The sequence below is a fragment of the Leptospira fainei serovar Hurstbridge str. BUT 6 genome (genome assembly GCF_000306235.2).
GTDB classification, from domain to species: domain Bacteria; phylum Spirochaetota; class Leptospiria; order Leptospirales; family Leptospiraceae; genus Leptospira_B; species Leptospira_B fainei.
This window is the reverse complement of sequence record NZ_AKWZ02000010.1, coordinates 1-115,343: the sequence shown is the minus strand read 5'-3', so window position 1 is coordinate 115,343 and position 115,343 is coordinate 1. Positions and strand designations below refer to the sequence as shown.

The following is a 115,343-nucleotide window of genomic DNA, read 5'->3' as shown; positions in this document are numbered from 1 at the left end:
AGAATCGTTATCGCAAATTCAGGATTGGGGTGGAGGAAGGTCTAAAAATTGAAATTGAATCCTAAGAAGATCATAAGAAAGCGTATCGTCGCCGGACGCAGTCGTTAGGAAGATAAATTGCGGTTTATAAGATTGAAAAGCCTCGGAACCGAAGCCGACTTTGGGAAAAACCGATAAATTGGACTCGAAACTTTTTTCGGGAATTGAGGCAACTGTCTGGTTTTTTTCGTTTATCAGAACATTTAGATTGCGGTTTAATTTCGCATTCATCAAGAAAACGGGAATATATAGAGCGAAAAGTAAGATAAATGACTTTCTCATCCGAACCCGCATGTTCATCCGCGCATAGACCTTAACCTTTTGATGTAATTTTGTAAATAAAAATTTCCATTCATTATGGTCTATATCAGAGAGTTAAAATTAACGAGCGAATTGAATTTTCATATTTCCTAATTCGCCGACTGAGTCCATATTAAAAATTCGCTTAACAACAAACTTGATTCGATTGTGAATTCTGCTTGTATATTCACGGGCTGAATCGCTTTATCTTCCCGATCGCGATCGGCCTATGGTGCGGAATTTCTTTTAATTTCCGCCATCAGAATCCGGTCGTCATAAAAAATTCAAGGTGGGACGGCTTGGGAATTTTAAACCGACAAACCGCTTTACATTCTCTTCATTTGGGTCCAAAATGAATTTTTGCCTGGGGGACGTATGAGTCGTTTATTATTCGCAATTTTTCTTTTCTTGTTCTCCGTATTCCCTTTGCTAGCGATCGATGAAAAGAAGGAAGAAATACGCCAACTTCTCATCTCTTCCGGATCGGAAAAAATGGGCGTGCTTGTCGTAGGCCAGATGATTTCCAGATTTAAACAGTTAATGCCTCAAATTCCCGAAGAGTTTTGGGAAGATTTTAGGAAAGAATTAAAGAGCGAAGATATGGTGGAATTGATTATCCCTATTTACGATAAGTATTTTACTCTCGAGGAAATCAAAGGCATAACCGCGTTTTACAATTCACCGGTCGGCAGAAAGCTGCTGGAAAAAAATCCGCAAATTACCCAAGAATCGATGCAAGTCGGAGAAATGTGGGGTAAGAAAATAGCGGAACGAGTATTAGAGCGTTTAAAAGCAAAGGGTTTACTCTCGCCGGATGCAAAACCTCCTACCCGCCAAGACATTTAAGAAGCGATCTAACTTTTTACTCTGTTCGATTTTAGAATGCTCCTTCTTTGGATCGGCGTAAAGTAGACCGAAAGATTTTAGAATGAATTTGCTTCAAAGCGAATTATATTACTAAAACGAAATATTCCTGCAAGGCTTCGATCTTTTTCTTTCTAATATACATATCAATCGTTATAGAAAAATCTTTTTCTTCAAAATAATCCTTTCGATATAACATTCTTTAGTTGACGATTTCCCGGCTAACTATAAAGAACTATCTACTTAATAACAACCGAGCGGCTGTTCGAAAATATTCGGTTCTTATAAAGTATTAATAACGAACGTTTGGGATAATACTTAGTATGACTCATAACGATAGTTTGAAATTAAAAATAGAAACTAGGAAGATCTTGAAAGCTTTTCCTCTATGGAGAAGCTGAGAGGAATCCTCCGCAAATAGTGATGAATAGTAAAGAGAAGAGGTTAAAAAATGTCTCGAGTATTGAGGATTTGGATTATAGGACTTACGCTTCTGGTGTCTGGAGCGATTCAAGCATCAGGCGGAGGTTCTTCGAGTAAACCGCTAGCAGGATCGTATCCGATCATATTGGCTCATGGATTATTCGGTTGGGGGAAATCAACCGGTATTATCGATTATTGGGGAGGCAATGCGGCCTATCTTCAGTCTCAAGGCGCGACTGTGCTGACTCCTACAGTAACGGCTACGAGTTCATCTTCTGCGAGAGCTGCTCAGCTAAAAACGGCAATTCAAGCTGCGATGGCTGCGAATAATTACACGGGCAAAGTCCATATTATCGGGCATTCACAAGGTGGATTAGACGCAAGATATTTAGTTTCGAATCTCGGATTCGCTAGCAAAGTCGCTACTCTGACGACTTTAAACACTCCTCACTATGGAAGTCCTGTTGCAAACGTAGTTCTTACTGTAATCCCAAGTTGGGCGTTACCATACGTTGCGACTGTTCTGAATACGGTAGTGGGTTTTGTTTACGGAGAGTCGAATCAGAACGCGGTTGCTGCCTTAAAGCTGCTTACGACTGCAGGTGCGACGGCTTTTAACAGCTCGACTCCAAACGCTTCCGGGGTGAAATACTTCTCTTTCGGATCGACGATTACCGTTCCCGATCTAATCGAGCACCCTGCTATGGGGCTTATTTATCCGATTTGCGCGATAGGAGCTCCTTTTTACGGGCAAAGTATCAGCAATGACGGTGTGGTTCCGGCCTCGTCTCAGCAATGGGGTACTTGGAAAGGCGGGCCATCCTATCCGATTACTACGACTGGGATCGACCATTTAGAGGCAACGAACGCTTTATATTTAGGTCAGACCTGGTATGACACGAACGGCTATTTCTTGAAAATGGCGTCCAATTCAAAAAGTAACCAATAGGTTAATTAAATCCACCGACAGTGGGCGTCCTACCCGTTTGGGGAGGGCGCCTTTTTTATTTCCTCCGAGCCGAACTTTGAAATTATAAAAAATAATATGCGTACATATTAAAAATAGGTTGATAATAAGTATACTTATTATAAGTGTTGTTTGTATATTGTAAGCACGCTTACTAAGGAGTATCAAATGTGGGAATACAAGTATAGTACGGAAATTCAAGGTGTTAGCGCTAAAGAGCTTTGGGACGCAAGAGCAGATATCGCAAACTGGCCTAAATGGGATTCGGGTCTTCTTTGGACGAAAATCGAAGGCTCCGTCGCAGTGGATAAGGAATTCGAATTAAAACCGAAAGGCGGTCCGAAAGTTAAGGTCAAAATCATAGAGGCGCAATCTCCTCGGAGCTTCGGTGACGAAACGTATTTACTCGGAGCAAGAATGAAATTTCTTCATTTCTTTGAAGATACGAAAAACGGTACGGAAATTCGAGTCGAGCTTAGCATTCGAGGGCCTCTTTCGTTTCTCTGGAAGAAAATCATCGGAGAAGAACAAGCTAAGAATATGCGGGAAGAAATAATTACGTTTACGGATTTCGTGAGAGAGGCTAGAAAATGAGTCGGTTCTGGATAGTGGTAGCCTCTAAAGATCATGCGAACGCGGGAAAGAAAAACGGGATCATTCAGGCTTGCCACGGTAAAAAGACGCCATTACAAAGAATGCGCGAGGGGGATTGGGTTCTGATCTATTCTTCCAAAGAAACGTTTGCGGAAAAAACGGCATGCAAGAAGTTTACTGCGATCGGAAAAGTATCGGACGAAGTGATTTTTTCATTTCAGATGAGCCCCGATTTTATTCCATTTCGAAGAAGAGTTTCTTTTTGCCAGGCTCGGGAAGTGGAGATTCTTCCGATGATTAACGAACTCGATTTCATTCCGAATAAAAAATCCTGGGGATTTCCCTTTCGATTTGGGATTTTGGAAATAGGCGAGGCCGATTTTCGAAAAATTGCGAGCCGGATGGGTGTAGATGTCAAAGGATGAAGTTTTTGGATTCGATAAAGCCGAGGAAAGTCCCGGCTTTTTGCTCTGGCAGGTTTCCAATCTTTGGCAAAGGGAAATTCGAAAAATACTCGAACCGCTGGATCTTACGCATGCACAATTCGTATTGCTAGCGGTGACTTACTGGTTGCAATGCTCGCGGGAGGAAGCGACTCAAATTCGAATTTCCGACCAGGCAAAGACGGACCCGATGACGACTTCGACCGTTTTACGAACGTTAGAAAGGAAAAAACTTGTTCGCAGATTCGCTCACGATTCGGATACTCGAGCAAAGCTTGTAGAAGTCACGAATGACGGCAGAAAATTATTGCAAGATGCGGTACATCGAGTCGAGGCCTTTGACGAACAATTCTTTTCCTCCTTAGGTAAAGGAAGAAAGGAATTTCTAAAAGGGTTGCAAGGCCTCTGCGATGTTTAATCGGTTATTTTGCTTTCAATCGTTCCAACTCTCGAATTAACTCTTCCTTCGAAACGCTCGGGTCCTGCTTTAGTCTGCGAATCAACTCTTCTGTCCCTTCTTTTTGCGAAATCGCTTTCTTATCGACTGTTCCAGCCAACAGAACGGGACTCAACGGGGACGGTATGGAAATTTCCTTGGAGCCGGCCTTGGGACGCAATTCGATAATGGCTACATATTCAAAGACTTCGGCAATCGACCCTGATACGTCTCCTATGAGAACCGACATTTCATTGGAGAGATTATCAGTCGAAGAAAAAAAAGCGGTGACATACTCTTTGCCGTCTTTACCCGGATAAATGCTCCGAGGCAAATGATAATAAACGACGCCGGCAATATCGTTATCGATTACTTTCTTGAATTTCGGCGTCGAAATACTGATTCTTCCGAGAAGGGGCATTCCAATTCTCTTATATACTTCTCCGTTGGAGAAGCGGATCGAGTTCATATCTTCGGAGAGATCCGCGCTTCTCCCGGATCCTTCCGTTAATAGATGCCCCACCTCCTTTACTTTTATAAAAGGACCGAAGGATTTTACGTCCCAATTTTTCGGATCGTCCGTGTTCTTGCCCGAGTAAAGTCTTTGAAGCTCCTTATATATCGATTCGAAGAATAAAAGTTCGTGTCCGCTCGTGATTATTTTTCCCGAACGCAACTTCATTTCTTCGCGATTTTCGCTCATGCTGAATTGAAGTCGAGTTAACGTTTCGTTAACGAATTCCAGCTCCCCTTGTGCCGTTCTTCTGATCCAAAGCATCTGTATTTTTAATTTGTTGTCTTTGGTCCAATCCGTCGATTTTTCGTTCAAATACAGGCCCGCGATTTCAGGGATAGCAGGAGTGGGTTTTCCTCTTAGCTGATCGCTACAGGAAACGAGAAAAATAAACGAGCAGAGTAAAACTCCGCGATAAATGGATGCTAACGATCGTTCTTGCATGTGAGAAAGCTTCCGATAGAGGAAACGGCGGTAAAGGAAAAAAACGATTCGATTGCTGACGAACCGGACAATTATCTTGACAGTACGGCTTTCCGAGTATGCTTATAATCGCGGCGAAGATCGGACGGGAATCATAGATTTGAAATAAATTTTGCTCCTTATCGGTATGAGCATTTTTATGGACTGTTCCCGCAAAATCACAGGGAACTTAACGTTGAATACACTCGGTGCAATTACTGAAAGTCGGAATGGAAAAAGCCTTCGAATGTTTCAGTTCATCCTTTTGTTTTCGGTAATTTGGATAGGGCTTGCTTCGTGCCGAAAGAATCTTTCCTACCATCCGACGGCGGTCGCCGGAATTTTAGATCTTAGGAATTGGAATGTCGCAGAACACCCGCTAATCGATTTGGACGGTGAGTGGGAATACTATCCCGGGCTTTTGTCTTCCTCGGGTAAGGTAGCGGACGATAAGAGGTCGTTTAACGTTCCCGGTACATGGAACGGTTCAGGTTATGGCACGCTGAAGCTGAAGCTTCTCCTTCCGGAGAATTCTCCCGCATTCGCTTTTTATTCGAAAGGACAGGCGACCGCATTTACTTTATATGTGAACGGGGAGAAGATTCTAAATTCTGGAACTCCCGGCGCGGATCGGCAATCGAGCATACCTGACAGTCGTCCTTCGTTTCATGAATTGAATCATAGCGCTTCCGAACTATTAATTGTATTAGAAATTTCTAATTTTTATCATCGATTCGGAGGTCTTTGGTACGGAATTCGATTCGGAGAATCGGAGGAACTTAAAAAGGAAGTTTCGCAATATAGAGATATGGATTTGTTTTTGGGGGGAATTTTTTTCCTTACGTTTCTCTATCATATCGGTTTGTTTTTGATACGCAGAAAAGACAGATCGCCTCTTCCGTTCGGCCTATTTTGTTTCGTTCTATTCGTAAGATTATTAGTCACGGAAGATAAGATTCTTTTGTCCTATTTCCCGTCCTGGGGATACGAAACGTCAATGCGGTTGGAATATTTATCGTTCTATCTTTCTTTACCGCTGGGGCTCCATTATTTACGACATACGTTTCCCGAATTCTTTCCGAAAATTTGGATAAGAGGTTTTTATATCTTAGCGTGCGGCTTCGCTTTAAGCTCTCTATTGTCTTTTCCCGAAGCCTCAAAGGTAATTCCTTATTACCAGGCGGTCATGTTCGCCGCAATTATTCTTGCCATATACGTGCTCTGTCGCGCGGTTCTGAATAGAAAACCGTACGCGGCTCCGTTATTATTCGGCTTTTTTACGTTATCTGCGACAGGTGTCTTGGACGTTCTTTCGGCACATCAAATTTTGGGGACTCGTTTTTTGATGCCGATCGGTCTTTTAACGCTCGTACTTATCGAGACTTTCGTATTGTCTTCCCGATACGGAGATCTTTATAGGGAAAAGGAAATATTAACCGAAAAGATGCTAAGACTTAATATAACTTATAGCCGTTTCGTTCCGAGAAATTTCCTGGGACTTCTAGAAAAAGGGAATATAGCCGATATGCTTCCCGGCGATCAAGTCAGAAAGGAAATGACGATTCTTTTTTCCGATATCAGGTCGTTTACCGAAATTTCGGAAAGCATGAACGGTAAGGAAAGCTTTGAATTTCTAAATAACTATTTAAGTAAAATGGAACCCGTAATTCGGACAAATCACGGTTTCGTGGACAAGTATTTCGGCGACGGCATCATGGCTTTATTTTCCGAACGTCCGGATGATGCGGTTAACGCAGCGATTCAAATGCAAACGGAAATTCTTTCGTATAACCGACAGCGAATTGGCGATAGGGCTATTCGAGTCGGCATCGGAATCCATACAGGTTCGTTAATTTTAGGTTTAATCGGAGCCGAAGGGAGAATGGAAAGTACGGTGATCTCGGAGGCGGTCCATGTTGCTTCTCGCTTGGAATACCTTACGAAATATTACGGTGCGAATATCCTGATCAGCCAAGATTCTTTTTTACTTTTAGAACAACCGGATCGATTCCTAATTCGAAAGTTGGATAAAATCGAAATAAAAGGAAAGATCGACGAAGTCTTTATCTATGAAATCGGAGATTATTTAAACGCTACGGAAAAAGAGGCATTTCAAAATTCAAAGCAATATTATGAAAAAGGGTTGGATGCCTTTTTTGCCGGACGGTACATGGACGCCGGCGAAACATTCCGGGAAGCTTTACGAGTTTATCCAGGAGACAAAGCAGCCAATCTTTATTTAAAACGTTGCACGGAACAATTGCCGACTCGGGTGAAGCGCTACGCTCCGGGGCCGGATCTGGCATAGATTCCCTAATCGGCCGACAAAAGGCTAGGCTCGTCCCCGTCTTCGTCGTTTAGAAATGTGGCTAATCGTTTCTTGGTTTCATCTTTGGAAACGATCGCTCCGAGTTCCATGATCTCGCCGGCCTTTTTAAGTACGTTTCCTTTTCCCGTTTTCAACTTTTTCATCGCATTATCGTAATGCCCCTGGGTCGCGGTCAAAGACCCGCCGATTTTCTCCAGATCACCCACGAAATTGCCTAACTTTTCCAAAAGTAAGCCGGATTGACGCGCGATTTCTTTCGCATTTCGATCCTGATCTTCCAGCCTCCAAATATTCGATACCATCTTAAGCGAAATCATTAATGAAGAAGGGGTCACAATCAGAATATTCTGCTGATAAGCTTCGAGAGCCAGGGATGGATCCTTTTGCAAAGCCCAGAATAAGGCCGGCTCGTTATGTAAGAACATTAATACAAAATCGGGAGAATTCAGGCCTTCCAGGTATTGATAATTCTTTCTAGATAAATCTTTTACATGTTTTCTTAATGCGGCTGCGTGTTGCTCGAGAAAAATATCTTTTTCCTTTTCGTCCTCGGTACCGTAAAAAGAAACATACGCGTTTAGGGAAACTTTGGAATCCAAAATCACGCAGCGATTGCCCGGTAAGCGAACTATTACGTCCGGCCGTTTTTCTCCCTCTTCGTCCTTGAAACTGTTTTGTCGAAAGAACTCCTCGCCTTCTCGAAGACCGCTCCGTTCCAAAATTCCCTCCAAGATTTGTTCCCCCCAATCGCCCTGCGCTTTCTTATCACCTCGAAGCGCTTCGGCTAGATTTTTAGCTTCGGCTTGCAGACTTTCATTCAATTTCGCCAAGGATGAGATTTGTTCTTTTAGAGTTGCGGCGCTTATTTTCGTTTCTTGAGTTGAAGTTTCCACTTTCTTCCCGAAAATTTCGATATTCTCCTTTAACGGTTTTAACAGATCTCCCAGTTTTTCATGAGTTTGCTGATTGAACTTTTGAGAATTATCCAACAAAACTTGATTTGCAAGATTCTTAAATTCATCCTTTAATTTCGAAGTCATTTCCTCGAATTCCTTCTTTTGGTTCTCGAGTCGTTCCTTCAAAAGATCGGATTCCTTTTTCATGGACTGCCAGGCGCCGATAGCTTGCGTATTTTTTTCGGAAAGCGCCTTTAGTTCCGTTTCCAATTGTAGAGTTCTTTCTTTCGAGCGCAGCTCTGTTGCTCGAATTCCGGCAAGTTCCATTTTTAATTTTTCGTGTTCGTTCGGAGATACCTTTGATTCTCCGCTGTATAATCTCTTTGCTAAGAAAAACGCCAGACTAAATCCGACAAGTATGCCCACCAGTAAAACGATCGCGTATTCCATTCTTCCTCCTTTTTGAACCGACCGGTTTTTCGGGAAATCCATTTCCCGATCCGAAAGTATTCTATTTTAACCTTGTCCCGGACAAATTTCGAAGGTAGAGCCTGGCTTTGGGCAAAAAGTAAAGACTTTCGTTCTTTTTTGAGAAAAACAATCACCCTAGTATTAGAAGATCCGGAAAAATATCCTATTTTCCGAACGCTAGATATTTCTTTCGAAGAGGCTCCGGAAATTTTTCGATCGCATAGCGGAGCATCGTTCTCGGCATCGAACCGGCATTCTGATTTAAAAATTTTATTTCCGTTTGTAGATTCCGGTTTCCGACTTCTCGAAGCATCCAACCTACCGCTTTATGAATCAAATCTTCGGAATCATTCAGAAGAATTCGAGAAATCCGAATCGCATCGGAAAAATCACCTTCGCGAATAAAGGCATAGGTGGATATAATGGCAATTCGCCTTTCCCAAAGATTCTTCGATTTCGCAAGTCCGTACAGGAGACTCCTATCTTTATCCGCTAAATATTCTCCGATCATAGTTCTTGCGCTCAAATCCACTAAGTCCCAATTATTTACGTATTTGAGATTCTTTAGATAAAAATCATGTAATTGCTTTCGATTAATTTCTTCCGTTTTGGAGAAGGTTTCACAAAGAATAAAAAAACCGGTTAGCCGCTCCTCGTGAAACTTAGATCGGACTAAGATCTGCACTTCTTTGAGCGGTAAGCCTCGATGTTTTTTAGAGATCGTCCGTAGAGAAGGAACTTGTATGCCTAAAAAAACGTCTCCCGCTCCATACTGTCCGGGTGCGGTTTTAAAAAAGCCGGCTAAAATTTTTGCTTTGGCCGGGTCGGCTAATTTTTGAAGTTCTTGCGAGATCTCGGATGCCTTTGTACCGATTCCGGTCCGGATTTTGTCTCGTTCTTTTGCTCGTTTTTTCTTCGTAGGCATGGAAATGGAAATACGAGTCTACCGGCGGGAGGAAAAGCCTTTTTCGACTTGCAATTGAAAGCGAGCTGCAAAACCTATTTTTAGGAAGGTGTGATCGGCGTTTGAATATGAATAAAAAGCCTCTGCACAATATTTATAGCAAAGATATACTTAAGCAGAAATTGGAAAACGAGCCGTTTCGTAGAAGAACCATCTCGTTTTATCGATATGTGATTCTATCAAACCCGGATTCGCTGCGTGATCGATTGTATTACGATTGGGAAGAATTGGGAGTGTTGGGGCGAATCTATCTTGCACAAGAAGGAATCAACGCGCAGCTGTCGGTGCCGGAGCATAACTTTCAGGCCTTTCGAGATTATTTGGATGGAACGGAAGAATTTAAGAATGTTCCGTTCAAGATCGCTGTCGAGGATGACGGACATTCCTTTCTAAAATTGGAAATCCGAGTCAGGCGCAAAATTGTCGCAGACGGAATAGATGACGAAAGTTTTGACGTCACGAATGTAGGAACTCATTTATCCGCGGAGGAATTCAATCGGAAACTCGAATCTCCCGATACGATCGTAGTCGACGTTCGAAATCATTACGAGTCGGAGATCGGGCATTTCGAAGGAGCTGTGCTTCCTCAAGCGGATACGTTCCGCGACGAACTTCCGATGATCGTCGAATTGTTAAAAGACCAAAAGGAAAAAGAGGTTTTAATGTACTGCACCGGAGGAATCCGATGCGAGAAGGCTTCGGCCTATTTGAGACATCACGGATTTAGAAACGTGTATCAACTGCACGGAGGAATCATATCTTACGCTTCGGAGATAAAGGAAAAAGGTCTAGAGTCGAAATTTAGGGGTAAGAATTTCGTTTTTGATCAGCGACTGCAAGAAACGATCGGTAGCGAGATTATCAGCCAGTGTCATCAATGCGGCTCCACCTCTGCGCGTCATATCAACTGCGCTAACCCGGCCTGTCATATTTTGTTTATCCAGTGCGAAGCCTGCGCGAAAAAATTCGACGATTGTTGTTCGGTAGAATGCCAAACGATTCATTTATTGCCGGAAGAAGAGCAACGTAAATTAAGAAAGGGTAAAGTCGCTTCTAATCAACATTTTTCGAAATCCGCCATTCGGCCGAAAGTTTTCGAATTGTATCGAAAATAATTTAGGATTATCTTCGCAGCTCCGAAAGAAAAATAGTTTAAGTTTAAATCAATTTTCGCAACGTAAAAGTCTAACTAATAGAGCATGGATCAAATCGGTTCCGACGGCGAAAAGTTTTCCCGTCGTAAATTTCTTGGTGGCGCCTTAGCTTCTTTCCTGGTTGCTCTCGGCGTCGGGAAAAGATTCAGCGGGAAAAAAGGAGATAGTGAAATGAATAGGGCACCCGTTTTTTTTGTCGGTCACGGTAGTCCGATGAATGCAATCGGAGAAAATGAATTCACGAAGGGTTGGGCGGCGAGCGTTCAGAATCTTCCTCGACCGAAAGCAATTCTTTGTATCTCCGCCCACTGGGTCACTCGAGGAAGTCGGATTACCGCGATGGAATCACCCAAAACGATCCACGATTTTTACGGATTTCCTCAGGAACTCTTCGATGTTCAGTACTCGGCTCCGGGTAATCCTGCGCTTGCTAAAGAAATTTCAACCGATTCCAGAACTCAACGGCTAGATTTGGATTATGAATGGGGACTTGATCACGGTTCTTGGAGTGTTCTTCGTCATATGTATCCAAATGCAGACATCCCAGTTTTACAACTGAGTTTAGATGCGACGAAACCTGCCGGTTGGCATTATGAATTTGCCAAGGAGCTTGCATCTCTACGCGATCAAAATACGCTGATTGTCGGCAGCGGGGATCTGGTTCACAATCTTAGATTGTACAATTGGCGTAACGAGGAAGAAATTCCGGACTGGTCCAAGGAAGCGAATGAAACTTTCAAAGCTTTGATTCTTAAGCGAGATAGCAAAGCGCTTTCGCAATATCAGAATTTAGGTACCGCGGCTCAACTTGCAGTGCCTACGCCGGAACATTATATTCCTATGTTGTATGCGCTCGCATTGGCGGGTGAAAACGAGGAAATCTCATTCTATAACGATAAAATCCAGAGCACGGTATCCATGACAAGCTTTAGGATCGGATAAGAAATTCTATGGCATCCTCCAAGCGATCGTCCCCCCAAAAGAGTTCGCCTTTTACGATAAAGCTAGGCGCTCCAAAAATCCCAAGGGACTTTGCGATTTCAGTGTTTTCCCTCAGAAGGGATTTTGCGGCAGGCGATTCGCCGCTTGCAAAGATTTCATTATCGGGTTGACCCAGATAGTTTAAGATTTCCTTTAAAACGATCGGTTGCGAAATATCTTTTCCTAACGCGAACTCGGCCTTATATACGAGTCTTACGAACTCATGGATCCACTCCTCTTCGCAATAGAGCGTCGCGATTCTTGCAGCCCTTAATCCGTTTTGCGGAAAGATCGTCGGTCGTTGAAACGGTAACCCGTATTTTTCGCATCTTCGTTCCAAGTCTTTCCACATGTATCGACCTTTCACCGGAAAGAGATTAAAAGGAGAATCCGCCAATCCTTGCTCTCGAAAAATCGGGCCTAACAAAAACGGTTTCCAAATGGGTAGAACTCCCTTTTGTCGAGCGAGTGTTTCGATTCTTGCAACGCTTAGATACGAATAAGTGCTCGCAAACTCGTACCAAAAATCAAATGTCGGTAGATCGCTCATGAACGTACCTCTTTAAGCTATCTCTTGATTCATTTTTTTACGACTCCAAATTCCTGCGAGAATTAAGCCGCTAATGATATGCCAAACACCCCACCAGGCGGCGACTAAGGCCATGGAACCGAGCCCTTGAAAAAAAGTGAAGATCAGAACCAATCCCAAACCGGAATTTTGAAGTCCTGTCTCGAGAGAGATCGTTCTTCGCTCCCTTACTGCCAATCCCGCTATCCGAGCAAACGTATATCCGCCGGCCAATGCAAGTCCGTTATGTAAGAATACGAGCCAAAAGAGCCAACCGATATTATCGAGAAAGGAATTCCAATTTCCGATCAAAGCGATTAAAATAAACGATCCCAGCATCAAGGTAGAGCCTATACGAAACGGTTTCCGAAGTTTTGCGGATGCGTGGGGAGCGTATCGATTCGTCAATAGTCCGATTATTAAAGGAAGGAGTAATATTAATAAAATTGAAAATAGTAAATCTTTAGAATCGATCTGAACCTCCTTCAAACGGTCCGCTGCCGGAACATAGAACTTCCCCCAAAAAAAGAAATTAAAAGGAGTGAAAAACCAAGCGAGAAGAGTCGTAGTCGCCGTTAATGAGATGGAAAGAGGAACATTTCCTCCCGCTAATAACGTGATGAAGTTCGACATATTTCCCCCGGGACATGCAGCTACTAAAAGCATTCCCAGAGCGATACCCGGATAAGGTCGGATCAAGAATATTAATCCGAGCGTTATTGCAGGCAATAAAACCAGCTGAGAAAGCAGCCCTACGATTGCAGCTTTGGGATGTTTTTTTAAATTGGAAAAATCCGCTACCGAGAGCTCTAAAGATACGCCGTACATAACGAATCCGAGGCAAACGTTCAATATTACTAGACCGGTCGGGCTGAAGTTCAGCCGAATCAGATCAAGGTCGGCCATTAAATTTCTTCCTTTAATCGGTCCAAGTGACTAGAATTTCTCTCGGTCCGGAAAAGGGGAGTCTCCCGTGCGAAACCGAGTAGTTATCGATTAAGAGAACATCACCTTTTTGCCATTCGAAAACCGATAGATGCTTCCAGAAAGTATCGCTTACTTCTCGAATTTCCGCGAACGAAATCGGAGTTCCGTCTCCGAATTCGATATTAGTTTCGAATTTTTCAGGATCTCTCAGCAATTTCTTAAGATTGGTCAGAATGAATATGACTCCGTAAAGGAAGGCACTCCCTATACTCCTTTGAAATTTTGCTATTTTTCGGTATTCTAACAAAGCTGCATCCACGTGGAAAACTTGGCTATGATTGTGCCAAGCTTTCGTATTGGCCGACGGATGCGTTCTCACTGCAACCTGAATGTTTGTCAATTTCAGTTCGTCTTGAGGAAGCCAATCCACTTGAAAGGTTTGTTTTGCGGCTATATCCTCTACCTCCTCCTTGTGAACTGTTGAAAACATCTCGTCCCAACGTTTCGTTTTCCACATACTTACCCTCGGAGCGTTAGGCCCGTCATATCGACGAATATATTTGACACCCTTTGTTTCGAATTTCTTTAAAATCCTTGGGTTCATATCTTCGTATACTTTACGTAAATCTGTTATAGGGGTTTCTCCGTTTTTAACCGGCGGAACTTCGCAATAAAACATAAGTTTTCGAGGAGGCTTATTTAAAAAACTCATCTCCGCATGTTGCATAATGGGATAGTATGGAGGTAATTCGCTGGCCGTATGAACGAATTTTGTTATGCGATTCCTGGGAGAAGTTCCCAAATAATCGGTTTTCAAATTCTTATCCAAAGCTAAGGCTACGGCTTCGAATTCCAACGGACTGGAAACGGAAAACCCTCGGAAGAGGACGGCGCCGTACTCAATTAAATCTTGATCGACCGTCTTTTTATTTTTCGAAATCCAAGCAGGAAGAAATCCCGGTTCTAAAGAATTAGTATCTCCGGGATTATAGATCCTTGGTAATTCTCTTCCGGGAAAAAAAGATTTTTCTACCCTACCTAATCCTTTGGACGTATTTTTACGAGCGGAAATTTTCCTGATTCCACTCGCCTTCTTCAAAGATGACGGATCGGTTTTCAAAGAGAACCTCCTGGCGTAAGGTGAACCGTTTATATTCGAATCAGGAGGGGCTGGCAATTCGTTTTTATAAGATTAATCCCTTGTTAGATTATCGGAATTTAAAAACGATTGGCTACGCTGTGAAGCCGGTTCGTCGGTCTTTCCTGCCGAAATGGTAGAGAAAAGTCATGCCGATTCGCAATAAAAATATCTTGATGAGGCATTGATTAGAGACTCAAATAGGGTGGGGAGAAAAAAATGATTCCATCCATTTCGCTTACAGAGGGAGGTCCAGCCTTATCAAGGCTCGTGTTTGGCTGCTGGAGATTGCATTTGGATCCGCAAGGATTTGGAGCACAACGAATCTTGGAGAAGATTGAATTTTCTTTGGAACTCGGGATTTATACGTTCGATCACGCGGATATATACGGCGAATATCAGAATCAAGAACATTTCGGAAAAGCGCTTCGCTTGAAACCCGGTCTTAAGGATTCGATAACGATCGTGACAAAATGCGGAATTCAAGTCCCGGGCGCAAGGCATCCGGGAATTCATTTAAAACATTATAATACTAGCGAAGAACATATCTTAGAATCGATCGATTCTTCTTTAGGAAAATTAGGAGTCGAAAAAATCGATCTTTTGTTGATTCATCGTCCTGATTTTTTAATGGACGCGGACTCCGTTGCTTCGGCGTTCTTTAAATTACGCGCTTCCGGAAAGGCGATGCATTTCGGAGTCTCTAATTTTACTCCGTCGCAATTTCAGCTTTTACAAAGTCGGTTGAATTTTCCGTTAGTTACCAACCAGGTGGAGTTTCATCCGTTACATCCTTCTCCGTTAACTGACGGGACCTTTGATCAAGCGCAAGAATTACGATTTCGTCCAATGGTATGGTCTCCGACCGCAGGCGGAAGAATCTTTTCGCATAATGGAGATCGTGAAGTAGCCGTGCGCGACGCTCTTGAGCAATTGGCTAAGGATAAGGGAGTGTCCGCGGATGCCGTTCTGTATGCTTGGTTTCTGCTTCATCCTGCCGGTATTCTGCCGGTCCTCGGAACGAATCAAACGAATCGTCTTCGGTCTGCTGCGGAAGCGTTTCGTATTCATTTGACGAAAGAGGAATGGTATAGAATTTGGGCGGCCGGCGCCGGTCACTCGATTCCCTAATCGAAACTTCGTTTATTAGAACTCGGCGTTTTGTAAGATTCGCTTTAATTCATTTTCCGTCCGCCGGTTTTTTTGCGAATAAAACCGTGCGAAGCCGAAGCGGCGCGAAGAATAAAGTCAATCAAAGATCAAATTATAAATCACATTTCTATCACTACCTTGCCGAAATGTTTCCCGTCCCTCAAATATTCCAGCGCCTTCGGAAATTCGGAGAAAGGAAAAATCTTATCGACGATCGGTTTGCTACGGTGAAACGAGATCGCCTGATTCATCCGTGCAAAATCGCTTTTACTTCCCACTATGACCCCTTGGATTCGGATTCCTTGCATTAAAACGGGAAAGAGAGATACTGTAGCTTCGCCTCCGCCTGCGACGACACCGATCAATGCGATTGTTCCGCCCGGACGAGTCGAATTAATCGATTTTTGTAAAGTTCCTGCACCTCCAATTTCTATCACTAGGTCCGCTCCTTTCATGGCGGTTTTCTTTCTGATTTCACGATCCCAGTTCGCTTTTGAATTATAATTAATGGTATCGTCGGCACCGAGGATTTTGGCTCGTTCTAATTTTTCGTCGCTGGAGGAAGTGACGATCACTTTGCATCCTAGCATTTTCGCGAATTGTAATGCGAATAGGGAAACACCTCCGGTTCCGAGCACAACGACCGTCTTTCCGGGCTCTAATCCTCCGAACGTTACCACCGCATTGTAGGCCGTTAAACCGGCGCAGGGTAAGGTGGAAGCTTCCGCATAGGAAAGGTGATCCGGAAAAGGAATGACGCCTGTTTCCGGAAAAATTCTGTATTCGCTTATTAATCCGTCTAAAGGGCCACCCAAGGATTCCTTTAGATTTTCCAGTTCGGGTTCCCCGGCTTGCCAACCTTGCGAGAATATTCCGCAGACCCGATCGCCTACTTTAATTTTCGTAACTCCGGCCCCAATCTCCACGACTTCTCCGGCTCCGTCCGATAAGGGAATCAGCGGAAGTTTTTGGCGTGGATTGTATTTTCCTATGATCATCAGAAAATCTCTATAATTTAAAGAGCAAGCCTTTACCTTAATTAGGACTTCACCGAAACCAGGTTTCGGATCGGGACGAGAATTGACTGTTAGGTTTTCAATGCCGAATTGATTTTGAATTTCGAATACTTTCATAGCGTCTGTAGCGACGAATCCTCGACAAAATACCGTAAGAGTCCAGCCTAAAAGTGCGGATAAGAATGAACGATCATATCTAAGATAATTTTGTTTTGCCACTAAACCTGTCAGTTTTATGATAGATTGAGAAGGCCATAAGGATTCTCAATGTCGAACTTGGAAGAAACCCAGCAGGAAATTATAAAGGAATTTTCCGAATGCTTAGATTGGGAGGAACGCTATCAACTCTTGATCGAAATCGGAGATACTCTTGCGCCTCTACCTCAGGAACAGCATACCGAAGATAGATTGGTTCCAGGTTGCCAATCGCGAGTTTGGATCGTTTCGCAAGAGAAAGACCATAAGCTCTATTTTTCCGCAGACAGTGATTCGGCAATCACCAAAGGAATGATCGCGCTGTTATTGCGAGTCTTTTCAGGTAGAACGAGGGAGGAAATTCGATCCGCCTCCCTGGACTTTCTAAAGGAAATAGGTTTGGATAAGCATCTTTCGATGAGTCGTCGTAACGGATTGTATTCGATGGTGAATCGAATCAAGAGTTTATAATATATTGCGATTGATTTTTCCGATTTCTTCCGTAATCCTATCGTTTGTATAAATAAGATGAAATCGGTCGAACAATTACAAGAATTTTGTAAGAGCCTCAAGGCTACGACTATCGACGTAAAGTGGGAATCCAATTTGGTTTTTTCCGTTTTCGATAAAATGTACTGCATTTACGGTCTCGAAAACGGAACAGTTTCCTTCAAGGTCCAGCCTGAAGAATGGAGCGACTACGTTTCGACAACCGGTATCATCCCCGCTCCGTATTTGGCGAGAAACGGATGGGTCCGATGTAATCGACTTAATTTACTTAAGAAAAAGGATCTGGAAAAATCGATCCGTACTTCTTATCGACTGATCGTGGAGCGTTTGCCTAAAAAAATCCAAAAAGAACTTTTCGCTTGAGATGGATTTTACGGAAGAAGAAGGATGCATCCGATTTTTCAATATCCGCGAACGAGAAATGAAGAAGAACAATAAAAATTGTTTGATTTATACGGATTTCCGGATTTTGTAATTCCGGTCGGATCGGTAAAAACATCCACTTCCCTAAGAAGACGGAAGAAATATGAAAGAAATACTTAAAGAATTTTTAAGCGAAGAAACGATTTGTCGGGGAACACTTTATCTTCCCGAGGTCAAGAAACCGCCGGTCATCGTAATGGGCCATGGAATCGGAGCCGAACGAAGGTTTCGCTTACCCGAATACGCGAAAAAATTTTGCGAAGCCGGGTTTGCCGTTTTCCTGTTCGATTATCGGAATTTCGGCGAGAGTGAAGGACTTCCTAGAAATCTTATCAATCCGTATAGGCATGTGCATGATTTTTTGGAAGCGATCCGATTCGTGAAATCGTTGCAGGAAGTGAATGGAGAAAAATTGGGAATTTGGGGAACTTCCTTTGGAGGAGGCCACGTTTTGGTGGTAGGCGCGAAGAGTCCGGACGTGAAAGCGGTCGTCTCTCAAGTTCCTTTCGTCGACGGAATTTCTACGACGAACTCGTTCCCGATTTCCTATCAAATATTAGGATTATTGCATGGATTGTCCGATGTAATTAAATCTTTATTATTTCTTTCTCCGCATAAAGTTCCCATCGTCGCGCATCCGGGAACTTTCGCCTTAATGAATACGGAAGATTCCTATGACGGCTATACTCATCTGATAGAGAAGGGCGCAAATTGGACAAATGAAGCTCCCGCAAGGATTTGTTTACTTTTACCGACGTATCGTCCGACTGTCTACGCTAAGAAAATCAAAGCTCCCGTTCTGATGCAGATTGCAAAGAAAGATTCCCTGATACCGTATCGGGCAGCTATCAAAACGAGCGGGAAAATCGCTCAATGTAAAATGAATCTATTAGATATGGGTCATTTCGAGCCGTATTTCGGGAATTTGTTCGAACAAACGATTCGCGAGCAAATCGAATTCTTTAAAGAAACTCTAAAATAGAAGTCTCGATTTTTCGGTTCTTTCCGGATAAACCCGGTTATCTTAGATTCGTTTAGGAAAGACTTAGGTCTTTAAAGCGTTAAACAATATACGGTTCATCTGGAAGCTCGTTCGGATTTTTTCCCTGGGCGGGGAAATGTTTCTTGAGGATCTCCGTCAGTTTTTGAATCCCCTGAGTTAGGCTTTTCTTATATTTCGATTCTTTAAAGCCGTCGCTTATTTCATTGGCAATGGAATCCAGATTTTCTTGCCCAATTTTCTTATAGATGCCCCTATCGGCTAACAAAACGATTTTTTTCTCGGCCAAAAGTAAATAGATTAAAATACCGGTGTTTTCCTCGGTGTCCCATACTCGCAAAAAAGAGAACATTTCTACCGCTCTCATTTTGGCGGTTTTTCCCGACCAGACTTGCAGCAATGGCAGTTTAGTCTCGATCGCCAATCTCAATTCCCCTCGATGCTGTGCTTCCGAGGATGAGATCATCGATTTTAATTCTTTTAGATCCCCAGCATTAAGATATTTTCTTAATAAACTAAACCTTAATGAATCGTGAGTGCCGATCCCGAAAGAATCCAAGATTCCTGCTCGAACGTGTGAAAGAAGACGAGATATATTGTTAGCCATAGTTTATCACCAATCCGAGGAGGATCCGCCCCCGCCAAAATCTCCACCGCCTCCGCCCCAACTTGAGCTGCCGGACGACGAACCCCAAGACGAGCCTCCTCCGCCCCATGAACTCCAGGTAGACCCGCCTCCGCCTCCACCGCTTTTAATCGTTGAATATAATACCCAAAGTATAATGAAAAATACCGTAAGAATCGGCAATAAAGCGGATAAAGAAATTCCGAACGTTCCACCAACCCAATAGGCAATACCTGTCGCCGCTATAGCTTGAATCGGCGAAAATAAACGCCGAAGGGCAAAACCGACGAAGATTGCGATGATTCCTAAAACGATGAAATACATCGTCATATCCGAGGAACCTCTATCGGAACCGTGAAACGAAGTATGTGTATCCGGTTCCGGGAGGGGTTCTCCGTCGATCAACCCTATTACTTTATCGATTCCCGCATCGATTCCTTCGAAGTATTTTCCTTCTTTAAAAAGAGGACGAACATACTCGATTTGAATTCTTTTACAGGTGGCGTCAGGAACGGCGCCTTCCAATCCTCTACCGACTTCAAAGCGCATCTTTCGATCGTCTTTAGCGATTACGAAGATGATACCGTCTGCGATGGATTTTCTACCGATCTTCCATGCATCTGCGACGCGGATGGAGTATTGTTCAATCGTCTCCTCTCCGGTCGAAGGAACGATTAGGATGGCGATTTGACTTCCTTTTCTTTCTTCTAATTTTTCTAATTTACTTTCTAAAGAAGTAACTTCTTCCGAATTTAATGTTCCGGTTAAATCCGTTACCCGACGAATAAGCGACGGAATCGAGACCGGTTCCGAAAAAATCGGGATCGATACAATTAATAAAAGAAAAAGGACGACGAATCGTTTCAAGGATATCCAGCTTAAAACTTAACTTGAGGAGGTTTGGAAACTTCCGCTTCGTTTTCCACCGTAAAATTCGGTTTCGGGGCGTAGCCGAACATTTTAGCCGTAATTACGTTCGGAAAGGTTCTTACCGTTACGTTATATTCCTGAACAGATTGGATGTATCGATTGCGTGCAACCGTAATCCTGTTCTCGGTTCCTTCCAGCTGGGCTTGGAGTTCAAGAAAGTTCTGATTGGATTTTAAATCGGGATATTTTTCGACTACAACCATCAATCTTGAAAGAGCGGAAGTCATTTGACCCTGCGCTTTATTAAATTTTGCGAATAAATCCGGATTATTCAAAATTTCCGGAGTTGCCTGAATGGATCCGACACTAGCTCTCGCCTTTGTCACTTCGGTAAGTACGTCTTTCTCTTGAGCGGCATAACCCTTAACCGTATTGACTAAGTTCGGGATTAAATCCGTTCTTCTTTGGTATTGGTTCAATACTTCGGACCAAGCCGCAGTGACTTTTTCGTCCTGGACCTGAATCGTATTGTATCCGCAGCCGAAAGAAAAATACGTACCGATAAATAAAAGCATCCACGTGGAAACTTTGCGTGAAAAAAAAACTTGGGACATTCCCACCTCCGAACATCCGTAGTTTAGGGTGGGAAACGCCCGTTGCAACCGGTTTTTTCCAAATTCTCTTACGCCGCTTCCTTAGGCGATGTTTGGCTCTTTTCTAAGGCTTTTTTCCGAATTTCTTCTATTAACTTATCCGCGAGAATTTCCGCCAATGCGGAGATTTTATCGTGGTTGATCGAGATTTTGCGCGTAGTTTTCATGGGGGATCCTCCAGGGGTGTTACGGATAGTTTACAGATGTCCCGGACAAATTGCTTCGAGCCTGCAAAAAACAGTTCGAATTCTCGCCTTCCGAAAGCCGATATTAAGAAGAAAAATCTCACCGGGGCAAGGGTTCGGAGCGAGGATTGAATTGGATTACAGAAAACGACTCGATGAAATCGAGCGAATCGAAGGGTATTTTACTCGGGCTCCGGAGGGGATTTGGTGCTATGAGCTGGAAGAGCCGGTAGATATTCGACTTCCGGTCGATGAGCAATACCGAATCATTTACGAAACCGCGAGATTAACGCATTGCAATGATACTATGGCCCGAATGTACGGATATCGTACGGCGGAAGAGATAAAAGGGACTCTCCTAAAAAATATCCATTCTTTCGAAAATCGTTTTAGCAGCATCGGGCTGCTGGAATTTATCCGTTCCGGGTATAAAACCCACGATGCTGAATCCGAGGAAGTGGATCCTAAGGGCCTAAAAAAGTTTTTTTTAAATACTGCGCTCGGAGTAGTGGAGGACGGGAGATTACTGCGGGCATGGGGAGTGCAAAAGGATGTCACATTAATTCGCGGAGCGGAATTAAGATTAAAGAGGACTCTTAGATTAGAGAGTTTGTTAAGCGAAATCTCTAGAAACTTTTTAAGCACCGATCCGGGAAATACGAGCCAAGCGATTAATGTAGCGCTTGCAGAATTGGGAAAATTCTGTAATGCCGACAGAGCTTACGTTTTTCTATATACCCACGCGGGTTTGACTATTTCCAACACTCATGAATGGTGCGAAGACGGGATCGAACCTAAGATGCACCGCCTTCAAAATCTATCTCTGGAGGAATTTCAAAAAGGCGATCTGGAAATCATCAGCAACCGAGGATACATGCTGTACAATTCGTTGGAGGAAATCCCGGCATCCCACGAATCCTTACGAGGATTCTTATCGAAACTTTCCATTCAATCCGTAGTCGTCGTAGGATTGACCTCGCACGATTCCGAGCTAGGTTTTATCGGATTCGACTCAATTAAAGGAAGAAAACTTTGGACCGAAGAGGATATTTACGTTTTAAAACTAGTTTCCGATCTTATCGTTTTGGCCTTCGATCGTAAAAAGAAAGAATCCGATCTAAACGATTTTTACGAGAGAATGAATCATGATCTTGAATTGGCCAGGCTAACCCAGCGATCTTTAGTTGCCCGCGATTTTCCTTCTTCCCCTTTTTATCAATTCGAAAGTTACTTCCGTCCGTTCGAGAAAGTCGGCGGGGATATCATCACTTACATCCAACATGAAACCGGAGTGCTTGATATTCTTTTCGGAGACGTTTCTGGCCATGGGATTTCGTCGGCAATGGTGTCCGGTATGGCAGTATTATCTTTTCGTCATCATGCTAAAACGGGGATTTCGCCGGCAGAAGGAATTCAACAATTTGTAAGCGATCTTAAACCGATGGTAGTAGAGCATCATATCGCTGCAGTTTGGGCACGATTCTTTCCTCTTGAGAAGAAATTGGTTTATTCTTATGCCGGACACCCTCCGATTTTGCTTTTCCGCGGCAAGGAGATGATCGAATTAAAAGGAATGAATCTGCCTCTGCTTATCTTCGATTCGATCGAATACTTTAACGAGTCTATCGACTTAAAGTCGGGAGATCGAATCGTGTTCTATTCGGACGGAATGTATGAGATTTTTAATGCGCAAGGGCGGATTTTAGATCTGCCGGGTTTCCAAGCCATTCTTTCGGAATATAGAAATATCGCATCTCTCGAAGAATACATCGAACAAGTGATTTCCGAAGTTTTTAAGTTTTCCGAAGGTATTTTCGGCGACGATATGGCAATGTTGGTTCTGGACCTAAAGGGCTAAGTTTTAGACCGAGCGTAGGATATCCACTTTCAACGTTCGTATCGTTCTTTCATTATTTAAAAAAATTCTTGGCATACGAAGTTATCGCTTATATAACTTGTTTCCTTTCATTAAAGAAAGAGAAATTTCTGCCAATTAAATAAGTCGGTTTCCGAAATGTTCCTTGATTCGTTTAACAAAATATACTCCGACCGGGACTATTTGACCCGCCATCGAGCTCTGCATCTCTTGATTTTCAATGCCTTCGTATCGGCTCTCGGAATCATTGCGAATATTATAGCGATCAAAAACGGATCGTTTCGTCCCGGATTTCTTACGGTGGCAATTTCCGGTCTTTTTTCCATCTGGTTCCTATTTCATAAGAAATACCAGTATGCATTGAATTTAACCTTAATTTTTAGCCTTCTCGGAATTACCATCGGTTGGTTTTTCGGAACCAGGGGGGTTAACCAGGGATTTAGTATTCCGACGATCATTATTCTTTTCTTATATTTTTCGGATATAACAAAGACGATTTTGGTTTCCGTTTATTGTCTCGGGTTGCTATTGATTCGTTCGTTTTGGTTGCAATATCAAAGTCCTCCCCAGGAGGTGCTATTTACGGATACTTTATTCCTTTTTTTGCTTTTTACCACCATTTCGATCATGACCGTTAGGATCTTGCACGGTCATGCGCAGGAAAAGGATGAGTTAATAAAAGAAATTCATCATCGAGTGAGAAATAATCTTCAGGTTCTATCAGGATTAGCGGATATACATCGGGATTCTAATGCGGTCGTTTCGGATCATCAACCGTATTTGGACTTTCAAAATCGGATCATAGCAATATCGGAAGTTCATAATTGTCTTTATAAAACCGAAAACTATCGTGAAATCGACTTTTCCCAAATCATCCGGGAAATTTCATCGAACCTTTCCGAAAAATACGGAAAAGGAATCGTAGAAGTCGTGGAACCTCAAAGTAAAGTTTTTCTGCCGATTGAAAGTGCGGTTCCTTGCGCTATGATCGTAAACGAACTAATTTCCAACGCGATAAAGCACGGTTCCGACGGATCTAATAATGCCCGGGTAAGCGTCGAAATTAAAAAGGATGGCCCATTCTACAGGTTAAGTGTTTCGGATTGGGGCGCCGGAATGTCCGATAGCCAACTTTGGCAAAATCCTAGGACAACCGGATTTACCCTGATACAAATTCTGGCGAAACAACTTAAAGGCAGTTTAAAAATCTTTCAAGAAAACGGAACGAAGGCGGTTTTGGAATTCTCTTAATATCTTTTGATAATCGAAATTGAATTCGTCGGGAATTATTTAGACTGCGATCGCTTTCTTTCTGCTTAAAAGAAGTACTCCGGACAAAACGAGAGCCGTTCCTCCCAAATTCTCCCAAGTTATTTGTTCGTTTAATAAGCCTGCCGAAAGGAATAGCGTAAAAATCGGGCCTGCACTTCCCGCAATCGACGCTTTGTTCGATCCGATTCTCTGGATTCCCGCAGTGGTGAGAAAAGCGGGAAGGACGGTCGTTAAAAATCCGAGCGCAAAGCCGTAAGCATACACCGGCCAGGGTTGTGAAAATATCGATACGACTTCTTTCCTTAAGAAGAAATGTAAAAGGACGAATCCTCCGGACCAAAGCATTAATAAGGCGGTAAATCTCCGGGAACCTAGTTTCGGAATCATTTGTCCGCTCCCGATTAGATAGACGGAATACGCGAGCGCCGAAAGGAAGACTAAAGCGGCGCCCAAGATCGATTTTTGACCGTTTGCTTCCGCATCGGGAAGAAACGCCAATAGGATCCCGGAGTATGTAAGCGCGACCGCATATAGTTCAACAGAATGAGCTTTCTTTCCCAGGAATAAAAAACTTAATAATAGGACTAACGCGGGGTATGTGAAGAGAACAAGACGTTCCATCGAAGCAGCTAAATACTCTAACCCCCAAAAATCGAAGAAGCTTGCTAAATAATATCCTATAAAAGCAAGAACGACTACGTTAACGTAATCCTTGGAAGAAATGGGAGTCTGATCGGTTCGATTCGATTCTCGATATAAAATGAATGCGAAAAAAGGAATCGCGAAAAGCATTCGAAACGCTAGAACCGTAACCGAATCCACTCCGTAATTATAGACTAACTTTACGAGCACTCCTTTCGATGAAAAGAGGACGGTACCTAATAACGCGTATATAAATCCTTTCGTTTCTTCCGTGGTTCCGGTCGAAAGACGAGTCAAAAGGGTTTCACGTTTAAGATCCATATTTCCAGCTTTCTAAGAGAGCCGGGGGGTTAAAGTAAGAATCGCATTTATTCCCCCAAAAAGAAAAAATTCACATCTTTCCTTTCCAAAAAATATCCACCTTTCGGATTTGTTGCCGGGAAGAAATGATCCGTTTGCGCGGCTTCCAAAAGGCTTGAATCTTTGAGTTCTTTAATTTTCATATAGCACTTTGATAGAAACAGTGCATGACCGCAACCGAGCAAATGATAACCCTCATGAACGATCGTTGCCGAGGGACTGCTCCAGAATAGCTGATTGATGGAGAACGTATGCGCAAGAATATATCCTCTCGTACCTGTGTATCCGTCGACCGCGCCCAAAACTTCGGGAACCGGAATGAAAAAGAAAGCTAGGATTATTTGTGCGATTTGATAGAAAAAATCGGTAATTCTCACTCCTGCGAACGCTAAAATTCTATCGCAATTTTCCGGAAGCGGAGCTTTGTATAATTCTGCTAAAATTGCAAAACCCGTCCATCCAGGACGATTCCAGACTTTTATCTGCGAAACATTCGCTTTTAATTTATACAATGCTAATTCATCGTTCCATGCGTCGATGAGGGAACTCACCCGTTCGGACGAAACGTTTTCGTCCTTCCAAACGCAAACGCGAATCGTTTGGAGTTTTCCGAAATCTTCGCCGGCCCGGATCGACTCTCTGTGAAACCCAACTGTCGTGCAAGCTTCTAACAAGAAGTAAAGCAAAAGGAAAAATAGAACTCGAATTCGAAACATGCTTATTCTTTCCTAAAAATACGGGCTCCCATTTGAAATACTGAACCGGAAGCGTTTAGGAAATACAACTATCAAAAAATAGGAAAAAACTCTTGCTATAATCTTTTGGAACCTTACTTTCCTTCCGCATGCAACAAAACCTATTTAGTCTTCAATTTGTCCATGCAACAATCGTAGCCGGGCCGATTTTCTTTTTGGCTGTCAGTTTTTTTATCGGAGGCTCCAAAGATCAGACAGAGGCTTCGATATCCGGGATATTACTGGCTATTTCACTTTTCAGCGTTCCGTTAGCGTTCTTTCTAAGGAAAATTCTCTCTAAAACTTCCAAAGAAAAAAGCTTAGAGGAAAATCTAGGAAATTATAGAACTTTGAAAATCGTCACTGCGGCGATCGTCGAGGGTGGAGCGTTGTTAAATTGCGTGATGTATTTTACGACGGGATCTTTCTTTTCACTCGGCGGAGCGGCGCTTCTGACAATTGTCAATTTGCTTCAATTTCCTCGACTATCCGAATTTACCGAATTGTACGGAATCGATAAGAAATAAAAAAATCGGCTTTTCCGTAAGAGGGTTTCCGGTTATCTTTAAACTGATAAATGAAGACCGCAAAACTTAAAACGCCTTTAACACCCTTTCAAGCGCTATTTCTAATACCGTTAGCTTTGTTTTTGCTAAGCGTATTCGTCGGAGAAATCACCCGCCTGTATAGATTGCACGATGAGAGACGTTCTTATTCGCAGTTAACGGAAATTGATCGGTTGTTCGAAGATTTATCAATGAGCGAAATGTTCCAGAAATACGGTTATGATTTCAGAAATAAAATGGGTGCAGACGAAAGGATTTCTACGGGTTTGGAACCGGAATATTCGATTGAGAGAGGAATTCCTAAATTCTTCCTGTTTCTTTTAATCTTTTTATATCCGGCTTATCTTTTCTTTCGGTTTATAGGAGACTTAGTTTCCGGCGATAAAGGGAGGGCGGTATGAAAGGACGAGATTTACGGAAAAAAGAAGGTTCGGTAAAAACTTCAAACTCATGCGTGGGGTGGAATAGTCCGAAGAAATAATATGGCCGGAAAGTCGGGACAAAATCGAAAAAAGGGGAAACCGCGTACCCCTTTTATAGTCTTTTTGCTGATTCCGCTTTTCTTATTCATACTTACCGCTTTCGTCGGAAGTTTTTTGAAGTTAGATAGAGTTCGATCCGAAGCCGCTTTCGAAAATCGCTTGAATCCGTTGGAGAAAATTTGGCGAGGCATTCAGTTGAAATCTTATGCCAAGGAATACGGTTACGATTACCGAAATAAAATATCCGAAAACCAACGACGTGTTTTAGGAATCATACGCGAGTCTTTCTTGGAGGTACAGCTTCCAAAATATTTGTTTTTAGCATTAGTAGTCATTATACCCTGTTATTTTTTTGCGAAATTACTCAAAGAAAAAACCACTCAAACAAGGGATAGGGCAGTTAAGATCTCTTCGAAACCGATTCGAAATCCAAACCCCAAAATTGGGCGGAAATAAATAAATAGATTGCTTATGTAAACTGCATATATGGAACTACATCTATATGAAAAGTAATATGTATCGCCTGTTTGCTTCTGCGGGATTGATTCTTTCCATATTAATGCATTTGGCGTGCAGTTTTGATAAGCGAATTGAATTTTCCCAACCGGAAAAACTTGCCTTAGAGGCGGACGGTAAGTCTTGCGCTTCTCTCGGACAATACAACCGCTGGTACGCGTTCTATGGAATGTGGAAATTTTCCTCTGCGGAACCCGCTCTCCCTAAGCAAGAAGGGAAAATCTATATTTTAGAGAACAAAGCCGATTGGCAGCATGTCGCTCTTTCTCTTTTATTAGGTGTGATGACATCGATCTCCGTTCATCCGGTCAAAATTTCGGAATGCGATACGACGACTCGTTTCGTTCATAAGGACGAATACGATACTTTCTTTGAAAACGAGCGAGAAAAGGCTCGTTCCGATTTCTTTGCGGAAAGTGAAAGGTTGTTCGAAGATTCCTTACGAAAATATTTAGATCGAAGCAATCCGGGCGATTCTGCAGGAAAGAATTACAGTACGATTATATATCGAAACGGAAGGATCCAAGAGGCGAGAGTGTTGGGGCAGGACGTAGATTCCATAAAGATCGAATGGGATGAATCCGATCAGATTAAAGAAGCTTCGGTGCTCAAAAAGGAAATTTACAAAGTCATTTTTGCCACGAAAGTGATTCGAGTTAAAGATAAGCCCTCCGAAAAACCTTAAATAATTCATAATATACTACCGGGTCGCTAAAAGCAGAGCGACTCCGGTGGCAAAAATTCGATCGAATTTTCGTCTTTTCCATATCAGGAGAAAATTCCGGAATTCGATATTATCAAAAACGAACCGTCTACTTTATAGAATTCGATTTTTAAAATTCTAATATTTGGGTTTTCCGAAGCAAAGAGCCATCATATCTCCCTGGTCGATTTTTTTGACGGCCCAATCCGCTAATCTCTTGGAAGTTTTGAAGAATGTTCCCGCATTTTTTCTGCCGGTTAATCCGCTTCCATACGTGATATGGGATAGAGGTAGATAACCTAAATCTAAACAAAGTCGCCGGATTCCGGGTAAACTATAATAATAAAGATGTTCGGGAACGTTTAAGTATCTCCATTTCGCGCCCAAAATATTCGCAAGCAGACCGTGGCGACAGGTGGAAAGAATCATTCTTCCGCCGGGCTTTAAATGAATCATGATTTTTTCGAGAGTTTCTTTGGGGCGATGCAGATGCTCGAGGCTTGCCCAAAGAGTGACTAGATCGAACTGTTGAGAACCGTTAGCGTCCCAATTTAGGAAATCTTTTTGTTCGACGTCTAATTTTAGAGTTTCCTGTGCGAATGCTACGGGGCCCGGAGCAATGTCCAAACCTTTTACGTTCCAATCCCGATCTCTTAAGTAATCTAAAAAATATCCCGCTGCGCATCCGACATCCAACGCGGATTTATTCGCAGGCAATTTATTTTCCCATGTAAAGAAACCTAAATCTTCAAGGTTGAGACCGTAGACTCTCGATATTTCCCGTCTTGTTGTCTCCGAATAATAATTATCGTATCCTCGGTCCGTCCGCTTGGTAAAGTAAGTGTCTTCATAATATTTCGCGACCTCTGCCGGAGAAGGTTGAGGGTTTACTTGGACTAATCCACATTGTGAACATTTTACGATTTTGAATGTTTCTCCCTGCGGGCTTGCCTTGGAGAAAAGAAAGCGGAACGTCAGGGATCCGCATGTATTGCAAGGAATTTGCTCCATATATTGATCTCATCGGCTGCAATGATGAGTAGGGGCAGGAAATTTTGGGTGTCAGTTACAGGGAAACAATCGGGAGCGGCATAAGTCAATGTAGCGGCGCCGATCGCACATTAAGGCATACTCTTTCACGAAAACCGCTTTCCTAGAAAGGGAGGTTGCAAAAATCTCCCTCTATGCAAAGATTCCTAACTCTATTTTACATCAGCGTTCTATTTTTGATTTTAGACGCTCCAGTTTCCTTAGCGTCGGCGGAAACCGAAACGATCAAAATTAAAGCGGTCGGCGATTTAGTCATGGGGACGAATTATCCGGATAACCGACTTCCGAATGATCCGAGAAATACCCTTTTTTCCGGGGTTGAATCGACGCTAAGAGGATCGGACGTGCTGTTTGCAAATTTCGAAAGCACCCTGACGGATTATCCGACCTCTTCCAAGAATATTAATCGTCCCTTAATTTTCGCATTCAGAACTCCGCCATCGTATGCCAAAATTCTAAAGGACGTCGGATTCGATATTCTTTCCATTGCCAATAATCATAGCTTGGATTTTCATCAGCAAGGCTTTGACGATACTGCAAAAAACATTTCTTCCGCGGGAATGAGATTTACGGGAAAGAAAGGCGCTATTACTTACATGACCGTCAAGGGTGTAACGATCGCTTGGATAGGTTTTAGTCATATGAAAGCCGCTCACAATAATGTGAATGAAATTTCGGAAGGGGCAGCCTTAGTTAAGGAGGCTAAGAAAAAAGCTCAGTTAGTTTTCATCTCCGTGCACGGCGGCGCAGAAGGCGGCCCCGCTCTACACGTAAAGAACGAGCAAGAGCGTTTTTACGGAGAATATCGCGGAAATCTAGTCGCATTATCGCACGCGTTAATCGACGCAGGCGCCGACTTATTCATCGGGCATGGGCCACATCTTCCGCGCGCACTAGAACTTTATAGGGGTCGTTTGGTTGCATATTCGCTCGGTAATTTTTTAGGGTATAGGGTTTTTTCCACTAAAGGATACGGCGGGTATTCGTTGGTACTCGAAGCGGATTTGGATAAAAATGGAAATTTTGTGAAGGGTAAGATACATCCTTTACAGCTGAGCCAGAATGGAGTTCCTTCGCCGGACCCGGAAAATAAAACGACCGAGTTGATGCAGTCCTTAACTAAAGCGGACTTTCCCGGGAAAGGGCCTAGGATTCAAAACGACGGAACGATCCTGCCGTAAGGAATGGAATTTTCGAATTTACCGCGACGTTATGCTTAAAAAAAGAATGCTCGAATCGGGTTGAAATTCCGGATACGAGCATTCTTTTCCGATTTCGGGAACCTAAGATTAGTTCGGCTTAGGCGCGGCTTCGACCGCTCCGGCAGGGCTCTTAAAGTTTACTTCGAATAAATCGTAATGCGATTCCCGCACTCCGGTGGCAAAGGCTACCGAAATTCCAAGATAGTATTTAAGATTATATTTAAGAGCGGCCCAAGCGAACGTAGCCACCTCTTCGTTGGTAACGGAGAACGGGTGTACTTTTCCTCTCGCTTCGTCTAAATAAACGCCTTCGTAAGTACCGATTGCAGTTCCCCTATATTCAAGGCTCAGTATTCTTCCGGTGACCGAGAAATTTCTTTTAGATCCGGTTTTTGGACCGATAAATTTATCGGCTATATCTTTTCCGAGTACGGTTTCCTGTTTTTGTGCGGTCAGAACTTCGAAATCTGTCGAAAGAGCGATAGGTTCGATTCGATGAATTCTATACTGCACTAACACTTCCTGATTTAAGCTTTTACTTAAAAAATTGACTACGTCCGCCGTTTCGGGACGAACGCTGAACGCTACCTTTTGTTTGGTCGGGGTAAAGCACTCGTCTTTGCTTTCGTCGCATTTTTCATTTTTATCGAAAGTCGTTACTTCCAAGTATCCTTCGTATGAATCAAAGATGAGTCCTCTGCTTTCAAATTGAATCAGTTTCGCTACGGTCCAACCTTCTGAATAGGTACCGAGTGCAGACACGGAAGACGAGGACAAGAGGAATGCTCCGGTCAAAAGCCATACTGATAGTTCTTTAAGTTTCATTCGCGTTCTATACTCCGAGGTTCGGTGGATTTGAGATGCGAACATTCTGGCTTTCGATTTGATGACTTCAAGAAAATATTTATCGGTTTTCGTGAATTTCTGCGACAGGATCGGATTTGAAGACGGGGGGTGCGAGCCGTATTGCGATTTCAGATCGATTTCGTGTAGAGGACTTGAATATGCCTTCAAGCAGGGATGCTCGATGTTTTCCGATTGCCGTAGCGTTTCCCCCCATAAAGCTGGCCTGGCAAGCCAAGAGGAAAAGGGAATTCGGTGAAAGTCCGAAGCTGAACCCGCAGCTGTAAGCGTCGTCTTACGGGATGGTAGCAAGGCCACTGTCTATAACGAGATGGGAAGGCGCCGTCCCGGGCGCGAGCCAGAAAATCTATCCTTTCGCTTATCATTTGTCGGACTTTCGGGAGTTAAAGTCGGGCGGGAAGTCTTTGAGTTTGCGGTAAACCCTCTCGCCCTCCCACCCGGTCTCCCGTACGGGAGATTTCTTTGTCGTTCAAACGCGTTCGTACCTCCGAAAAAACAATCTTTGCTTTGCAATTCGGAGCGAATCGGATTCTTGTGTTTGGCTTAGCCTTTCTTTCGCATGCGGCTTTTTCGCAAGATCAGACTAAAAAGGAATCCGCTCCGCTCAAAGTTTTAGGAAAAGTATCCGATTCATCACAACCCGAAAATTTTCGTAAAAATCCCACAGGATTTCAATCTTCCATCAATTTAGACCAATATAATGCGCGTTATACGAATCTTCCCGATGTGTTAGAAAGGGAAGCCGGGGTTCGAGTTAGACGATACGGCGGATTGGGGTCTTATTCGACACTGTCACTTCGAGGAACGAACCCGAATCAATCCAGAATTTTCATAGATGGAGTGCCGTTTAATAATACACAAGGCGGGGAAGTGAATTTGGCCGACCTTCCTTTCGATAATTTGCAAAGCGTAGAAGTATACCGATCCGGAGCTCCTGTCGGATTTTCCGGCTCGGCAATCGGAGGAAGCGTGAACTTGGTCACTCGAAAATCGACCGGGCCTCCCAAAACAAGAGTCAATATCGGCGGTGGAAGTTATAATACCGGGAAAGGAACCGTCACGCATACAGGAACATACGGAGGGCTCGGTACTAGTTTATTTTTCTTGGGAGAAAAATCGGACCAAAACTTTCCATACTTAAATCCGCACGGAACTATAATCGTAAATCCTTACGACGATACGATCGATCGAAGGAGAAACGCGCAATACGAACGATCTTCGGGAATGGTCGGACTGGACGGAGATATCGGAAAAACTAAAATTCGATTTTGGAATGACCTCAATTATCGATACCAGGGAATTCCCGGACCGGCATCCAATCAAACTCGACAAGTTCATCGAAAATATTTAAGAAATACCTCATCCGTTACGACGGATACGAAAGGCTTGTTCGACGGATTATTAAGATTGGAAACGAGAGGCTTTACTACATTCGCCAATGACGATCTTTACGATCCTAAATCGGAATTTTCCTCGGGGACTCCTAATTCCGCCGCTCGCATTCATCAATCAGGAATTCAGGTTACGCCTACCTTCTACTTATTGAATTATTTACAAATCATTCGATTGCATTTCGGATTGGAGAAAGAAACGTTCTCGAGGACGAGAAGCAATACGGACAATATAGATTTAAATTACGAGCCTGGAAAATCCAGAACCTATATAACCTCGCAAATCGAGGATGAAATCAGATTGATGGACGGTAAACTTGTTTTAACCCCCGGCGTTTCGTGGGATACTTACAAGGATCGCTTTCAAACCAATCAACCTTGGTACCAGCGGCAGGATCCATTAGCTTCGAGCGACAAGACGACTTCATTCTCCAATCCCAAAACGGGGCTTTTGTACAAATTATTCGAATACGAATCGTTTAATCTGGATTTAAAAGCGAACATTGCCAAACAAAATCGAATTCCTAGTTTTCTAGAATTGTTCGGTGAAGTAGGAACTATCCTACCGAACGACAGTTTAAAGCCGGAAAAAAGCACGAACGTGGACGCAGGTTTTTCCACAAAATATACCAATGGAAATTTGAAAACGCAAGGCTCCGTTTCCTACTTTAGAAAACGAATTTCCGATATGATTTTGTTTATCCCGAACTCTCAGTTTACCTTAAGGCCGGAAAATGTCGATTCGGCTAAGATAGACGGAACGGAAATTTCTCATAAAACCGAATATAAGGGTTGGAAATTATTGATCGATTATACGTATCAGCAGGCGATCAACATGTCGGCCGCACCGTATTTGAGAGGAAAATATCTGCCGTTACGGCCAAGGCATGAAATTTCTTCCACCGTCGGATATCGTGCTAAAAGGTGGGAAGGCGGCGTCGAATTGGTTTACGTTGGAGCCGTCTTTAAAGATAGAACCAACGAATACATAAACTACCAACCTGCAAGACAGATCTGGAATCTATATTTGACGATTGTGCTTTATTCTTCTCCGATCGAGGAGAGTCCTCGGGATCCTAAAACTGACAAGGCTCCCGAAGAACTGCTTCTTAGTTTTGATTTGCGTAACGTAGGTGACAAGAGGGTGGAGGACATAGTAGGATATCCCTTGCCGGGTCGAAATTGGTTCGTCACCTTAAGCGGAAGGTTTTAGGAATATGAAACGGCTTTTATCTTATTCTGCGATTCTTCTCTTTTGGCTCTTGTCCGTCAATTGCGAGGATATTCATCGTCCTCCTCTCTATACTTTGTTTCTTACGCCGAATGTCTCCGGAAATATCGGAGTCGTAACCACCGATTTTAGCAGTTCCGGACGATTTAAAGTCTTAAATCCGGAATTGAAAATTTCCTATCCCGGCTTGACTCCGATTCACTCCGACGCAATCGGAAGATATTACGGTTCTAAAGTATATATTATAAATAGATTAAATAGAGACAGTATCCAGATTCTGGACCCGAATTTAGCGTTTCAAACGATTGCGGAATGGTCTATGGGAGCCGGTACGAATCCCGCAGATATCGAATTTGCAGGACCGAATAAGGCATACGTGTCTCTTTACAACTCGCGATTCCTTAGAATTATCGATCCGAGCAACGGTACATCTTTAGGGGCTTTGGATCTGGGCGGGTATTCGGAACCTACCTCGACTTCGGGTCATCCCGACGGGTTGCCGGAAATGTCAGGGATGAAAATCATCGGGAACAGTCTTTTTGTTTGTTTGCAACGTCTGGATCGCAACGATGCAAGCGGCTACTGGCCCCCGAGCGGCCTCTCTCTTTTGCTTGAAATCGATATCAACTCCGATCGCGTAGTCGCAGTATATAATTTTCCGACTCCGAATCCATTAGGAAAACCTCAATTACTGAATCTTTTCGGCGAACCGCATTTGGTGATTCCGACTCCGAATTATATAGGGTATATCAGTCGAATCGACGGAGGTATTGTCGCTTTCCGGCTTTCTACGAGGACCTTCTTGCCGAATTACTTATATGCGGAAACGACTTCGGGCGGAGATTTGATGGTCGTACAAATCGCCAACGATCATCTCGGATATGCGAGCGTTCTGGATGCCGGTTTTAATAAGACTTTGCAGGTTTTTGATCCGAGTACAGGCGCGAAACTTTCCACTTTGCTTTTCATTCCTTCTTCCTTCGATGCTAGTCTTTCTTCCATATTACTTTCTTCCGGCGGAATCCTGTACGTAGCCAATACGCAATTTACGCAACCGGGCGTTTCTATGTTCGACACGAAGAATGGAAATTCGATACTTACCCCGCTCCCGATTTCGGTCGACTTGCAACCGTTCGATCTTTTTGAATTGATCGATAATTAGAATTTTGTAAGGGTATTAATCTGAATTGACAAGGAAAGTAAACGGGACAGTATCCCTTTTACGCTTCGGGGGTTAGGTTTGCCAATGTCCGATATATTTCACCTGATCGCCTCCGGCCAAAAAGCCCAGGTGATCTATGCCTTGCGCGAAAACCCATCTTTAGGCTCTCTGGCAAATCCGGAGGGTATTACTCCTTTGCTCTTTGCCCTCTATTACGGGAAGGAGGACATCATTCAGGCCTATCTGACCCTGGAAATTCCCTTAAATTTATTCGAAGCGGCCGCTCTCGGCAATCAGGCGAGGGTTCAAGAATTGTTGGAAAAAGATCCAACGGCAGTGCATTCCTATAGTCCGGACGGTTGGACTCCTCTTCACTTAGCAGCTCATTTTGGTCGAAGCTCTTTAGTAACATTCTTGCTGGATCACGGAGCCGAGTTACAGGCAAAATCCAAGAGCAAATTTTCTTTCGGTAACACTCCGCTTCATTCGGCGGTAGCCTCCGGAAAGGACGAAACGGTAAAACTTTTAATCGAACGGGGTGCGGATCCTAATTACGGTCAGGAAGAAGGCGGCTATACTCCGTTGCATATCGCTGCATCGCGCCAGGGAAACGGACATATCGTGGCTCTTCTTCTAAAACACGGAGCAAATCCTGAGCTAAAAACGAAAGATGGGCAAACAGCTCGCGAAATCGCAATGCAACGCGGGAATTGGAAAGAAGCGGAAATTCTAGAATAGAATTTTCGCACCTACCGGGACTCGCCGTTTCGCAGTCTCACATCCTGTTCGACTCGGCTCCACGGCGTCTCGAACTTGCCTCACCACATCCTGTGGTTCGGTCGCAAGCATTTACGCTCCCTATGAGTCGCTATGCTTGCTTTCAAGTTCTCGCTTCGAGTCCTCGATTTTAGTTTCAGCGGGAATTTTGCACCTACCGGGACTCGCCGTTTCGCAGTCTCACATCCTGTTCGACTAAGCTCCACGGCGTCTCGAACTTGCCTCACCACATCCTGTGGTTCGGTCGCAAGCATTTACGCTCCCTATGAGTCGCTATGCTTGCTTTCAAGTTCTCGCTTCGAGTCCTTAATTTTAGTTTTAGCGGGAATTCTGCACCTACCGGGACTCGAACCCGGACCCCAGGCTCCGGAGGCCTGTACTCTATCCGTTGAGCTATAGGTGCGATGTGTAAGGAGAGTTTTTTAGGAGAAGGCTCAACGTCAACAGCAATCTAAGGCTTTTGCCGGAAGTGCTCTAATCTTACATAATCAGAAGGCGAAAATGAGCGGATCCTATGTTTTTTCGTGTACAGAATTTTGGGGATTCTTAGTTTGCATCTTAGAGCGGGATTCTGATGCATGCGCCCGACCGACGAAGAATGGGACCGAATCATTATATGAAATTGAATCGCTTTGCAAGTCTTTGCGGAATTGTTTTTTTCTTATTTTTATCCCCCTTTTCCTTGGCGTCATTTTCCGCCGAAGAGGAAGCCAGGCTAACCGAAAAGGCTCTGGTCGAAAGTTTGTCCACTCCCGAACAAAAAGATCTCGTTCGAAGATATCTGCAAAATTTGGCTAAAAAGAAACGAAACGAGGCGGCTCACTTACGGGAACTCGCGTCCGCCGAACCGAAATTATCTCCTCTCTCCGGTCGCAAAAAAAAACTATTAGATATGGCCGAGCAACTTGATAGAGAGGCTTCCATTCACGAAGAAACCTTGCGTAATTTAGCGGCAATCTCCGCTAACTGAAAGAATTTTCTCCAGCACGATATTCGCAAGTTCAGCCGTTGTCTTTTTTGCATCGAGTCGAATCGTTGACGAGGGAAGGATACTCTCGTAGGAGTCGCGAATTTTGCGAAGAACTTCCAAAGATTCGAATCTTTCTTTCGCGTTCTCCCTTCCTTCCATTCTCAACAATGCAAGTTCCGGATCCAGATCTAAGTAAAATAGAAGATCAGGTTCGGGAAAGCCTTGTTCCAAATTCCGTCTTAAGATTTCCTGCGCGGAAAGCTCAAGCCCCGATTGATACGCGGCAGTGGAATATATATACCGATCCAAAAGCACGATCTTTCCTTCGGCCAACGCCGGGAGAATGTTTTTTTCCAAAGACATTTCCCGGTCTTTTAGGAACGCTTGAATTTGATCCTCGCCGGAAAGTTCGATTTCTCCCCGTAGAAATTTTCTTAAAAATTGTCCGGTTTCATATTTGGTGGGTTCGGCAAAGCAAATTGCGGGAACACTCTGCTGAGAAAGTCGGTCAAATACGTAGCGGCTTAGGGTGCTTTTCCCGCTGCCGTCTAAACCTTCAAAAACAAAAAATCCCGGATGTGATACCATTAACGTTTCCGAAACCAACTTGACACAGTCGGTTTCCGACGAATCCTGAAGCGTACCAACCGGAATCCCATTCCCGAGGAAAGGAATCCATGAAAAAAACCTACAGATTCAAAAATTTCCTGGTTATCGGAGTATCAGTGATGGCGGGCACACTTTTGTCGCCAGTCTTGTATTGCGGTTCTACCGGTAATAGTTCTTTGTTTCTCAACGCGAAGGCGGATAGAGAAGCGACACCTGCGGCAAAAGCCGCAATTTCCATTCAACAAGCCTTTGAAGAAGTTTACACGAACGTTTCTCCTAGTGTCGTTTCCGTCGCAACGGAGAGAACGGTCACTCAACAAGGCGTCGATCCGTTCTTCGATTTTTATTACGGTCGTAGAGGCAGAGTTCGCCCGCAGAAAGAAAAACAGAGCGGGTTAGGTTCGGGAATCGTTCTGAGCAAAGACGGTTATATTCTCACCAACGAACACGTAGTAGGCGGCTGGGATAAATTTACGGTAAGCACGAAGGATGGAAAGAAATTTCCCGCCCAGTTAATCGGTTCCGATCAGACGATCGATGTCGCATTATTGAAAATCCAAACGGATGCAAATTTGACTCCGATTGAATTAGGCGATTCCTCCGCAGTTAAAGTGGGAGATTGGTCGATTGCAATCGGCGCACCATGGGGTTTGGAACAATCCATGACTGTCGGAATCGTCTCCGCGGTTGGTCGCGGCGGAATAGACAATTCGGGAGTGCATTATATCCAAACTGACGCCGCCATCAATCAAGGAAACTCCGGCGGCCCATTATTGGACATCAACGGCCGTGTAGTCGGAATCAATCGTATGATAGTTTCACCGAGCGGAGGTTCGATCGGACTCGGGTTTGCAATTCCGATTAATGAAGCTAAGGCAATCGTAGAAGAATTAAAATCAGGCGGAAAGGTAAAACGTCCCCGCCTCGGAGTCGGACTGGATGATGTAACGGAAGAGATCGCAAAAGAATTAAAATTGCCGTCCGTATCCGGAGCATTCGTGCGACAAGTGGTGAACGGTAGCGCAGCTGCGGATGCGGGAATTGAAATCGAGGATGTGATTTTGGAGATAGACGGAGCCAAGGTTAAAAACGCTTCGGAGATCGTCGCTAAAATACGCGGATCTAAAATCGGACAACGATTAACGATCACCGTTTTCCGAAAAGGACAGACTCTTAAGATTTCGGTTAAACTTAAGGAATAACGGACTTTCTTTGGCCCGTCATACTTTGAATCCGGATGAAAAATTCGAGGAGGAGGTAACTCTACGCCCTTCCTTTTTTTCGGAGTTTATAGGCCAAAAAGAAATTCTTTCCAACCTTTCCGTTTTCGTCGGGGCGGCTAAGAAACGAGGGCAAGCGTTGGACCACGTCTTGCTCTCCGGACCTCCGGGTTTAGGAAAAACGACTTTGGCGGGAATCATCGCTCAGGAATTGGGGGCTCGACTTATAGTTACCTCGGCTCCGGTTCTGACTCGCGGCGCGGACTTGGCAAAGCTTCTTACCGATTTGGAAGAGCGGGATATTTTGTTCATCGACGAAGTGCATTCGCTCGGGCGTAAAGTGGAAGAAATTCTATACCCCGCGATGGAAAATTATATGATCGATCTTCTCGTCGGAGAAGGGATCACGGCACAAACCATTCAAATTAAGTTAAAACCGTTTACGCTGATCGGTGCCACGACTCGCAGCGGCCTCATTTCCGATCCTCTAAAAAGCAGGTTCGGAATTCATAGTCGTTTGGAATACTACGACGACGAAGAAATGAAACAGATCGTCCTCCGGTCCGCGAAAATCTTAGGATACGAAATCGAGAATGAGGCGGCAATGGAAATAGGCCGCCGATCTAGGAAGACGCCTAGGATTGCGAATCATCTTTTAAAGAGAGTCCGAGATTTTTCCGAAGTCCAGGACGAACGTAAAATTCGAATTCCGGCCTGCGAAGAAGCTTTTCGCAGACTGGGAATCGACGAACACGGATTGGACAGAATGGATCGCCAAATATTGGAATGTATGATAGACCGGTATAAAGGCGGACCCGTAGGGCTGAAGCCGATCGCCGCGGTTGTCGGCGAAGAAGAGCGCACCCTGGAAGACCATTACGAATCCTATATGGTCAGAGTGGGCTTGATTAATCGAACACCTTCTGGTAGAGTTGCCACGGAAAAAGCGTACAGAATATTGGAAAAATCTTATCCCCCAAAGGGAATTAGAACGGACGAAGATGCAGCTCCCGGCCTTTTTTAATCTAGAAATCGACAAGCCGACCAATATAGACGAAGACGATCGCCGTCTTCTTTTCGCTTCTTTTTTGGTGTTTGCATTCGCTTCGTTTCTGGTCGCGCATCTCTTTACTAGAAACGTCCTTTGGAAAATTCTCGGGGAAGACCCCATGGTGAAAGTCACCGATCGAGACGAACGCGAAAAGATTTACGAAGTTCTTTTGGAGCAGGACTTTGTGGATAGTCGGGTAAAGGACGAATACAAGGCGTTGTCAAACGTGGATGCGGCAGGGTCGGGAGGATTAACGAAGAAAGAAGGGTTTCATACCGATTCTCCCCATCGTGAATTTATTTGGGGAAACCTGATCAAACGCCCCTCGCAACAAGCGAATCCTAAATCCTCGCAAACAAAAACCGAGGAAGAGAAAGTTTACGAAGTCGCCATCTTAAAAAATGACCCGGTACAAGAGCAGACGAAAAGTCAGGAGCAGGCAACCCAATCTTCCGCCAGCGGGAGAATGACGAAAATACCGTTCAATTATCGGTTTGAGCAGGACTTTCTTTTTCGCTGGGACGGCGGCCAATCTCTCTCGATTCCGCGTAAGAAACTTGCCGGATACGATTACTTCAAGCGAATGCTCCGCCAAATCGAAGGAAGTTTTGCACCGCCCGGTGGAGGAAATTTCGGTTATCGTGACGGAGCCGGTACTGTCGTTAGAGAGGCGATTATCCCCGGAGAAGTCAGGGTTCAATTCATGTTAAACGACGCCGGTCAGGTAATCGATACGAAACTAGTATCTTCCCAAGGCCAGGATATGGTTGATAGAGCCTGTATCGACACTTTAAGGGGTCAAAATTTCGGAACTGTTCCCGAAGATGTCAAATCGCAAGGAATGATTTTCGGAATTCGATTCATCTTTCCGGGATTTAGACGATAAGAATTATTCCTTCGTTTATTTTAGACCTAACCCTTCCTTGATCACTTGCCAGAGCCTGGCCCACTCCCGTTTGCGTTCTCCCTTCTCTTTTAAACGAAGGAATAATTTTTGAGATCCGTCCGTTCCGACTATTTTCACTCGATTCTCGTTTAAAACTTCGATTTCGTAAACGATGTCTCCTGCCGTAAAAGAATAGTTGAGAATGCTGGAGGATTTGAGGGAATATTCCTTCTCTTCGAAAACGGTTTTTCCGTTTCTGAAATCCAACATTATGCATTCCCTTTCTTTCTTTAGCGGATCGCAAAATGTCCCTGTGGGAGGAGGAACCGGTTTTACTCCGCAAGAAAACGCGAAGATAGAAAGTAAAACGATAAGGGAAAATCTCATATTATTCCTCGATCGGAAGGTTTGTCTTTAGCGTCGGGTTCTTTCCTAAAATTTCCTTCGCTAAATTCAGAACTTCCTCTTTACGATCTCCGGCAGTCGGATAATATTCTTCGAGTAAGGCCAACGCTTTCGGCGGAAGATTCTGGTAATAGAAAATTCTAGCTTCCAAAATTTTGGAGCTCCCGGTTAAAAAATCTTCGTTTGCATTTCTTACTTTGCGTAATAAGGCCAAGGAAGAAACGTATTGACCGGCTCTGAATTCGGAAAGTGCGGTCAGAAAGTCAGCTTCTCTTGCGGAAAGAAGTAACGGACCGGAAACCTCCGGTTGCGTGAGGGTTGTTCGTAAAAATTCGGTGTTCCCCGAAAGCGAGCTTCCCAAGAGACAAGTCCAAGCATATCCGATGCGTAATTCCGGGCTAAGCTTTGTCGGATCGATGGAAACTAATAATTTATTCAAGGCGGCGCGGCTTAGTTTTTGTCGAACCGCTTCCCCGAATGCGATCAAGTAGCGATTATCCGTGGATTCCTTGAATTCAGTATCGATCGCTTGAGCCCGGAGCGCATTACGGTAAGAATCCTCAACAAGCGGAAGATAGGAAGCGTCTTCGGAAAGAAATTGATCGAATCCGGTATAAGCTATTTTGGAGAGCGTTCCCGAATCGAAACGAAATCCTAATAGTAAAAATTCATAATATCCGGAAAGGGCCAGATAATGATAAGAGATTCCGTCTTTCGGGTTGGTCGAAGCAAAATCTTTCGATAAAGAACGAAACTCTTTGATTTCATTTTCTTTCGGTTCGGCTTTTAAGATTCCATCTTGCAGAATCTTTCTTTCCTTTTCGAGTAGCAGTCTGCGATCGCCGGCGAACAAATTTCGAATATCTTGACGAAAAAAGAAAGCTGTCCCTGCGAGTGCAAGTATAAGCAAGAAGAATACCAAAGGCTTATAATTTGCTTTTTTCTTGTAACTTCTATGACGGGGTTGATATAGCATCCTTCGGGCAACTTCTCCCGGAAGCCCGGACCTTTCACGTATTTTTTGGGTCGTTGATTATTAGTCTCGCTTGACTCCCTGACCCCCCTTGGTTTCCGTGTAAATATGCCCTATGACTACGAATTTGACGAGGATTATGACACGGACGGGGAGGAAGACTTCCTCGACGATGAGGCCGTAACCTATGTCTGCGAGGACTGCGACCACCGTTGGGAGAGCGATCCCGAGAGTGCCATCGATACTCCGGAAAGTTATATCTGCGCGATGTGCGGCTCCTCGAACGTAATAGAACTTTGAATCTTTCCGTTCCGCCGCGGTCTAAAATGAATCGCAGCGGAACCGGGCCGTTATTTATTTATCTACTTTTTTGTCTGTTCACGTTTCCGGCGTTCGCGGTCGATTTCGATCAAGTATACGAATATTATAAAAAAGGAAACTATGACGTTTTGGTCCGTGTCTCCCGTCCGCTTTTGAGACAGGGAGAAGTAGACTATAAAATTCTCCTTTTATACGTCGCCTCGGAGCCGAACATCGAGGAAATCGACAAGACTCTCACGAGCATCTACTCTCGACACAAAAACCATCCCGGTGTTTTCTATAACGCGGTATATCTCTTTCTGGAGCGTGCCCTGGTATTGGAAGCCTACGAATCCGGTATTCGCTGGGGTAAAATTTTCTTAGAAAAGGGGGAATCCTCCGTTCGATATAAGGAAGGGATTTACACATACGCTTGCATTCTTTATTCTTCCAAGGATTATCAGTCTGCCGATTCCGTTTTGGAAAAGGCAAAAGGAATCGCGAAGGACTCCAAGTTGGGTAAACGAATTCGAATTCTTGAATTCAGCCTCGAAAAGACAAAGGAAGAAAAATGAAACCTGCAAAAAAAGGAAAGGGCCTCCGGATTCAGACCGGCGATTTGAAAGGGAGAGTGATTCCATCCCCCGTTTCTCCGGAGGGGAAAAGCAATTTTACACCAGCTATTTTCAAGAAATCACTCTTTGACATATTGGAATCTTTGCAACTCCAAGGGCGATTGAATCTGAGCGACGCTGCCTTCTTGGATCTTTTTGCGGGCTCCGGGCAAATCGGAATCGAAGCGTTAAGTCGCGGTTTTGCAAAAGCGGTTTTTTTGGAATTAGCGTGGGATCGATACGATAGTTTAAAGGGAGTTCTTAGTCGGCTCGATAGGGAACATCTCGTCTTGCGTAAGGACGCGTTTCGATTTCATAAGGATTTTGATCTGACTCAAACGCATAAGGTGTATTTTATCGATCCTCCGTATTCTTTCTGGGAAAAGAAGGAAGCGAAAATCAAGGCGATGGTTGAGGATATTGTGGCGGAAGAATCCGGCGTTGCCGTAATCGCCATTCAATCTCCGACAGCTTTAAACTGGGACGGTTTTGAACCTCGACCCTTCGGTAGGAACGTGCTGAATGTCCGCGTTCTGGTTTAAATTTAAAAAATTTATAAAGTACCAATTTAAGTCCGGGAATCCCTGGCTTCATGCTTTTCTTTTTGTAGCTTCTCTTTCCGTCTTTTTTGCCGCGGTCAACACTTCTTTTCATGTAATGGGTGTGGATATCAGCGAATTTCGATCTCTGATTTACGGATTGATCCCTTTGATCTTGAAGGATCTGAGTGGCGTTTTATTCGTATCATACGCTTTTTTTTCCGCGTTTTCCATATTACTCCTTGGGCCCGAATGGGACAGATACTCTGACGGAAAGAAGATCCGTGCCGAATATCAGTATTCATTTTTGGCGGTAGGTCTGTTTTTATTGTTTTGCGCCTCCGTTTCGAAATACCCTCAAGTTTACGGAGAATTCTTTTATTATCGCCAATCATGGGCGCTCGGGTTTTTATATTTTCTTACGGATCATATACCTCCTTGGCTTCCCTTGAGTTTATTGACGGTTTTGATTCTAACACAGATGGGCAGGAAGATTCAATATTTATTAGAAAAGAATAAAGTACAGTCCGCGATTCGTTTCCTTTTGTTCTTACTTTTCTTTTACGGATTCCATTCGATTGGGTCCGCCGTCGGAGTATTGGCTTCTAGTTTGGCGTATTCTTGGGCTCCGTCATTCAAGAAGAGAAGATATGAATTCCTATTATCCTCCATTTTGGCGATCGGATTTTTCTTAGGATATTGTGTTAAAATTTCTCCGCAATTTGCGAACAAATCTTCGGCGGAGACGGGCGTATCTTCGGCTATAACAAAATTTCCTAATATGAATATTCTCATACTTGCTGCCGATAGCATTCGCCAAGATCAATTAGGTTACGCTTCCGGGAGGGAGGGGTTCACACCTAATATAGATGCATTAGCGAAAGATTCGAGAATTTTCATCGATCACCATACGACTATTCCTAGAACATTCCCTGCATGGGCTGATTTACTTAGCGGCCGCTATTCCTTCGATCACGGTATACAGGATATGTTTCCCGATAAGAAGGACAGATCTTCCCTCGGAGTCAAGATCCCTACTCTTGGAAGTATTTTCGCCCGTGAAAAAGGATATAGGACCGCAGTAGTCTCTTCTTTCGCAGGTGATATTTTTCCGCGCGCAAATTGGGGTTTTGAAGAAATTTACGCACCTAACTTCAATGCGGGAACTCTTACTCAGGAAAGGACACTTGAATCCCAGGTTTATTTGCTTCCTATCCTGACAGGTGCGTTCTTCGGCGGAGGAGAGTATTTATCCTCGGTGAGATCCTTACCTACATTAGGCGACGATGATAGAATCTTGCCGGATTTATTTCGCGTCTTTAAGGAAAGAAAATCACCTTTTTTCGCGGTATATTTTTCTTCCGTTACTCATTTTCCATACAGTCCTCCTTATCCTTTTTATAAGGAAGAAGGAAGCGCAAATTATTACGGACCGTCCAAATATTTCCGATTCGTGGATCCGAGCGATTCTAAAAAACCGGGACCAGAGGAACAGGAACAAATTCGCGCGATTTATCGAGCCTCGCTTAGGGCCTTTGACGACGCAGTCGGAAAAATACTTCATGAATTGAAGCAAAAAAATTTGTATGATAATACCTTAATTCTCTTAACGAGTGATCACGGCGAATCCCTATTCGAAGACGTACATAGCCACGGTCACGGAGAGCATTTGCGAGGGGAAGGAGTTACGAAAGTTCCGTTGCTCTTAAAATTCCCGAAATATTTCGAAACGGAAACTAAGACAGGAATATTTCAAGGCGTCACAAGTTCTCTGGACGTATTTCCGACTTTATTGTCTATCGCAGGAATCCGCCAACCGTCCGGAATTGTTTACCCGGGACGGGATCTATCAAAGGCGCCTGCTCGAGGAGACTGGTCGGATTCCCGCAAGATTTATTCCGAAACCGGAATATGGTTTTCGGATCGTGGAGATCATTTCTTTCAAAAAAGTAGGATCCGCTATCCGAATATATTAGAACTTCATTCCATCGATCCTGAAGACGGCGACAGTGTTACGATTTCCGATCCTTATGCAAAGGAAACGATCACCTTCGCGAAACATAGGATGATCCAAGATAAACATCGTAAACTAATTTATATCCCGAGACCGGAAGGCGTGGACTACGAGTGTTACGACCGAATTGAGGATCCCTGGAGCCAAAAAAGGATTTCGACGATTTACTGCGAGGATCTCAAGCGCGAATTAGAGAAAATTTTAGTAGGTTCCGGGAAGTGGAAGAAAGCGGGGGACTATTTCCTCCCTATCGCGAATTGATGCTTGAAGTACAAGTGAGAACGAAAAATCTGTAAAATAATATGCCAAAAAGGGAAGATATCCAATCCGTATTGATCCTAGGATCCGGGCCGATCGTTATAGGCCAGGCTTGTGAATTCGATTATTCAGGAACTCAAGCTGCTAAAGCTCTGAAAGAAAAGGGAATTCGAGTCATTCTTCTCAATTCAAATCCCGCCACGATCATGACCGATCCTGATCTTGCGGATGCAACCTACGTGGAACCTATGACGGTTTCTGTCGTTCAAAAAATTCTAGAAAAAGAAAAGCCGGACGCGATTCTCCCGACAGTCGGCGGTCAGACCGCTTTGAACTTGGCTATCGCCTGTCATAACGCCGGCATCCTCGAAAAATATAACGTAGAGCTTATCGGGGCGAAAGTAGACGCAATCAAGAAAGCGGAAGATCGCGAACTATTCAAAATAGCAATGGAAAAGATCGGGGTGAGCGTTCCCCGTTCAGGACTAGTCAATAATTTAAAAGAAGCCGCCGAGATCAAAACGAGAATCGGCCTCCCGCTTATCGTTCGTCCCGCCTTTACTCTGGGCGGAACCGGAGGAGGAATCGCGTACGACGAGGAGACTTTTGAAGAAGTCGTCGGTAAGGGATTGAAAGCCTCACCGATCAGTCAGGTTCTTTTGGAAGAATCCGTACTAGGTTGGAAAGAATTCGAGTTGGAGGTCATGAGAGATTTGGCCGACAACGTCGTCATTATTTGTTCGATAGAAAACATAGACCCGATGGGAGTTCATACAGGCGACTCGATCACCGTGGCGCCTCAACAAACGCTCTCCGATAAGGAATATCAAAATCTGCGGGACATGTCGATAAAGATCATCCGAGAAATCGGCGTCGAAACCGGCGGATCGAATATTCAGTTTGCGGTTAACCCCGCTAACGGAGACGTGATCGTCATCGAAATGAATCCTCGCGTTTCCAGGTCTTCCGCGTTAGCTTCCAAAGCCACCGGGTTTCCCATCGCAAAGATTGCGGCTCTACTTTCGATCGGCTATTCGCTGGACGAAATCAAAAACGATATTACTAGGGTTACTCCCGCTTCGTTCGAACCTTCGATAGATTACGTAGTCACCAAGATTCCGCGCTTTGCTTTCGAAAAATTTCCCGGCACGGACGATACTTTAGGCGTTCAGATGAAAGCGGTCGGCGAATCGATGGCGATCGGAAGGACTTTCAAGGAAAGTTTTCAGAAAGCGATCCGATCCTTGGAAACTGATCGTTACGGATTCGGATCGGACGGAAATTTCGCGGAGCTAATAGAATTTCATTCTCTCTCATCCGCGGCAAAGAAGGAAAAAATCGACGCCTTTTTAAGAAGACCGAATGATAAACGAATCTTTTACTTAAAGAAAGCGCTTGAAGAAGGATACTCGGTCGAAAGAATTCACGAGCTTTGTAAAATCGATCCTTGGTTCTTATATCAATTCGAAGATTTGCAAATTGCGGAAAGCGAGTTTCTGGAAAAAGGATATTCGATTCTCCCCAAAATGAAGCGTTTAGGATTCTCCAACCGGCAATTGGCGTATCTGAGGAAAAAGAACGAAATACATTCGATTCTTTCATCCAACGTTACTCCGGATAAAAAGAAGGGCGAAATTAGCGCGCTCCTCAAAGCGGAGGAAATGATCTTAGAACGTACGCTGGTTTCTTCCAAAATAGAACCTGTGTATAAGCGAATCGACACCTGCGCCGGAGAATTCGAAGCTTACACTCCTTATTTTTACTCCTCTTACGATCAAGAGGACGAAACCGAAGTCACCGATAAAAAATCGGTGATTATTTTGGGCGGCGGTCCTAACCGCATCGGACAGGGAATCGAGTTCGACTACTGTTGTTGTCACGCCTCCTTTGCGCTTCAGGATCTAGGCGTAGAATCCATCATGGTGAATTCGAATCCTGAAACGGTTTCAACCGATTATGACACTTCCGATCGATTGTATTTCGAACCTCTGACTTTGGAAGACGTAACCCACATCTATCAAAAGGAAAAACCGATGGGGGTTATCATTCAATTCGGAGGACAGACTCCACTTAAGCTCGCAAAAGATCTAGAACGGAAAGGGATTCCGATTTTGGGAACAAGCCCCGATTCCATCGACAGAGCGGAAGATAGAAAGAGATTTGCGGAAGTATTGGATAAACTGAAACTTGTTTCTCCGAAAAACGGCATTGCGACTTCGATGGAGGAAGCTCGCAAGATCGCGAAGTCGATCACGTATCCGATTTTAGTGCGCCCCAGCTACGTGTTGGGTGGCAGAGCTATGTTGATCATCAGCGAGGAACGAGAGTTGGATCGATATATGGAGAAGGCGGAAGAAATCTCCGAAGACAGGCCTCTATTGATCGATAGCTTCTTAGAGGACGCAGTCGAGGTCGATGTCGATGCGCTCTGCGACGGAAAAGAGGTCTTCATTGCCGGGATCATGGAACATATCGAGGAAGCGGGGATTCATTCCGGCGATTCGGCTTGTATTCTTCCGCCTCAATCGCTTTCCGTACATGTAATGGAAGAAATTCGCAAATCGACTCGAGCTCTTGCACTTGAGCTTCGAGTAAAGGGTTTGATCAATATACAATTTGCGGTCAAAGAAGAACAACTCTATGTTATCGAAGTGAATCCGAGAGCATCCAGGACTGTCCCGTTCGTATCGAAGGCATTAGGTCATGCAATAGTCAAATACGCGACTCGAATCATGATGGGAGAGTCCTTGTCGAGTTTACCCTTACCGAAGGAAATGAGCTTTCCGATGGTGAACGTAAAAGAGGCGGTCCTACCGTTTAATAAATTTCCGGGTGTCGACACGATTTTAGGTCCTGAAATGAGATCCACAGGGGAAGTGATGGGAATCGCGGAGACAGCCGGGGAAGCGTTTCTCAAATCCCAATACATGGCCGGGGAGGAACTTCCTTCTCAAGGGACAGTGTTCGTTTCGGTAAACGATAAAGATAAAAAAGAATTATTAAAGTATATTAAGGAACTTTCAAATTTAGGTTTTAATTTGATCGCAACCGAAGGCACGCACAAATACCTCTCGGATAACGGGGTCCTTTCCTCGAAGATCAATAAAGTGTACGATAACCTATTCCCTACGGCCCTAGATTACATTCGCGAAAACAAAATTCATCTGATACTGAATACGCCTTTGAGTCGCGTAACCCGCGACGATAGCTTTGCAATTCGTCAGGCTGCCATTCGCTATAAGATCCCTTGTCTTACGACTGCCAGCGCGGCAAAAGCTTTGATTCGAGGAATGGTGGAAATGCGGGATAAGGGATTTACGATCCGTTCCCTACAATCGCTCCATTCCTCAGTATAAGAGATTCTATTGGAGAGTTATTTATAATTCTCTAATAGAATAATAAATAACTATTTCGCGAACAGCTCTCGAATCGTTTCAATTCGTTTTCGATTCACGCCCATATCCGAATATCCGAGTCGCGATGCGGAGCGTACATGAACGGTCTTTTGATCGGGTGCAAAAAAGAATTCCACATCGTCCACATAACGCATGGTAAACGAAGTAAATTCGGCATAAACATAGTCGTTCTTTTCGGTTACGATTTCCGTTCTAGGTAGAGAACGAATAACCTCTACTAATTTCTTTTTCGCGTCTTCAGGTTTGCTTTGATACACTAAAGGAGCAATCGAATGTTTTTCGTCCGTTGGCGGAATTTGGCTGGAAACGCAATTCGGGCTATTCGGGCAAGCTGCGAGCCGTCCGTCCTTTACTCCGATGTTTGTCGGGCGGGTACCGCTGCAACTAAGAGCAAAGATCGAAAGACAAGAGCCGATAAAAATCGCTGAAATAAATCGTGTCATGTCCGCTATGGAACACTTTCGCGATGGGGAATTCCATTCTTTTCCAAAAACTTCCGATTAGAACTTTAGTGATTTTTCGTAAATTGAAGATTGTTTGCCCTTTGTTAGCCGACATAATCGTAAAAGGGAAGAAGATAATTCCATAAATAGATCAAGGAATTCGGCGAAATTTCGATCCTTATACTGCAAGGGGCAAAGTATGCAGATACGAACCGATCAATCTCCTCGTGAAGAAGTTAAAATAGCGAATTCGGAGTCGAAGTCCGTCGCTACAGTTTCCGAAAAATCTCCCCATGCCGGTCTTAATTTTATGGATTTAATGAAATCGATCCAAATGCGCTCTCAGCAGGCATTGGAAGAAGGCCAAAAACCCGAAGGCGAAATTAAATCGAATGAATCTCCGATAAAGACCTCGGAACTAGGTCTCTTTGATGAAATAGACGAAGAACAAAAAGGAGATTCGGAAGTCGAGTCCGAAGATCCCGAAGAAGCTTCCTTTAACGACGAGCAAAAAGAATTCACGGAAATTTATTCGATTCTAAATTCGTTTTCCGAATCTATTCAAGCCAAAGACACACAACCTTCAAAGACGATTAAAAACCCGGAAAAATCGGAAAAGATAAAGGAAGAGGTTTCCGAATTGGACTGGGAATCGGATACCCAGGAAGAGGAGCCGTTTATCCTTCGGATGACCGCTTTCTTACAAAGCTTAGAGCCTAAAAAACCGATTTCCTTTGACAAAGAGGAAGAAGCATCTCCTGCACAACTTCAGATCGCCCGTAAAGCGGTTAAATCGCAAACGAAAGAAGAGACTCCCGTAAAAGAATCTAAACAGGAACAAACGGATATTATAAGTTCACCGAAGAACGAGGAAAAAAAGAACTTAAAAGAAGTTCGCGTCCAAAGACCGACCGAAAAAGAGAGTCTGGAAGATGGACTCCGAAATTTGGACGAGGCCCGTAAATTCTCCAAACCTGCCAACGAAGAGAAATCGCTTTCACCGTTGCGAGAAGTCGGTAAAGAAAATCCTACCTTAGATTCCGAGAACGTAAAAATCACCAGAGAAAAGAAATCGGAATCACTATCTCAGATTTCAAAATCGTCATCGATGAAAGTTTCGGCATCCGAAGATTCATCCTCGAAAGGAGATTCTACAGGGAGAGATAGGCAAAATTCGGAATCTTTCTCGCGCCAAGGAAACGAAACCACGTTCACCTTATTAAAAGCGGGAATGGGAATGATTGAAAAAGAAGCAGCGAGCGCATCCGCTTCTTCCGACAAAGCCCGTTCAACGAATTCATCGTCCTTGGATAGGGGAGTCGCTCGGGAAAATTTCCAGAGGCTCGTGCAAAGTGCAAAATTACATATCGTAGAGAACGGGAAATCGGAAGCGACTCTTAGATTGAATCCGCAGGAGCTCGGTCGAGTTTCGTTGCGCATCAGCGTGGAAGACGATCGAGTTCAAGGCCGCATATTCGTCGAATCGGAAGAAGTAAAACGGATGTTTACCGGCGATCTGGAACAGTTGAAGAAGGATTTTAAAGATCAAGGCCTTATTCTGGAGTCGCTACTCGTCGAAGTGGAGGAGTCGGGATTATTCTCTTTCTTTGACGGAGATTCTCGAGACGCACGCGATCGAGAAACCGAAGGATTATCGTTCGGCTCCGCGCAAAAGAACCAAGAATCCGAGTCGCTTTCCGAACTTGACTCTACAGAAATTCCGCAAACCGCCGACAAGAATACGGAGAGACGTTTAAACGTCTTAGTTTGAGGAAACCATAATGCCGGATACAAACGCTGTAAGCAGCGAAGCCTCGCGTAGTCGTTATCTCGAAGGAGACAGAAGCTTCAATTTAAAGAACCATTTCGAGAAATTGGAGAAGGAAGAAAAGAGCGGACTCCAAGGTATCGAGATTCGTTCCACCGCAAAGGCTTTAGGAAAAGATGATTTTCTTAAATTATTGATCACGCAATTATCATCGCAAGACCCTACAAATCCGGTTAAGGATCAGGACTTTATCGCTCAGATGGCGCAATTCTCTTCGTTGGAGCAGATGAATAATATTTCCCAAGGAATCGGGAAGATGACCAATCGTCAAAGCTTCTCGCTGGTCGGTAAAGTCGTCTCCGGGCCGGATTTCGTAACGGGAGAGAACGTAGTCGGATTAGCCGGAGCTCTCTTTTTTGATGGAGAGGGAAAATCGTTCGTACGAGTGAACGGAAGAACCGTCGAGATCGATGCGATTACGCTTATTACCGATCCGAGCGTCTTGAATCAAGCCGAATCGAGCACGAAAAGCGTACCCTCTTCTCCCTCAAACGGAAACCAAACGACTGCAGCAGTTCCAACATCAAACCTTCCTTCCGCCAATCAAGCGGCAGAGGAGACCGGTGAAGAATGGAATTCGGGAGCTCCCGGTTGGAGCTTTCCCGGTAAACCAAATGAACGTAATTATGAATAAGATAGAAAGTATCGAGGTACAAACGCTATGATGAGATCTCTGTATTCGGGAGTTTCCGGTCTAAAAAACCACCAAGTCAGGATGGATGTGATCGGAAACAACATTTCCAACGTGAACACCCACGGTTTCAAAACGGAACGGGTAACGTTTCAGGATATGATATCCCAAGAATTGCGAGGTGCCTCCGAACCGAAGGAAAATATCGGAGGGGTGAACCCGCAACAAGTGGGTCTCGGAGCTTTAATTGCGGCAATCGATAAGATTATGACGCAAGGCGCCTTACAGACGACCGGTAAGAATACCGACGTGGCGATCTCCGGAGAAGGATTCTTCATCGTGAAGGACGGAGATAAGCAGTTCTATACGAGAGCGGGCGCTTTTAACTTGGATAAAAACGGATACTACGTAAATCCCGCGAACGGTTTGAAAGTTCAAGGATGGAATTCTCGTCTGGACGAAAAGGGGAATAAGTTCATCAATTCCTCCGGTTCCGTGGAAGATATTATTATTCCGGTATATTCTAAAGAACCTGCGAGAGCAACTTCCAAGATAGATTTCAGATCCAACTTGAACTCGTCGGTGCCTGCCGTGCCTCCGGATGCAACTCCCGAGGAAATTACCGCTTTTATCAATGATCCCGATCCGAAACAAAGACGCGGCCATGTAACCACGATCAAAGTGTTCGATGATCAGGGAGAGCAGCGCGAACTGAAAATGGAATTCTACAAAGTCAGGGAAAATACTTGGAAAGGACGCGTATCCTTAACGGATGCAACTCAACTTTCCGTAGACGTAGCAGGAACCGGTGGACAAAACACCCAACTCCCCGGTAGTACCGAACTTGAATTCGGATTCACCCCTGACGGAAAAATCGTATATGTCTCCGACGGGGCGGATATGATGAATACCGGAAAATTGAACGCCAAAGTATCGTTTCGTCTTCCCGGGAACCCGCAGGTCCAAAGTTTCGATTTAGCGTTGGGCGAATCCGGCATGGTGGATGGAATTACCCAGTTCTCCTCGGATTTTACGACGAAAGCCGTAAAGCAAGACGGATATACGATGGGTTACCTGGAATCCTTCTCGATCGATAATTCAGGAACGATTACCGGGGTTTATTCCAACGGCATAAAACAACCGTTAGCTAGAATTGCTACCGCAGTGTTTAATAACCCAGCCGGTCTAGATAAAGCCGGAGATACTATGTTCGCTTTTTCGAACAACTCGGGAGAAGCTTTGATCGGGGAAGCCGGAATCGCAGGGCGCGGGAAGATTAACGCCGGATTACTGGAAATGTCCAATGTGGATTTATCCGATCAATTTACCGATATGATCGTAACCCAAAGAGGGTTCCAGGCAAATTCAAGAACGATCACTACAACCGATCAGATGTTGCAGGAAGTTTTAGGATTGAAACGTTAATTCGCCTAAACAACGATTAGACGAAGATAGTTAAGCGCTTCTTGCAAATTTTGCGGGAAGCGCTTTTTATTTTGCTAAGTCTTTGAGGTTTTTTTCGTTTTTTCGATCTAATTTCTCAATGAGGAATGGAATGTGATCTAAGTCGCTCCCCTCGAGTATACTGAATTTCCAGTATGTTCTTCTTTTCTGATGGAGCTCCCGAGTTGAAGCTTAGAAAATTCTCCTTTTCATGAATATAGAATCCTCGTAGGATGGGCCGTTAAGGAATGGAGTCCAAGTTTAAGCAATACATCGTAACGGATTATCGGATCTTAGACCGTAGACTAACTATTCTCCGGAACAAACTCAATCCGGATATTCTTCTTCTTCGGGACTTTTACGATTCTCCCGAAATCAGAGACGCGGAGCAATTCGTAAATATCGTCTTTTATATATCTGCGCCTACGCTGGAAGAAGAGCATCGACGCATTCGAGAACAACTTCGTTTAAATCCTCTTATCCTTGCCCGTTTTATTTTGAATGCGGAACTGACCTATGAAGGACATAGACAGACCGAAATAGAAGACGATCTTATTTTCGGAATTCTTCCAGACACTGCGACCGACCTTCATCTATGTAAGAATTTAGCGAATGCGTTCGTTCACCTGCAGATGGTGACGGACCAATTTGATTTGCTGCACCGAATCAACACGGCAAAGTACGAAATCAATCGACTCACTCGGATCGGAATCAGTCTCGCGAACGAGAAGGATTTCGATAAATTGTTGGGTGAGATTCTCTTCAGCGCAAGGGAGATATGTAATGCGGATTCCGGTTCTTTGTATCTGGTGGAAAGAGATGAAATCAGTTACGTTAAGAGTTTACGTTTCAAAATTTCAGCTTTGAACGTAGGAGAAGAATTTTTACTTCCGATCAATAAGGCTAGTATCGCGGGTTACGTCGCGGAAACCGGAAAAGTCTTGAATCTGCCGGATGTCTATAATTTGCCGGAAGGAACCGAATTTACTTTTAACGGGAACTTTGACGTATTAACGAACTATCATACGAAATCGATGCTTGTGGTTCCGATGAAAGATCATCGGGGTGAAGTGGTCGGAGTCTTGCAGCTAATCAATCGGAAACGCAATTTCAATCAAAAACTCACCGCCGAGCAAATGAAAGGGGAGGATATCCAACCCTTCGACGATTATTCCTCGCAATTGGTTCTGGGTGTAGCAGGGCAGGCCGCCGTCGCGATTCAGAATAATTATCTTTTAAGGGAGATCGAAACCTTATTCGAAGGATTTGTCACCGCTTCCGTAAATGCTATCGAGGCGCGAGATCCGACCACTAGCGGTCATTCTTTTAGAGTCGCGTTATTAACGGTGGGCCTAGCCGAGACCGTGGATCGCGCCAACTCGGGCAAGTATAAGGATATTAGATTCAGCAAGGAACAATTAAAAGAAATTCGGTATGCATCCCTTTTGCACGATTTCGGCAAAGTCGGTGTCCGGGAAAAAGTCCTGGTAAAGGCCAAAAAGCTAGAAGATCTGGAGTTAAGCGTAATAGACTGGCGCTTTCGTTTCTTGATCAAGGACCTGGAATCCAGATTCAATTTAAAGAAAGTTGAATATTTGAAACGACACGGAACCGTCGGGTTTGTCGATTTTGAAAAGTCCTTGGAATTCGAAAAAGCGGAAGAATTTAAGCGTCTTAATTCCATGCTTCAGATCATTCGCCAATCGAACGAACCTTCTATATTAGAAGAAACGAATTCGCATTTCTTGGAAGACATAGCTAAAATACAGTATACAACGACAGATGGCGAATGCATGGATTTGCTCTCTCCCTATGAATTCGGTTTTTTAACCATCAAGAAGGGATCGTTGGATTTCGACGAAAGAAAGGAAATCGAATCTCATGTGGAGCATACGTTTCAATTTTTAAGTAAAATTCCTTGGACGAGCGATTTGAAAATGGTTCCGGCAATAGCTCACGCTCACCATGAAAAACTGAACGGAAGCGGCTATCCGCGAGGCTTATCCGGAGATGATATTCCCGTTCAATCCAGGATAATGACCATCTCCGATATATTCGATGCGTTGACGGATAAGGATCGCCCGTATAAAAAAGCCGTCCCTCTCGATAGGGCCTTAGATATTCTGGAAATGGAATCTAAGGACAACCATTTGGACAACGATTTACTGAAGATGTTCGTAGAGGCGAAAGTTTGGGAAAGACTTTCCCACCATCCGCATCTGACGAAATAGTTTTCAAACTCTTAAACGGCGATTTTGAAAGAGGCTTCAGGGCTCCTCTTGCGCCCACTGCCGTACTAAGCTTAAGAAATGTTCCCCTCTCTCTTCAAAATTCTTATATTGATCGAAGCTGGCGCAGGCTGGGGAAAATACTACGGATTGCAATCTTGCTCTTCCGGAGCGAATCGCGGTCTTGAGCCAGGAGAATGCCTCTTCCAAGTTTTCCACCGAAACAAGATGATCTCCGAGAAGAGGTGAAATTTCGGAGGCCCAGGCAGCTCTTGCTTCTCCCAAGAGAATCACCCAGCCGATACCGGATTTCAGAAATTGCCTTAGAGGTTCGAAGGATTCCGATTTAGGTCTTCCACCAAGAATTAGACATGTGGTTTTCTTTTCCTTCCAGGTACTCATTCCCGCGAGCATACTATGAAGGTTTGTCGATTTAGAATCGTTGATAAACGTTATCCCGGCTGCACGTCCCGCTTGTTGGAAGCGATGGGGTAGGCCCGCAAAACTAGAAATGGCCTGCTGAATATTCGCAGGATTTCCTCCTGCTGCTTCCGCAGCAAGAATCGCAGCGCTCAAATTTTCCAGATTATGACCGCCGAACAGCAGAAAGGTTTTTGCATCATATTCGGCTTTTGCAGTCTGAATGATCCGTTCTTCGTCCAAAATTCTCGCATCATTTCCTTCTTCTCTGCCGAACGTGCTAACTTTGCAGAGGCAATTCATTTGCTGAATTCGTTCTCTGAATAACTTGGAGCTAACGACTAGAGTATGTTTCGAACTATTTTTATCGATAATTCTAGCTTTAGCAGCAAAATAGTTATCCAAAGTTCCATGACGTTCTAAATGATCCGGAGCCAAATTGAGAATTACGGAAACATCAAGTGATAAAGGTCCTGAATCCTCTAATTGGTAACTGGACAGTTCCAAAACCGCGAGTGGAATCGGGCCCAGGCAGAAATCGCTAAATGCATGTCCGATATTTCCGCCGGCCTGTGCTCCCGGAAAATCTTTTGATAGAAGATGGCATGTTAGCGCCGTCGTAGTGGATTTTCCGTCGGTTCCGGTTACCCCTATCAATTTACCGAAAAAGAATGTACGCGCGAATTCCACTTCGGAGACAACCGGAATGAAAAGCGAATGAGCCTGTTGAATGATAGGATGCTCGGGAGATAATCCGGGACTTTTGACAATTAGGGTCAACGGAAGTAGGGAAGTTAACGAAACGTCTTCACCTACGTACGTTTCCGTGAAGGAAGGTACGGGTTGGGAATTGCAGAGGATGGGAACGGCCTGTCTTTCTCGAAGGAGACGGAGTGCAGCCATTCCGGAAACACCTCCGCCCAGAACGAGGACTCGCTGGCCCATTAGGGAGGTAGGAAAATTTGCCATATGGGGGAACTTGGTTGACAGGCTATTTTTCGGACTCAGAATTGTCTCTAATTTATCGCTTAGGGTAGGTTCCCTTGCTGGATCATAAGGTACAGGACGGAGTTCTCATTGTTTACCTCAAGGGGCGTTTAGACGTCTCCATCGCTAACGAAGTCGAAGAGAATCTCAACGATCTCATCGACAATCAAGGACACACAAAAGTGATCTTGAATATGCAAGACGTCGATTACATGTCTTCTTCCGGATTTAGAGCTTGTATCTCGACTCTTAGGAAGCTGAACGCAAAGGAAGGCGGCTTAAAAATTTGCGGAATCAAACCTGCGGTAAAAAGAATTTTTGATGTGATTGAACTTACTTCTCTCTTCGATATTCGAGAGACGGAGGATGAAGCTCTAAAGTCGTTCCGCAGCTAATTGAATGGGGTTGCACAGAGTTTTACGAGATATTCTCGAGACAAAGAAAAGGGAATTGGAAACGATTCCCGAATATACCCCGGTAAAGTATTCAGGACCGAGTTTGTGGCAGTCGCTGCGCTCCCGTAAATTTTCGATTATTGCCGAATGTAAACGTAAGAGTCCCTCTGCCGGAACGATTCGGGAAACCTATGAACCGACCCAAATCGCTAAAGTGTACGAAGAATGCGGGGCTTCCGGAATTTCCGTATTAACAGACACCGATTACTTCGGCGGTTCTTTAGAGCATCTACGGCAAGTATCGGAAAAGGTAAATATCCCGGTGTTGCGTAAAGATTTTATAATAGACGAAAGACAAGTAATCGAGGCCAGAGAATATGGAGCCGGTGCGATACTTTTAATCGTTAGAATTTTGGATCCGGATACGCTCAAGAATCTCATTCTTGCCGCCACTAAACTGGGCATGGGTGTCCTTACGGAAATTCATACCGAAGAAGAGGCCGAAATCGCGAGAGATGCCGGTGCGAATATCGTAGGAATCAATACCAGAGACTTGGACGATTTCTCGATTCATAAGGATTTAGTTCCAAAAGTTGCAAATAAACTTTCTCCTAATATAGTAAAAGTGGGAGAATCGGGAATAAAAAGTAAACAGGATCTGGACGCATTTAGGCCGTACGTGGATGCCGCGCTGATCGGCACGTATTTTATGGAGAAGTCCGATATTCGAACCGCCTGGCTGGAATTGTTTTAAATCGTTTTTGCACGACCGTTTTAATTAGTAAAAATAATTCTTTTCTTCTAATTTCATGGAAAAAATAAATTGCCTAACTCCCTGAAATAGGGTTAACATGCGATTTCGCTTTTTAGCCCAAATTCAGGAGACAACATCATGGCATTCGAAAATTCGGACGGGATGTCCTCGTCGGAGAGTATAGGCGTATTCGGTCAACTAGGAGATTCGTTCAAAGGAATTCTCTCCGGGATCGTATTATTTCCAGTTTCTCTATTTCTCATCTACCAAATTGAGACTTGCGAGCAAGCTAGCGCTGCGCTCAAAGGGGCGGTTCCTGCCGCTCAAGCACAGGAAGGATTGCCTTCCTATGTTACCGGGACTTTGACGGCAGATTCTCTTGGAGGTGAATTCGTTAGGCAGGGCCATTATATCTCCTATTCGCAGACTCCCGAAGTGTATGCTTGGACCGAAGAAGTGAAGGAAGAAGGGAGCGGTACGAATAAAAAGAAAGTACGCACATGCAAACTGGAATGGACTTCCTCCCCTAAAAATCCTAAAAATTTCGAACTTTCAGGATGTAAATCCAAACCGTTCTATCAAGTGAGTCATGCGAAGGCGGAAACTTTTGCAACCGGAGGAAAAGTAAAAGGTGAGGATGGAAAAGCATATTCCGTAAATTTAAAGGAAGTGGATTATACTAGCGAAGTTCCTGCCGTTGCTCCGGAAGCTTCGCATCTTACCAAAGGAATTTTAAAGGACGAATACGTCTTTTTAAACGAGAAATGCTCGAAAGATGAAGTTGAAGGTTGTGAGCGCGTCAGCGTTGAAGTTCGCTCCGTTCCGACGGAAAATATGACGTTTGTCGGCGCAGTTTCGGGACATTCTATCGGAAAGTATAAGAGTAAAGAAGATAATCTATTTTTAAACGCTTCCGTGGGTGACTTCCAAAAAACCATGAAAGATATAGCGGACGATGATAAAATGATGAAATGGATCGGACGAGGAGTAAGTTTCGTCCTCGTTTGGATCAGTCTGAATCTTCTTGTCGGACCTTTGACGGCTTTACTCAGTTTTATTCCGCTGATCGGAGAATTCGGAAAGATGGCAATTTCTTTCCTATTGGGAATCGTCGCGTTCGTTATCACTGCGATAACGATTTTGCTAGTAAAATTTTGGTATATTTGGCTATTACTCGCGCTTGCGGCAATCGGCTACGGAATCTACAAGAAAAGGCAGGCGAAGCCGGCCTAATTTAGAACGAGATTCACCTTAGAAAAAAACCGCTCTTCTAAACTGGAGCGGTTTTTTTATATCCGGCGATATTTAAAATTATCTTTCCTCGTTTCGGGTATGGCTTTCCGAAAAACCGTTCGCAGTACTCAAGGACTAAGTTTGGAAATAAATTATTACATTATTGCTATCGCTTAAGAGAAAAGAAAGTCTCCCGTAAGTGAGAAAATATGAAAATAATTGGAATATTTGGAACCTTAGTCTGGAAATAAAAAAACAATCGTTCGATAAAAAAACCATTAAAATGATGAAAAAAATCGTTGTGTAGACCGTTGTAATATGTACAAGTATAGCAACTGATACACGATTCGAACGATTGATATAAAAAAAGATTTGAATAATTTCGGTCTAAGCGGCATAAGCGGTAACGATCGAAGTTTTATCAATAACGGTCGTTCAATAAAGCGAATTGGTTTCTATATGGAGACTATGGGGATGAAAATGCGAAGAAAAGCACTAGGATACCGCAGGAGCGCCCAGGCGATTTCGACGAAATTATCCGGTTTTATCCTTATTTTTTCGCTTATATTCACCTTATCTGGCGGTTGTTCTCACTCCGGTACGGAGAAGAACGGAATCGCTAAATTTTATGATAATACCACCGCATACACCGGTGTTTCTCTATTTACTTTCTTAAATCCTTTCCCCGTCGTTAAGAGTTTTTTTACGAATTTAGATCCTGTCGGCTTCAATAAGGCGTTAGGCGATTCGCTTGCAAAGGCCCCGCAGCCCGATAATTTGGGAACGCTACGGGCGACCGAAGCGATGATGATTCAGAGTCGTCCGGCAATGCAGACATTAGCTTCCGGAGGTGCGGATCTAATCAATAAAATTCAAACGAATAATCCTGGTGCGTACGCTGCTGTACAGCCTATCATCGAAAAAATTCGCCATTACCCATCCCCAGTGGTTCGCAATTTGATTCCGATTACCGCACAAGCTCTACTCGACGAATACAATTCCAATTCTAATCTTCAGATTCAACAGTCCATCACTACGACGGCGAACGATCTGAAAAAACAAACCACGATCAACTTTCTGCAAAAAGCGGAAGATTTTCTGTACAAAGCACTGACTGCAAACGCTAATTTTCGCTCAGGAGTTCAGGGATTGATGAACGGATTTTTTGCGCCGTCCGCAGTCAACGATCCGACTCACGCGCTAAAGAACGGATTCATTAATATCGTATACGGCGCCGGTGACATGATGAATTTCCAAGCCGGCTTCATGAACCAGACTTCCCCGGCGACAACCCTTAAACAATTGATTCTAAATTTGGTAAAGTATTTCACGGTAGCCGTTCCGGGACAGTCGACCACGTACAGCACGAACGCTGCCTATAACGCTCCCGGCGGGACCTTGCATTCCTCCGAGTTAGGAGTTTTGTTTACCGATTTTTTCCAAGTCGTGAGGGACCTAGTCGTTCCTTCAAAAAATGCAGCGTTAGGCGCCGGATATAACGGCATCGATTTCTTAAAAGATTCCGCGACTAACTTAAATGCTCTCGGGTTTCCTACGACTCTATTGGCTTCTTCACAATCAGGATCAGGACCTATCGAACAATCCTTAGGTAATTTAATTCGCGTGGACGGAAACGGATTCGATCGGGCTTACAACGCGAATAGCGGAACGGTGTCCGCATTGGAGACACTCTTTCTCATATTATATTTAGCGGATAATTACGGATACACCTGGAATCCATCGGTTACGACGAATGACTGGATTACTGGAATGACCGGCGGTGAGATCACGTTAGGGGACGGATTATTCGCGATGATGTCCGTTATATCTTCGTCGGATTCATTCAACTTTAAGAACATTTCGGAACAGAGTCGTACGAGCAATAACGTTTATCGGGACGGGTCCGTTTATCAAATCGGAATGAATTCTCGGGTCCTTTCCTTAATGGAAGACGCGTCTCGTGGGGCGACTCAGGTTCCTAGTACCAATCCTATCGATTTGTCCGCTACCGCAGGTCCTTACGATAAAGTTTTTAACAAAACTCTGCCTTGGATGCTCGACTGGCTAGTCAAAGTCACTTACAAAGGATATGGCCCTTATTATAACGTGAATCGCAGGGATGGGGCCGGGAATTATCTTTCTCCGGACGGATCGATCGCGAGAAATTCCGATCTGAGCGAGAACAACTATAAGCCGACTTGGAAAACGCACAGATACGATATTCAACTCAATCCGAATTCCACCAATAAATGCATTTCTCTCGGCGGGTACAATTCCGCAACAACATGCGCGACTCCGAACGGAACAGCAGGAGCAGGGCAATACACGATTCCGGAAATTGCGAAGACGGACGCACAGCGCGCGGTTTCTTCGGATGAGGAAGCATTTTACAAAAATCTACAATGGCTTTTGTATGAAAAACGCTTTGTCGTAGTTTTACCTGTTCGTGCGAAATTGGCGGCGACCGTCGCGTTTGCGGAAGCCTTATTCGTCACAGCCGTCGGAAACGGTCTGGTCGGAATGCTGAACCTGAACGCGAATTGCGGGCCTTTGGCGACCGCATCTTCCGGTACATGCGGAAATTATAATGGTCAGTGGAGAAGCACGACCGGTAACTCACCGGACACGACCAAGATGCTGAAAGTTTATAGCGCAGTTCATCAGGATTTGCAGTATTTCTCCTCCGTTCCGGGCGATTCCGCTATGTTGGTAGAAGGGTGGGGATACGGAGCCGACGGAACAGGAGTTCCTGCAAGCAGCGGAAATATGGGACCTACTGTCGTATATTCCGCATTATGGTCACTTTTGGTTCCTCAACCTACCATCAGTTACGGTTTGATTCCTCCGGTTATTTCTCAAAACGGTTACGTACTTCAGTTACTCGGCTTTTTACCCGCAACTAGCACGGATACGAGTTCATCCATTAATACGGCGACTACTTCGCCCGCTCCCGTGACTCCGGATTTATTCAACGCGAACGACACGGTTTATTGGCCGTATCGAAATCGGTTTACCCCATTTGTGGCTGCATTAGCGAAATCAGTATTAGATAAAGTTAGCGGTCAAACGACCGCTACTCCTCAGAATCCAGTCACGATTTTATCTAGATTAGCGGAACTTCTTTCGCGCCCTTACGCATTCTATGGACCGGATACGACGAACGGAACAGTAACCAACCCGACTCCTCCTTCCATTTATCAAATTCGTATAAACGGTATTACGTACGGATTGAGAAACCCCAGTGGAGGCGTATCGGATTATCAACCCGATGATACGTTCCGTTCTTTTCTCAGTATTCTGACCGAGAATACGAGACGCTTTCAGGACGGGATGTTGAACTTAATTAGTAAGACTAGATTGGTTTCAGGCTTAGCTCAATTCTTGGCTCAATTGGGCGATGCTTCGCACGCCGATTCCTTCGCTTTGATTGCCCCTGCATTGGAAAATATTATGGGGGAAACACTTCTGATATCCGAATGCGCCGGCGCCACTGACGATACCTCATTCCAGACACTTTGTCCGACAAAATTCGATATCCAAGGCGGAGTCATTTATTGGTTCCGAGATCATATCGTTGAATATCCGAACCCGCAATTATTCTGTAATCCCGATCCGACATTCGTATGCGGCGGAGGGTCCACTTACTTTGCTCCGAGATCGGCCAATATCTATGACTCCACCTGGGACGATGTGGGTAATTTTGCGAATAATATCAGAGACTATATGTCGAGTTCGTCAGGTTGGTCGGTCGTCAAGTCTCTAGATTTTCTTCTCGATCTGTTGATCAATATTCAACCGTCGTATGCGGATATCCAGAATACTTTGGACCTTTTGGCGTCCTTATTCAATCATCCGAATCATACCGGAACTTATACGGTCACAAATTTATTAACTCAAAGTTTGCCGCCGGTTCTGACTGCAATCGCGCCTTACGGCAAAAATTTGTACGGAACGGGATATTATTTGGCCGTCCCGGGAGCATTTTTCTCCTACCTGGAAACCAACGCATATATGGATCCGAATTTTGCAGTCACGGATTTGTTTCAAGACTTTAAAACTTTATTAAATTCTCAACTGATTCAAACCCAGGCATACGACAATACGTCGTTCTTATATTCTGCGGGAACCTTGATCGGAGAGCTTGCGGATATATATCAAAACGGAAGAAAGTTCAGCCCGGAAGGTTATTACTTTTACGATAACTGGAACTCAGGCCAACCGACTTCGACTTATTTCGACGATTTGAATGTAATGTTTTCTTTGAGATGACGGATTAGAGAGGAAAGAGTATGGAAAGCTTCAATATAAATAAAATCGGCTTCAAAAACCTCGGAATATGCATATTCCTGATGGGGACTCTAACGATATCTTGTTCGGGCTCCAAAAAAGGAGGGGGTGGAATGTTTGCCTCCCTTCTCGCTTCTTTCGGTATCGTTACCGACCAGGGAGGAAGCCTTCCTCAGGGAGTCAGCGGAAGCGTTTATTCTCCTTTGGACACCCCCGCTTCATTGCCCGCAAATTTCGGAGCCAACGGACCGAGTGTAATTTTGTTCGTGAGTTCTTTTCAAGGCGTGAATCGCTATAAAAGCTTGGAAATTCGATTTTCAAAATCCATGAGCCAAGCGTCCGTTCAATCGGACTTTTCGATTTTGGATTCTCTAAACAATCCGCTTCCAGGTCCCGGAAAAGGGGGAGTCTTTCATTGGGCTTCCGGAACAAGATTGATCTTCGATCCGTACAGGGAACTGGCTGCTAACACGACTTATACGTTTACGTTGACTGCAAATTCAATGACTTCTAACGGAATGGCGTTGATTCCATACCAAGTTCAATTTACGACGGAACCGGATTATTTTATCAATACTGCGGCTACTATCGGAGCCTACTCGAATGTTTCGTTAGGCTGGGGCAATACCAGCGGAAAAGATATTACATTTCCGACGAATACCCACCTTTATGTGACTAGCAATTTTGCAAATCCGATCAGCGGCGCCAATCCGATTCAGTCGATTACTTTGAATCATATGGGTTCTACGGATCAGTATACTATATGCACAGGCACTTGTTCCATGTCTAGTCCTGTTGCGTCCAATTTGGATCTAATCGCCGATGCAAGATTAAGTTCGACTCCGGGGTTATACGCGTTTATAGGCGGGAATTCCTACTACTACCAAATCATCACGGCCACCGGAGAGATCTTCAATAGATATTTCTCCTTTAATTACGGTCCGGTAAACGCAAGTCCATACGGATTACTGACAGGTGTCTCGACGACGGTGATGGACCAGGCGCAATCGATGGCTTTGTTCGGACAGATTCTACAGAAGTTTGCCCACGCAGATTTCAAGGTAGCCAACCAGACCTTTAACGATTTTGCTTCGAATCCTTCTACGAATAGCGCCTCGAATCTATCTTCTCGTTGTATCAATTATTACCAGGGCTCGATTACTTATATTCGCAATTACGGTGATAATTCCGGACAATACGGAGACGGATACTGCGGTGGAAGTCAGAACGGAGGAGCGTTCAATGTGGTTGCGAGCGTTCTGGGGCTCGGGAATCTTCCCATGGCTTTGGACGTTTTTATTCCAGGAATTAGCATCCCTCCGACGGCTCCGGATTCGACTCCGAATATCACGGATTCCTTTTACGTCCTAGGCAACGGATCGATCGGAATCGATATTTACGGAGAATATTCCGTGATCGACTTAGCGGTCATAGGACTGACTCACGATTGTACCGTTTTAGCTTGCTTAATCGGAAACGGACAGGATTTCTATTTTACCACTAATTCGACCGTAAACGGAAGCGGACCTTATACACCGAGGCTCGCGAGAGCGAAGGCAACAACTTGGTTCGACTCAAGCGGGAACATCAACGTTCAAATCAATCGTTATACGAGTACAAATAAATCTCCCAACGGAGCTTATCCTTTCGATCCGAACGATCCGATTACGGGTAACTTCTATGTTTCTCCTTGGTGGCAGAACTTGAATACGGCCTCCATGAGCCTGCAAGATTCAACGAGCGGACTCGGATCCTTCCTAGGGCCGATCACAAATATGATCGCCACAAACGCGGTTCCTCAGGTTACTCCGGCGATCACTCAATCGCTTTTATTGGATATCGTAGAGCGCGTTTCCGTAAACGCTTTGAATGCGGTTCTTCAATCCTTGAATAACCCGGGATTGGAATTGGATCTTCCCAATTATCTTCCTGCACCGTTGGCAAATTTCCCACTAGTTCTTTCTTTGCAAGTTTCTTCGGATGCGGCAGTGCAGCAGTCCGGTTCCAATAAAGGAATTGTCGCTTCAGCAAACGTGGCTTTAGTCGCGAAATCGAGCAGTCGGTTACTTCCGGCAAATCCGAATTATCACGGCCATAATGCCGCTACCGGATTCGTAAGCACGGCGCCAGCCGGAGCTGCGGGAGTTACTGCGATTCAGAATGCGAAGAATTATCTCTTTTCTCAGAGTAATGCGACTCCGGGATTATTATTGGGTTTGAGTGCGGACACTGTGACTCAGGCCGCATATAGCCTTTGGCAGAACGGAGCCTTTAACTTAGCGTTGAATGCGGCGTTTATTAACCAAATTCAAACCTATGCTGGAAACGGAGCCTTGTTTCAGTTAACGAAAACGTTATTACAAGCCTCCGCGATTATCAATATCTTGGCTCCGGGTTTCCCCAGTTTGACCGGCTTGAATCCTTCCAACCCAAGTCAGACGATCACGGTAAACGGTAATGATGGCGTTGAAATCGATCTTTGGGCGATTCATGCACCGAACGGAAGTTTGAAGCCGGTTCCTTCAGGATCCGCTATCCCTCAGCTTGAAGTGAACTTTACGGATCTTGAATTGAGGATTTATGGAGTCCCTTCAAGCGGACCGAAATATTTAATCAATACGGCAAGAGCCAGTTTTAAGGCGCTTGGAACGATTAAGTTTACGCCCTTCATTCAACCGTCCGGCGTAACCGGTTACAGCAATCTGAATGCTCTCAGCTTAATTATCGATCCTTCTAGTATGTCTTACACTCTGGATATTTTGGAAGGAACTCAGTACAATCCCTTTGGAATCGATCCTCAGGGTGTTCTGACGGTAGTTAGTCCCTTGATTCCATCTTTGATTATTCCTCTCGTGAATAACATTTTGGGTCAGATTCCTCTTCCCTCTAAGGCTACCTTGGCTACGTTGACCAACCCGTCGAATGCTTCTCAGGCTTGCAGTCTTAATACCACAACGGATAAGATTAAACTATTGACTCAACCGATTCCAAGCACGCAGACTTATCCGTTCCTATTCGCGGGTCTGCAATTTCAAGGGGCGTATGCGACTAATCCGGGAAATACGATAAGCTGTCCTTAAGATAAGGAAGGAAGTCGAGGCGGTGCGTACCGCCTGACTGTAAAAGAAGAATATAGAAAGTGTGGGGAACTAGATTATATTACGGGTAGGTAAAACCCGAAATATCCTTTTTCCGTTACTTTGCAGCTCCGTAGGTTTCGTCCATCGGGATCGTTTGCTCATGAGTCCAGCCTTGAGGAGTATGACAGGACAGGCAGTTTTTAAGCGATATATTCTTTTTTATTAATTCTTTAAAAGGCGGAAATGCTTTGAATTTCACGATTATCCCTTCATACGAGGTTCTCTTGGGCGCTCCGCCTTCTCCTGGATAATATCCGCCGTTTCCTTTTTCCTGAACTGTTCCTTCCTCTTTTTCACCGTTTCCGGTCAGCGCGACTTTTCCTTCGCAAGTACAAAATCCTGAATCTTTAGATTTCGCCTCATAGAAAGCCGAAAAAGACGTTCCCCTAACTCCGGCAGTGTTTGTCGGAGTCGAAACTTCGAATTTCTTTCCGTTCAACTTTACGACATGAAACCATGCGAATCCGTTTTGAACTTCGAGGTTCCCATCCTTGGTGTCGTTATGAAGTTTAGTCAGCTTCAATCTTGAATTCGGAAGGATGCGAAATTCGGAGCCTCGATACAATAAGGTGGCTTTCGATGCGTTTCCTGTGGAAAGAATGTCCCCTTCGTTAACCGTTTCCCCTAATTTTAACTGCGTCCAAGGGCCGCTTCCGGACTTTTGAACCTGTACTTTGCCGACGAGGAACGATGCTCTCGCATCTTTATCGCTCGTTCCTTGGCTAAGAACGACTAAGGCTCCAAACGTTAATCCGAACGATATCGCTAAAAATATTTTCCGTTTCATGTTCTATTGCTCTCCATTAAAATTCCACGGTTGTCCAAAACGCCCATTCTTTACCGAGCTGCCCGTACGATGAAATCGGGTTTCCGGTATTGGAGGCATATTGTCCAAGATAATCCGCCGAGGTTCGGACGGTTCCTGTTTGATCCACATAAGTTTTTTCGCGACCTCCGTTTACGTCTCTGTTCCTGCTTTCAGAGTATCCGAAGGAAAGTTTGATCGTATCCGAAACGATCCATTCGATGAATACCGAACCTTTTCGATACGACGCATGAGAGGAATAACCGGACGAACCTCGGACAGGGCTGCCCGGAACTTGGGACCAGCCTACGGATTCGGGAACTCCAGGGAGTATATCCTTGATTTTGGCCCGATCTGCGGCTAAAACTCCGTCATGTCCGGCGCCGCCTTCCATTCTTCCTATGATGCGTATCGAATCCCAGCCTAACGCCAACCAGGCGTATGCGGCCGTACCGGTAGAGTCGACTCCCGGCGAAAGTGGAGGGGATAGAGGTTTTGCTCGATCTACGATCGCTCCGCCATACTGCTTTCTCCAAACCCAACCGAGTCCGAAATTGATTAATTTTCTCTTATCGAAGTCGGCTTCGACGGCATAGGAAGTGCTTTGCAACGCGCGGATATCTTTTTGCAAAATAGTGGCCGGATTATTATCGGTCGGTAAGCAGGTCGTTCCTTTTCTACAATCGGTTCCGGCCGCTCCGGCAAAATTGGCCTGTCTCGAGAAGAAATGTATTCCGAACCGCGTATTTTCATCTATCTTAGGTTCATAAGATATTCTTGATGAAACATCGATTGCGGAAGAATCCGTATTTTGGCTCTGTCGATATCCTTCTCCATTGGAGAATATTATCTGCGCCGAAATGGAATCCCATTTTCCGTTCGCTCCAACGCCGATATCGGCAGGAGCTTGGGCGAATCCTAAACTTTCCAGAGGTCCCTTATCCACATATCGCCATTGCCAATAGTTCTTCCATTGGGTATAAGTGTGAGGGAGTTCCTGCATTCCGAAAGTAAGTGAATAGGTACCCAAATTCGTTTCCCAGGTTTTTCTTATGAGTGCATGCCGGATTCCTAGAGTATAAGGATTCGATTTTGTTCCACCGTCGACTTTAGTATCCGCGGAAAATTGACTGGCTCGAAGCAACTCCCCCCATAATTCCAAACCGATTCCGGTTTCCTTCCATTCCTTATTGATCATTAATAAGGTCCAGGGAGTGGAAAAGCCGGTTTCGTCGTTTGGATATGCGTTGGAAATACCGGAGGCTTTATCCCTGAGTCGTTGTCCGTACGATCCCGAAACAACGCCATTCACTTTTAAGCCGTAAAACCCGTCCGGTTCGTCTTTTTTGGTTGTTACAATTTCTTCGGCGCTGATCATAATCGGGATCGAGAAGGAGACGGCGATAAGAGTTAGCTTTGTAATATTTCGAATTTTCAAGGTAGCCCCCTGAGATTTTCCTACGAATGGCGTAAGAGAGAGAAATTATTTCCTGCTAACGTAATCGAAATTTCCTTCTGCTGTCTACTAGACTTTCTATAAAACCGCCTAGTCTACATGATTTCCTGTTAAAAATCCATTTCCGGAATAAACGCTACTTCCGATGGAATGATGGGCAAAAAAGCGAATCGACTAGGGGAAAGATTCGTTAAGATATTGAGCAATGGGGAAGGGAATGGATTTCAGAATACGAGTATTCAAAATTGTGTTCTGGTTTACGATCAATACCGTGCTAGGGACGATGAACTCTCTGTTAGTCGCTCACAACTCTCCATCCCCTTTTTGGAAAGTATTTTTGGCGACGCAAGTTACTACTCATTCGGTCTGTTCCATCGTTGAATTTGCAGTGGAATTCATTAATAGTAAAAGATGGGGGCCTTTTAGCACCGGCGCTTTCTTAGTAATCGCTTCCGGTTTTGCCGCCGTATTCGGCGTTGCGGCGGGGGGCATACTCCATGTCCTTCTGCTTGCAGGGGACGGTTTGGAAAGGCCGCACGGCGGTTCTTACAATATTCTTTTAGGAAGTTTAATCCTAGCGATATTTATTTCTTTTCTCGAAAAATCCATGCAATTGCTTATAGAGAGAAAGAAGAAGACCGAGTCCGAATTAAAGGATATTCAATATCGAACCCTCCAGAGCCGGATGGATCCTCATTATCTGTTTAACACGTTGAATACCGTTCATGCTCTGCTTGTGACCGATCCTAAAAAGGCGGACGATGCCCTGATAATTCTGGCGGACACGTATCGTTTTTTATCCGATAGGATTTACGATCGCTTAATCCCTTTCGAGGAAGAATGGAAATTTACGGTTAATTACCTGGAATTACAGCGCCTTCGGTTTTCGGATTCTCTTACGGTTCAAACTAGGCTGACCGGCGATTTTTCCAGACTTCGTATTCCCCCGTTAACCTTGCAGCCACTCGTAGAAAACAGCTTTAAGCACGGATTGGAATCTTTGTCCGAACCTGGAAAGCTGGAACTATTCGCGGAGACTGCCGACGGGAGAGTTCGGATAACGATTGTGGATAATGGAAAAGGAAAACCTGTAGTCGCCGGAATTCCGACTGAGAGAAAAAAATCGGAATTTTCCAGAACTTTGGAGAATATTCAATCCCGACTAGAATATAATTTCGGAAAGGCGGAACTAAATTTGGAAAAAAGATTAGGAAAGAATACTCTATTATTGGAATACGAGGCTCTGGGATGAGCGAACTTTACAAAGTTCTTGTGGTCGAGGACGAAGTCCCTGCGCGGGATTTACTTAGAAATTATTTGCAGCATTGGAAAAATTGCGAAGTTTCGGGAATCGCTCGGACAGGAGTGCAGGCGGTCGACCTGCTTTCCAAGGGGGATTTTGATCTTGTTTTTCTGGATATTAACCTTCCGGAAAAAACAGGACTTCAGGTTTTGGAAGAATCCGGTTCCACAATGCCTGTCGTGATCTTTACAACGGCATATCGTGAGCATACTTTAAAAGCTTTTGAAGTCGGTGCATGCGATTACCTTTTAAAGCCGTATTCGAAAGAGAGATTCGATGCTTGTATGACAAGAGCTCTCGAACAATTGAGGTTGAGGGCGATTTCAAAGCAAAGACCGGAAGGGCAAATGGATCCGGTACTAATTTTCAGGGAGAAAGGGTTGATTCACCGGGTGCTTTCTTCCGACGTTTTTTATTTAACTGCAAACGGCAAACATTCCATATTACACACGAAGAACGGGGATTTTGAAACTCCTCGATTATTAGGTGATTTCGAAAAAAAACTTTCTAAGGAAGACTTCCTTCGGATTCACAGGAAATATATAGTTAATAAAGCGTTTATCGCCGCAACAAAATCTCAACCGGGAGGGTCATATTCACTTTTTCTAAAGAACGAAGACGAAACAAATCTACCCGTAGGGCGCGAGTTTGTGGATAGGATTAAGCAATTATTTAAGAAATAACGGTCTCGGTCGAAGTTCGCGAATATGGAACTTAAGCCTTCTCCCACTCACCAAGGGATTTCCTTTTTATCGCGAAGGAATTTTCCTCGGGGGCCGTCATCTCCTAAAAGCGCAGCCCAAACAATCGTTTCAGCTCCCTTTTCAACGGATCGGCTCGCACTAGCGCCGCCCATATCGGTTCGAACCCAGCCTGGACAAATCGAATTTGCCTTAATATCGTGATTTCCGGCTTCGGAATCCAAAATTCTAGTCAAAGCATTCAATCCCGCCTTCGAAATTCGATATGCGGCGTAACCCGCTCCCATATCGGACAATTGTCCTAGTCCGGAACTTACGTTAACAATTCGACCGAATTTATTCTTTTTCATAATCGGGAGAATTTCTTTCGATAACATAAACGGTCCGGTGAGATTCGTATTTAAGGTTTTATTAAAATTTTCGAGCGAAGCAGTTTCGATGTTTCCACTGTCCAAGTAAATCCCGGCGTTATTCACTAATATATCGATTTTGGAATGTTTTTTTAATACTTCACGAAGAAACTTCTCTACCGAATTCGAATCGGCAACATCCAACTCCCAAGCTTCGCCAGACCCGCCGTTCTCTTCAATTTCCTTAACCGTTTTTGCCGAATCCGCCATTTTTCGCGAGCAGCAAAGCACATGTATGCCCGATACCGCCAATTCTTTTGATACCTGCTTTCCGATGCCTCTGCTCGCTCCGGTTACGATCGCAATCTGCTTGTTCATGTTATGCCTCGCTCGATGAATAAATTACTGAAACGGCCGAGATAAGAAACAATTATTTAGCGTACGGTTATGCGCTTTAACGTTCCGGATCCGCCGATGAAATTTTGGTCTTTTTTGAACTGTACAAAAGGTAGGCGATTTCAAACGAGATGGGTTCGGACTATCAATAAATTAATGCTAGATGCTTTCCGGTCCGTAAGGGGCCTAACCCTTTTTATCTAGACGGGGCATACCGAATAATTTATTTTATACGATCGTTCTATTGATTCGTTTAATAAAAATTTTTATCGGTAAAAAATTATTTAAACTTTAGTAATGCGGATTTGCTACACTCCGTCATATTATTATAAATTACCGATTCGAGTTCTATAAACGAACTTCCAAAATTCGGGCACTCAAGGTTCTTAACGGGACCGGTGCGAAAAGGAATTTGACCTAACTTAAGAAAAGATTGTTGTTCGGAGGACAATTCGCATGAAGAAGTTAATGTTGGTGTTGAGTGTTTGGGTTCTTTGGTTGTACGCCACGAGAGGCTATTCAACGATAGGAAATTTCAGTTCGTTCGAAGAGTGCCAAGCCGCAACCAAGGCGGATGTCGCAGGCATTCTCAAGTGGAGAACGGAATGTAAGGAAACAAAATAAGATAGGTCGAAAAATTCCTTAAGAGGCGCCGTAAGTTTCGGGACTTGGCGCCACTAACGTTCGACCTTATCAAAAAAACCAAATAGTTCTTAATCAGATCGCCTGAACGAATTCCGATTTGGGCTCCTTCTTTTTCAAAAAATCCTAATTCCAGAATTACCCGGATGTCACGGTCAGTTTATGACATCGACTCGTTTTTCGTTCGAGATGAGATGGAATTCTGTGCGCGAGCGAGACAGGCTAGAGGAAAGGTGCAAGTGCAAAGTCCGACGAGGTTTTGCACTCGGATAGGTTCCGATTCGCAAACAGATTGCGGCGTTCAGTCTAAGCGGAAACGATCCATAGGAAATTGCTGAGTCAATTCCCGTACGCCGCCTTTTACTTTTTCTATCGTCTTATGGTCGTTCGGATTTTCCAAGAAGTCGCTTATCAAATTTCCCACTTTTTCGATATCGGTCGGTTTGAGGCCCCGTGTGGTGAGTGCAGGCGTTCCAAGCCTAATTCCAGAGGCGACCGCCGGAGGATTCTTATCAAAAGGAATCGCGTTCTTATTTACCGTAACACCTATCTCGTCCAATCCATCCGCCGCTTGTGCTCCGGTAAGCCCTTTCACGGACACATCCAAGAGAACCAAATGGTTGTCGGTTCCGCCACTAACGACCCTAAAACCTCGCTTCACAAAAACTTCCGCAAGAACTTTAGCGTTAGCGAGAACGGTCTCGATATAGGTTTTATATTCCGGCGCTAAGGCTTCTCCAAAAGAAACCGCTTTTGCCGCAATCACGTGCATGAGAGGTCCGCCTTGGATTCCTGGAAACACTCTAGAGTTCAGAATTTTTTCATTCTCGCTATTCGAGAGAATCAAGCCCCCTCTCGGGCCTCGCAAAGTTTTATGAGTCGTTGTCGTCACGAAGTCAAAGATCCCGACAGGAGAGGGATGGTAGCCTGTTGCCACTAAACCCGAAATATGTGCGATATCGGCCATCAACTTGGCCCCGACGCTTTTTGCGATTTCTCCGAATTTAGCGAAATCGATCGTACGAGAGTAGGCGGATGCTCCTGCGACGATTAACTTCGGCTTATGTTCTTTTGCTAGCGAGGCGATCGAATCGTAATCTATCGTCTCCGTCTTCGGATCCACTCCGTACGGAATGGGTTTATAATATCGACCGCTGATGTTCACCGGGGACCCGTGAGTCAAATGCCCTCCGTGAGCCAGATTCATTCCCAAGAAAGAATCGCCCGGTTCTAACGTAGCCAGAAATATGGCCATATTCGCTTGCGCCCCGGAGTGGGGCTGAACGTTTGCATATTCGGCACCGAATAACTTTTTTGCTCGATCGATCGCGATAGACTCGACGGCATCAGCGTTTACGCAACCGTTATAGTATCTTTTTCCGGGATAACCTTCAGCGTATTTATTCGTAAGAGTGGACGTATATGCCTCTAGAACCGCTCGGGATACGAAGTTCTCGGACGCGATCATTTCCAGGTTTTCTTCCTGGCGCTTATCTTCCGCCTGGATGGCTTTAAAGATTTCAGGGTCCTGTTGTGGAAGGTATTTCATCGGTTCCTCGGTGATATTTCTTTGCACGCCGTAGTTTACCGTTCGCCGGTGATGAACTCCAACGAGACGTACTTTTCTCGAAATAGCCTATTCGTTTCAAGAATCACGCTTTTACGAAAGGATCGGCTTATTCCAGTACCCATATTTTTCACCCCCAGATAATCCGCAAATAAAAGGGTGAAGTCCCGCTTGAATTTTGCCTCGGAGAAACGTTCGGGAAGAGAGGTGACAAATTCTTTGTGTCTTCTGCCGTTTCGATATTCAGGCTCCTCCGGAGGATGGGGAAGCAAATCGGAAACTAGCTGGATCAACCGAGGATCTAAAATAAGCGTCCCATGTTGGACGATGCAATCTTTCTTTCTGAATTGAGCGTTTCCCGAAATCTTTCTCCATGCAGAATCGCTTTCTTCCAAAGCAAGATCCGATTTCCCCATCGATTTACTTTCTATTCCCTGTAAAGATAATGCCTTCGACGCGATTCCAAGGAGGATCTTATAGGAATTCCCAACGGGAAAGAGTTCCGGCTTTTCTTTGATAGAGACAAACAAACTAAAATTTAGATTCCAACCGGGTTCGTGGACGACCGTACCTCCGCCGCTTGCTCTTCTCGCTAGATACGGCATCCCTTCCTTGTTCGGCTTTTTCGGTAAGGCGCGGGTGGACGCGAATCGAAGGAAAGATTCCGTTATATTTTTTCCGACCGTAATACGCGGATCCTCGGATAGCCCGATTATGATGGAACGAGGACTTTCCCAAAATCGAATTCCGCCAATATAGCCTTCCTCGACGAGTCGCAAAGCTAAAGCTTCTTCCAGTGCGAGATTATAATACGGGGTACGGAGAGATCGTTGGTCTAGAAAGAAGGTTTGCATTTGCAGAATGAGATCGAGAACGGAATGGAAGTATCGATCATTCCTTGGAATCGTAATATTTCGTCGAGGCTTCCTTTAGAAATTTCTTTTCCTTTCTACTCAAGGAATGCATTCCGTCTCTGGAGATTTTCTCCAAAAGGCGATCGACTTCGTCCTTCGCCTTCTCCCGACTGTGCATCTCCTCCTGCCAGCGCTTCATTTTTCTTTTTTGAAACCAGCGAGAAAGAGAGAAGGAAGGTAAGCTAAATCCTAATTTATATTTTAATTTATTATTATAAAAGAAATACAAGGCGCCGAAAAGGGCACCGCCGGCATGAGCCGTAACTGCGACGCCGCTGGAAGAGGAAGTGAACCCGATTAAAAGTAGGAGAATCAAAACGAAATATTTGGCTTTAATCGGAAAGATAGCGAAGTAATACAATTCTCTGTTGGGCCAGATCAGAGCGAAAGCGATAAGAAGTCCGTATAAACCTCCTGAAGCTCCGACAATCGTTCCTTGGGGGAATCCCAAAAGATGGGCAAATAGAGGAACGATTCCGCCTCCGATGCAGGAAACCAAATAGAATTTTAGAAAATTCTTACTTCCCCAGTATGCCTCTAATGTCGAACCGAACATCCAGAGCGAGAGCATATTAAATAGAATATGAAAAATGGAGTTTGGATCATGGAGAAAGGCGTAGGTCAGGACCTGCCAGATGAAAAATTTGTGCAGTACGAAATCCGGGACCAACCCGAACATTCCCAGAAAAAGACCTAGAATTTGCGGAGAAGCTAATTTCAGTATAAATTCTAAAACGAAAACTCCCAGGTTCAAAAAAAGAAGCCTGCGAACTACTGGAGTAACTTCAATGCCGAATCCACCGGAGTAGTATGCCATACCCCTCCTAGTTTTCTCAAATCCGTTCGGCAGACAACCTAAATCCCGATTTTTGTTTCCTTTGACAGTCCGTGGCCGGTTTGGTACCTGTTCCTATTAGAGTGGAAATTCAGCTGTACGGCGTCCGTGGATCGATCCCTTCCCCCTTGCGGACCCCCGAATATAGGGAGAAGATTTTAACGATTCTCAAGATGGCGGAAGCTTCCGAAGGCAAAGCGTTTTCATCCCCCGAAACTTGGATGGAAACTTTACCCGATTACCTGACTTCCGTTACAGGCGGGAATACGACTTGCATTAAGGTCCGCTCTTCCTCGGGTGATTCCGTTTTGATAGATATGGGAACCGGAGTAAGGGTGCTCGGGGATGAACTCATTCAAGGCGAGTTCGGAAAGGGAACCGGAGAATTGTCCATTTTTTTCACCCATACTCATTGGGACCATATTCAGGGAATCCCTTTCTTTAAACCTTTTTACATTCCTGGAAACAGATTCACTCTTTATTCCCCGAATAAAGATTTAGAAGATCGGCTTTATTACCAGCAGGAGCCTAGATTTTTTCCCGTATCGTTCGAGCGATTTGCCGGTCAATGTAGTTTCCATCATCTTAAAATCGACGAAGCCATTGAAATCGGAGGAATGAAGATCGAATGGCTTCCACTCAAACACCCCGGTGGATCCGTTGCTTACAAGTTTACTGAAAATGGAAAAAGCTTCGTTTTTGCGACGGACGCGGAATATACCGGAGAAGATTTGCCGCTGGTAGCGCAGCAAAAACCATTTTTCTTCGGAGCCGATTTGCTGCTCCTGGACTCGCAATACACTCTGGATGATTCATTTCAAAAATTCGATTGGGGACATACTTCCTATACGATGGCGGTTAATTGTGCGTCGAATTGGGAAGTTAAAACTCTTGCCTTGACTCACCATGAACCAGCGTATTCCGACGAAATTTTAGCCATCATCTTGGATGACGCCAAAACCCATGCTGAAAATCTTGGTACTAAGGACCTATCCATTATCCTAGCTCGGGAAGGAATGAAATTCGAACTCGTATGACTATTTTTAGCGACGGAATCCATCGGACGACCAAAATCCTGCTCGGGATCGCTTTAGCAGGCGGATTGTTTTTCGGCTATATACTTTCGGAAGTGGACGAGGGGGGTGAGCTTGCAATGCTCGCTTCTTATCAACCGACGACTCCAACCCGTCTTTATGATAATAACGGAATCGTATTCGCAGAACTGTATCGTCATAAACAGCAGCTACTCAAATACCAAGATATTCCTCCTCATGTCGTGCAGGCTTTCTTATCCGTAGAAGATAACAACTTCTTTAATCACTTCGGCATCGACTTCATGGCGATTAGCCGTGCCGCTATTGTGAACGTACTTTCAGGAAGAATCAAGCAAGGCGGCTCCACCTTAACCCAGCAGCTCGCAAAGACGGTTCTGCAGAACAGAAAGCGATCGTTTATCCGTAAGTTCGTGGAAGCCCTCTTTACTCTACAGATCGAGCAGGAATATTCCAAGGAAGAAATCCTAGAAATTTATTTTAACTTAATCTATTTAGGGCATGGAACTACCGGTTTGGCGTCGGCAGCAGACGTTTATTTCCATAAGGACGTAACGGATTTAGACGTAGCCGAAGCGGCCCTGCTGGCGCGATTACCCAAGGCCCCTGTCGACTATTCTCCTTACAAGAATCCTGCCGCGGCTAAACGCGCCCATTTGGAAGTTCTGAAATTAATGGCGGGCCAAGGATTTATTCCTACCGATAAGGTTCAGTTCATTCACGACGAATTTTGGGAAAAATACTGGCCTGTCGTAATCACACAATCTCCATCCCAGTCGACTTGGGGAACCAAATTGAATCGAGCTCCGCATTTTACGGAATTCGTAAGACAGAAATTATTAAAGGTATTGGGGGAAGATCGGCTTTATAACGGCGGTCTAAAAATTTATACGACGCTGGATGTCCGAAAACAAGAAATCGCCCAGGAAGAACTTCGTAGGGCGTTAAAAAAACACGATGACCTCGTTTCCGGGGTAACGGTGAATTACGCCGGCGGGGCCGATCGGGGGCTTGTCGGACTGTACGGACTTTTAGGTTCCGTTTTTCCGGTAGGAGTTCCCTTCGTAAGTAAATTGGACGACAAGGCGAACTTCCGAGTGGCGCTGGAAAAGGAGCTGATTGACGCCGCAGATTTGCTGACTCTCCTTACACCCGAAGCCGATAACGAATCCGCTTCCTTTACGGAATTCCAAAAGCGATCCGCAATATTCGGAAAGAATCTCCACGTCGAAGGCGCTGCGATTACGATCGATCATACGAACGGCTATATACAAACTATGGTCGGCGGGTACGAATTCACGCCCAAGAATCAATTTAACCGCGCAGTGCAGGCTCGACGACAAACGGGCTCTTCGTTTAAACCTTTCGTTTATGGCGCTGCGATTGCCGAGAGGGTAGTGGGTTCCGGAACCGGAATCATGGACGCTCCTCTAACGACTTTGACGGAAGAGGGAGAAGGCTGGTCTCCTCAGGATTTTGACGGAGATTTCCAAGGGATGGTCCCACTCTCAAGGGCTCTATCGCTCTCACTTAACATCGTGTCCGTGCAGGTTCTCCTGAGAACAGGCGCCGATGCAGTCATAGATTTTGCATCTCGTTTAACAAAAGCTGATAAGAGTCGTTTTCCTTCCAGTCCCGCGCTTGCGCTCGGAATCGCGGAATTGACTCCTTACGAGATGGCAATCGGGTATTCGATTATCGCAAACAAAGGCAGGAACGTAATTCCCTTCGCAGTCCGGTACGTGATCGATCAATCCGGAAACGTAATTTACAACGAAGAAGAGAAAGTTCGACAAGAGTTGGAGAGGGAACGGGAAGACGGATCCATTCAAGTAATTAGCGAAGGGACTTCCTATATTCTGCGCAGAATGTTGATGATGGTCGCAATGGCAGGAACGGCCACCGACGGACTAAGAAATCCGGAAAAAGGAAATTATAAAGGTTTTGCCGCAGGTAAAACGGGATCGACTTCTTCGTTTACCAACGCCTGGTATTGCGGATTCGATCCGAAGCTTACTACAGTGATTTGGATGGGCTTTGATAAAAGCTCGATTTCGTTAGGAAGAGGACAAGCCGCATCGGTTCTGGCCGTTCCTATCTGGGGTAGAATGTACAATCGATTCTATGGCGGGCAAGGGTATCCTCTTTTTGGAAACGAACACGGGGAAGATCCTCCTCCGGACGAAGTTCAGGGTGGGGGAACCTGCGCTTATAACGGACTGACTCCGAAACCGGGAGTTTGTCCGATGACGCAAAATTTAAGCTTGAAACCGATTACTGTCGCCGGCGTAACGAAGTCCGTACAAGGAAATCGACAATGCGATGGGGATCGCGATCATCATAGATCGATAGATTTCCGCGAATTCTTACAACAAGAATATCAGATCAGCGACGAAGAGATCGGAAAAACCGAGAGGAAATTTAAACCTAAAACGGACTAAAGGGACTCAAGCGATCGATTTTCACTAGTTTAAGCTCGATCGAGATTGAGTTCGCTTATTCTTTGCCATAGTTCGATTTTCCTACGATTGGAATTTTTTTCCAATCGAGGCCCCGAGTTGATGGAAATCGTCTTTGCCAGTCGATATTTTACCGTCGAATTGAATAGGAAGAAGGTTATTTTCATCAAAACACAGTTTTGCCAAGAACCGCTTTACAGAATTTTTCGGCTTACGGAAAGTGAAATGGAGGCGGTCTCAGAATGGGACGGATAACTGCCTCCGCAGGATCAAGATGTCGATAGAGATCAAGGTTCCCGAAATGGGCGAATCCATTACGGAAGCTACCATAGCAAATTGGGTTAAAAAAGAAGGCGAACGAGTAGAACAGGATGAAGTCCTCGTAGAACTGGAAACCGATAAGGTGACCATGGAAGTCCCGGCCCCGTCGGCGGGAGTCCTCCAGAAGATAAATAAAAAGCCCGGGGAAACGGTTAAAATCAAAGAAGTCATCGGACTCATCGACCCAACCGCCTCTGCCTCAAGCTCTCCTTCCCCCTCCTCCTCTTCTCCAGAAACAGCCAAAACAACTTCAGCACCGATAACAAGTAATACCGGAACCGTTAACGAAACGCTTCCACCGGCCGTCAGAAAGTTGATCGATGATAACGGTTTGAACCCGGCTTCGATTCGCGGTACGGGAAAAAACGGGCAAATTACGAAAGAGGATGTGTTGACTGCAGTCGCTAGTAAGGCGACTAACGCGACAGTGACTGCTCCGGTTCAATCTTCTCCTGCAAAAGAGATTCCTAAAGCGATTCCGGCTGCAAGTAGAGGGAATTTACCTCGCGAGAACGTTGTTCCTATGACCAAGCTTCGCCAGACGATCGCAAATCGTTTGGTTTCCGCACAACATAATGCGGCGCATCTTACCACGTTTAACGAAGTGGACATGAGTGCGGTGATGGATCTTAGAAATAAATATAAGGATAAGTTCAAGGATACTCATAATATCGGATTAGGTTTTATGAGTTTCTTCACGAAGGCCGTCATAGGCGCCTTGAAAATTATTCCGGCTATCAACGCTGAAATACGAGGAACCGACACCGTTTATAAGAATTATTACGATATCGGAGTCGCCGTCGGAGGACCAAAAGGCCTCGTTGTTCCGATCGTTAGAGATGCGGATCTGCTGAGTTTTGCACAGATCGAATCCGAAATCGCCCGCCTTGCCAATAAGGTAAAAGACGGGAAAATCGAACTTTCCGAAATGGAAGGGGGAACATTTACGATTTCGAACGGAGGAATCTACGGATCGATGATGTCGACTCCGATCTTGAACCCGCCCCAAAGCGGAATTTTAGGGCTTCATAATATTGTAAAACGGGCCGTCGTGGTTAACGACCAGATTGTGATTCGCCCGATGATGTATTTGGCTCTTTCTTACGATCACAGGATTGTGGACGGCAAAGAAGCGGTGACTTTCCTGGTTAAAGTAAAAGAAGCGATCGAGGATCCCACTCGACTCCTTCTGGAAGTATAGGGAATCGATAGAAATGGCGGAAGAATTCGACGTACTAGTTATCGGTTCGGGACCCGGCGGTTATGTAAACGCGATCCGGGCGGCGCAACTGGGCTTAAAAACCGGAATCATCGAGAAAAGAAAAACCCTAGGAGGAACCTGCCTAAACGTGGGATGTATTCCTTCTAAAGCATTATTGGACTCTTCGGAAGAATACCATAAGGTTCTCCATAAAACCCAGGATCATGGAATCGGAGTCGGTAAGGTTACACTCGATCTTAATAAGTTGATGGAACGTAAAAATGGGATCGTTAAGGAAGTCACCGACGGCGTGGACTACTTGATGAAAAAGAATAAGATCATTCGTTACGAAGGCTTCGGTAAATTATTGGGTGGAGGAAAAGTAGAAGTTTCTCTTGCCGACGGAAAACAGGAAATCCTATCCGCAAAGCATATCGTATTGGCGACAGGATCCGTTCCCATCGACATTCCAAGTCTTCCTGTGGACGGAAAAACCATCATTACTTCGGATCACGCGATCAATCTGCGAGTAATCCCGAAAAAGCTGGTTATCATAGGCGCCGGAGTTATCGGACTCGAATTAGGATCCGTTTGGCAACGTTTAGGTTCGGAAGTTACCGTAGTCGAATTGCTACCAGGTTTATTAACCAATGTGGATAAATCCTTCGGGAACCTACTTCAGAGAAGTTTGGAAGGTCAGGGATTTAACTTCTTATTCGAGCATAAAGTCTTAGGCGCCGCCTCAAGTAAAAGCGGCGTGAAAGTTAAAATTGCTGCACCTGACGGAAAAGAATCCGAGCTGGACGCGGATGTTGTTTTAGTTGCGATCGGACGCCGGCCGTATATCGAGGGGATCGGATTAGAGGACGCCGGGGTCCAATTGACCGAAAGGAAACGCATTAAAGTGGATTCCCATTTCCGGACGAACATTCCCGGTATCTATGCAATTGGCGATGTGATCGACGGTCCGATGTTGGCGCATAAGGCCGAGGAAGAAGGAGTCGCCCTGGCGGAATTAATCGCCGGTCAATCCGGCCACGTGAATTATTTTGCCGTTCCCTCCATAATGTATACTTGGCCGGAATTGGCTTGGGTCGGAAAGGGAGAAGAGGAACTCAAGGCTGCAGGTGTCGAATACAAAACCGGAAAGTCTTTATTTAAGCCGAATGCAAGAGCAAAAGCGATGAACGAGGCGGAAGGCCAAGTCAAGATATTGGCGGATAAAAAAACGGATAAGATTTTGGGAGCTTTTGTCTTCGGGCCTAGAGCCTCGGACATGATCGCCGAATTAGCGGTCGCAGTGGAATTCGGCGCTTCAGCCGAAGATATTGCAAGATCGTTTCATGCACATCCTACCTTATCTGAAGTTGTAAAAGAGGCGGCCATGGCCGTCGATAAGTGGGCGATTCACGCATAGGGAGTTTTCATTATGAAAATCGAACAATTAATGGCATTATACGGAGAGAACGGAGTTCTCCTGGAAGAACTTTACGAAAAGTTTAAGAAAGATCCGCAGTCTTTGGACAAGGAATGGGCGCTTTTTTTCCAAGAAGTTGAGACCAACGGAGTATATTCGGGTAACGGAACGAATGGAGCTACGAACGGTAATGGAAACGGAAAAGGAGCCGTGGCGACTTCGTTTACGGACGCCCAGGCGGGTACTTTTCGTGAAATGGGTATCATTAACCTTCTTAACGCCTATAGAAGGCAGGGGCACCTCGCAGCCGATTTAGATCCATTAGGAATTTCTAAACCGAACCGCAAGTTCATAGACGCTAAACTGGGGAACTTAACCCAGGCGGACTTGGATACGGTCGTCGACACCAATAATGCAAGTCTTGGAAGGGCAAAGCTTAGAGACGTCATCGACTGGTTCGAAAAGACCTATTGTAGTACCATCGGGTATGAACAATATTATCTTGTAAACGACGAAGAGCGAGAATGGTTGCAAAAACAAGTCGAATCCGTCGATTTCCATGCTCCCCTATCTAAAAGTATCCGTCTCCGCCTCTTTGAAAAACTTTTCCAAGCCGATCACTTCGAAACCTTTCTCGCTAAAAAATACGTAGGTAAAAAGCGCTTCTCCTTAGAGGGAGGAGAAAGCATGATTCCTATGCTAGATACGATCGTTGAGGAGGCCGGTCATTTTAAAATGGACGGGCTCGTTATCGGTATGGCTCATAGAGGTCGTTTAAACGTACTTGTTAATGTAATTGAAAAACCGGCTTCCTTGGTTTTTGCCGAATTCGAAGAGAAGGCGGAAAAAGGCGCGGTTAGCTACGCCGACGTAAAATACCACTTAGGTTATTCCAACAGTAAAATGACCACTGCAGGTAAGGAAGTAAAGCTATCTTTAGCTTTTAACCCGAGCCATTTGGAAGCAGTAAATCCGGTCGTAACCGGATCGGTTCGCGCCCGTCAGGAGCAGTACGACGATACTGATCGTTCTAAGTATATGCCGGTGACTATCCACGGAGACGCTGCTTTTGCGGGGCAAGGCGTGGTGGCAGAGACCATTAACTTAATGAATTTGGAAGGTTATACCACCGGTGGAACGTTTCATATCGTAATCAATAACCAGATCGGCTTTACTACACTGCCGAACGAATCGAGATCGACGTTATACGCTACCGACTTGGCAAAAGGGTATCAGATCCCGATCGTTCACGTCAACGGTGATGATCCGGAAGCGGTTTACCGAGTCACTAAACTCGGGATGGAATACCGCCAGAAGTTTAAAAAGGATTTTATCATCGATTTAATATGCTATCGCCGGCTTGGACATAATGAAACCGACGAACCTGCATTCACCCAGCCGAAAATGTATGCGGTGATCAAAAGCCATCTTCCAACCGCCCAACTGTATGAAAAGAAATTACTGGCGGATGGGGATATAACTAAAGACGAAGTCGATTTCATTAAGAACGGCTCTCAGCAAGGTTTGGAAGATTCCTTCCAAAGAGCTAAAGAGCAGGACATCAAGATGAAGGTCGATACGATGCGCGGAGTTTGGGCCCGTTACTCCAAGGATCCTTTGGATAGTGGAACCGCTACTTCCGTTCTTGCGGAGCAGATGAATCGAATCGTTCATGCGATTACGACCGTTCCTGAAGGATTTACTCCCAATCCGAAATTAGTTAAACTACTTCAAAGTAGAACGGAAATGGCTGAAGGAAAAAATCCCCTGGATTGGGGAATGGCAGAGGCGCTTTCTTTCGGTTCGATTCTGGAAAACGGTTTTAGAATCAGGCTTTCAGGTCAGGACAGCCAGAGAGGTACTTTCTCGCATCGCCATGCGGTTCTAGTCGATATCAATTCCGGCGAAAAATACGTGGGGTTGAATCACATTTCCGACAAGCAGGCTAAGGCCGAGATCGTGAATTCATCGCTTTCAGAATTTTCCGTTCTGGGATTTGAATACGGCTACTCGCTGTCGGATCCGAATGCATTGGTTATTTGGGAAGCACAGTTCGGGGACTTTGCCAATAATACTCAGGTGATCTTCGATCAATTCCTTTCAAGCTCCGAAGTAAAATGGCAAAGGTTATCCGGTTTAACCATATTGCTACCGCACGGATACGAAGGGCAGGGGCCTGAACACAGCTCCGGCCGTATTGAGAGATTCCTACAACTTTCTGCCGACAATAATATGCAGATCGCGAATTGTACGAATGCGGCGCAATACTTCCATTTGCTCAGACGGCAGATGCTGAGAAATTTCCGTAAACCTTTGATCATCTTTACGCCGAAATCGCTCTTGCGTTTTCCGGGAGCCTTATCTCCTATCGAAGATCTGCTAAAAGGAGCTTTCAAAGAAGTTCTGCCTGACTCTGGCGATTTAAAGCCGGATAAAGTCGAAAAAGTCGTGTTCAGTTTCGGAAAAGTTTATTACGATTTATTAAAATATCGCGAAGAAAATAAAGTTCAAAATACGGCATTAATTCGCGTGGAACAAATGTACCCGTTTCCGAATAAGGAAATCGAGGCGATTTTAAGAACTTATAAGAACGCGAAAACGTTCGTATGGTGCCAGGAAGAACCTAAGAATCAAGGTGCATGGTTTTTCATAAGGGATCGTTTGGAAGAACTCCTTCCTTCGTCCTCTCGATTGAAATATGCAGGCCGAAAAGAATCTCCAAGTCCTGCAGCCGGTCACATGAAAGTCCATCTTCAAGAACAGGATCAACTTGTTCAGGATGCGTTTCTTTACTAAAAACAAGTTAGGCCTCCGAATCTTTCGGAGGCCTTCGGTTTTTTAATAGAATTTTATCTTTAAAACTTCGTCTGCGAATATTATGTTTCGCTCATTTGATAAGCGGGCGCTAGGTAACCGTTAATACTATGAATGCAAATGCAAGCGAACCTGTACTTCTGGCTCTTCTCTTTGCGGATCGAGTGATAACCGAAGATAACGGCAAACGGGGAATTATCGGAACATTTACCAAATTCTTTGCGCAGCAATTCCCGGTCGTTTTCCCGCCTTGGGGAATTTATATATGCGTCACGAATCTAACTCCGGGCGACCATGAATTTACTCTCGAACTTGAATTTGCGGATACGAGCGAGAAAATAATGGGCGTAGGAGGTACCATTCGAGTTAATAACGGCGCGGAGCCTGTCGAAATCGGGATCCCGATTCCGCATGCGGTTTTCCCAAGAGAAGGTCGGTATATTTTACTTTTACGTATCGGCGGAGATATCGTCGGGAGTCGACCTCTTTGGGTCGATCAGGTTCCCGCCCAACCGCCATCCGTTTGATGTTCTTCCGAGAGCTGGATTTTTAATTATTCGCATCGCTATGTCTCTCTCCGTCTTTCATGGAATTTTCATCGTAGTTTAAATTTTTTTGTAAATGTAGATGCGATGGAAAAATCGAACGCGCGCTCCAACTTCTGTCCGACGTTTCGATGCTTGCTCCCGATCATCCAAAGGCGGTTCGACTTTCGAAATTTCTAATATAAAAAACGGGCGAACGTTCCGAAACCTAGCGGATCGGAGAGTTTTTTGGTAGAAGCCAAGTGACGGTTTGGAATCGGATTCTCATTGAAATAAAGGAACAAGTCCATACGCCGACTCGAATGCTTCGGCTTGTTCTTCGCAGGCCCAAAGCTCCAAACTTTTGTCATATCCTGCTTTTGCATTTAAGGTAAAGATTACCTGATTTTTTCGCGATTGGCACTTGATCGATTTGATCAAGCCTTGCCGATTTCGATTGCAAGCGCTCGCAATTCTCAGGATACCTGAAAGTTTTAAGACGACCTCTTGCTCTCGATATCCCAAGCGTTGGAATTCCCTATGTTTCACTTTCGGGCCGCTTTTCCTGTGATATCTTGCGGTCAAGGCGATGATTTCAATTTCTCCCCAGGTAAATCCTAGCATAGCTTCGGAGTTTCGGATCAAATAATAGCTATGTTTATGATATGCCGAATGCGAGATAAACAATCCGACTTCGTGCAACAGAGCAGCGGCCTCCAGCAATTCTCGTTCCTCGTTTCCAAGATTATGAACGGATTTTAACTGATCGAATAAATCCAGCGCGAGTTTGGCGACATGTCTGGCGTATACCTCGTCCCTAGTAAAGGAAACCAAGAGATTATGAACGGATTTTTGCCGAATATCGTCCAAATGCCGGGAATGTTCATCGTCCTGGAAATGCTCCCATTTCCGAATCGTGTCGTAAATGATTCCTTCCCGAAGCGCTAACTCCGAGACGATCAAATTCGGAAGATCCAATTGTTGAAATAGCTCTTCCAAAATCAGGATCCCACCCACGATAATATCCGAACGTTTAGAATCGAGTCCCGGCAACTTTGCCCTTTTTTTAGAAGAATCAGCCTCTAATACCAGATTCTTGGCTTTTCGGAATTCTCCGGAGGAAAATCTAAAATGATTTAGAGGGCGTTCTTCCTGTTCCCCGTCAAAGGAGCGAATGATTCCTGCGACCGCCTGAACGGTCCCTGAAGAACCGATGATCACTTCCGGATGGAGGTCCCTCAGCACTTTACGAAACGGAAGAATCATCTCCTCGATATACAATTTACACTTCCTTATTTCGGAAGAGGAGAGGGGATCCGATTTCAGGAATTTCTCGGTAAGCCGGATCGCGCCTAATTTAAAGCTCTTTGAAAAAAGGATGTCTCCCCGGTAACCGACTAGTATCTCCGTACTTCCGCCGCCGATGTCGATCATCAGTATCTTTTTGTCGAAAACCGGCAGTCCTTGCAAAACTCCGAAGTAAATTAAGCGTGCTTCCTCATATCCGCTAATCACATCGATTCGGATTCCTGCCTCTTTCCAGGCGGCTTCCTGAAAGGCGGTCCGATTGGAGGCTTCCCTCAATGCGGAAGTGGCTACGGCACGGATTTCGGCTTTGGAGTTTTCGGCAATGATCTTGAAGCGTTTTAAACATTCGATGGCACGCCGAAATGCAGGCGGGTCGATTTCGCCGCCTTCTTCCAAACCGCTTCCTAAACGGACATTTTCTTTTTCTCTGGTCAGGGCTTCGAAGGTGCCGTTTTCACGGACCCGGACCACGATCATATGAAAGGAGTTTGTGCCAAGATCGATGGCAGCGAGGGTGTTTGCCCGGACCATAATTTCCGCTAAGTTTCACTAGGCCCGTAGTGTTTCCAATTTGTTTTTCGTTTTTTTTGTTTTGGAATTGCCCGTACGACTTGCGCGAGAAATATTGAATTGGATCAACGACGGAAAAATCCTGATGATTTTTCCAATCTTCGCAGATAATAACAAAGAGAAAGCCCCCGAAAGTGGCAGAAAGGGAAAGTAATGATATTCGATAAGCTCTACGGACTATTTTCCAATGATATGGGAATCGACCTCGGAACCGCGAACACGCTGGTTCACGTGAAAGGCCAGGGGATCGTACTCTCCGAGCCTTCCGTAGTAGCGGTGCACGCTGCCACCGGAAAGGTTTTGGCGGTAGGACAGGAAGCCAAAAGAATGCTGGGTAGAACACCCGGCGAAATCGTCGCAATACGGCCGATGAAGGACGGAGTGATCGCCGACTTCGAAACCGTGGAAAAAATGATTCGTTACTTCATCGCGAAGGTTCATAATCGGACCACATTCGTGAAGCCAAGAATCGTGATCGGAGTTCCTTCGGGAATTACTGAGGTGGAGCGACGTGCCGTCCGGGAATCCGCAGAACAAGCAGGTGCTCGCGAAATCTTCCTGATAGAAGAAGCCTTAGCGGCTGCGATCGGTGCAAACATTCCGATTAATGAACCGGCCGGAAATATGATCGTTGATATCGGAGGAGGAACGACCGAAATCGCGGTGATTTCTCTCGGCGGAATGGTAATCGCGGAATCGATCCGAACTGGCGGGGACGAATTTGACGAAGCAATCATCAAATATTTGCGCAACCAATACAACCTCGTAGTAGGGGAAAGGACTGCGGAAGATATCAAGCTTACCATCGGTAATGCCTATCCTGAAAAGAAAACGGAGACCATGGAGGTGAAAGGTAGGGATGCGATTTCCGGCCTTCCAAGGACTTTAGAGTTGGAATCAAACGAAATTCGTAAGGCTCTCAAAGAACCCACCGACGAAATTCTAGATGGAATCAAGAGAGTTCTGGAACGGACTCCTCCCGAACTCGCTTCCGATATCGTAGAGCGAGGAATCGTTCTGACTGGAGGCGGATGCCTTTTAAGAGGACTTGAAACTTATCTTTCAAAGGAAACCGGGGTGCCCGTTTTTCGAGCAGAGAATCCTCTAACTTGCGTTGTTTTAGGTACCGGAAAATATCTAGACGAGTTGAAATATATAAAACCAGGAATCCGTTAAGGGTTCCTTCGGGGGACATCGCGCCCGAGTCGCCGGTCCGAGCGATCTAAGGCCGGGCGGGTTGCTAAACGTTACATGCTTTGGATCCAGGTCAGTAAGAGTAAGGAAACCGTCTCCCTCCTCTTTTGTATTCTATTCTCCTTATTATCTCTCACATTCAAAAGTAATGTGTTAGTGCGAGGAATTGCCAGCTTTCAGAGGGTGGGGGACACGGTTTCGGGTTCAATCGACGGAATCGGTTCCTTCTTTAAGGGAGCTTATACAAAACTTGAGTCATTCGAAACGGTCAGGCAGGAACGAGACGCTTGCGTCGCCGCTATGGATGAATATAAACTTCTTCCGCAAGACCTGGATCGCTTAGGCAGGGAGAACGAAACGCTCCGCCGAGAATTGCATTTTAATACGAGGCAGAAATTTACCAGCGTCAAAGCGGAAGTTCTGTCCGTTCGTTTGAATTCGATTTATAGAACGATCATCATCGACAAAGGTTCCGAGGCGGGGATTAAACCTTATATGCCTGTCACGGCGCGTTCGGTGGATCAGAAGGGAGAAATAATCGAGGCGCTTGTCGGTAAGGTGATTGCTGTCACCGGAGGATCGGCAGTCGTTCAACCCTTAATCAATTCCAATTTTAATATGGGCGTTTCCATTCCTGACAGCAATTTATGGGCAAGTCTTTCCGGGAACTCAGGACGCGGAACGGAAGCCTTGATGAACTATATCGATAGCGGCATCGTTATCGATCCGAGAGTATTCGGAGATTATCCGATGGGGCCGACCGAAATGATCCAATATACGGAATCGTTAAGTAAAATCGGAAAGGCAGTGTATTCCTCCGGATCTTCGGGAGTATTTCCTCCGGGGATTCCTGTCGGGATCATTACGGAAGAAGGTCCTAGAAACGGAAGTTTCAAAACCGCATTTTTGAAACCTTTCGTTCGATTCGATATGCTGGAGTCGGTTACTATCGTAATGAAACTTCCGGAAAAATGGGCCGAGACTTGGCCTGAAGGTCAGAATATTAATATTGAAAATCCTTATTTCGGGGAGTTAAATTATCCTAAAGAAGACCGGGAACCAAAGAATCCGGTTCCTCCAGTACAAGGCGGAACAATTCCTCCTCAACCTCAGAATAGGAAACCTGTAAAACCTAAGGTGGAGGGAGGCTCAGGCTTCTCCGAAGAGGAGCAGAACGAATGATCCTCGAATATATAGTCATCGCCGCGGGAATTTTCATATCTCATTTCCTAAACGGGACAAATGCATTGGAAATGTGGGGAAATAAGCCGGACTTTATGGTCTTGTTTGTTCTTTTCTTCGCGCTTCGCAAGGGTGCAATGGCTGGGATTTGGATCGGTTTTTTTGGCGGATTACTCTCCGATTCCGGTTTGGGCGGGGAGATCGTCGGGAATGTAATGACTTACAAGATCGGATTGCACTCCTTAACATTCTGCGTGATGGGATATTTGATCGGTAAATTCGCAAGATCGGCATACCATGAGAATTATCTTTCTATAACCCTTTATTCTTTGGTCATTACGTTAATTACTAGAGTGGCCACTTATTTCCTATTTTCGCTTTTCTTTCACGAGAATTTAAGCTATTCTATTTTCAGTACGTCGATTTACAACGCGATCATAGCTCCGTTGTTCTTTTATTTACTCGGTAAATTATACAGATTGGAACAAGTGGAGGCTTAAGTGCTCGGAGGATCTCCCACATCCACAGAGTTTAAACTAGAGAGGAGCTTTCGAGTTCGGCTTTACGTATTTTCGGGCTTTGTGGTATTTACGTTAGCCTCCTTTGTGATCCAGCTTTTTAATCTGCAAATTGTTCAAGGGACGAATAACTCCTTAAAAGCGGAAAAATTCGTTCGAAAGAGTGAGACGATTCCGGCAGCACGCGGAGAAATGTTCGATCGGAACTTTCTTACTCCCGAGACTTCCATGGCATTGGTCTCCAATTATTCCAGTTTGGATGCCGTCTTAAATACATCGCTCTTAAAATACGATCCGTCAAAAGTTCGGAATTTCTTACATGAATTCGCAAGAACGCTTTCGATTCCGATGTCATACTACGAAGAGGATCTGATCGAACCGAGATTTTCCAAGAATATCAAATCTAAAAAACCCTTCGTCTTGCTTGAGGCGATTAGCAAGGCGCAACAGGAAAGGATTTCGGTATTCGATACGATTTCGAAATACGTAATTTTGGTCCCGTCGCCTCGACGCATCTATAAAATGGGTCCCGCTCTCGCGCATGTCACGGGATATATCGGAAAACCGTCCAAGACAGATCTCTTAACGCGGGAGATTAAATCCTATCAATGGCTCGGTAAGAGCGGACTGGAATTGGAATACGACGAGCGATTGCGTGGAACCGACGGTTTTCGAATCCAGAAGCGCAGTTCCGAAGGCAATATCGAAGAGGAGAGAGTCGTGGAACATTCGACTCCAGGGAATAACCTGATCCTTACGATCGATAAAGATATACAGATCGCCGCCTATAAAGCGTTGAAGGGAACGAGAGGTACGGCAATCGCGATGCGTCCCGCTACCGGGGAAGTATTGGCGATGGCTTCGAATCCTAGCTTCGATCCTAACGTCCTATCCGGTAAAAATCGATCCGAACGAACGGCGCATTATAGACGCGTAGATTCGAACGGCGGATTTTTAAATTTAGCGATACAATCGAAATTTCCTCCCGCTTCCACATACAAAACGTTAGTTGCCTTAGCCGCATTGGAAAGCGGTCATAAAGTGGATTATACCCCCGAGACAACATACAGTTGTAACGGAAGTTTCGTATTAAAATCCACCTTTGCGGGAGTTCCCGATCAGATTTTCTTATGCTGGGAAAAAGGCGGTCACGGAACGAACGATTTGGCTCACGCTCTACAGAAGTCCTGCTCGGTTTACTTTTACAATCTAGGCTATAAATTGGGGTCCGATCCGATCTTAACCTATTCTCGTCTATTCGGATTAGATGCAAAATCCAATATCGATCTTCCGGACGAAAAGCAGGGCTTCGTTCCCTCTTCGGCATGGAAGAAACGGACATATGGAACGAAATGGTTCGACGGGGATACGATCAATCTTTCCATAGGACAAGGCTTTATGTCCGTAACTCCGTTAGGAATGGCGCTTTTTTACGCAGGCTTGCTAAATAGAGGACAAATCTATCAGCCCTATACGGTGAGCGAAATTCGCGATCCCGTCGATAATTCGATTATCAATCGTACTGAACCGCAAATATTAAGAGACATTCCGATACAACCTTCTACCGTCGAAGCGATTAAGACGGGGTTACGTTTGGTAGTCAAAAGCGGAACGGCGTCTTACGTTCTTAACAAACCGGGATTGCCTGATATTGCCGGAAAAACCGGAACAGCACAAACTCGAAGAAGAGGCGCGTCGGGATCGAATCATGCTTGGTTTGTAGGGTATGCACCGGCCAGCGCCCCCGTAAGCGAACAGATTTTAATCGCAGTCTTCGTCGAATACGGTATCGGTGGAGCCGCTGGCGCGGCTCCGGTAGCAAGAGAAATGTTTAGAGCCGCTTTTCCACCCGGCAGTTTTAAACGAGTTGTGGAAGCTCCTGAACCAGGCGCCCCCGTTCTTCCGGAGAAATCCAATGATGTCAGATAGATCCATCGATCGCATCGACTACTTTCTCGTGATCTCGGTAGTTATAGTCGTTTTATGCAGCGTTCTTACTTTGTATTCTCAGGAATTCAATTTCGACGACCAAGGATCGGGGCTTTTCGCTCATAAATGGGCGAGACAGTTTCTTTACTTTCTCATCGGGTTGGTTGCTATGTGGTTCATCTCCCGCGTGAACTATCAGTTGATCGGTTCGTATGCGCTCTTCATTTACTTATTTGTAATATTTCTTCTAGTGTTAACATTAATTCCTGGAATAGGTTACTTACCTTCCGGCCGCGGAGCCCGTTCCTGGTTGAAAATCGGACCTGTCGGAATTCAGGCTTCGGAATTCGCAAAATTATCCACGGTAATTCTTCTTGGACAATATCTCGTACTTCGAGAAAAGGAAATGAAGAAAATCACGGTTTTGATTATTCCTTTCGTCATCGTACTCGTTCCGATGGCGCTGATTCTTTTACAACCCGATTTCGGAACGGCAGTTTCCTTTCTTCCGATTCTATTTACGATGTTGTTCTTGGGAGGCGCCGATTATCTCCATATTAGCTCATTCTTGACTTTGGGCGGCATTTCCCTATTAATTCCGATGTATGTGGAGTATTCGCGTTTAACTTTGTTAAACGACATTCTGGCCTTCTTGCAGAGGACCGGAAAAACGGATTTATTATCCATCGTGAATCGACTTGGGGGAAAGGTTTGGCAGGTCCTTGACGAAAAAGAGGTTACCGGAGCAAACCTATCACCTAAGACATTGAGCTCGCTGCGAGAAGCTGTCGATCAGGTCATCGATTTGGAAGCGAGTTTTGTTTTTAAACTTTTATCCAACCAGGGATTATTGATCGGAGTAGGCGGAACTTTAATCGTACTGAGTGTGATCATGATTTTGCTCCGTATCGCGCGGGGTGCAAAAACTTTAAGAACGTATTATATACCACTGGGAATCGTCGGGATCAGCATCCTTTCCGCGGTCGTCGTTATGAAGACGGTTCCCTTTCGTGAGAATCAGGTAATTCGTTTAACGGCGTTCCTTAATCCCGATGAATTTAAACAAGGAGCGGGTTATCAATTGCGCGCATCCAAACCGGCGGTCGGCTCGGGAAAACTAGTCGGAAAAGGGTTCCTGAACGCCGAAATGACCGAAGGAAAAATTCCTCATGTCCCCGAATCGAGTACGGATTTTATCTTTGCTTCTTGGGCGGAGCAGACAGGATTTATCGGTTCCGTCTTTTTGCTTTTCTTCTTATTCTCCATTCCTCTACGAGGTTTGCAGATCAGTTATGAAAGTAAGGACCGTTTCGGATCTTTACTGGCTTCCGGCATTGTTGCCTTGCTTTTTTATCATATGGCGATCAATATCGGGATTGTCTTGGGGTTGATGCCCGTAACCGGAATTCCTTTGTCATTCATGAGTTACGGAGGTTCACACCTAATTATGTCGATGATCGCTGCCGGAATTATTCTTTCGATTAAGATGCGAAAACACGCAAACTGATTCGGTTATTAGAAAATCCCGTCTAAACATATTTTCCCATTCTTAGAGATGGGCCGATAATAATAGGACTACCCATGGAACGAGTTAAGGATTCCCGATTTCTTTTCGATTTAAAACGCAGATTTCGCTACATACTAGAGGAAGTTGAAAAGAGCACTTTCGATAGAAATACGGAAGTACGCGAACTGGAAACTTTATGGGAAGAAATGTTCGACGTCGCCAGCAGGAACGATACTCCTTATTTTCGAGCGAGATTGGCTAACTTAAAACGCCAGCTGGACGGTTTTGTGAAGAACAAAGCCTATGAAAAGCGCGAGTTCGACATTATTTACCGACAGTTAGAAAAAATCAGGAAAGACGATACCGTAGAATTTTTAGACGATTCTATGAGAACGAAATTGGATCGTATCGTTAGAAGCTCCGGTTCGTTGGAACCTCAATTTGCACCCTCGTTCGGAATTGAAGGAATGACTTTTTCAGGCATCCCCCTATTTCTAACCTTCCGTTGCGGGACCATTAACTTTATCGTTAAAAGCGGTCCCAAAAAAATTTTTCGAAACGTTGATAGAAGCAAGGACAGGGTCCTGTATGAAGGGAAAAAATATCCCGTCTTTCCCAGTCGGTCAATCTACTTTACTTGGGAAGGGGAAAGGCATTGGGAGAACGAACCGGGAAACCTATTAATGATTCGTAATGCAAAAGGAATTCGCTTTTTTCGTTATGATACTTTGGGTGATACGTTTCGCATTCCCGAGGATACGTTTAGACGTCGTTTAAAAACGGCGGACGGTTGGACTCGGGAAATTACGAAATATTTTCGAAAAGCCGGGACAAGATACTACTACATTGCCGAGCAAGATTAATTTAGGTTCAATGTTTGCGGAATGACCGTTCCGCCTTTTGGGCCGAAGGCCCCCACCCAGGTTCGGGTGGTGGAGGAGGGCTTAGTGGGAGAAGCCGCGCCTTCTATATCATAAAGCCCATTTTCTTTCAATCGATTTTCCGAACAGGATTCGGTGGGACCTCCAACAAGGAGATCGGGAAAAAAATTAGTTGAGATAAGAAATGCGCGGAGAAGTTATTCTTCTCCGTCTTCCATTAGATTGTTTAGGCTTTCGATGAGTACTTCAACTTCTACTCCGTAGCCCATGCAAACTTGCTCGATCGTCTCCAGTTCATTGATGGAACAATGAGAACAACCGCCTAAGTGATAGCTGGAAAAAACGAGGCCGGCTTCCGGATGTAAAGCAATCGCTTCACCCACCGTCATTTCCTTATAAAATCTTGGCTTGACCGCTTCCGACATGTGGAAAATCTCCTATTAGTACGGGTTTCCTTCCAGTATATAGACTCCCGGACCGTTAGTCAATTCCATGTTTTTTCGAGAAGCAGGCAAATTCTATATCCGGATTGAGGAACGCTTCGAATCCTCGCATTTTCTTTATAAATATTTCCCAGACGGTTCCGATGAGCCGATTCACGGCCATTCCTTTAAAGTTGAAGTTTATTTGTCCGGAAAAAAAAATATAGGGGAAGACGGGATTAGTTTCGATTTTCTCACCTCGAAAAAGAGGCTCAGGGCACTAGTCGCAGAATTGGACCATATTCTGATTAACGAGCATAGTGATTTTAAGAAAACCAACCCCACATCGGAAAATCTGGCTCGTTGGTTTTATAGCGGTCTCAAAGAAAGCGTGCACGGGGCGGAAGGAAAAGTGGAAAGAATCGTGATCCACGAAGGTCCCGAGAATCTGGCTTTTTTTGAACCCGCGCAAGGTTGACATTTTTTATATTTTTCCGTGCAGAATTAAAAAGGCAAGATGCGCCACCGCAAATGCCAGAGTAAAATAAAAACCTACTCTAAGCGGTTTAGGTAGCTGCTTCAGTCCGCATATAAGGGAATGGAATGCTAAAAAACTGAGGGCAATAAAATTCGTCCATAGAACGGCTTTCACTGGTGCCGGTTCCGGGCCGAATAAAAGTAGCAGAGTCGTCGGGAGTAGACCTAAGAAACTCATAAACCCGCCGGTCGCAATCCAAATCATTAAAATTAACCGAGATTGTCTTTCATCGGGATGTTGGAAAACCGAAATCGCTCCTCCGACGATCAATTGATGTAGGAAACCGTGTCCGGCGTACAGAATGCTTGCGCATAAAAATAAAAGAGTCGGAAGGTCAAATTGGGTCAGAATATTGAACAAGGAAATTCTCCACGCCACATAGTTAAGTTATTCACTCTACTTACTCAACCAAATTCCTGTTGACCAAAGCGGGATTTTTCTCAAGCATTACGTGCCGAATATGAACGAACCGATTTGGAACCCAAATACCGAACAGATTGCTAATTCTCGAATGACGGACTTTCAACGGTTTGTCGAAAAAAAAACGGGTAAATCATTCCCTAGCTATCCGGAATTGCATTCCTGGTCCGTAACTTCCTCTGCGGATTTCTGGGAACTCCTCTGGCAGTATGCTCCCGTTATCCATTCCTACCCTTACGAGGAAATTCTGCGGAAAGGTAAAACGTTTCGGGAAGCTAGATTTTTCCCCGGCGCAAAGTTGAACTTTGCGGAAAATTTATTACGCAGAAAAGACGAAAAACTCGCAATTACTTATGCTGGAGAAAGCGGAGCCGCAGAAGATCTTACGTTTTCCGAACTTTGGCAACGGGTTGGAGCCTTATCCGAGTATTTTAGATCGATAGGTATTTTGCCCGGGGATAGAATTGCCGGTTTGATGCCCAATGTTCCCGATACTGTCGTCGCGATGCTTTCCGCCACTGCGGTGGGTGCGGTATGGTCTTCCTGTTCTCCCGATTTCGGCGCGAAGGGCGTCCTGGATAGATTCGGGCAGATTCGGCCGAAAGTCTTGATTACGACGGATCGTTACGAGTTTAAGGGAAAGAGTCTTCCATTAGCAACCATCGTTAAGGAAATATCGGAACAACTTTCAGATCTAAGAGTTATCTTAGTTTCGAGTTACCCTTCCGTTCAGAATACGAATCCGAGCGAACGATTGGATAACTTCCCCTCGAATGCCATGTCCCTCAATGATGCGTCGAATGCGTTCCTTGGAAAAAGTCCTCGATTCGAACAACTTTCTTTCGATCATCCCGTTTATATAATGTATTCTTCCGGAACGACCGGACTTCCGAAATGCATGGTCCAAGGAACGGGTGTATTTCTCAATCACTGGAAAGAACTTGCCTTGCACACTAATCTGAACGAGGAAGATCGGATTTTCTATTATACGACCTGTGGATGGATGATGTGGAATTGGCTCGTTAGCTCTCTATCCATCGGTGCGACAGTTCAGCTTTTTGACGGAAATCCTTTTTACCCCGATCATAACGTCTTATTTAAATACGCATCCGAAAAGAAGACCAACGTTTTCGGAGTCGGCGCCAAATATATTTTAAGCCTGGAAAAGGATAAATTTCTACCGACTCAAAATTTATCGCACTTAAATGCGATTCTCTCCACCGGTTCTCCCCTACCGGGATACGGTTTTAGATACGTATACGAATCCTGGAAAAAAGACGTTAGACTTTCCTCAATCTCGGGGGGAACGGATTTGAACGGTTGCTTCGCATTAGGAAATCCTAATTTACCTGTGTATGAAGGAGAACTTCAATGTTTGGGACTCGGGATGTCGGTTCAAATTTTTGACGATGCGGGAAACAGAATGAGCAAAGGCAAAGGAGAATTGGTTTGCACTCAACCCTTTCCTTCCATGCCGCTGGAATTTTGGGCCGATTCCGACGGGGAAAAATATAGGAGTGCATATTTCGACGTTTTTCCCGAAATCTGGCGACATGGCGATTTTGCGGAAATTACCGAGCACGGAGGAATGATCGTCTACGGTCGATCGGACGCTACCTTAAATCCGGGAGGAGTCAGGATCGGCACCGCCGATTTATATACCTTGCTCGAAACGATTCCTGAAATAGCCGATTCGGTCGTAATTGGACAAGATTGGAAAGACGACGTCCGGGTTGTCCTTTTTTTAAAGATGAGCGCGGGTAAGAGTCTGACTTCCGAATTCGAAAATTTTATCCGGAAGGAGATCAAGAATAAAGTCTCTCCTCGGCATGTCCCGGCAAAAATACTAGAGGTACCGGACATACCGTACACTCGAAATATGAAAAAGGTCGAAATCGCGGTTAAGCGTGCTGTTCAACGGCAACCGATTCCGAATAAGGATGCCCTTTTCAATCCGGAATGCCTAGAATTCTTTTCGCAAATACCGGAGTTGCAAAGGGATTAATCGAAATGGAAATCGGATTTTCCGCGGAACCTTTCGGATATTCGCAAGAGCTTGCGGAGAATATCCGAAATCCGTAATTATTCAGAACGAAATTTTTCCGTTGCGGAACTGTTCGGGTTCGATTATATTTTTGCGGTAGGTATGTTTTTTCCCGTTACTCTTACTGTTCGGTTTTTGAGATTTTTTGTTTTTTTGTCCGGATTGTATTTTTTCCTTTCCGGGCCCTTAATGATGGCGCAAAGCGATTCCGCTTTTTCCCGGCTCCAGGATATCCAGCGGAGAGGAGAAATTAAGATAACCGGAAATCGCAATTTCGCCCCTTTTTACATCGACAATCCGAAAGACGGCTTTCCCGGGTTCGACGCGGAGCTTGGAAAAAAATACGCGGATTTTCTTGGCGTTAAATATATTTTTGTTCCTAAACCGGAATTCGAGGACTTCGCGGAAGCGGTTCAAAAGGGAGAAGTCGATTTGGCTCTCTCGGGATTAACGACAACACTCGAGCGATCTAAAAAGATAAAATTCAGTAGACCTTATTTAATTTCAACGCCGGCAGCGCTTATCCGAAAGTCGGCTTTGCCTCCTCCTCCGGAAGGAAATATCATCACGACTCAGTATTTTCGAAGCGTAAAAGACCTTGGGGATTTGAGCGGCATAAGCTTTGCCGTGCGGGCTTTTTCCGGAAGCCATGAATATCTTTTGCATGCCTTTCCGAATTCAAGAATTTTTACTTATGGAAGTATAGACGACGCTTGGAAGGCGGTGAAAGAAGGAACGGCAAATTGCCTTGTGGCGGAAGCGTACCATATTAAAGGAATTCTTCAATTGCAGCCTTCGTTGGCTTCCAATTATCGTCCGTTACTAGAAGCCGTACAGGAAGATCATATCTCGGCGCTACTTCCTAAAATTGATCTCATCTATTTGCGCAATTTCGATTTTTTTCTTTCTGAAATGACTCGAACGGGAGAATTAAAATTATTGGAAGATAAATACTTTAATTCGAACGATTGGGTTAAGTAAGACCCGTAAATTTCGAATCCGTCTTCTATTCTCCTAATGGTAACCCTTTCAAAAGGAATGCAGTCTAAATTATATGGCGACCGTCTCTAAAAGAAGAAGCGAGAATGTTTCCGGGAATTTCTATGTGGATTCTTCCTGCATTGATTGCGAAACGTGCAGAATTTTGGCGCCCGAAGTTTTTTCGGAGTCTGGCGGCGCTTCGTATGTTCAGAAACAGCCATCGAACGAAAGTGAATCCTTGGAAGCGTTGCGGGCTTTACTTTCTTGTCCGACTACATCTATCGGAACGCAGGAGCGAACGGATCTCCAAGAAGCTAAGCAATCTTTTCCGTCATTGATTCAAGAAAATGTGTTTCACTGCGGCTATCATTCTCGAGCGTCTTTCGGCGCCTTTTCGTACTTAATCGTTAGAGAGACAGGAAATGTCTTAATCGACTCCCCTCGATTCGTTCCTTCGTTGGCGGAAAAGATACATTCGTTGGGAGGAGTGCGATACCATTATCTTACCCACAGAGACGATGTGGCCGATCATGAGAAATTTAAGGAAGAATTTCATTGCGATCGAATTATTCACGAAGAGGATGCAGTCGCGGTCGGTCAACCTGAGATAATCGTTAAAGGAAAAGAGAGTTTTCGTTTGGATGATGACCTTCTGATCATTCCCACGCCCGGCCATACCAGAGGGCATTCCGTCCTTCTATATTCGGACAAATATCTATTTACGGGGGATCACCTTGCATTCGATCCCGGGCGGGAACGATTAATCGCGTTTCGAAACGCTTGTTGGTATTCCTGGTCAGAACAGAAAAAATCCATGCAATCGTTGATCGACATCGAATTCGAATGGGTTTTACCCGGACACGGGTATCCGTTCCATGCCTCGAAGGAACGAACACATGAGTTGCTCTTAAAATGCATTGAATGGATGTGAAACTCTTCTAATTCCGAAATCCTAAGTATTCTTCCTGAATGGAAAATACGTCTTCCGCATATTGACGCACTCCTCCCCATTTTTTTACCGCTGCCGGGCCGGCATTATAAGCTAATAACGCCTTACGAACATCGCCTTCTTGGGTTTCTAATAAATGATTCAGATAGGAAACCCCTAAACGGATATTAATTTCGGTCTCGAAGAGGTGAAAGTCGCGCACCTTCAAACCTTCCAAGGAACCGATCCAAGCTCCGGTGGAAGGGAGAACCTGCATATAACCGCGGGCATTTTTTTTGGATCTGGCTTTTCTAGAGAATTCGGATTCAACTTGAATAAGTCCTAGTAGCAGACCTACTTTTTCGCCCTCAGAACAATAAGTCCCGCAGGCGGTATCGTCGATCTTTGCCGCCTCGAGTAGTATCGTTTTGGTCAATAATTCCAGCTCGGATGGGGATATTGAGGGTCTACGCTCTTGAATGAACTGTTTTACGGAATCTGTTTCGGTCCGACTTTTGTTTAAAATCCAATTTTCAGTTAGGGATCCCGCAATCGGCGCTACCAAGGATTGGTAGAGCAGGGGAAGGAGCGTAATAAAGAAGTGTCGTTTTCGAATCTTAGGCTGGTTCATAGTAGTCCCAACCTCCTTTTGATTGTGCGGTGCACTATCTTTGGCCATTCTTTTTGCGGTGCACTATGGGTCGAGCTAAATTCCCATAGTTAGTACTCGAGTCGGTTTTCCAATTATGTCACATACGGAGAGAATGCACGACGGAATAAACGCCGTAATTGGTATTTATGATCAATTACGGCAGGTCGGTACTATTTGCTTTTCTCTAATTTTTCTGCAAGATCGACTAAAAGGCGGACGCCGTAACCGCTCGGCCCATTTCCAATTTGGGTGCCGGAGGATTTTTTTCTCCATGCAGTTCCTGCGATATCTATATGGGCCCACTCGATACCTGAATCGACAAATCGTTCCAAGTATTTTCCTGCGGAAAGACTTCCCCCGGGACGCCCTGCGACATTCCGTAAATCAGCTATATCGCTTTTTAAATCTTCTCCGTATTCGTCCCAAAGAGGAAGATTCCAGGTTCGCTCATCCGAAGAAGTAGATGCTTCGTTTAAGAGTTCCGTGAGTTTTTCAGAATTGCTCATAACTCCGGCGGCCTCGTGTCCGAGAGAGATAATGATCGCCCCGGTTAAAGTTGCCAAATCTACCATATAGTCCGGTTTGAATTTTTTCCCTATGTAGGAAAGGACATCCCCGAGTACCAAACGTCCTTCCGCATCGGTATTCTGAACCTCGACTGTTAGACCGTTATGCGCAGTGTAAACGTCTCCCGGTTTCAAAGCGGCGGCGTCCGGCATGTTTTCAGCGACTCCGATCGCTGCGATTACTGGTATACCGATTCCTAATTCCGCAATCGCTCCGATAGCATGAATCACCGCGGCCGCTCCGCACATATCGTATTTCATTTCATGCATGTCCTGCGCGGGTTTGATGCTGATTCCTCCCGAATCGAACGTGAGGCCCTTTCCGATCAAAGCCAATTTCTTCTTGGTTTTGGGCTTTACCGGATGGTATTCCAGAATAATCATTTTCGGTTTCTTATCCGATCCTTGCGAGACGGCGAGAATTCCCCCCATCTTTTCCTTCTTTAGCTGGGGCTCGTCGAATACGGTAATCTTTAATCCGTTCTCTTTAGCAATATCCCGAGACCGAACTACGAATTCTTCCGGAGTAAAATGATTTGCGGGTAAATGGGCAATAAAGCGACTTCCGTTAACGTACTTGCTAACTGCTTTCGATTTCTCTAAACCTTGTGAAGCGGCTTTCTCGACATTCGAGTCCTCGGGCAAAAATGTGACCGAACCGAATTTCAGTTTTTTTTCCTTGAAGTCTTTCGTTAATACGTTTAACGGAAAGGCGCCCAAATCGATTGAATTGGCGATTTGATAGGCCAGTAAAACGGGAGACAAATTTTTCGTAAGAAATCTAGGAAGCTTGATCTCCAATCCGACTCCGTCCCATTTTCTGAGTTTCTCCCCGAAGGAAAAAAACAATTGAGCAACGCTTCGAACGCTTATCTTTGCTGAATCTCCCAAACCGAGATAAATGATTCTGTCGGACTCATCGACCAGTGATTGGCCGGCTTCCCCGGTAAAAATGGAGGATTTGACCTGCTCGGAGAATTTCGCTTCGAGTTCCTTCGGCAGGTGATCTTTCGATACCGGAATGATTTTATATATGTTTTTCGAAGTATTCTTTCCAATTGCAAAATGAATTTTGGATTTTTCTAATTTCATTTCTTCTCCAGAGCCTTGATATCGGCGAGTATCTCATCCACATGGCCTTTTACACTGACCTTTGGGTAAATTTTCAATATTTTAAGATCGGGCCCGATCAGCAAAGTCGTTCTTATGATACCCATAAACTCTCTGCCCATAAATTTCTTCAGCTGCCAGACCCCGTATTTTTCGCAGATACTCCCGTCCTCGTCGGAGATCAAAGTAAAGTTGAGTTCTTGCTTTTCAATAAATTTCTGATGGGATTTAATCGAATCTTTCGAAACACCCACGACATTGAATCCTTCTTTTTTGAGGCGGGCAAAATTGTCCCGAAAATCGCAGGCTTCAGTAGTGCAGCCGGGAGTTTGGTCTTTGGGATAAAAATATAGGACTAGTCCCTTTTTTCCTAATAGATTCTTTAATTCTATCTTTTCACCGGACTGGTTTATTCCCGTAAAACTAGGCGCCTTCGCGCCGACTTTCAATTCGCTCATTGGGTGGATTCTTCCTCAGGGAGGCTAATTTGCCGGAATTCCCCTTATAGACTTTAATCGTTCCTTCCAGGGTTCCTTTTCAGCAAGGAAAGCCGAGGAAAAATCGGTTGCGAATCTTTTTTTTTGGACGATATTACTGGTATGGATCCAAAGGAAAGGATGGAACTCATTCGGGTCGGTAATCAGGCCTTTAATGAAGGCGATATCCGCAAAGCGAGAGAGTGCTTTTTGAAGACAGAATACAAAGACGGGCTGATCCGCCTCGGTGATTACTTCATGTTTGAGAGAAAGCTGCCCATTCTCGCTTACGGCTATTATAAAAAGGCCGGATACCAAAAGAGAATCGACGAGATTTTTCAACGAATGCTCTGGGCCTTGTCCGAATGGATCGGTCCTGACAAATTTAAGGCTCCTCAATCTACATCAAAATCCCCGGACCCGGAGGACTTCACGGTTCATCCGATTCTACGCCAGACTGCGTTGGATATTCTGAAGAAACAAGGGATTTCGCTATAAGCTTAAGTGCGCGCGAAAATTTCGGACGCACCGTCCCATTCGTTGATTTTACTACTGCACCGTTGCCGTTATGCCGCTTGGAGCATTGATATACTTTAAAGATCCGTACGCGTTCGCAGCATTTCCAGTTTTCGTTTTCCCTTGCAGAGAACTATTCGTGACACCTCCATATAAAATCGCGTTCACCGTATCAGAATAAGTATAGTTCGGATTGTACGCTCTTACTAAGGCAGCGATGCCGGCGACATGCGGGGAAGCCATCGATGTTCCATTGATAATGCCGTAATGAGTCGTATCATTTCCTAGGACAGTCAAGCTATAATAGTCGACTCCGATCCCGGCTCCAACACCGATTACGCCGCTACCGGGGGAAGTAAAATTTAAACCGACCGTGCAAGTTGTGGAATTGCAAATTGAAGAGAGATTATAGGTTGGACTTTTATAATCTATACCACCGATACCGACCTTTGATATTACTAAGGAGGTCGGAAACGAGCCGCTGTTCGTTCCGGCGTAAACATTGAAATTATCCGTATTTAGGAGCCCTTCGTAATAATCGATGGCAAGGGTTGCCGCGGCCACCGTGAACGGAATAGAGAATGTTTTGTAAATATTATTTCCGGAAGAAGCTTGTCGATAGTATGAGGCCGACGACCAGAAATCACACGCGTTGACCGTGTCGATCGAGGATGTAAACATTAGTAAGTTCGTAAATGTTTTTCCTCCTATCGTACAGTTCTTCACTCTCCAATCGGTTCCGGTGATCGTCCAAGTAGAGAAGTCTTGGCTCGGAGTCGATTGAGAAAAAACGCTCATATTTCCCGGCCAAGTGCTCATGATATTCGTTCCGGGAGCGCCGACCGCCACGGTTGAGCCGGAAGCGGACGTATTAAAATCGGAAAAATTCGATATGCTAAAGTTTTGGTCTAAGGCCGCAACGCAAACTAGATTCGATAGATTGAAATCGCAGGGGTAACTTGCGTTGGAACCGCTCGCATGATCCAAGCCTGAATTTCCGGCTGCGACAACCACCACTACATCATGGTTCAGTGCATTTTGAATCGCAGTATAAAAACTGGAGCTGTATCCAGGGCCTCCGAGACTCATGTTGATCACTTTCGCTCCGTTATTTACGGCGAAATTAATTCCCTTAATGATATTAGTCGTACTACCTGAACCGGTTTCATCCATAACGCGTACGGCCATCAGTTTACTCGTCTGACAAACACCGGTCGTACCTATGCCGTTATTTCCCTGCGCTCCGATGGTACCGGCGACATGAGTTCCGTGTCCGGTATAATCCATGGGATCATTCGCGGTTCGAGTTCCCGCATAATTCCAGCCATGATTCGGACAGGAGCCTCCCGTCGTAGTAGTCCCGCCATTTTCATCGAAGCAGGTTCCACTCGGGCTCCACATTTCATTCGTTAAATCCTGGTGATTATAGTTGATTCCGGAATCGACGACTGCAACGATCGCGGAACTGCAATCGGTCTGTAGAGTCCAAGCTGACTCGGCGCTGATATCCTTTCCTGATGTTCCCGGATTTGCTGTCGGATTTCCGTTCGTATCCGTATAGAACTCGGGATTTACCGTGCTGCCTGCCGCGATAGTCTGACCGGTATTTTTTAATCCCCAGAGGTTTCCATACGAGGTATCATTCGGAGATTGGGTTCTGTAAATATAATTAGGTTCCGCAAATTCGACATTCGGGTCATTTGCATAGGTTTGAACGGCGCTCTCCACGGATTCTCCTGACTGTAGTTTGATATGCGTGACTTGAGAATGACCTAGATTCGATAAAAGCTTTCCGCCTTTTTGAAAGACTAACGAGCTAATAGAGGTTCCCGTTTTAAATTTAACGATAATTTCCCCCGGAACATACTCGGGTTTTTTGGCGAATCCTCCAAACAGATTTTGGATAGGCTTTTGTCCCGAAAAAATAATTCCTAGAATGAGAAGTATTAGAATCCTTAATATGGTACGACTTTTAATTATCATTGGTAACGCCTTTATATTCGAAAAAATTAATTCACTACGGTTAGCCTGGGAATTGCAGCGGGAACGCCGGACGGATTTAGAGTGGAGAACCCGAACACGTAGATGTAAACCGCGCTTCCTCCCGGGATGGACAGGGTAGCGCTGGTCGGAGCCGTCGATCCGCTTGCGTACGGAACAGTCTTGCAAACTGCGCTGGAAGCTTGGTAAGCCGGAGTGATTCCGTAGCAGGCTTGGTAGCCACCGCCGATTGAATTTACGGATTTTTCCCGGTTTGCTTGCCAAGTAACCAGGACATTTCGTGGAGGACCGTTTCCGATATGGCTTGTCGAAGAGTTATTAGAGCCGCCAGCTAATAGGAAAATCAGGGGATTTAAACCTCCGCCTCCGCCGCCTGGGCAATTTATGAATAAAAGCAAAAGCAGTAAGAAGAGAATTTGCAGTACATTCTTAGTATTCAATTTCATTTTTAATATTCACCAATTCAAATTTTCTAATCGATTTTAAAATGCTCGAATTCTTAGCAATACTAGAGTATTTAAGCGTTTCGGTATGCGGCTTCTTATAGTTTTCTCGTGAAAATAAACCGCCCTATTTTCAACTCCGATCTATATAAAGTACTGCTTCCAAATTGCTAACAGATTTGCCTTATTTGAACATCCTATCTTCTATCCAAGGTTATATAGATTCTATCCTCATGGGTCGCTTAACGGACAGGGAAAAGAGAAAATTTTAGGCCTGCACGGAATCCCGCGTAGGGACGCCTTCGATTCTTATTGTCTCTCTGGAGATTTTGCGGAAATCTGGCATTTCGTTTGAAATCTCCTGGTAAAAACATTCGAATTATTTTCATCGGATCCTTGATTTTCGGACTCTTTCTTTTTTCATTTTTTGGAATCGTTCTTTGGAAAGATAAAAGGGATGCGGATAAGGCTAAGGAGATTGAAGCCAAGAGGGTATTTGCTTCGACTTGGTCTCAAGATTTTTGGGCCATGCTCAAATACATTCATTTGTATGATGAATTGCACCCTTTCCTTTACAGTTTGGAAGGCGGGCGGAGCAATACGGGAAGAATTCATTCCGTCTGGAAACCGCATGAAATTGCCGAGAGAGTCATGTGGTTTCGTCTCGTTTCTCCGAAAACGTTGATTATACCTACGATTTTTCGTTGGGAGAACGATTTTGAAAAAATCTCCGATGCGATCGGGTTGAACGGAAATCTCAAAGTAAGGGATTTTCATATTAAAAATATAATCAATGAAATCGAAACGTACGGCTACGACGGTATCGATATCGATTACGAAGGGATGACTTGCGAGAAGAAGGAGTCATTCGAAGAGTTTTTGATCGTGCTTAAGGGAGAATTACAGAAACGAAATAAACTACTTTCCGTTTCGATACACCCGAAGACGGTCTCGGAAAAGAAATCCGCATTTCCTTGCAAAGGCCTGCGTGCACCGATACAGGTCGATTTTTTTGAGGCGTATCGGGGCCAGCTTTCTCACGACTACGAATTCTTAGGAAGAATCGCGGATAAAGTGAAGATAATGGCGTATGAATTGCATCCTAGAAAGAATGGATTTCCGGGTCCTGGACCTCAAGCTCCGGATTGGTGGATAGAACGCATCCTTGAATATGCGGTGGCTCGAATTCCGGCGGACAAATTATATATGGCAATTCCCACATACGGGTATGATTGGCCGTTAAACTGCGATATTCCTTCCAAATCAGTATATTATTCCAGAGCGAAATTCATTCGAGATCATTGGAATCCCAGAATCGAACAACCGACGGACGTTTTGAAGATTTATCAAACTCAATCGAAAGCTTCCGATTGGATATTTCTTCGACCGTATCTTTACCGTCATGAAGGGCATATTTACACCGATCCGTCTTTATGGTACCGCTTAGGAGGCTGCGATCGCGTCGCTTTTTACATGAATCGGACCGCGTTCGAAGCGAAGATGAATATTTTAGAAAAATTTAAAATACGAGGCTTTTCTTTTTGGCAGTTGATAGAGGATAACGATCCGGAAATTAACGAATATTTGGAGGAGAAAATCGGAAAGTAAATCGGTCTTCTCCGCCTACTAAATGTCCTGTTTCATTAAGCTTCCGGAAATTATTAATTTTTGAATCTCGCTTGTTCCTCCCCCGATTTCACCTAAACGGACATCCCTATACAATCTGGAAACCCGGTATTCGTCCATAAACCCTGCGCCTCCGTGAACTTGGACGGCAAGGTTTGTGACTTCTCGAGCGGAAGTCGTCGCAAATAACTTGCAGGCGGCACATTTTCCGGACAAGGACATATTGCCTTTTCCTTCTCGTTCCGCAGCTTCGCTTTCCCAAGCCACATTATACGTTAACCATTTTGACGCTTCCAGTTTAGTATAGATTTCCGCCAACAAAAAGGATACACCTTGATGGTGCGAAATGGATTTCCCGAAACTTTTACGTGAAGATGCGAACGACTTGGAATCCGACAAACAGGCGCGCATGACTCCAAGCGAGTAGGCCGCCAAGGATAAGCGCTCCGTATTGAATGTCTGCATGGTTTGTCTGAAACCCTTTCCTAATTTTCCCAAAATATTTTCTTCGGGAATTTCCACATCTTCGAAGAAGAGAGCTCCGGTGGGAGAGGCTCGCAGTCCCATTTTATCCATCGCAAGAGAACGGCTTACCCCTTTACTATGCAGGTCCACGATGAAATGCGTAAGTCCTTTTTCTTTTCCCGACGAATCCAATGCCCTGGCTAGAACCAAGCAATAATCCGCATTAGGTGCATTAGTGATATATGTTTTTTGTCCGGTAAGAAGGTATCGATCGCTTCCGGATTGTTTTGCGACCGTTTTAATGGATGCGACGTCCGATCCCGAATCGGGTTCGGTGACGCCGAGAGATCCAATTTTCTTTGCGGAAATAATTTCCGGCAGAAATTTCTTTTTCTGTTCCTTGGTTCCGAAATGCTTGAGAGGCAGGCCGAATAATCCCCCTGTAGCCCCTACACTGAAAAATGTACTTCCGCAGTACTCGGAAACCACTTCCATCGCAAGTGTGCTCAGAAACAATCCTGCCCCTTGGCCTCCATATTCTTCCTCGTGCATTAAGCCCAGATAGCCCGCTTCCGCCAATTTCGTATAGTGGGTCCTTGGCAGCTCCTTTTTCTTATCTAATTCCTCCGCATAGGGCGCTATTTCCTTCCTGCAAAATGTCCGAAAAGAATCGATGAACTCTTGTTCATCATTTGTTAATGTGAAATCCATGTAGGCCCTCTCAGATCGAAACTACCCTTTAGATCTCATCGTTTCCTACAAGAAGAATTCGTTATTTCCGAATGTTGTTCGTCGACGTTTACGAGTGATCCGAAGGAATTTGATTCGGAAAATCGAGAAAAAAATATTGTAAGGGAATTGGCGTCCTTTCTTAGATTATTCTTCTTGATCATGATATCTTATGCTCGAATATGATTTTCGTAAAATGAAGTTCCATTTGCCGCTATTAGGATGGTTGACAGTTTGCACGACCGATGGATAAAGCTTGTGAATGCCGAACAATTTTTTTATGAGTGAAGATTTTATGGGCAGTCACTGGTCGTTCTGGGCCCTAGTTACATTCGCAATATTCGGCACTTATCTCGGACTTCTGCTTTGTATCGGTCAATCGGTCATTGAGAGGAAGACTGCGCTAAATAGATTATTGGCCTTACTATTTCTTTCCTTAGGGATTTTGGAAGGAACCGGTCTCTGCATGGTTTTGGGATACTTTAATGAAATCCCGAGAGTCGTCTTATTACATATTCCCGTACTAGGATCTCTCGGGCCGATTCTATACGGAATTCATAAGATTATTCAAGATTCCGAATTTGAAGATTCCGCACTCGGATTAGGCCAAAAACATTTTATTCTTCCGGGAATTATCTGGGCGGCTTACGGAATCGTTTTCTTTTTGAATCTCTCGGAATTACAAAACGGTTTTCAAAAATTCGTTTCGACTCGCAGTCTATTCGATCTGATATTTTACGTACCTTTAATCGTGCTTGCGGGTTACATTTTAGGACTTCTAAAGGGGGCGCAAATGCTGTTTAAGATCGCGGTCCTGCGCGAGGAATGGACGGCCAGGGTTCTTTTGTATATCGTTTTGGCTACGATCGCGAATCATTCGGTCGGAGCTTTTTATCTAATCGGCAAGAATCCCGTATTTCTTCTGGTCAGTGCGGATATGATGACATTAAGTCTTTGCATTTCTTATTTGATCGGTCGAAAGTATCCCGCCTATTTTCAGAATTTGCAAAAAGTCGCAAGGGAAACCATTCGAAAGTATTCCAGATCCCTTTTGCAGGGAATGGATATGGAAACGTTACGGGAAAATTTGCGGCTCGCGATGGAGACCGAAAAACTTTATCGAGACGAAGATTTGAGTTTAGCGACGCTTGCGGAAGAACTAGCTCTTTCTTCTCATCAATTATCGGAATTGATCAATCAGGAAATGGGTAAGAACTTTTCGGCCTTTGTGAACGAATATCGAATTCGGGAAGCCTGCGAACTTTTAAAAAAAGAAACGGACCGATCCATACTGGATATCGGCTATGAAGTGGGTTTTCGTAGCAAAACTTCCTTCCACCGGGCGTTTATCAAACAGGTGGGATTACCTCCGTCCGAATTTCGTGAAAAGAATTCGACTTAATCCGTTTCAGACTATCATTTGCAACGGTCGTTTTGGTGCCGGTTTATAGAATGGAACGACAAGCCCGCGAAACCTGTGCGATACTTAGGCCAGATGAAATTTGGGAGAAGGGTATGGTTTCAGTGGCGATAGAAAAAAAAAGTAAGATCGACGCATTGACCGATAAGGAGAAAGCAAAACGAATTATCAAATGGATTCGTTACTCCGATTCAAAGTTTAGAAAGCGATTTGCTTTTTTAAAATATCAGAATGCGATCGGTTTCGGTATAACGATCGGTTCCGCAGCAGGAATGATTTTCCTAGCGGGACTTTATATCGCAGGCTTAATTCCGTTTTGGGCCTGTATTATCGGAAACGGGATTCTTGCTTCGTTTTTACACGAGATGGAGCATGATCTCATACACAGCATTTATTTTAAAGAAAGTCCTAGAATGCAAAATTTTCTTTTTTGGTTGGTTTGGCTTTTTCGTGCAAACACGGTAAACCCATGGTTTAGAAAAGAAATCCACTTACTGCACCATAAACTTTCCGGAAATCCGGAAGATGTCGAAGAGAGATTCATCAGCAATGGAATGCCTTTCGGTTGGAAGCGTTTCCTGGTAATGGTCGATCCGATTATGGCAGTAGTCCTTCAAGGTCCCAAAATTCGGAAAGATGCGATTCATTATCTTAAAAAAATAAAATCATCGCCGATTAAAGGACCGTTTCGATCGATCTTTCTTTTGTTATGGTATTCGTTTCTCATATGGGGATCGTTTGCCGTGCTGAATTGGGTCATCGGTTCGCCGATTCAAGAAAAGGGTTGGGTTGCAACGGCTCATAATGTATTAAACACGGCGGCGGTTGTTTATCTGATTCCTTGCTGGTTAAGACAGACGGCTATTCAAATCGTTTCTTCTAACATGCACTATTATGGAGATGTAAAAGGGTTGTATCAGCAAACTCAGGTGCTGGATTCGTGGCTCGTTCTTCCTCTTCATTTATTTTGCTTTAATTTCGGCGCAACGCACGGAATTCATCACTTCGTGGTCAGCCAACCGTTTTATTTGAGACAAGCCGTAGCCCCGTCAGTCAGACCGATTTTAAAGAAATATGGAATTCGATTCAACGATTTTGAAAGCATGCTTAGAGCGAATCGATACGAAAAATCTACGGCCGGCGAACTTGAGCTGGCATAAATTCTCCGGTTCGTGTAAGATGCTCTCATGCATGGCATACCCGAATCGGAAAGAAATAAGACTGAATTTATGAGGTCTTTAGATCATGCGGAGGCCAATTTCTGGCTGTATGATCATGTTTCGTCCATGAACTTTGCTGTCATGGCGAGCGGTAGCGGCGACTTAAAGGCGGAGGATCTTCGCTATGGGTTGGATACCGTTCAATCGAGACATGGTTTAGCTCGCGTTGCAATCGAGAGAAAGTATGGAGCGGATCCCCATTTATGTTTTATCACGGACCCTAACGCAAAAATTCCTCTCGTTATCGAAGAACTCTCCCAGGATTGGAAGACAAAATTGGCGAAGGATTCGATTCGCCCGTTTTCGTTAGGAGAGGCCCCTTTGATTCGCGCCGTATTTTATCGATCGAACGATGGGAGCGATTGGGCCTTCGCCATCGTCTTTCATCATAGCATTGCGGACGGACGTTCGGGCATGTATTTTCTGCTGGATGTCTTCGAGGTTCTTTCGCTCGGAAGGAAAGAACATTCTTCTTCTCCTCAAATACTTCCTTCCTTAATGGATTTATATTCCGCGGAAGGTCGGGCAAACGAGGAAAAATTAAAGGAAAAACCGCTATCTCTGCCTCGCTTTTCAAGAAAAGACAACGAGTTGAATCCTGAAATTATTAGTTTCCAAATCGAGTCCGACGTGCTGCAGGAGTTGATTCGAAAGGGACGGGAAAAAGGAGTATCTTTACACGGAATACTTGGTGCGGCTCAAATTTCATCTTTCTATAATTTGTTCGGAGCCGGAACCGCGGGCGTATTGAATCTTTCTACGCCGGCCGATTTACGTCCTTATTTGAGCCAATCCATCGGGGATTCTTCCTTAGGCCTATATATTACGCTTTTGACGACACAATTAAAATTCGGAACTTCGTTTTGGTCTCTTGCTAAGCAAATTAAAGATGATTTAAAAAATCGTTTGAATCGAAGGGAAGGAAGAGCCTTCTACGAATTACTTCCTCCTCCCGAACAATTTTTACAAAGAGAAGACGGATTGCGCGTCTTTTCTTCTTTGATGACTAAGACACCGCAAACTAGCGTGTTGAGTAATGTCGGCGTTTTGCCTGACTATGAGATCCCGAATCTACGGATAGGCGAGATTTCCTTTACTGTCCATCCTTCTTTGACTCAGACTTTATTTACGACGGCGGCTACTTTTAGAGGAAGACTGGTGATTAACATAAACTTCGACTCGAATCGATGGGAAAAGAGCGAGATCCGTCAGTATGTTTCGAATTTTCAGAAAGTTTTGCTAAAGCAGGTTTCGTAAGGATAAGCATATTTATTGCCTGAACTTTATTTCGTTTCCCAGGGAAATTTAAAAAGAGTTCTGCGAAAAATCCTGCGACCGTATATCCATCCGACGCATAAGATAAACAACCCGATCCAGGCGGTAGCACTCATAAAAAGATTGGGAGCAGGGTCCGACAGCGACGGTACTTGAAGTAATAGGCCGGATAACATCAAAATCATATGTATCTCGGCGACTTTCGATCTTTCCTCGGAAAGGAATTTGCCTAAACCTCCTCCCGAAAGGAAGGCTGCAACTCCGGCGATAGCGCCGATTCTTCCCAATGTTACGGGGAGTAGAATAGGAATTTCAATATTTTTGAATAAAGGTAGAAACGCCTTTGTCGCAAAGAGTAAAACGGATGAGATTCCCAAAGCGGCGTGGATCTTAAGTTTGAGTTTGGGACCGATGCGGAGCAAGCGATTTTATACCGTATCGCCACTCGCAATAGGAACGGGTTCATTTTCGGGCAGGAGACTCGTAACCATTTCAGGAGACGGTAAGTCGGGATCGAAAGCGGGCATCGGCTGCGAGACAGAATGTTTGGTCGATTTAAAATAAAAATACATCGGAACGGACAGGAGAGTAAATCCGAATCCCCAAAGAGCTTCGGCCGGCTTGCTCCATATAAGCGTAATAATGATCGCGATATTCGATGCGATATACAGATAGGTGGAATATGGGTAGCCGGGAATTTTGAATTTGGTCTTGAAATTTCTTTTTTCGAATAAGATCGGCGTGTAGGCCGTGATCGTCGCCAATAGAAGCGTAGAGCAGGTGATCAAATAGAGTAAGGATTCGATTTCTTTGACTAACGAGAATAAGCAAGCATATCCGCATTGAAAGGCCAGCGACATATAAGGGCTCTTATATTTGGAATGCAATTTTGCCATGCTGGGAAAGAAATAACCGTCTCTCGCCATGGCAAAATAAATTCTCGATCCTCCGATGATATATGCCGAGATTCCTCCCATAAATACCCAGCAGATGAAGGCAGTCACGATTAAGGTGACCTCCTTCCCGAATAAAAAACCGGCAGCAGTAACTCCGATTTTTTCGTCGCCCGCCAAAAGACTGCTAGGCGCCGAGCTTAAATACAGAAAGTTAATCAAAACGTAAAGAAGCGTGACTAGGGTACAAGAGACTAAGACGGATTTATAAATATTCTTATCCGGATCCTTTACCTCCTCGGCTACGTAAGTGATCATGTTCCATCCTAAATAGGAAAAAGTCACCGGAATTACTCCTGCCAATAAATAACTCCAATCGTTTAATCCGGCAGGGAGGAGTGGGAAGGCTTGAAAGTATTCTAATTTATAATTTCCGACCGTCAGCCCCAATACGACAAAAGCGACTAAGCCTAAGATTTTAAACGTAGTGAAGAAATTCTGAATGCGGGATGCCATGCCGATTCCGAAGAAATTGACAATGGTAAAGAAGAATATCGCGGACATCCCCAGTAACTGAGCGCTTCCTATGGAGAAGGCTATCCCGAGAAATTTGGCTTCGAAGAAATACATATCCCAGCTAGGATCCATCAAGGAGAAGAAAGTTTTGGAAAATGCGATGGCGGATAAGGAAATAGAGGCTGAAAAATTAACGGAGAGGGAAAGCCAACCGCTCGAGAACGCCACGATGGGAGAATAAGCTTCCTTTAGATAAACGTAATCTCCTCCCGCGTAAGGGAAGATGCTTGCGGATTTGGCATAGCTCATCGCGCCGGCTACGGCTAATAACCCTCCCAAAATCCAACAAAGCAGTGCAAGGTTCGGGTTCGGTGTTTGGCTCAGAATATAGCCGGTCGTAATAAACACTCCAGGCCCGACCATAGAGCTAAACATCAATGATATGGAATCGTAAAGGTTAAGAGAGCGGCTGAGTTTCATCGGAATGGGTTTTGGTCAGAATGCTTGCTTTAGGTTGATCCACAAGAATTTTTCAAGAGGCAAAACCGTCGGGATCTGGATGAAGATGTTCGACTCGATCGATTTTACAAAATGAAACCTCTTCGTATTAGAAAGAGCGGACCTATCTAACTGCATTTGCAAAAGCGCGCTGAAAATTCGTCGTAAAATTAAAATTTGATGGATCGCCGTGCTATGCTCTTGAAGAGATTGTGGCGTGATTTCAGAGTATAGTAGATTATTATTATACTTTAAACCTATGTCTCGAATTCTCTTTTCCGCTTATAAACCCACGTTTAAAGTCTTATAATTATGTCTCATAAAAAGGGAGGACGACATAAAAATCAGTTGGTTCGAGCGAAAAATCTTATAAAAACGGTTTGACCGGTTAGGTGGATTTCGTATTTTGGTCTTCTCGGCCATGGCTAATAGCTTTGGCAAAACCGAAGGCCTTGGTGAAAACGGAAATTTCCTTTTTCACCAGAGTTTATAGGGAAGAGAACAGTTCTTTTACAACATCTATAACTGCGAATGAGAAATATAAAGCTGAGATTAGGCCAGTGAGTGAGTTCACCTGGTCGAATGATCTCGGATATCTAGTATTGAAAAGAAATTAGATTAGCTACTCTCATTCTACAATAATATCGAAAGATGCAGCCCTTTTACTGGCGCCCGGAAAAACTTCTGGGGGTTAGAGGGCTTGGCGGATTACAGTTCGCATCTCGTTGCAGGGATGCGGGTTTCGTAATATGGTCAAGTAAGAAAGGGCATACGGGGGATGCCCGGG

The 115,343-nt window shown here is 44.6% G+C and carries 103 protein-coding genes, 1 tRNA gene and 1 riboswitch; of the genes, 64 read left to right on the top strand and 40 right to left on the bottom strand.

All coding sequences use genetic code 11. The annotated features are described in order from the left end of the window. Positions 1-18: 18 nt before the first annotated feature. Positions 19-321: a hypothetical protein gene (locus LEP1GSC058_RS09560; RefSeq protein WP_084680425.1), complete on the bottom strand. Its 303-nt coding sequence runs from the start codon at positions 319-321 to the stop codon at positions 19-21. A 393-nt stretch (positions 322-714) separates the two neighbouring features. Between LEP1GSC058_RS09560 and LEP1GSC058_RS09555 the strand changes: the two genes are divergently transcribed. The 5 genes from LEP1GSC058_RS09555 (at position 715) to LEP1GSC058_RS09535 (ending at position 4,048) form a co-directional block, all read left to right on the top strand. Next, positions 715-1,185, top strand: coding sequence for a DUF2059 domain-containing protein (locus tag LEP1GSC058_RS09555; RefSeq protein ID WP_016550242.1), 471 nt, complete (start codon positions 715-717; stop codon positions 1,183-1,185). 469 nt (positions 1,186-1,654) lie between these two features. Next, positions 1,655-2,575, top strand: coding sequence for an esterase/lipase family protein (locus LEP1GSC058_RS09550; protein WP_016550860.1), 921 nt, complete (start codon positions 1,655-1,657; stop codon positions 2,573-2,575). 186 nt (positions 2,576-2,761) lie between these two features. Further along, on the top strand, positions 2,762-3,187 hold the full coding sequence (locus LEP1GSC058_RS09545; protein WP_016550090.1) for an SRPBCC family protein: 426 nt from the start codon (positions 2,762-2,764) through the stop codon (positions 3,185-3,187). After that, a complete protein-coding gene (locus LEP1GSC058_RS09540; RefSeq protein WP_016550609.1) occupies positions 3,184-3,612 on the top strand; it encodes an EVE domain-containing protein in 429 nt (142 codons plus the stop codon). Before LEP1GSC058_RS09545 ends, LEP1GSC058_RS09540 begins: the two co-directional genes overlap by 4 nt. Next, the gene (locus tag LEP1GSC058_RS09535; RefSeq protein ID WP_016549897.1) at positions 3,599-4,048 is read left to right on the top strand and encodes a MarR family winged helix-turn-helix transcriptional regulator; all 450 of its coding nucleotides are present in this window, start codon (positions 3,599-3,601) and stop codon (positions 4,046-4,048) included. Before LEP1GSC058_RS09540 ends, LEP1GSC058_RS09535 begins: the two co-directional genes overlap by 14 nt. A 4-nt stretch (positions 4,049-4,052) precedes the next feature. Here LEP1GSC058_RS09535 and LEP1GSC058_RS09530 read toward each other — a convergent pair whose 3' ends face one another. After that, the gene (locus LEP1GSC058_RS09530) at positions 4,053-5,024 is read right to left on the bottom strand and encodes an LIC12353 family lipoprotein (protein WP_016549590.1); all 972 of its coding nucleotides are present in this window, start codon (positions 5,022-5,024) and stop codon (positions 4,053-4,055) included. A gap of 265 nt (positions 5,025-5,289) precedes the next feature. Between LEP1GSC058_RS09530 and LEP1GSC058_RS09525 the strand changes: the two genes are divergently transcribed. Then, the gene (locus tag LEP1GSC058_RS09525) at positions 5,290-7,350 is read left to right on the top strand and encodes a 7TM diverse intracellular signaling domain-containing protein (protein ID WP_039948263.1); all 2,061 of its coding nucleotides are present in this window, start codon (positions 5,290-5,292) and stop codon (positions 7,348-7,350) included. A gap of 5 nt (positions 7,351-7,355) precedes the next feature. Here LEP1GSC058_RS09525 and rmuC read toward each other — a convergent pair whose 3' ends face one another. Both rmuC and LEP1GSC058_RS09515 read right to left on the bottom strand, forming a co-directional pair. Then, positions 7,356-8,759 carry a DNA recombination protein RmuC gene (rmuC, locus tag LEP1GSC058_RS09520; RefSeq protein ID WP_016550343.1) on the bottom strand — a complete coding sequence of 468 codons (1,404 nt, stop codon included), beginning with the start codon at positions 8,757-8,759 and terminating at the stop codon, positions 7,356-7,358. A gap of 142 nt (positions 8,760-8,901) precedes the next feature. Then, on the bottom strand, positions 8,902-9,663 hold the full coding sequence (locus tag LEP1GSC058_RS09515; RefSeq protein WP_016550497.1) for a DNA alkylation repair protein: 762 nt from the start codon (positions 9,661-9,663) through the stop codon (positions 8,902-8,904). Positions 9,664-9,770: 107 nt separating this feature from the next. Between LEP1GSC058_RS09515 and trhO the strand changes: the two genes are divergently transcribed. Together trhO and ygiD are read left to right on the top strand one after the other, a co-directional pair. Further along, positions 9,771-10,817 (top strand): oxygen-dependent tRNA uridine(34) hydroxylase TrhO, encoded by a 1,047-nt coding sequence (trhO, locus tag LEP1GSC058_RS09510; RefSeq protein WP_016549646.1) that lies wholly within the window; start codon positions 9,771-9,773, stop codon positions 10,815-10,817. Positions 10,818-10,901: 84 nt separating this feature from the next. Further along, entirely contained in the window at positions 10,902-11,798 is an 897-nt protein-coding gene (gene ygiD, locus LEP1GSC058_RS09505) for a 4,5-DOPA-extradiol-dioxygenase (RefSeq protein ID WP_016549450.1), read from the top strand. Here the strand turns inward: ygiD and LEP1GSC058_RS09500 are convergent. From LEP1GSC058_RS09500 to LEP1GSC058_RS09490, 3 genes are read right to left on the bottom strand one after another with little or no spacing between them, the layout of a single operon-like run. After that, a complete protein-coding gene (locus LEP1GSC058_RS09500) occupies positions 11,785-12,387 on the bottom strand; it encodes a 2-hydroxychromene-2-carboxylate isomerase (RefSeq protein WP_016550256.1) in 603 nt (200 codons plus the stop codon). The two genes, ygiD and LEP1GSC058_RS09500, sit on opposite strands and share 14 nt — an antisense overlap. Before the next feature lie 12 nt (positions 12,388-12,399). Then, a complete protein-coding gene (locus LEP1GSC058_RS09495; protein ID WP_016550894.1) occupies positions 12,400-13,311 on the bottom strand; it encodes a bile acid:sodium symporter family protein in 912 nt (303 codons plus the stop codon). A 13-nt stretch (positions 13,312-13,324) separates the two neighbouring features. Beyond that, complete coding sequence (locus LEP1GSC058_RS09490; RefSeq protein ID WP_016550148.1) at positions 13,325-14,452, bottom strand: TauD/TfdA family dioxygenase; 1,128 nt, start codon at positions 14,450-14,452, stop codon at positions 13,325-13,327. Between the two features lie 237 nt (positions 14,453-14,689). Here LEP1GSC058_RS09490 and LEP1GSC058_RS09485 point away from each other — a divergent pair, with 237 nt between their 5' ends. After that, positions 14,690-15,601: an aldo/keto reductase gene (locus LEP1GSC058_RS09485; RefSeq protein ID WP_016550679.1), complete on the top strand. Its 912-nt coding sequence runs from the start codon at positions 14,690-14,692 to the stop codon at positions 15,599-15,601. A 140-nt stretch (positions 15,602-15,741) separates the two neighbouring features. On the opposite strand, the gene LEP1GSC058_RS09480 is transcribed toward LEP1GSC058_RS09485, so the two are convergent. Next, complete coding sequence (locus tag LEP1GSC058_RS09480; protein ID WP_039948261.1) at positions 15,742-16,755, bottom strand: zinc-dependent alcohol dehydrogenase family protein; 1,014 nt, start codon at positions 16,753-16,755, stop codon at positions 15,742-15,744. Between the two features lie 150 nt (positions 16,756-16,905). Between LEP1GSC058_RS09480 and LEP1GSC058_RS09475 the strand changes: the two genes are divergently transcribed. The 3 genes from LEP1GSC058_RS09475 to LEP1GSC058_RS09465 all read left to right on the top strand — a co-directional run bounded on the left by LEP1GSC058_RS09475 (position 16,906) and on the right by LEP1GSC058_RS09465 (position 18,748). Continuing rightward, complete coding sequence (locus tag LEP1GSC058_RS09475) at positions 16,906-17,304, top strand: SufE family protein (RefSeq protein ID WP_016549477.1); 399 nt, start codon at positions 16,906-16,908, stop codon at positions 17,302-17,304. Between the two features lie 57 nt (positions 17,305-17,361). Further along, the gene (locus LEP1GSC058_RS09470) at positions 17,362-17,706 is read left to right on the top strand and encodes an MmcQ/YjbR family DNA-binding protein (protein WP_016549869.1); all 345 of its coding nucleotides are present in this window, start codon (positions 17,362-17,364) and stop codon (positions 17,704-17,706) included. Positions 17,707-17,869: 163 nt separating this feature from the next. Then, on the top strand, positions 17,870-18,748 hold the full coding sequence (locus LEP1GSC058_RS09465; RefSeq protein WP_016550848.1) for an alpha/beta hydrolase: 879 nt from the start codon (positions 17,870-17,872) through the stop codon (positions 18,746-18,748). 79 nt (positions 18,749-18,827) lie between these two features. Here the strand turns inward: LEP1GSC058_RS09465 and LEP1GSC058_RS09460 are convergent, their stop codons facing one another. The 4 genes from LEP1GSC058_RS09460 to LEP1GSC058_RS20320 form a co-directional block, all read right to left on the bottom strand. Next, entirely contained in the window at positions 18,828-19,373 is a 546-nt protein-coding gene (locus tag LEP1GSC058_RS09460) for a TPM domain-containing protein (protein WP_016550490.1), read from the bottom strand. Between the two features lie 6 nt (positions 19,374-19,379). Next, positions 19,380-20,258, bottom strand: coding sequence for a TPM domain-containing protein (locus tag LEP1GSC058_RS09455; RefSeq protein ID WP_016549739.1), 879 nt, complete (start codon positions 20,256-20,258; stop codon positions 19,380-19,382). 11 nt (positions 20,259-20,269) lie between these two features. Further along, positions 20,270-20,836, bottom strand: a complete 567-nt coding sequence (locus tag LEP1GSC058_RS09450; protein WP_051133818.1) for a LemA family protein — start codon at positions 20,834-20,836, stop codon at positions 20,270-20,272. 107 nt (positions 20,837-20,943) lie between these two features. Then, positions 20,944-21,081, bottom strand: coding sequence for a hypothetical protein (locus LEP1GSC058_RS20320; protein ID WP_016549439.1), 138 nt, complete (start codon positions 21,079-21,081; stop codon positions 20,944-20,946). Positions 21,082-21,226: 145 nt separating this feature from the next. On the opposite strand from LEP1GSC058_RS20320, the gene LEP1GSC058_RS09445 reads away from it, so the two are divergent. Together LEP1GSC058_RS09445 and LEP1GSC058_RS09440 are read left to right on the top strand one after the other, a co-directional pair. Next, entirely contained in the window at positions 21,227-22,957 is a 1,731-nt protein-coding gene (locus LEP1GSC058_RS09445; RefSeq protein WP_039948533.1) for a SpoIIE family protein phosphatase, read from the top strand. Between the two features lie 156 nt (positions 22,958-23,113). Next, positions 23,114-24,226: a sensor histidine kinase gene (locus tag LEP1GSC058_RS09440; RefSeq protein WP_016549889.1), complete on the top strand. Its 1,113-nt coding sequence runs from the start codon at positions 23,114-23,116 to the stop codon at positions 24,224-24,226. Between the two features lie 39 nt (positions 24,227-24,265). Here the strand turns inward: LEP1GSC058_RS09440 and LEP1GSC058_RS09435 are convergent, their stop codons facing one another. Both LEP1GSC058_RS09435 and LEP1GSC058_RS09430 read right to left on the bottom strand, forming a co-directional pair. Further along, positions 24,266-25,210, bottom strand: a complete 945-nt coding sequence (locus LEP1GSC058_RS09435; protein WP_016550702.1) for a DMT family transporter — start codon at positions 25,208-25,210, stop codon at positions 24,266-24,268. 47 nt (positions 25,211-25,257) lie between these two features. Beyond that, positions 25,258-25,965, bottom strand: a complete 708-nt coding sequence (locus LEP1GSC058_RS09430) for a hypothetical protein (RefSeq protein ID WP_016550588.1) — start codon at positions 25,963-25,965, stop codon at positions 25,258-25,260. A gap of 128 nt (positions 25,966-26,093) precedes the next feature. On the opposite strand from LEP1GSC058_RS09430, the gene LEP1GSC058_RS09425 reads away from it, so the two are divergent. The 4 genes from LEP1GSC058_RS09425 to LEP1GSC058_RS09410 all read left to right on the top strand — a co-directional run bounded on the left by LEP1GSC058_RS09425 (position 26,094) and on the right by LEP1GSC058_RS09410 (position 28,232). After that, a complete protein-coding gene (locus tag LEP1GSC058_RS09425) occupies positions 26,094-26,510 on the top strand; it encodes a hypothetical protein (RefSeq protein WP_016549912.1) in 417 nt (138 codons plus the stop codon). A gap of 50 nt (positions 26,511-26,560) precedes the next feature. Further along, positions 26,561-26,950: a hypothetical protein gene (locus LEP1GSC058_RS09420; protein ID WP_039948259.1), complete on the top strand. Its 390-nt coding sequence runs from the start codon at positions 26,561-26,563 to the stop codon at positions 26,948-26,950. 195 nt (positions 26,951-27,145) lie between these two features. Continuing rightward, complete coding sequence (locus LEP1GSC058_RS09415; protein WP_232224664.1) at positions 27,146-27,487, top strand: hypothetical protein; 342 nt, start codon at positions 27,146-27,148, stop codon at positions 27,485-27,487. Positions 27,488-27,533: 46 nt separating this feature from the next. After that, positions 27,534-28,232 carry an LIC_13076 family protein gene (locus tag LEP1GSC058_RS09410; protein WP_016550659.1) on the top strand — a complete coding sequence of 233 codons (699 nt, stop codon included), beginning with the start codon at positions 27,534-27,536 and terminating at the stop codon, positions 28,230-28,232. 156 nt (positions 28,233-28,388) lie between these two features. Here the strand turns inward: LEP1GSC058_RS09410 and LEP1GSC058_RS09405 are convergent, their stop codons facing one another. After that, on the bottom strand, positions 28,389-29,261 hold the full coding sequence (locus LEP1GSC058_RS09405) for a class I SAM-dependent methyltransferase (RefSeq protein ID WP_016549906.1): 873 nt from the start codon (positions 29,259-29,261) through the stop codon (positions 28,389-28,391). 173 nt (positions 29,262-29,434) lie between these two features. Between LEP1GSC058_RS09405 and LEP1GSC058_RS09400 the strand changes: the two genes are divergently transcribed. Then, the gene (locus LEP1GSC058_RS09400; protein WP_016551020.1) at positions 29,435-30,481 is read left to right on the top strand and encodes a CapA family protein; all 1,047 of its coding nucleotides are present in this window, start codon (positions 29,435-29,437) and stop codon (positions 30,479-30,481) included. Positions 30,482-30,589: 108 nt separating this feature from the next. Here LEP1GSC058_RS09400 and lsa26 read toward each other — a convergent pair whose 3' ends face one another. Next, the gene (gene lsa26, locus LEP1GSC058_RS09395) at positions 30,590-31,327 is read right to left on the bottom strand and encodes a surface adhesion protein Lsa26 (protein WP_039948530.1); all 738 of its coding nucleotides are present in this window, start codon (positions 31,325-31,327) and stop codon (positions 30,590-30,592) included. Between the two features lie 228 nt (positions 31,328-31,555). Then, positions 31,556-31,733: riboswitch (cobalamin riboswitch) on the top strand. Positions 31,734-31,864: 131 nt separating this feature from the next. Here lsa26 and LEP1GSC058_RS09390 point away from each other — a divergent pair. The 3 genes from LEP1GSC058_RS09390 (at position 31,865) to LEP1GSC058_RS09380 (ending at position 35,888) form a co-directional block, all read left to right on the top strand. Further along, the gene (locus tag LEP1GSC058_RS09390; RefSeq protein WP_039948529.1) at positions 31,865-33,970 is read left to right on the top strand and encodes a TonB-dependent receptor plug domain-containing protein; all 2,106 of its coding nucleotides are present in this window, start codon (positions 31,865-31,867) and stop codon (positions 33,968-33,970) included. Between the two features lie 4 nt (positions 33,971-33,974). Beyond that, entirely contained in the window at positions 33,975-35,150 is a 1,176-nt protein-coding gene (locus LEP1GSC058_RS09385; protein ID WP_016550385.1) for a YncE family protein, read from the top strand. An 84-nt stretch (positions 35,151-35,234) separates the two neighbouring features. Further along, on the top strand, positions 35,235-35,888 hold the full coding sequence (locus LEP1GSC058_RS09380) for an ankyrin repeat domain-containing protein (RefSeq protein WP_016550112.1): 654 nt from the start codon (positions 35,235-35,237) through the stop codon (positions 35,886-35,888). Positions 35,889-36,258: 370 nt separating this feature from the next. Here the strand turns inward: LEP1GSC058_RS09380 and LEP1GSC058_RS09375 are convergent. Continuing rightward, a tRNA-Arg gene (locus tag LEP1GSC058_RS09375) sits at positions 36,259-36,330 on the bottom strand. A gap of 213 nt (positions 36,331-36,543) precedes the next feature. Between LEP1GSC058_RS09375 and LEP1GSC058_RS09370 the strand changes: the two genes are divergently transcribed. Continuing rightward, positions 36,544-36,897 (top strand): LIC10421/LIC12816 family protein, encoded by a 354-nt coding sequence (locus LEP1GSC058_RS09370; RefSeq protein ID WP_039948528.1) that lies wholly within the window; start codon positions 36,544-36,546, stop codon positions 36,895-36,897. Here the strand turns inward: LEP1GSC058_RS09370 and tmk are convergent. After that, positions 36,874-37,485, bottom strand: a complete 612-nt coding sequence (gene tmk / locus LEP1GSC058_RS09365) for a dTMP kinase (RefSeq protein WP_016550920.1) — start codon at positions 37,483-37,485, stop codon at positions 36,874-36,876. The genes LEP1GSC058_RS09370 and tmk overlap by 24 nt on opposite strands. Before the next feature lie 89 nt (positions 37,486-37,574). Between tmk and LEP1GSC058_RS09360 the strand changes: the two genes are divergently transcribed. From LEP1GSC058_RS09360 to LEP1GSC058_RS09350, 3 genes are read left to right on the top strand one after another with little or no spacing between them, the layout of a single operon-like run. After that, a complete protein-coding gene (locus LEP1GSC058_RS09360) occupies positions 37,575-38,708 on the top strand; it encodes a trypsin-like peptidase domain-containing protein (protein ID WP_016550717.1) in 1,134 nt (377 codons plus the stop codon). A 10-nt stretch (positions 38,709-38,718) separates the two neighbouring features. Beyond that, a complete protein-coding gene (ruvB, locus tag LEP1GSC058_RS09355; RefSeq protein ID WP_016549785.1) occupies positions 38,719-39,750 on the top strand; it encodes a Holliday junction branch migration DNA helicase RuvB in 1,032 nt (343 codons plus the stop codon). After that, the gene (locus LEP1GSC058_RS09350) at positions 39,728-40,663 is read left to right on the top strand and encodes an energy transducer TonB family protein (RefSeq protein ID WP_016550430.1); all 936 of its coding nucleotides are present in this window, start codon (positions 39,728-39,730) and stop codon (positions 40,661-40,663) included. The genes ruvB and LEP1GSC058_RS09350 overlap by 23 nt, the downstream gene beginning before the upstream one ends. 15 nt (positions 40,664-40,678) lie before the next feature. Here the strand turns inward: LEP1GSC058_RS09350 and LEP1GSC058_RS09345 are convergent, their stop codons facing one another. Together LEP1GSC058_RS09345 and LEP1GSC058_RS09340 are read right to left on the bottom strand one after the other, a co-directional pair. Beyond that, the gene (locus tag LEP1GSC058_RS09345; RefSeq protein WP_039948258.1) at positions 40,679-41,050 is read right to left on the bottom strand and encodes an LIC12806 family lipoprotein; all 372 of its coding nucleotides are present in this window, start codon (positions 41,048-41,050) and stop codon (positions 40,679-40,681) included. Position 41,051: 1 nt separating this feature from the next. Continuing rightward, on the bottom strand, positions 41,052-42,044 hold the full coding sequence (locus tag LEP1GSC058_RS09340) for a hypothetical protein (RefSeq protein ID WP_016550095.1): 993 nt from the start codon (positions 42,042-42,044) through the stop codon (positions 41,052-41,054). 105 nt (positions 42,045-42,149) lie between these two features. Between LEP1GSC058_RS09340 and LEP1GSC058_RS19965 the strand changes: the two genes are divergently transcribed. Genes LEP1GSC058_RS19965 through carB form a run of 5 tightly spaced genes read left to right on the top strand, consistent with a single transcriptional unit; the run spans position 42,150 to position 49,122 of the window. Next, positions 42,150-42,341, top strand: coding sequence for a hypothetical protein (locus LEP1GSC058_RS19965; RefSeq protein ID WP_016550480.1), 192 nt, complete (start codon positions 42,150-42,152; stop codon positions 42,339-42,341). Positions 42,342-42,367: 26 nt separating this feature from the next. Next, positions 42,368-42,916: a hypothetical protein gene (locus tag LEP1GSC058_RS09335; protein ID WP_198014398.1), complete on the top strand. Its 549-nt coding sequence runs from the start codon at positions 42,368-42,370 to the stop codon at positions 42,914-42,916. Further along, complete coding sequence (locus LEP1GSC058_RS09330) at positions 42,913-43,497, top strand: RsmD family RNA methyltransferase (protein ID WP_016550358.1); 585 nt, start codon at positions 42,913-42,915, stop codon at positions 43,495-43,497. Before LEP1GSC058_RS09335 ends, LEP1GSC058_RS09330 begins: the two co-directional genes overlap by 4 nt. Further along, on the top strand, positions 43,478-45,769 hold the full coding sequence (locus tag LEP1GSC058_RS09325) for a sulfatase-like hydrolase/transferase (protein ID WP_016549350.1): 2,292 nt from the start codon (positions 43,478-43,480) through the stop codon (positions 45,767-45,769). The genes LEP1GSC058_RS09330 and LEP1GSC058_RS09325 overlap by 20 nt, the downstream gene beginning before the upstream one ends. Positions 45,770-45,810: 41 nt before the next feature. Further along, positions 45,811-49,122, top strand: a complete 3,312-nt coding sequence (gene carB, locus LEP1GSC058_RS09320) for a carbamoyl-phosphate synthase large subunit (protein ID WP_016550070.1) — start codon at positions 45,811-45,813, stop codon at positions 49,120-49,122. Between the two features lie 50 nt (positions 49,123-49,172). On the opposite strand, the gene LEP1GSC058_RS09315 is transcribed toward carB, so the two are convergent. Then, positions 49,173-49,625, bottom strand: coding sequence for a DUF1499 domain-containing protein (locus LEP1GSC058_RS09315; protein ID WP_016550809.1), 453 nt, complete (start codon positions 49,623-49,625; stop codon positions 49,173-49,175). 199 nt (positions 49,626-49,824) lie between these two features. Between LEP1GSC058_RS09315 and LEP1GSC058_RS09310 the strand changes: the two genes are divergently transcribed. The 4 genes from LEP1GSC058_RS09310 to LEP1GSC058_RS09295 all read left to right on the top strand — a co-directional run bounded on the left by LEP1GSC058_RS09310 (position 49,825) and on the right by LEP1GSC058_RS09295 (position 55,758). Further along, a complete protein-coding gene (locus LEP1GSC058_RS09310) occupies positions 49,825-51,396 on the top strand; it encodes a flagellar hook-length control protein FliK (RefSeq protein ID WP_016550323.1) in 1,572 nt (523 codons plus the stop codon). Between the two features lie 10 nt (positions 51,397-51,406). Next, complete coding sequence (locus LEP1GSC058_RS09305; RefSeq protein WP_016550960.1) at positions 51,407-52,087, top strand: flagellar hook capping FlgD N-terminal domain-containing protein; 681 nt, start codon at positions 51,407-51,409, stop codon at positions 52,085-52,087. Between the two features lie 27 nt (positions 52,088-52,114). Beyond that, positions 52,115-53,509 (top strand): flagellar hook protein FlgE, encoded by a 1,395-nt coding sequence (gene flgE, locus LEP1GSC058_RS09300; RefSeq protein ID WP_039948257.1) that lies wholly within the window; start codon positions 52,115-52,117, stop codon positions 53,507-53,509. 266 nt (positions 53,510-53,775) lie between these two features. Further along, a complete protein-coding gene (locus LEP1GSC058_RS09295; protein WP_016549542.1) occupies positions 53,776-55,758 on the top strand; it encodes an HD domain-containing phosphohydrolase in 1,983 nt (660 codons plus the stop codon). A 36-nt stretch (positions 55,759-55,794) separates the two neighbouring features. Here the strand turns inward: LEP1GSC058_RS09295 and murD are convergent, their stop codons facing one another. Next, positions 55,795-57,144: a UDP-N-acetylmuramoyl-L-alanine--D-glutamate ligase gene (murD, locus tag LEP1GSC058_RS09290; protein ID WP_016550286.1), complete on the bottom strand. Its 1,350-nt coding sequence runs from the start codon at positions 57,142-57,144 to the stop codon at positions 55,795-55,797. A 74-nt stretch (positions 57,145-57,218) separates the two neighbouring features. On the opposite strand from murD, the gene LEP1GSC058_RS09285 reads away from it, so the two are divergent. The 5 genes from LEP1GSC058_RS09285 (at position 57,219) to LEP1GSC058_RS09265 (ending at position 66,911) form a co-directional block, all read left to right on the top strand. Beyond that, a complete protein-coding gene (locus LEP1GSC058_RS09285; RefSeq protein ID WP_016549786.1) occupies positions 57,219-57,557 on the top strand; it encodes an STAS domain-containing protein in 339 nt (112 codons plus the stop codon). Positions 57,558-57,561: 4 nt separating this feature from the next. Beyond that, on the top strand, positions 57,562-58,311 hold the full coding sequence (locus tag LEP1GSC058_RS09280) for a beta/alpha barrel domain-containing protein (RefSeq protein WP_016550770.1): 750 nt from the start codon (positions 57,562-57,564) through the stop codon (positions 58,309-58,311). A 138-nt stretch (positions 58,312-58,449) separates the two neighbouring features. Next, positions 58,450-59,544: a TMEM43 family protein gene (locus tag LEP1GSC058_RS09275; RefSeq protein WP_016550789.1), complete on the top strand. Its 1,095-nt coding sequence runs from the start codon at positions 58,450-58,452 to the stop codon at positions 59,542-59,544. A gap of 480 nt (positions 59,545-60,024) precedes the next feature. Next, positions 60,025-63,813: a hypothetical protein gene (locus LEP1GSC058_RS09270; RefSeq protein WP_232224663.1), complete on the top strand. Its 3,789-nt coding sequence runs from the start codon at positions 60,025-60,027 to the stop codon at positions 63,811-63,813. Positions 63,814-63,833: 20 nt separating this feature from the next. Then, positions 63,834-66,911, top strand: a complete 3,078-nt coding sequence (locus LEP1GSC058_RS09265; RefSeq protein ID WP_016550032.1) for an Ig-like domain-containing protein — start codon at positions 63,834-63,836, stop codon at positions 66,909-66,911. A 115-nt stretch (positions 66,912-67,026) separates the two neighbouring features. Here the strand turns inward: LEP1GSC058_RS09265 and LEP1GSC058_RS09260 are convergent, their stop codons facing one another. Next, positions 67,027-67,758, bottom strand: coding sequence for a FecR family protein (locus tag LEP1GSC058_RS09260; protein WP_016550783.1), 732 nt, complete (start codon positions 67,756-67,758; stop codon positions 67,027-67,029). A 16-nt stretch (positions 67,759-67,774) separates the two neighbouring features. Beyond that, positions 67,775-69,214 carry a hypothetical protein gene (locus LEP1GSC058_RS09255; RefSeq protein WP_016550340.1) on the bottom strand — a complete coding sequence of 480 codons (1,440 nt, stop codon included), beginning with the start codon at positions 69,212-69,214 and terminating at the stop codon, positions 67,775-67,777. 223 nt (positions 69,215-69,437) lie between these two features. Here LEP1GSC058_RS09255 and LEP1GSC058_RS09250 point away from each other — a divergent pair, with 223 nt between their 5' ends. Next, on the top strand, positions 69,438-70,484 hold the full coding sequence (locus LEP1GSC058_RS09250; protein WP_198014397.1) for a sensor histidine kinase: 1,047 nt from the start codon (positions 69,438-69,440) through the stop codon (positions 70,482-70,484). Beyond that, positions 70,481-71,218 (top strand): LytR/AlgR family response regulator transcription factor, encoded by a 738-nt coding sequence (locus LEP1GSC058_RS09245; RefSeq protein WP_016550794.1) that lies wholly within the window; start codon positions 70,481-70,483, stop codon positions 71,216-71,218. Before LEP1GSC058_RS09250 ends, LEP1GSC058_RS09245 begins: the two co-directional genes overlap by 4 nt. Before the next feature lie 47 nt (positions 71,219-71,265). Here the strand turns inward: LEP1GSC058_RS09245 and LEP1GSC058_RS09240 are convergent, their stop codons facing one another. Continuing rightward, entirely contained in the window at positions 71,266-71,964 is a 699-nt protein-coding gene (locus LEP1GSC058_RS09240) for an SDR family oxidoreductase (RefSeq protein WP_016549970.1), read from the bottom strand. Positions 71,965-72,438: 474 nt separating this feature from the next. Between LEP1GSC058_RS09240 and LEP1GSC058_RS20160 the strand changes: the two genes are divergently transcribed. Continuing rightward, positions 72,439-72,606 (top strand): hypothetical protein, encoded by a 168-nt coding sequence (locus tag LEP1GSC058_RS20160; RefSeq protein ID WP_016549752.1) that lies wholly within the window; start codon positions 72,439-72,441, stop codon positions 72,604-72,606. Between the two features lie 319 nt (positions 72,607-72,925). Here LEP1GSC058_RS20160 and glyA read toward each other — a convergent pair whose 3' ends face one another. The 3 genes from glyA to LEP1GSC058_RS09225 are packed head-to-tail and all read right to left on the bottom strand — an operon-like array spanning position 72,926 to position 75,922. Then, positions 72,926-74,173, bottom strand: a complete 1,248-nt coding sequence (glyA, locus tag LEP1GSC058_RS09235; RefSeq protein WP_039948523.1) for a serine hydroxymethyltransferase — start codon at positions 74,171-74,173, stop codon at positions 72,926-72,928. 35 nt (positions 74,174-74,208) lie between these two features. Then, positions 74,209-75,045 (bottom strand): lipoate--protein ligase family protein, encoded by an 837-nt coding sequence (locus tag LEP1GSC058_RS09230; RefSeq protein WP_016550324.1) that lies wholly within the window; start codon positions 75,043-75,045, stop codon positions 74,209-74,211. A 37-nt stretch (positions 75,046-75,082) separates the two neighbouring features. Continuing rightward, positions 75,083-75,922, bottom strand: coding sequence for a rhomboid family intramembrane serine protease (locus LEP1GSC058_RS09225; protein WP_016549954.1), 840 nt, complete (start codon positions 75,920-75,922; stop codon positions 75,083-75,085). 101 nt (positions 75,923-76,023) lie between these two features. Between LEP1GSC058_RS09225 and LEP1GSC058_RS09220 the strand changes: the two genes are divergently transcribed. From LEP1GSC058_RS09220 to LEP1GSC058_RS09190, 6 genes are all read left to right on the top strand, one after another. After that, the gene (locus LEP1GSC058_RS09220; RefSeq protein ID WP_039948522.1) at positions 76,024-76,977 is read left to right on the top strand and encodes an MBL fold metallo-hydrolase; all 954 of its coding nucleotides are present in this window, start codon (positions 76,024-76,026) and stop codon (positions 76,975-76,977) included. A 2-nt stretch (positions 76,978-76,979) separates the two neighbouring features. Then, positions 76,980-79,433, top strand: coding sequence for a penicillin-binding protein 1A (locus LEP1GSC058_RS09215; protein WP_039948521.1), 2,454 nt, complete (start codon positions 76,980-76,982; stop codon positions 79,431-79,433). A gap of 292 nt (positions 79,434-79,725) precedes the next feature. After that, complete coding sequence (odhB, locus tag LEP1GSC058_RS09205) at positions 79,726-80,973, top strand: 2-oxoglutarate dehydrogenase complex dihydrolipoyllysine-residue succinyltransferase (RefSeq protein ID WP_016551040.1); 1,248 nt, start codon at positions 79,726-79,728, stop codon at positions 80,971-80,973. 13 nt (positions 80,974-80,986) lie between these two features. Next, on the top strand, positions 80,987-82,390 hold the full coding sequence (gene lpdA, locus LEP1GSC058_RS09200) for a dihydrolipoyl dehydrogenase (protein ID WP_016550021.1): 1,404 nt from the start codon (positions 80,987-80,989) through the stop codon (positions 82,388-82,390). Between the two features lie 12 nt (positions 82,391-82,402). Next, entirely contained in the window at positions 82,403-85,186 is a 2,784-nt protein-coding gene (locus LEP1GSC058_RS09195; RefSeq protein WP_016550030.1) for a 2-oxoglutarate dehydrogenase E1 component, read from the top strand. A 128-nt stretch (positions 85,187-85,314) separates the two neighbouring features. Next, positions 85,315-85,731 (top strand): DUF6941 family protein, encoded by a 417-nt coding sequence (locus LEP1GSC058_RS09190; RefSeq protein ID WP_016550813.1) that lies wholly within the window; start codon positions 85,315-85,317, stop codon positions 85,729-85,731. Between the two features lie 282 nt (positions 85,732-86,013). Here the strand turns inward: LEP1GSC058_RS09190 and LEP1GSC058_RS09185 are convergent, their stop codons facing one another. Beyond that, the gene (locus LEP1GSC058_RS09185; protein ID WP_016549578.1) at positions 86,014-87,567 is read right to left on the bottom strand and encodes a Ppx/GppA phosphatase family protein; all 1,554 of its coding nucleotides are present in this window, start codon (positions 87,565-87,567) and stop codon (positions 86,014-86,016) included. Positions 87,568-87,759: 192 nt separating this feature from the next. On the opposite strand from LEP1GSC058_RS09185, the gene LEP1GSC058_RS09180 reads away from it, so the two are divergent. The 6 genes from LEP1GSC058_RS09180 (at position 87,760) to LEP1GSC058_RS09155 (ending at position 94,799) form a co-directional block, all read left to right on the top strand. Continuing rightward, positions 87,760-88,782 carry a rod shape-determining protein gene (locus LEP1GSC058_RS09180; RefSeq protein WP_010413872.1) on the top strand — a complete coding sequence of 341 codons (1,023 nt, stop codon included), beginning with the start codon at positions 87,760-87,762 and terminating at the stop codon, positions 88,780-88,782. A gap of 75 nt (positions 88,783-88,857) precedes the next feature. Beyond that, the gene (gene mreC / locus LEP1GSC058_RS09175; protein WP_016550919.1) at positions 88,858-89,982 is read left to right on the top strand and encodes a rod shape-determining protein MreC; all 1,125 of its coding nucleotides are present in this window, start codon (positions 88,858-88,860) and stop codon (positions 89,980-89,982) included. Beyond that, on the top strand, positions 89,979-90,482 hold the full coding sequence (gene mreD, locus LEP1GSC058_RS09170; RefSeq protein WP_016550149.1) for a rod shape-determining protein MreD: 504 nt from the start codon (positions 89,979-89,981) through the stop codon (positions 90,480-90,482). Before mreC ends, mreD begins: the two co-directional genes overlap by 4 nt. Beyond that, the gene (gene mrdA, locus LEP1GSC058_RS09165) at positions 90,483-92,429 is read left to right on the top strand and encodes a penicillin-binding protein 2 (protein ID WP_016549351.1); all 1,947 of its coding nucleotides are present in this window, start codon (positions 90,483-90,485) and stop codon (positions 92,427-92,429) included. After that, the gene (gene rodA / locus LEP1GSC058_RS09160; RefSeq protein ID WP_039948255.1) at positions 92,416-93,936 is read left to right on the top strand and encodes a rod shape-determining protein RodA; all 1,521 of its coding nucleotides are present in this window, start codon (positions 92,416-92,418) and stop codon (positions 93,934-93,936) included. Before mrdA ends, rodA begins: the two co-directional genes overlap by 14 nt. Positions 93,937-94,010: 74 nt before the next feature. Beyond that, the gene (locus LEP1GSC058_RS09155; protein WP_016549707.1) at positions 94,011-94,799 is read left to right on the top strand and encodes a hypothetical protein; all 789 of its coding nucleotides are present in this window, start codon (positions 94,011-94,013) and stop codon (positions 94,797-94,799) included. Here the strand turns inward: LEP1GSC058_RS09155 and LEP1GSC058_RS20580 are convergent. Both LEP1GSC058_RS20580 and LEP1GSC058_RS09150 read right to left on the bottom strand, forming a co-directional pair. Then, positions 94,796-94,930, bottom strand: a complete 135-nt coding sequence (locus LEP1GSC058_RS20580) for a hypothetical protein (RefSeq protein ID WP_016550464.1) — start codon at positions 94,928-94,930, stop codon at positions 94,796-94,798. The genes LEP1GSC058_RS09155 and LEP1GSC058_RS20580 overlap by 4 nt on opposite strands. 84 nt (positions 94,931-95,014) lie before the next feature. Next, the gene (locus tag LEP1GSC058_RS09150) at positions 95,015-95,242 is read right to left on the bottom strand and encodes a DUF1858 domain-containing protein (protein ID WP_010413863.1); all 228 of its coding nucleotides are present in this window, start codon (positions 95,240-95,242) and stop codon (positions 95,015-95,017) included. Positions 95,243-95,309: 67 nt separating this feature from the next. On the opposite strand from LEP1GSC058_RS09150, the gene LEP1GSC058_RS09145 reads away from it, so the two are divergent. Continuing rightward, entirely contained in the window at positions 95,310-95,717 is a 408-nt protein-coding gene (locus tag LEP1GSC058_RS09145; protein WP_016549395.1) for a 6-carboxytetrahydropterin synthase, read from the top strand. A gap of 6 nt (positions 95,718-95,723) precedes the next feature. Here the strand turns inward: LEP1GSC058_RS09145 and LEP1GSC058_RS09140 are convergent, their stop codons facing one another. Beyond that, positions 95,724-96,155, bottom strand: a complete 432-nt coding sequence (locus tag LEP1GSC058_RS09140) for a hypothetical protein (protein WP_232224662.1) — start codon at positions 96,153-96,155, stop codon at positions 95,724-95,726. 82 nt (positions 96,156-96,237) lie between these two features. Between LEP1GSC058_RS09140 and LEP1GSC058_RS09135 the strand changes: the two genes are divergently transcribed. The 3 genes from LEP1GSC058_RS09135 to LEP1GSC058_RS09125 all read left to right on the top strand — a co-directional run bounded on the left by LEP1GSC058_RS09135 (position 96,238) and on the right by LEP1GSC058_RS09125 (position 100,153). Next, a complete protein-coding gene (locus LEP1GSC058_RS09135; protein ID WP_016549547.1) occupies positions 96,238-98,202 on the top strand; it encodes an acetoacetate--CoA ligase in 1,965 nt (654 codons plus the stop codon). 141 nt (positions 98,203-98,343) lie between these two features. Further along, entirely contained in the window at positions 98,344-99,222 is an 879-nt protein-coding gene (locus LEP1GSC058_RS09130) for a substrate-binding periplasmic protein (RefSeq protein WP_039948519.1), read from the top strand. A gap of 73 nt (positions 99,223-99,295) precedes the next feature. Then, entirely contained in the window at positions 99,296-100,153 is an 858-nt protein-coding gene (locus tag LEP1GSC058_RS09125; RefSeq protein ID WP_016550403.1) for an MBL fold metallo-hydrolase, read from the top strand. Between the two features lie 7 nt (positions 100,154-100,160). On the opposite strand, the gene LEP1GSC058_RS09120 is transcribed toward LEP1GSC058_RS09125, so the two are convergent. The 3 genes from LEP1GSC058_RS09120 to bcp form a co-directional block, all read right to left on the bottom strand. Then, positions 100,161-100,781, bottom strand: a complete 621-nt coding sequence (locus LEP1GSC058_RS09120) for a lytic transglycosylase domain-containing protein (protein ID WP_016550398.1) — start codon at positions 100,779-100,781, stop codon at positions 100,161-100,163. Positions 100,782-100,972: 191 nt separating this feature from the next. Then, positions 100,973-102,460, bottom strand: coding sequence for a leucyl aminopeptidase family protein (locus tag LEP1GSC058_RS09115; protein ID WP_016549683.1), 1,488 nt, complete (start codon positions 102,458-102,460; stop codon positions 100,973-100,975). Further along, the gene (gene bcp / locus LEP1GSC058_RS09110) at positions 102,457-102,936 is read right to left on the bottom strand and encodes a thioredoxin-dependent thiol peroxidase (protein ID WP_016549794.1); all 480 of its coding nucleotides are present in this window, start codon (positions 102,934-102,936) and stop codon (positions 102,457-102,459) included. The genes LEP1GSC058_RS09115 and bcp overlap by 4 nt, the downstream gene beginning before the upstream one ends. A gap of 141 nt (positions 102,937-103,077) precedes the next feature. On the opposite strand from bcp, the gene LEP1GSC058_RS09105 reads away from it, so the two are divergent. Next, positions 103,078-103,452, top strand: coding sequence for a hypothetical protein (locus LEP1GSC058_RS09105; protein WP_039948254.1), 375 nt, complete (start codon positions 103,078-103,080; stop codon positions 103,450-103,452). Between the two features lie 51 nt (positions 103,453-103,503). Here the strand turns inward: LEP1GSC058_RS09105 and LEP1GSC058_RS09100 are convergent, their stop codons facing one another. Further along, positions 103,504-105,453, bottom strand: a complete 1,950-nt coding sequence (locus tag LEP1GSC058_RS09100) for a S8 family serine peptidase (protein WP_016549770.1) — start codon at positions 105,451-105,453, stop codon at positions 103,504-103,506. A gap of 26 nt (positions 105,454-105,479) precedes the next feature. Then, the gene (locus tag LEP1GSC058_RS09095; protein WP_016549622.1) at positions 105,480-105,917 is read right to left on the bottom strand and encodes a hypothetical protein; all 438 of its coding nucleotides are present in this window, start codon (positions 105,915-105,917) and stop codon (positions 105,480-105,482) included. Between the two features lie 525 nt (positions 105,918-106,442). Between LEP1GSC058_RS09095 and LEP1GSC058_RS09090 the strand changes: the two genes are divergently transcribed. Then, positions 106,443-107,522 (top strand): glycosyl hydrolase family 18 protein, encoded by a 1,080-nt coding sequence (locus LEP1GSC058_RS09090; protein ID WP_408605699.1) that lies wholly within the window; start codon positions 106,443-106,445, stop codon positions 107,520-107,522. 18 nt (positions 107,523-107,540) lie between these two features. Here the strand turns inward: LEP1GSC058_RS09090 and LEP1GSC058_RS09085 are convergent, their stop codons facing one another. After that, positions 107,541-108,716, bottom strand: a complete 1,176-nt coding sequence (locus tag LEP1GSC058_RS09085) for an acyl-CoA dehydrogenase family protein (RefSeq protein ID WP_016550616.1) — start codon at positions 108,714-108,716, stop codon at positions 107,541-107,543. Between the two features lie 280 nt (positions 108,717-108,996). On the opposite strand from LEP1GSC058_RS09085, the gene LEP1GSC058_RS09080 reads away from it, so the two are divergent. The 3 genes from LEP1GSC058_RS09080 (at position 108,997) to LEP1GSC058_RS09070 (ending at position 112,631) form a co-directional block, all read left to right on the top strand. Further along, positions 108,997-110,136 carry a helix-turn-helix domain-containing protein gene (locus LEP1GSC058_RS09080; protein WP_016550011.1) on the top strand — a complete coding sequence of 380 codons (1,140 nt, stop codon included), beginning with the start codon at positions 108,997-108,999 and terminating at the stop codon, positions 110,134-110,136. A 113-nt stretch (positions 110,137-110,249) separates the two neighbouring features. Continuing rightward, positions 110,250-111,314 (top strand): fatty acid desaturase, encoded by a 1,065-nt coding sequence (locus tag LEP1GSC058_RS09075; RefSeq protein WP_016550851.1) that lies wholly within the window; start codon positions 110,250-110,252, stop codon positions 111,312-111,314. A 69-nt stretch (positions 111,315-111,383) separates the two neighbouring features. After that, positions 111,384-112,631 (top strand): condensation domain-containing protein, encoded by a 1,248-nt coding sequence (locus LEP1GSC058_RS09070; RefSeq protein ID WP_232224660.1) that lies wholly within the window; start codon positions 111,384-111,386, stop codon positions 112,629-112,631. A 26-nt stretch (positions 112,632-112,657) separates the two neighbouring features. Here LEP1GSC058_RS09070 and LEP1GSC058_RS09065 read toward each other — a convergent pair whose 3' ends face one another. Further along, positions 112,658-113,071 (bottom strand): hypothetical protein, encoded by a 414-nt coding sequence (locus tag LEP1GSC058_RS09065; protein ID WP_016550744.1) that lies wholly within the window; start codon positions 113,069-113,071, stop codon positions 112,658-112,660. A gap of 6 nt (positions 113,072-113,077) precedes the next feature. After that, complete coding sequence (locus LEP1GSC058_RS09060) at positions 113,078-114,538, bottom strand: APC family permease (RefSeq protein WP_051133787.1); 1,461 nt, start codon at positions 114,536-114,538, stop codon at positions 113,078-113,080. Positions 114,539-115,343 lie beyond the last annotated feature (805 nt).

Excerpts from the sequence above, each read along its gene's own strand:
- LEP1GSC058_RS09560 (WP_084680425.1), bottom strand. The coding sequence starts at position 321 with ATGAGAAAGTCATTTATCTTACTTTTCGCTCTATATATTCCCGTTTTC.
- LEP1GSC058_RS09555 (WP_016550242.1), top strand. The coding sequence starts at position 715 with ATGAGTCGTTTATTATTCGCAATTTTTCTTTTCTTGTTCTCCGTATTC.
- LEP1GSC058_RS09550 (WP_016550860.1), top strand. The coding sequence starts at position 1,655 with ATGTCTCGAGTATTGAGGATTTGGATTATAGGACTTACGCTTCTGGTG.
- LEP1GSC058_RS09545 (WP_016550090.1), top strand. The coding sequence starts at position 2,762 with ATGTGGGAATACAAGTATAGTACGGAAATTCAAGGTGTTAGCGCTAAA.
- LEP1GSC058_RS09540 (WP_016550609.1), top strand. The coding sequence starts at position 3,184 with ATGAGTCGGTTCTGGATAGTGGTAGCCTCTAAAGATCATGCGAACGCG.
- LEP1GSC058_RS09535 (WP_016549897.1), top strand. The coding sequence starts at position 3,599 with ATGTCAAAGGATGAAGTTTTTGGATTCGATAAAGCCGAGGAAAGTCCC.
- LEP1GSC058_RS09530 (WP_016549590.1), bottom strand. The coding sequence starts at position 5,024 with ATGCAAGAACGATCGTTAGCATCCATTTATCGCGGAGTTTTACTCTGC.
- LEP1GSC058_RS09525 (WP_039948263.1), top strand. The coding sequence starts at position 5,290 with ATGTTTCAGTTCATCCTTTTGTTTTCGGTAATTTGGATAGGGCTTGCT.
- rmuC (WP_016550343.1), bottom strand. The coding sequence starts at position 8,759 with ATGGATTTCCCGAAAAACCGGTCGGTTCAAAAAGGAGGAAGAATGGAA.
- LEP1GSC058_RS09515 (WP_016550497.1), bottom strand. The coding sequence starts at position 9,663 with ATGCCTACGAAGAAAAAACGAGCAAAAGAACGAGACAAAATCCGGACC.
- trhO (WP_016549646.1), top strand. The coding sequence starts at position 9,771 with ATGAATAAAAAGCCTCTGCACAATATTTATAGCAAAGATATACTTAAG.
- ygiD (WP_016549450.1), top strand. The coding sequence starts at position 10,902 with ATGGATCAAATCGGTTCCGACGGCGAAAAGTTTTCCCGTCGTAAATTT.
- LEP1GSC058_RS09500 (WP_016550256.1), bottom strand. The coding sequence starts at position 12,387 with ATGAGCGATCTACCGACATTTGATTTTTGGTACGAGTTTGCGAGCACT.
- LEP1GSC058_RS09495 (WP_016550894.1), bottom strand. The coding sequence starts at position 13,311 with ATGGCCGACCTTGATCTGATTCGGCTGAACTTCAGCCCGACCGGTCTA.
- LEP1GSC058_RS09485 (WP_016550679.1), top strand. The coding sequence starts at position 14,690 with ATGATTCCATCCATTTCGCTTACAGAGGGAGGTCCAGCCTTATCAAGG.
- LEP1GSC058_RS09480 (WP_039948261.1), bottom strand. The coding sequence starts at position 16,755 with ATGAAAGTATTCGAAATTCAAAATCAATTCGGCATTGAAAACCTAACA.
- LEP1GSC058_RS09475 (WP_016549477.1), top strand. The coding sequence starts at position 16,906 with ATGTCGAACTTGGAAGAAACCCAGCAGGAAATTATAAAGGAATTTTCC.
- LEP1GSC058_RS09470 (WP_016549869.1), top strand. The coding sequence starts at position 17,362 with ATGAAATCGGTCGAACAATTACAAGAATTTTGTAAGAGCCTCAAGGCT.
- LEP1GSC058_RS09465 (WP_016550848.1), top strand. The coding sequence starts at position 17,870 with ATGAAAGAAATACTTAAAGAATTTTTAAGCGAAGAAACGATTTGTCGG.
- LEP1GSC058_RS09460 (WP_016550490.1), bottom strand. The coding sequence starts at position 19,373 with ATGGCTAACAATATATCTCGTCTTCTTTCACACGTTCGAGCAGGAATC.
- LEP1GSC058_RS09450 (WP_051133818.1), bottom strand. The coding sequence starts at position 20,836 with ATGCTTTTATTTATCGGTACGTATTTTTCTTTCGGCTGCGGATACAAT.
- LEP1GSC058_RS20320 (WP_016549439.1), bottom strand. The coding sequence starts at position 21,081 with ATGAAAACTACGCGCAAAATCTCGATCAACCACGATAAAATCTCCGCA.
- LEP1GSC058_RS09440 (WP_016549889.1), top strand. The coding sequence starts at position 23,114 with ATGTTCCTTGATTCGTTTAACAAAATATACTCCGACCGGGACTATTTG.
- LEP1GSC058_RS09435 (WP_016550702.1), bottom strand. The coding sequence starts at position 25,210 with ATGGATCTTAAACGTGAAACCCTTTTGACTCGTCTTTCGACCGGAACC.
- LEP1GSC058_RS09430 (WP_016550588.1), bottom strand. The coding sequence starts at position 25,965 with ATGTTTCGAATTCGAGTTCTATTTTTCCTTTTGCTTTACTTCTTGTTA.
- LEP1GSC058_RS09425 (WP_016549912.1), top strand. The coding sequence starts at position 26,094 with ATGCAACAAAACCTATTTAGTCTTCAATTTGTCCATGCAACAATCGTA.
- LEP1GSC058_RS09420 (WP_039948259.1), top strand. The coding sequence starts at position 26,561 with ATGAAGACCGCAAAACTTAAAACGCCTTTAACACCCTTTCAAGCGCTA.
- LEP1GSC058_RS09410 (WP_016550659.1), top strand. The coding sequence starts at position 27,534 with ATGAAAAGTAATATGTATCGCCTGTTTGCTTCTGCGGGATTGATTCTT.
- LEP1GSC058_RS09405 (WP_016549906.1), bottom strand. The coding sequence starts at position 29,261 with ATGGAGCAAATTCCTTGCAATACATGCGGATCCCTGACGTTCCGCTTT.
- LEP1GSC058_RS09400 (WP_016551020.1), top strand. The coding sequence starts at position 29,435 with ATGCAAAGATTCCTAACTCTATTTTACATCAGCGTTCTATTTTTGATT.
- lsa26 (WP_039948530.1), bottom strand. The coding sequence starts at position 31,327 with ATGAAACTTAAAGAACTATCAGTATGGCTTTTGACCGGAGCATTCCTC.
- LEP1GSC058_RS09385 (WP_016550385.1), top strand. The coding sequence starts at position 33,975 with ATGAAACGGCTTTTATCTTATTCTGCGATTCTTCTCTTTTGGCTCTTG.
- LEP1GSC058_RS09380 (WP_016550112.1), top strand. The coding sequence starts at position 35,235 with ATGTCCGATATATTTCACCTGATCGCCTCCGGCCAAAAAGCCCAGGTG.
- LEP1GSC058_RS09370 (WP_039948528.1), top strand. The coding sequence starts at position 36,544 with ATGAAATTGAATCGCTTTGCAAGTCTTTGCGGAATTGTTTTTTTCTTA.
- tmk (WP_016550920.1), bottom strand. The coding sequence starts at position 37,485 with ATGGTATCACATCCGGGATTTTTTGTTTTTGAAGGTTTAGACGGCAGC.
- LEP1GSC058_RS09360 (WP_016550717.1), top strand. The coding sequence starts at position 37,575 with ATGAAAAAAACCTACAGATTCAAAAATTTCCTGGTTATCGGAGTATCA.
- LEP1GSC058_RS09350 (WP_016550430.1), top strand. The coding sequence starts at position 39,728 with ATGCAGCTCCCGGCCTTTTTTAATCTAGAAATCGACAAGCCGACCAAT.
- LEP1GSC058_RS09345 (WP_039948258.1), bottom strand. The coding sequence starts at position 41,050 with ATGAGATTTTCCCTTATCGTTTTACTTTCTATCTTCGCGTTTTCTTGC.
- LEP1GSC058_RS09340 (WP_016550095.1), bottom strand. The coding sequence starts at position 42,044 with ATGCTATATCAACCCCGTCATAGAAGTTACAAGAAAAAAGCAAATTAT.
- LEP1GSC058_RS19965 (WP_016550480.1), top strand. The coding sequence starts at position 42,150 with ATGCCCTATGACTACGAATTTGACGAGGATTATGACACGGACGGGGAG.
- LEP1GSC058_RS09335 (WP_198014398.1), top strand. The coding sequence starts at position 42,368 with ATGAATCGCAGCGGAACCGGGCCGTTATTTATTTATCTACTTTTTTGT.
- LEP1GSC058_RS09330 (WP_016550358.1), top strand. The coding sequence starts at position 42,913 with ATGAAACCTGCAAAAAAAGGAAAGGGCCTCCGGATTCAGACCGGCGAT.
- LEP1GSC058_RS09325 (WP_016549350.1), top strand. The coding sequence starts at position 43,478 with ATGTCCGCGTTCTGGTTTAAATTTAAAAAATTTATAAAGTACCAATTT.
- carB (WP_016550070.1), top strand. The coding sequence starts at position 45,811 with ATGCCAAAAAGGGAAGATATCCAATCCGTATTGATCCTAGGATCCGGG.
- LEP1GSC058_RS09315 (WP_016550809.1), bottom strand. The coding sequence starts at position 49,625 with ATGACACGATTTATTTCAGCGATTTTTATCGGCTCTTGTCTTTCGATC.
- LEP1GSC058_RS09310 (WP_016550323.1), top strand. The coding sequence starts at position 49,825 with ATGCAGATACGAACCGATCAATCTCCTCGTGAAGAAGTTAAAATAGCG.
- LEP1GSC058_RS09305 (WP_016550960.1), top strand. The coding sequence starts at position 51,407 with ATGCCGGATACAAACGCTGTAAGCAGCGAAGCCTCGCGTAGTCGTTAT.
- flgE (WP_039948257.1), top strand. The coding sequence starts at position 52,115 with ATGATGAGATCTCTGTATTCGGGAGTTTCCGGTCTAAAAAACCACCAA.
- LEP1GSC058_RS09295 (WP_016549542.1), top strand. The coding sequence starts at position 53,776 with ATGGAGTCCAAGTTTAAGCAATACATCGTAACGGATTATCGGATCTTA.
- murD (WP_016550286.1), bottom strand. The coding sequence starts at position 57,144 with ATGGCAAATTTTCCTACCTCCCTAATGGGCCAGCGAGTCCTCGTTCTG.
- LEP1GSC058_RS09280 (WP_016550770.1), top strand. The coding sequence starts at position 57,562 with ATGGGGTTGCACAGAGTTTTACGAGATATTCTCGAGACAAAGAAAAGG.
- LEP1GSC058_RS09275 (WP_016550789.1), top strand. The coding sequence starts at position 58,450 with ATGGCATTCGAAAATTCGGACGGGATGTCCTCGTCGGAGAGTATAGGC.
- LEP1GSC058_RS09270 (WP_232224663.1), top strand. The coding sequence starts at position 60,025 with ATGCGAAGAAAAGCACTAGGATACCGCAGGAGCGCCCAGGCGATTTCG.
- LEP1GSC058_RS09265 (WP_016550032.1), top strand. The coding sequence starts at position 63,834 with ATGGAAAGCTTCAATATAAATAAAATCGGCTTCAAAAACCTCGGAATA.
- LEP1GSC058_RS09260 (WP_016550783.1), bottom strand. The coding sequence starts at position 67,758 with ATGAAACGGAAAATATTTTTAGCGATATCGTTCGGATTAACGTTTGGA.
- LEP1GSC058_RS09250 (WP_198014397.1), top strand. The coding sequence starts at position 69,438 with ATGGGGAAGGGAATGGATTTCAGAATACGAGTATTCAAAATTGTGTTC.
- LEP1GSC058_RS09245 (WP_016550794.1), top strand. The coding sequence starts at position 70,481 with ATGAGCGAACTTTACAAAGTTCTTGTGGTCGAGGACGAAGTCCCTGCG.
- LEP1GSC058_RS09240 (WP_016549970.1), bottom strand. The coding sequence starts at position 71,964 with ATGAACAAGCAGATTGCGATCGTAACCGGAGCGAGCAGAGGCATCGGA.
- LEP1GSC058_RS20160 (WP_016549752.1), top strand. The coding sequence starts at position 72,439 with ATGAAGAAGTTAATGTTGGTGTTGAGTGTTTGGGTTCTTTGGTTGTAC.
- glyA (WP_039948523.1), bottom strand. The coding sequence starts at position 74,173 with ATGAAATACCTTCCACAACAGGACCCTGAAATCTTTAAAGCCATCCAG.
- LEP1GSC058_RS09230 (WP_016550324.1), bottom strand. The coding sequence starts at position 75,045 with ATGCAAACCTTCTTTCTAGACCAACGATCTCTCCGTACCCCGTATTAT.
- LEP1GSC058_RS09225 (WP_016549954.1), bottom strand. The coding sequence starts at position 75,922 with ATGGCATACTACTCCGGTGGATTCGGCATTGAAGTTACTCCAGTAGTT.
- odhB (WP_016551040.1), top strand. The coding sequence starts at position 79,726 with ATGTCGATAGAGATCAAGGTTCCCGAAATGGGCGAATCCATTACGGAA.
- lpdA (WP_016550021.1), top strand. The coding sequence starts at position 80,987 with ATGGCGGAAGAATTCGACGTACTAGTTATCGGTTCGGGACCCGGCGGT.
- LEP1GSC058_RS09195 (WP_016550030.1), top strand. The coding sequence starts at position 82,403 with ATGAAAATCGAACAATTAATGGCATTATACGGAGAGAACGGAGTTCTC.
- LEP1GSC058_RS09190 (WP_016550813.1), top strand. The coding sequence starts at position 85,315 with ATGAATGCAAATGCAAGCGAACCTGTACTTCTGGCTCTTCTCTTTGCG.
- LEP1GSC058_RS09185 (WP_016549578.1), bottom strand. The coding sequence starts at position 87,567 with ATGGTCCGGGCAAACACCCTCGCTGCCATCGATCTTGGCACAAACTCC.
- LEP1GSC058_RS09180 (WP_010413872.1), top strand. The coding sequence starts at position 87,760 with ATGATATTCGATAAGCTCTACGGACTATTTTCCAATGATATGGGAATC.
- mreC (WP_016550919.1), top strand. The coding sequence starts at position 88,858 with ATGCTTTGGATCCAGGTCAGTAAGAGTAAGGAAACCGTCTCCCTCCTC.
- mreD (WP_016550149.1), top strand. The coding sequence starts at position 89,979 with ATGATCCTCGAATATATAGTCATCGCCGCGGGAATTTTCATATCTCAT.
- rodA (WP_039948255.1), top strand. The coding sequence starts at position 92,416 with ATGATGTCAGATAGATCCATCGATCGCATCGACTACTTTCTCGTGATC.
- LEP1GSC058_RS09155 (WP_016549707.1), top strand. The coding sequence starts at position 94,011 with ATGGAACGAGTTAAGGATTCCCGATTTCTTTTCGATTTAAAACGCAGA.
- LEP1GSC058_RS09150 (WP_010413863.1), bottom strand. The coding sequence starts at position 95,242 with ATGTCGGAAGCGGTCAAGCCAAGATTTTATAAGGAAATGACGGTGGGT.
- LEP1GSC058_RS09145 (WP_016549395.1), top strand. The coding sequence starts at position 95,310 with ATGTTTTTTCGAGAAGCAGGCAAATTCTATATCCGGATTGAGGAACGC.
- LEP1GSC058_RS09135 (WP_016549547.1), top strand. The coding sequence starts at position 96,238 with ATGAACGAACCGATTTGGAACCCAAATACCGAACAGATTGCTAATTCT.
- LEP1GSC058_RS09130 (WP_039948519.1), top strand. The coding sequence starts at position 98,344 with ATGTTTTTTCCCGTTACTCTTACTGTTCGGTTTTTGAGATTTTTTGTT.
- LEP1GSC058_RS09125 (WP_016550403.1), top strand. The coding sequence starts at position 99,296 with ATGGCGACCGTCTCTAAAAGAAGAAGCGAGAATGTTTCCGGGAATTTC.
- LEP1GSC058_RS09120 (WP_016550398.1), bottom strand. The coding sequence starts at position 100,781 with ATGAACCAGCCTAAGATTCGAAAACGACACTTCTTTATTACGCTCCTT.
- LEP1GSC058_RS09115 (WP_016549683.1), bottom strand. The coding sequence starts at position 102,460 with ATGAAATTAGAAAAATCCAAAATTCATTTTGCAATTGGAAAGAATACT.
- bcp (WP_016549794.1), bottom strand. The coding sequence starts at position 102,936 with ATGAGCGAATTGAAAGTCGGCGCGAAGGCGCCTAGTTTTACGGGAATA.
- LEP1GSC058_RS09105 (WP_039948254.1), top strand. The coding sequence starts at position 103,078 with ATGGATCCAAAGGAAAGGATGGAACTCATTCGGGTCGGTAATCAGGCC.
- LEP1GSC058_RS09100 (WP_016549770.1), bottom strand. The coding sequence starts at position 105,453 with ATGATAATTAAAAGTCGTACCATATTAAGGATTCTAATACTTCTCATT.
- LEP1GSC058_RS09095 (WP_016549622.1), bottom strand. The coding sequence starts at position 105,917 with ATGAAATTGAATACTAAGAATGTACTGCAAATTCTCTTCTTACTGCTT.
- LEP1GSC058_RS09090 (WP_408605699.1), top strand. The coding sequence starts at position 106,443 with ATGCTCAAATACATTCATTTGTATGATGAATTGCACCCTTTCCTTTAC.
- LEP1GSC058_RS09085 (WP_016550616.1), bottom strand. The coding sequence starts at position 108,716 with ATGGATTTCACATTAACAAATGATGAACAAGAGTTCATCGATTCTTTT.
- LEP1GSC058_RS09080 (WP_016550011.1), top strand. The coding sequence starts at position 108,997 with ATGCCGAACAATTTTTTTATGAGTGAAGATTTTATGGGCAGTCACTGG.
- LEP1GSC058_RS09075 (WP_016550851.1), top strand. The coding sequence starts at position 110,250 with ATGGTTTCAGTGGCGATAGAAAAAAAAAGTAAGATCGACGCATTGACC.
- LEP1GSC058_RS09070 (WP_232224660.1), top strand. The coding sequence starts at position 111,384 with ATGAGGTCTTTAGATCATGCGGAGGCCAATTTCTGGCTGTATGATCAT.
- LEP1GSC058_RS09060 (WP_051133787.1), bottom strand. The coding sequence starts at position 114,538 with ATGAAACTCAGCCGCTCTCTTAACCTTTACGATTCCATATCATTGATG.